Annotated in this window: 101 protein-coding genes, 1 pseudogene and 1 riboswitch (1 of these 103 running past the window's edge); of the genes and pseudogenes, 53 read left to right on the top strand and 49 right to left on the bottom strand. The window is 70.1% G+C overall.

Going from position 1 to position 113881, the window contains the following annotated elements:
* Positions 1 to 724: the 3' portion of an MFS transporter gene (locus HKD39_RS08150; protein ID WP_171199332.1), read on the top strand. Its footprint begins 704 nt before the window's first position; 724 of the gene's 1428 nt are visible here — the last part of the coding sequence; its start codon lies off the left edge, out of view; the stop codon is at positions 722 to 724.
* Here HKD39_RS08150 and HKD39_RS08145 read toward each other — a convergent pair.
* Both HKD39_RS08145 and HKD39_RS19455 read right to left on the bottom strand, forming a co-directional pair.
* On the bottom strand, positions 696 to 2366 hold the full coding sequence (locus tag HKD39_RS08145) for a thiamine pyrophosphate-binding protein (RefSeq protein WP_171199331.1): 1671 nt from the start codon (positions 2364 to 2366) through the stop codon (positions 696 to 698). The two genes, HKD39_RS08150 and HKD39_RS08145, sit on opposite strands and share 29 nt — an antisense overlap.
* Before the next feature lie 217 nt (positions 2367 to 2583).
* Positions 2584 to 4737, bottom strand: coding sequence for an FAD-dependent monooxygenase (locus tag HKD39_RS19455; protein WP_246232188.1), 2154 nt, complete (start codon positions 4735 to 4737; stop codon positions 2584 to 2586).
* A gap of 151 nt (positions 4738 to 4888) precedes the next feature.
* Between HKD39_RS19455 and HKD39_RS08130 the strand changes: the two genes are divergently transcribed.
* Entirely contained in the window at positions 4889 to 5611 is a 723-nt protein-coding gene (locus HKD39_RS08130; protein ID WP_171199330.1) for an IclR family transcriptional regulator, read from the top strand.
* Between the two features lie 109 nt (positions 5612 to 5720).
* Here HKD39_RS08130 and HKD39_RS18730 read toward each other — a convergent pair whose 3' ends face one another.
* Both HKD39_RS18730 and HKD39_RS19450 read right to left on the bottom strand, forming a co-directional pair.
* On the bottom strand, positions 5721 to 8003 hold the full coding sequence (locus tag HKD39_RS18730) for a GH25 family lysozyme (RefSeq protein ID WP_212754215.1): 2283 nt from the start codon (positions 8001 to 8003) through the stop codon (positions 5721 to 5723).
* 402 nt (positions 8004 to 8405) lie between these two features.
* Positions 8406 to 9230 (bottom strand): annotated as a pseudogene (locus tag HKD39_RS19450) (DeoR/GlpR family DNA-binding transcription regulator).
* 192 nt (positions 9231 to 9422) lie between these two features.
* Between HKD39_RS19450 and HKD39_RS08100 the strand changes: the two are divergent.
* The 3 genes from HKD39_RS08100 to HKD39_RS18725 are packed head-to-tail and all read left to right on the top strand — an operon-like array spanning position 9423 to position 11562.
* Positions 9423 to 10073, top strand: coding sequence for an MFS transporter (locus HKD39_RS08100; protein ID WP_171199328.1), 651 nt, complete (start codon positions 9423 to 9425; stop codon positions 10071 to 10073).
* 8 nt (positions 10074 to 10081) lie between these two features.
* Positions 10082 to 11407 carry a four-carbon acid sugar kinase family protein gene (locus HKD39_RS08095; RefSeq protein ID WP_212754212.1) on the top strand — a complete coding sequence of 442 codons (1326 nt, stop codon included), beginning with the start codon at positions 10082 to 10084 and terminating at the stop codon, positions 11405 to 11407.
* Positions 11323 to 11562, top strand: a complete 240-nt coding sequence (locus HKD39_RS18725; RefSeq protein WP_212754210.1) for a nucleotide-binding domain containing protein — start codon at positions 11323 to 11325, stop codon at positions 11560 to 11562. The genes HKD39_RS08095 and HKD39_RS18725 overlap by 85 nt, the downstream gene beginning before the upstream one ends.
* 28 nt (positions 11563 to 11590) lie before the next feature.
* Here the strand turns inward: HKD39_RS18725 and HKD39_RS08090 are convergent, their stop codons facing one another.
* From HKD39_RS08090 to HKD39_RS08080, 3 genes are read right to left on the bottom strand one after another with little or no spacing between them, the layout of a single operon-like run.
* Positions 11591 to 13966: a glycoside hydrolase family 65 protein gene (locus HKD39_RS08090; RefSeq protein WP_171199327.1), complete on the bottom strand. Its 2376-nt coding sequence runs from the start codon at positions 13964 to 13966 to the stop codon at positions 11591 to 11593.
* Entirely contained in the window at positions 13963 to 14829 is an 867-nt protein-coding gene (locus HKD39_RS08085; RefSeq protein ID WP_171199326.1) for a beta-phosphoglucomutase family hydrolase, read from the bottom strand. The genes HKD39_RS08090 and HKD39_RS08085 overlap by 4 nt, the downstream gene beginning before the upstream one ends.
* Positions 14830 to 14882: 53 nt before the next feature.
* The gene (locus tag HKD39_RS08080) at positions 14883 to 15296 is read right to left on the bottom strand and encodes a DoxX family protein (protein WP_171199325.1); all 414 of its coding nucleotides are present in this window, start codon (positions 15294 to 15296) and stop codon (positions 14883 to 14885) included.
* A 139-nt stretch (positions 15297 to 15435) separates the two neighbouring features.
* On the opposite strand from HKD39_RS08080, the gene mshB reads away from it, so the two are divergent.
* From mshB to HKD39_RS20005, 7 genes are all read left to right on the top strand, one after another.
* Complete coding sequence (gene mshB, locus HKD39_RS08075) at positions 15436 to 16383, top strand: N-acetyl-1-D-myo-inositol-2-amino-2-deoxy-alpha-D-glucopyranoside deacetylase (RefSeq protein WP_212754209.1); 948 nt, start codon at positions 15436 to 15438, stop codon at positions 16381 to 16383.
* Between the two features lie 345 nt (positions 16384 to 16728).
* A complete protein-coding gene (locus HKD39_RS08070) occupies positions 16729 to 20019 on the top strand; it encodes a glycosyl hydrolase family 95 catalytic domain-containing protein (RefSeq protein WP_171199324.1) in 3291 nt (1096 codons plus the stop codon).
* Positions 20020 to 20145: 126 nt separating this feature from the next.
* Positions 20146 to 20427: a hypothetical protein gene (locus HKD39_RS08065; protein ID WP_171199323.1), complete on the top strand. Its 282-nt coding sequence runs from the start codon at positions 20146 to 20148 to the stop codon at positions 20425 to 20427.
* A gap of 414 nt (positions 20428 to 20841) precedes the next feature.
* Positions 20842 to 22767: a molecular chaperone DnaK gene (gene dnaK, locus HKD39_RS08060; RefSeq protein WP_171199322.1), complete on the top strand. Its 1926-nt coding sequence runs from the start codon at positions 20842 to 20844 to the stop codon at positions 22765 to 22767.
* Entirely contained in the window at positions 22764 to 23501 is a 738-nt protein-coding gene (gene grpE / locus HKD39_RS08055; protein WP_212754207.1) for a nucleotide exchange factor GrpE, read from the top strand. Before dnaK ends, grpE begins: the two co-directional genes overlap by 4 nt.
* Before the next feature lie 27 nt (positions 23502 to 23528).
* Complete coding sequence (gene dnaJ, locus HKD39_RS08050) at positions 23529 to 24836, top strand: molecular chaperone DnaJ (RefSeq protein WP_171199321.1); 1308 nt, start codon at positions 23529 to 23531, stop codon at positions 24834 to 24836.
* Positions 24833 to 25318: a heat shock protein transcriptional repressor HspR gene (locus tag HKD39_RS20005; RefSeq protein WP_425488432.1), complete on the top strand. Its 486-nt coding sequence runs from the start codon at positions 24833 to 24835 to the stop codon at positions 25316 to 25318. The genes dnaJ and HKD39_RS20005 overlap by 4 nt, the downstream gene beginning before the upstream one ends.
* Before the next feature lie 73 nt (positions 25319 to 25391).
* Here the strand turns inward: HKD39_RS20005 and HKD39_RS08040 are convergent, their stop codons facing one another.
* Positions 25392 to 27014, bottom strand: coding sequence for a CHAD domain-containing protein (locus HKD39_RS08040; protein WP_171199320.1), 1623 nt, complete (start codon positions 27012 to 27014; stop codon positions 25392 to 25394).
* 68 nt (positions 27015 to 27082) lie between these two features.
* Here HKD39_RS08040 and HKD39_RS08035 point away from each other — a divergent pair, with 68 nt between their 5' ends.
* On the top strand, positions 27083 to 28300 hold the full coding sequence (locus HKD39_RS08035; RefSeq protein WP_171199319.1) for a glycosyltransferase: 1218 nt from the start codon (positions 27083 to 27085) through the stop codon (positions 28298 to 28300).
* Positions 28297 to 29118 (top strand): PIG-L family deacetylase, encoded by an 822-nt coding sequence (locus tag HKD39_RS08030; protein ID WP_171199318.1) that lies wholly within the window; start codon positions 28297 to 28299, stop codon positions 29116 to 29118. Before HKD39_RS08035 ends, HKD39_RS08030 begins: the two co-directional genes overlap by 4 nt.
* A 70-nt stretch (positions 29119 to 29188) precedes the next feature.
* Here HKD39_RS08030 and HKD39_RS08025 read toward each other — a convergent pair whose 3' ends face one another.
* The gene (locus tag HKD39_RS08025; RefSeq protein ID WP_171199317.1) at positions 29189 to 30376 is read right to left on the bottom strand and encodes an AI-2E family transporter; all 1188 of its coding nucleotides are present in this window, start codon (positions 30374 to 30376) and stop codon (positions 29189 to 29191) included.
* A gap of 350 nt (positions 30377 to 30726) precedes the next feature.
* On the bottom strand, positions 30727 to 31233 hold the full coding sequence (locus tag HKD39_RS08020) for a MarR family transcriptional regulator (protein WP_171199316.1): 507 nt from the start codon (positions 31231 to 31233) through the stop codon (positions 30727 to 30729).
* Positions 31234 to 31367: 134 nt separating this feature from the next.
* On the opposite strand from HKD39_RS08020, the gene HKD39_RS08015 reads away from it, so the two are divergent.
* On the top strand, positions 31368 to 31919 hold the full coding sequence (locus HKD39_RS08015; protein WP_171199315.1) for a carboxymuconolactone decarboxylase family protein: 552 nt from the start codon (positions 31368 to 31370) through the stop codon (positions 31917 to 31919).
* 119 nt (positions 31920 to 32038) lie between these two features.
* Positions 32039 to 32347 carry a hypothetical protein gene (locus HKD39_RS08010; RefSeq protein ID WP_171199314.1) on the top strand — a complete coding sequence of 103 codons (309 nt, stop codon included), beginning with the start codon at positions 32039 to 32041 and terminating at the stop codon, positions 32345 to 32347.
* Positions 32348 to 32369: 22 nt separating this feature from the next.
* Here the strand turns inward: HKD39_RS08010 and HKD39_RS08005 are convergent, their stop codons facing one another.
* The 8 genes from HKD39_RS08005 to HKD39_RS07970 form a co-directional block, all read right to left on the bottom strand.
* Positions 32370 to 33038, bottom strand: coding sequence for a VOC family protein (locus HKD39_RS08005; protein WP_171199313.1), 669 nt, complete (start codon positions 33036 to 33038; stop codon positions 32370 to 32372).
* Positions 33039 to 33085: 47 nt separating this feature from the next.
* Positions 33086 to 34345, bottom strand: a complete 1260-nt coding sequence (locus HKD39_RS08000; RefSeq protein ID WP_343074638.1) for an Nramp family divalent metal transporter — start codon at positions 34343 to 34345, stop codon at positions 33086 to 33088.
* 125 nt (positions 34346 to 34470) lie between these two features.
* Positions 34471 to 35736 (bottom strand): L-rhamnonate dehydratase, encoded by a 1266-nt coding sequence (gene rhmD / locus HKD39_RS07995; protein ID WP_425488431.1) that lies wholly within the window; start codon positions 35734 to 35736, stop codon positions 34471 to 34473.
* Positions 35730 to 36782: a zinc-dependent alcohol dehydrogenase gene (locus tag HKD39_RS07990; RefSeq protein WP_171199312.1), complete on the bottom strand. Its 1053-nt coding sequence runs from the start codon at positions 36780 to 36782 to the stop codon at positions 35730 to 35732. Before HKD39_RS07990 ends, rhmD begins: the two co-directional genes overlap by 7 nt.
* A 128-nt stretch (positions 36783 to 36910) precedes the next feature.
* The gene (locus tag HKD39_RS07985; protein ID WP_171199311.1) at positions 36911 to 37894 is read right to left on the bottom strand and encodes an amidohydrolase family protein; all 984 of its coding nucleotides are present in this window, start codon (positions 37892 to 37894) and stop codon (positions 36911 to 36913) included.
* A 151-nt stretch (positions 37895 to 38045) separates the two neighbouring features.
* A complete protein-coding gene (locus tag HKD39_RS07980; protein ID WP_171199310.1) occupies positions 38046 to 38702 on the bottom strand; it encodes a methionine ABC transporter permease in 657 nt (218 codons plus the stop codon).
* Positions 38699 to 39937: a methionine ABC transporter ATP-binding protein gene (locus tag HKD39_RS07975; RefSeq protein WP_171199309.1), complete on the bottom strand. Its 1239-nt coding sequence runs from the start codon at positions 39935 to 39937 to the stop codon at positions 38699 to 38701. Before HKD39_RS07975 ends, HKD39_RS07980 begins: the two co-directional genes overlap by 4 nt.
* The gene (locus HKD39_RS07970; RefSeq protein ID WP_171199308.1) at positions 39934 to 41010 is read right to left on the bottom strand and encodes a MetQ/NlpA family ABC transporter substrate-binding protein; all 1077 of its coding nucleotides are present in this window, start codon (positions 41008 to 41010) and stop codon (positions 39934 to 39936) included. The genes HKD39_RS07975 and HKD39_RS07970 overlap by 4 nt, the downstream gene beginning before the upstream one ends.
* A 483-nt stretch (positions 41011 to 41493) precedes the next feature.
* Positions 41494 to 41605, bottom strand: a riboswitch (SAM riboswitch).
* A 194-nt stretch (positions 41606 to 41799) separates the two neighbouring features.
* On the opposite strand from HKD39_RS07970, the gene clpB reads away from it, so the two are divergent.
* Positions 41800 to 44448: an ATP-dependent chaperone ClpB gene (gene clpB / locus HKD39_RS07965; protein WP_171199307.1), complete on the top strand. Its 2649-nt coding sequence runs from the start codon at positions 41800 to 41802 to the stop codon at positions 44446 to 44448.
* Between the two features lie 36 nt (positions 44449 to 44484).
* On the opposite strand, the gene HKD39_RS18720 is transcribed toward clpB, so the two are convergent.
* The 3 genes from HKD39_RS18720 to HKD39_RS07955 are packed head-to-tail and all read right to left on the bottom strand — an operon-like array spanning position 44485 to position 46498.
* Positions 44485 to 44922: an MFS transporter gene (locus HKD39_RS18720; RefSeq protein ID WP_212754203.1), complete on the bottom strand. Its 438-nt coding sequence runs from the start codon at positions 44920 to 44922 to the stop codon at positions 44485 to 44487.
* Positions 44844 to 45746: an MFS transporter gene (locus tag HKD39_RS07960; protein ID WP_212754201.1), complete on the bottom strand. Its 903-nt coding sequence runs from the start codon at positions 45744 to 45746 to the stop codon at positions 44844 to 44846. Before HKD39_RS07960 ends, HKD39_RS18720 begins: the two co-directional genes overlap by 79 nt.
* On the bottom strand, positions 45746 to 46498 hold the full coding sequence (locus HKD39_RS07955) for an SDR family oxidoreductase (protein ID WP_171199306.1): 753 nt from the start codon (positions 46496 to 46498) through the stop codon (positions 45746 to 45748). The genes HKD39_RS07960 and HKD39_RS07955 overlap by 1 nt, the downstream gene beginning before the upstream one ends.
* A 110-nt stretch (positions 46499 to 46608) precedes the next feature.
* Here HKD39_RS07955 and HKD39_RS07950 point away from each other — a divergent pair, with 110 nt between their 5' ends.
* On the top strand, positions 46609 to 47211 hold the full coding sequence (locus HKD39_RS07950) for a TetR/AcrR family transcriptional regulator (RefSeq protein WP_171199305.1): 603 nt from the start codon (positions 46609 to 46611) through the stop codon (positions 47209 to 47211).
* Here the strand turns inward: HKD39_RS07950 and HKD39_RS07945 are convergent.
* Entirely contained in the window at positions 47204 to 48223 is a 1020-nt protein-coding gene (locus HKD39_RS07945) for a BadF/BadG/BcrA/BcrD ATPase family protein (protein ID WP_171199304.1), read from the bottom strand. The two genes, HKD39_RS07950 and HKD39_RS07945, sit on opposite strands and share 8 nt — an antisense overlap.
* 90 nt (positions 48224 to 48313) lie before the next feature.
* On the opposite strand from HKD39_RS07945, the gene HKD39_RS07940 reads away from it, so the two are divergent.
* The 5 genes from HKD39_RS07940 to HKD39_RS07920 all read left to right on the top strand — a co-directional run bounded on the left by HKD39_RS07940 (position 48314) and on the right by HKD39_RS07920 (position 53816).
* Positions 48314 to 49717, top strand: a complete 1404-nt coding sequence (locus tag HKD39_RS07940; protein WP_171199303.1) for a class I SAM-dependent methyltransferase — start codon at positions 48314 to 48316, stop codon at positions 49715 to 49717.
* Positions 49714 to 50532 (top strand): DUF1295 domain-containing protein, encoded by an 819-nt coding sequence (locus HKD39_RS07935; RefSeq protein WP_171199302.1) that lies wholly within the window; start codon positions 49714 to 49716, stop codon positions 50530 to 50532. Before HKD39_RS07940 ends, HKD39_RS07935 begins: the two co-directional genes overlap by 4 nt.
* Positions 50529 to 51932, top strand: a complete 1404-nt coding sequence (locus HKD39_RS07930; protein ID WP_171199301.1) for an NAD(P)/FAD-dependent oxidoreductase — start codon at positions 50529 to 50531, stop codon at positions 51930 to 51932. Before HKD39_RS07935 ends, HKD39_RS07930 begins: the two co-directional genes overlap by 4 nt.
* An 80-nt stretch (positions 51933 to 52012) precedes the next feature.
* Entirely contained in the window at positions 52013 to 52852 is an 840-nt protein-coding gene (locus HKD39_RS07925) for a DUF1365 family protein (RefSeq protein ID WP_212754199.1), read from the top strand.
* Positions 52853 to 52901: 49 nt separating this feature from the next.
* The gene (locus HKD39_RS07920; protein ID WP_171199300.1) at positions 52902 to 53816 is read left to right on the top strand and encodes an NAD-dependent epimerase/dehydratase family protein; all 915 of its coding nucleotides are present in this window, start codon (positions 52902 to 52904) and stop codon (positions 53814 to 53816) included.
* A 91-nt stretch (positions 53817 to 53907) separates the two neighbouring features.
* Here the strand turns inward: HKD39_RS07920 and HKD39_RS07915 are convergent, their stop codons facing one another.
* The 3 genes from HKD39_RS07915 to HKD39_RS07905 form a co-directional block, all read right to left on the bottom strand.
* On the bottom strand, positions 53908 to 54675 hold the full coding sequence (locus HKD39_RS07915; RefSeq protein WP_171199299.1) for a CPBP family glutamic-type intramembrane protease: 768 nt from the start codon (positions 54673 to 54675) through the stop codon (positions 53908 to 53910).
* Positions 54676 to 54883: 208 nt separating this feature from the next.
* On the bottom strand, positions 54884 to 55777 hold the full coding sequence (locus HKD39_RS07910) for an alpha/beta fold hydrolase (protein ID WP_171199298.1): 894 nt from the start codon (positions 55775 to 55777) through the stop codon (positions 54884 to 54886).
* Positions 55778 to 55840: 63 nt separating this feature from the next.
* Positions 55841 to 56317, bottom strand: a complete 477-nt coding sequence (locus tag HKD39_RS07905; RefSeq protein ID WP_171199297.1) for a YbaK/EbsC family protein — start codon at positions 56315 to 56317, stop codon at positions 55841 to 55843.
* A 120-nt stretch (positions 56318 to 56437) separates the two neighbouring features.
* Between HKD39_RS07905 and HKD39_RS07900 the strand changes: the two genes are divergently transcribed.
* The 7 genes from HKD39_RS07900 to HKD39_RS07870 all read left to right on the top strand — a co-directional run bounded on the left by HKD39_RS07900 (position 56438) and on the right by HKD39_RS07870 (position 62306).
* On the top strand, positions 56438 to 57076 hold the full coding sequence (locus tag HKD39_RS07900) for a helix-turn-helix domain-containing protein (RefSeq protein WP_212754197.1): 639 nt from the start codon (positions 56438 to 56440) through the stop codon (positions 57074 to 57076).
* 101 nt (positions 57077 to 57177) lie between these two features.
* A complete protein-coding gene (locus HKD39_RS07895; protein ID WP_171199296.1) occupies positions 57178 to 58134 on the top strand; it encodes an SDR family NAD(P)-dependent oxidoreductase in 957 nt (318 codons plus the stop codon).
* Between the two features lie 85 nt (positions 58135 to 58219).
* On the top strand, positions 58220 to 58804 hold the full coding sequence (pyrE, locus tag HKD39_RS07890) for an orotate phosphoribosyltransferase (protein WP_171199449.1): 585 nt from the start codon (positions 58220 to 58222) through the stop codon (positions 58802 to 58804).
* Positions 58801 to 59562: a TrmH family RNA methyltransferase gene (locus HKD39_RS07885; RefSeq protein WP_343074637.1), complete on the top strand. Its 762-nt coding sequence runs from the start codon at positions 58801 to 58803 to the stop codon at positions 59560 to 59562. The genes pyrE and HKD39_RS07885 overlap by 4 nt, the downstream gene beginning before the upstream one ends.
* A gap of 75 nt (positions 59563 to 59637) precedes the next feature.
* The gene (locus HKD39_RS07880; RefSeq protein ID WP_171199295.1) at positions 59638 to 60423 is read left to right on the top strand and encodes a hypothetical protein; all 786 of its coding nucleotides are present in this window, start codon (positions 59638 to 59640) and stop codon (positions 60421 to 60423) included.
* Between the two features lie 135 nt (positions 60424 to 60558).
* Positions 60559 to 60837 (top strand): hypothetical protein, encoded by a 279-nt coding sequence (locus HKD39_RS07875; protein ID WP_171199294.1) that lies wholly within the window; start codon positions 60559 to 60561, stop codon positions 60835 to 60837.
* A gap of 50 nt (positions 60838 to 60887) precedes the next feature.
* Positions 60888 to 62306 (top strand): TIGR01777 family oxidoreductase, encoded by a 1419-nt coding sequence (locus HKD39_RS07870; protein WP_171199293.1) that lies wholly within the window; start codon positions 60888 to 60890, stop codon positions 62304 to 62306.
* A 76-nt stretch (positions 62307 to 62382) separates the two neighbouring features.
* On the opposite strand, the gene HKD39_RS07865 is transcribed toward HKD39_RS07870, so the two are convergent.
* From HKD39_RS07865 to HKD39_RS07855, 3 genes are all read right to left on the bottom strand, one after another.
* Positions 62383 to 63141: a DedA family protein gene (locus HKD39_RS07865; RefSeq protein WP_343074636.1), complete on the bottom strand. Its 759-nt coding sequence runs from the start codon at positions 63139 to 63141 to the stop codon at positions 62383 to 62385.
* Between the two features lie 134 nt (positions 63142 to 63275).
* Positions 63276 to 63563: a hypothetical protein gene (locus tag HKD39_RS07860; RefSeq protein ID WP_171199292.1), complete on the bottom strand. Its 288-nt coding sequence runs from the start codon at positions 63561 to 63563 to the stop codon at positions 63276 to 63278.
* Positions 63563 to 64261, bottom strand: coding sequence for a SigE family RNA polymerase sigma factor (locus tag HKD39_RS07855; RefSeq protein WP_343074635.1), 699 nt, complete (start codon positions 64259 to 64261; stop codon positions 63563 to 63565). Before HKD39_RS07855 ends, HKD39_RS07860 begins: the two co-directional genes overlap by 1 nt.
* A gap of 344 nt (positions 64262 to 64605) precedes the next feature.
* Here HKD39_RS07855 and fbaA point away from each other — a divergent pair, with 344 nt between their 5' ends.
* Complete coding sequence (fbaA, locus tag HKD39_RS07850) at positions 64606 to 65634, top strand: class II fructose-bisphosphate aldolase (protein WP_171199291.1); 1029 nt, start codon at positions 64606 to 64608, stop codon at positions 65632 to 65634.
* A 1325-nt stretch (positions 65635 to 66959) separates the two neighbouring features.
* The gene (locus HKD39_RS07845) at positions 66960 to 68522 is read left to right on the top strand and encodes a peptidoglycan-binding protein (protein ID WP_171199290.1); all 1563 of its coding nucleotides are present in this window, start codon (positions 66960 to 66962) and stop codon (positions 68520 to 68522) included.
* 131 nt (positions 68523 to 68653) lie between these two features.
* On the opposite strand, the gene HKD39_RS07840 is transcribed toward HKD39_RS07845, so the two are convergent.
* From HKD39_RS07840 to HKD39_RS07830, 3 genes are all read right to left on the bottom strand, one after another.
* The gene (locus HKD39_RS07840) at positions 68654 to 69595 is read right to left on the bottom strand and encodes a class I SAM-dependent methyltransferase (RefSeq protein ID WP_171199289.1); all 942 of its coding nucleotides are present in this window, start codon (positions 69593 to 69595) and stop codon (positions 68654 to 68656) included.
* Between the two features lie 100 nt (positions 69596 to 69695).
* Positions 69696 to 70619: a M48 family metalloprotease gene (locus HKD39_RS07835; protein WP_246232273.1), complete on the bottom strand. Its 924-nt coding sequence runs from the start codon at positions 70617 to 70619 to the stop codon at positions 69696 to 69698.
* A 5-nt stretch (positions 70620 to 70624) separates the two neighbouring features.
* Positions 70625 to 71059, bottom strand: coding sequence for a BlaI/MecI/CopY family transcriptional regulator (locus HKD39_RS07830; RefSeq protein WP_171199287.1), 435 nt, complete (start codon positions 71057 to 71059; stop codon positions 70625 to 70627).
* Between the two features lie 149 nt (positions 71060 to 71208).
* Between HKD39_RS07830 and HKD39_RS07825 the strand changes: the two genes are divergently transcribed.
* On the top strand, positions 71209 to 72192 hold the full coding sequence (locus HKD39_RS07825; RefSeq protein WP_171199286.1) for an undecaprenyl-diphosphate phosphatase: 984 nt from the start codon (positions 71209 to 71211) through the stop codon (positions 72190 to 72192).
* 61 nt (positions 72193 to 72253) lie between these two features.
* Entirely contained in the window at positions 72254 to 73639 is a 1386-nt protein-coding gene (locus tag HKD39_RS07820) for a M18 family aminopeptidase (protein ID WP_171199285.1), read from the top strand.
* Positions 73640 to 73731: 92 nt separating this feature from the next.
* On the opposite strand, the gene HKD39_RS07815 is transcribed toward HKD39_RS07820, so the two are convergent.
* Positions 73732 to 74523 carry a hypothetical protein gene (locus HKD39_RS07815; RefSeq protein WP_171199284.1) on the bottom strand — a complete coding sequence of 264 codons (792 nt, stop codon included), beginning with the start codon at positions 74521 to 74523 and terminating at the stop codon, positions 73732 to 73734.
* Positions 74523 to 75590 carry an ATP-binding cassette domain-containing protein gene (locus HKD39_RS07810; protein WP_171199283.1) on the bottom strand — a complete coding sequence of 356 codons (1068 nt, stop codon included), beginning with the start codon at positions 75588 to 75590 and terminating at the stop codon, positions 74523 to 74525. The genes HKD39_RS07815 and HKD39_RS07810 overlap by 1 nt, the downstream gene beginning before the upstream one ends.
* Positions 75591 to 75917: 327 nt before the next feature.
* Between HKD39_RS07810 and HKD39_RS07805 the strand changes: the two genes are divergently transcribed.
* Positions 75918 to 76211 carry a WXG100 family type VII secretion target gene (locus HKD39_RS07805; protein ID WP_171199282.1) on the top strand — a complete coding sequence of 98 codons (294 nt, stop codon included), beginning with the start codon at positions 75918 to 75920 and terminating at the stop codon, positions 76209 to 76211.
* The gene (locus HKD39_RS07800; protein WP_171199281.1) at positions 76208 to 76495 is read left to right on the top strand and encodes a WXG100 family type VII secretion target; all 288 of its coding nucleotides are present in this window, start codon (positions 76208 to 76210) and stop codon (positions 76493 to 76495) included. Before HKD39_RS07805 ends, HKD39_RS07800 begins: the two co-directional genes overlap by 4 nt.
* A gap of 216 nt (positions 76496 to 76711) precedes the next feature.
* Here the strand turns inward: HKD39_RS07800 and HKD39_RS07795 are convergent, their stop codons facing one another.
* On the bottom strand, positions 76712 to 78496 hold the full coding sequence (locus HKD39_RS07795; protein ID WP_212754194.1) for a calcineurin-like phosphoesterase C-terminal domain-containing protein: 1785 nt from the start codon (positions 78494 to 78496) through the stop codon (positions 76712 to 76714).
* Positions 78497 to 79159: 663 nt separating this feature from the next.
* On the opposite strand from HKD39_RS07795, the gene HKD39_RS07790 reads away from it, so the two are divergent.
* Positions 79160 to 79570 (top strand): DUF3151 domain-containing protein, encoded by a 411-nt coding sequence (locus HKD39_RS07790; protein ID WP_171199279.1) that lies wholly within the window; start codon positions 79160 to 79162, stop codon positions 79568 to 79570.
* A 41-nt stretch (positions 79571 to 79611) separates the two neighbouring features.
* On the opposite strand, the gene HKD39_RS07785 is transcribed toward HKD39_RS07790, so the two are convergent.
* Complete coding sequence (locus HKD39_RS07785) at positions 79612 to 80355, bottom strand: hypothetical protein (RefSeq protein ID WP_171199278.1); 744 nt, start codon at positions 80353 to 80355, stop codon at positions 79612 to 79614.
* Positions 80356 to 80626: 271 nt separating this feature from the next.
* On the opposite strand from HKD39_RS07785, the gene HKD39_RS07780 reads away from it, so the two are divergent.
* Both HKD39_RS07780 and HKD39_RS07775 read left to right on the top strand, forming a co-directional pair.
* The gene (locus HKD39_RS07780) at positions 80627 to 81916 is read left to right on the top strand and encodes an adenylosuccinate synthase (protein WP_171199277.1); all 1290 of its coding nucleotides are present in this window, start codon (positions 80627 to 80629) and stop codon (positions 81914 to 81916) included.
* A 77-nt stretch (positions 81917 to 81993) separates the two neighbouring features.
* On the top strand, positions 81994 to 84402 hold the full coding sequence (locus tag HKD39_RS07775) for a tetratricopeptide repeat protein (protein WP_171199276.1): 2409 nt from the start codon (positions 81994 to 81996) through the stop codon (positions 84400 to 84402).
* A 223-nt stretch (positions 84403 to 84625) separates the two neighbouring features.
* Here the strand turns inward: HKD39_RS07775 and HKD39_RS07770 are convergent, their stop codons facing one another.
* The 4 genes from HKD39_RS07770 to HKD39_RS07755 form a co-directional block, all read right to left on the bottom strand.
* Positions 84626 to 87253 carry a hypothetical protein gene (locus HKD39_RS07770; protein WP_171199275.1) on the bottom strand — a complete coding sequence of 876 codons (2628 nt, stop codon included), beginning with the start codon at positions 87251 to 87253 and terminating at the stop codon, positions 84626 to 84628.
* The gene (locus HKD39_RS07765; protein ID WP_171199274.1) at positions 87135 to 87542 is read right to left on the bottom strand and encodes a hypothetical protein; all 408 of its coding nucleotides are present in this window, start codon (positions 87540 to 87542) and stop codon (positions 87135 to 87137) included. Before HKD39_RS07765 ends, HKD39_RS07770 begins: the two co-directional genes overlap by 119 nt.
* A gap of 314 nt (positions 87543 to 87856) precedes the next feature.
* Positions 87857 to 88405 carry a PNPOx family protein gene (locus tag HKD39_RS18715; RefSeq protein WP_212754192.1) on the bottom strand — a complete coding sequence of 183 codons (549 nt, stop codon included), beginning with the start codon at positions 88403 to 88405 and terminating at the stop codon, positions 87857 to 87859.
* Between the two features lie 683 nt (positions 88406 to 89088).
* Positions 89089 to 89778 (bottom strand): YceI family protein, encoded by a 690-nt coding sequence (locus HKD39_RS07755; protein ID WP_171199273.1) that lies wholly within the window; start codon positions 89776 to 89778, stop codon positions 89089 to 89091.
* Positions 89779 to 89939: 161 nt separating this feature from the next.
* Here HKD39_RS07755 and HKD39_RS07750 point away from each other — a divergent pair, with 161 nt between their 5' ends.
* Genes HKD39_RS07750 through HKD39_RS07740 form a run of 3 tightly spaced genes read left to right on the top strand, consistent with a single transcriptional unit; the run spans position 89940 to position 92274 of the window.
* Entirely contained in the window at positions 89940 to 90236 is a 297-nt protein-coding gene (locus tag HKD39_RS07750; RefSeq protein WP_171199272.1) for a DUF2277 domain-containing protein, read from the top strand.
* A gap of 4 nt (positions 90237 to 90240) precedes the next feature.
* Positions 90241 to 91047: an NmrA family NAD(P)-binding protein gene (locus tag HKD39_RS07745; RefSeq protein WP_171199271.1), complete on the top strand. Its 807-nt coding sequence runs from the start codon at positions 90241 to 90243 to the stop codon at positions 91045 to 91047.
* Between the two features lie 18 nt (positions 91048 to 91065).
* Positions 91066 to 92274, top strand: a complete 1209-nt coding sequence (locus tag HKD39_RS07740) for a M20 metallopeptidase family protein (RefSeq protein WP_171199270.1) — start codon at positions 91066 to 91068, stop codon at positions 92272 to 92274.
* Positions 92275 to 92277: 3 nt separating this feature from the next.
* Here the strand turns inward: HKD39_RS07740 and HKD39_RS07735 are convergent, their stop codons facing one another.
* Entirely contained in the window at positions 92278 to 93027 is a 750-nt protein-coding gene (locus HKD39_RS07735) for a maleylpyruvate isomerase family mycothiol-dependent enzyme (RefSeq protein ID WP_171199269.1), read from the bottom strand.
* A gap of 171 nt (positions 93028 to 93198) precedes the next feature.
* On the opposite strand from HKD39_RS07735, the gene purD reads away from it, so the two are divergent.
* Positions 93199 to 94485 (top strand): phosphoribosylamine--glycine ligase, encoded by a 1287-nt coding sequence (purD, locus tag HKD39_RS07730; RefSeq protein WP_171199268.1) that lies wholly within the window; start codon positions 93199 to 93201, stop codon positions 94483 to 94485.
* Between the two features lie 24 nt (positions 94486 to 94509).
* Here purD and HKD39_RS07725 read toward each other — a convergent pair whose 3' ends face one another.
* A complete protein-coding gene (locus HKD39_RS07725; protein ID WP_171199267.1) occupies positions 94510 to 96408 on the bottom strand; it encodes a glycoside hydrolase family 2 protein in 1899 nt (632 codons plus the stop codon).
* 146 nt (positions 96409 to 96554) lie between these two features.
* A complete protein-coding gene (locus tag HKD39_RS07720; RefSeq protein WP_171199266.1) occupies positions 96555 to 97574 on the bottom strand; it encodes a LacI family DNA-binding transcriptional regulator in 1020 nt (339 codons plus the stop codon).
* A gap of 107 nt (positions 97575 to 97681) precedes the next feature.
* Here HKD39_RS07720 and HKD39_RS07715 point away from each other — a divergent pair, with 107 nt between their 5' ends.
* The 6 genes from HKD39_RS07715 to HKD39_RS07690 all read left to right on the top strand — a co-directional run bounded on the left by HKD39_RS07715 (position 97682) and on the right by HKD39_RS07690 (position 104639).
* Complete coding sequence (locus tag HKD39_RS07715; protein ID WP_246232269.1) at positions 97682 to 99058, top strand: extracellular solute-binding protein; 1377 nt, start codon at positions 97682 to 97684, stop codon at positions 99056 to 99058.
* 107 nt (positions 99059 to 99165) lie between these two features.
* On the top strand, positions 99166 to 100128 hold the full coding sequence (locus HKD39_RS07710) for a carbohydrate ABC transporter permease (RefSeq protein ID WP_171199264.1): 963 nt from the start codon (positions 99166 to 99168) through the stop codon (positions 100126 to 100128).
* Positions 100125 to 101072 carry a carbohydrate ABC transporter permease gene (locus HKD39_RS07705; RefSeq protein ID WP_171199263.1) on the top strand — a complete coding sequence of 316 codons (948 nt, stop codon included), beginning with the start codon at positions 100125 to 100127 and terminating at the stop codon, positions 101070 to 101072. Before HKD39_RS07710 ends, HKD39_RS07705 begins: the two co-directional genes overlap by 4 nt.
* 160 nt (positions 101073 to 101232) lie before the next feature.
* The gene (locus HKD39_RS07700; RefSeq protein ID WP_171199262.1) at positions 101233 to 102465 is read left to right on the top strand and encodes a glycosyltransferase; all 1233 of its coding nucleotides are present in this window, start codon (positions 101233 to 101235) and stop codon (positions 102463 to 102465) included.
* Positions 102466 to 102674: 209 nt separating this feature from the next.
* Positions 102675 to 102875, top strand: a complete 201-nt coding sequence (locus tag HKD39_RS07695) for a hypothetical protein (RefSeq protein ID WP_171199009.1) — start codon at positions 102675 to 102677, stop codon at positions 102873 to 102875.
* Between the two features lie 363 nt (positions 102876 to 103238).
* Positions 103239 to 104639, top strand: a complete 1401-nt coding sequence (locus HKD39_RS07690; protein ID WP_171199261.1) for an MFS transporter — start codon at positions 103239 to 103241, stop codon at positions 104637 to 104639.
* Between the two features lie 69 nt (positions 104640 to 104708).
* Here HKD39_RS07690 and HKD39_RS07685 read toward each other — a convergent pair whose 3' ends face one another.
* Entirely contained in the window at positions 104709 to 105671 is a 963-nt protein-coding gene (locus HKD39_RS07685) for an ArgP/LysG family DNA-binding transcriptional regulator (RefSeq protein WP_171199260.1), read from the bottom strand.
* A 70-nt stretch (positions 105672 to 105741) separates the two neighbouring features.
* Between HKD39_RS07685 and HKD39_RS07680 the strand changes: the two genes are divergently transcribed.
* Positions 105742 to 106344, top strand: coding sequence for a LysE family transporter (locus HKD39_RS07680; protein ID WP_171199259.1), 603 nt, complete (start codon positions 105742 to 105744; stop codon positions 106342 to 106344).
* 308 nt (positions 106345 to 106652) lie between these two features.
* Here HKD39_RS07680 and HKD39_RS07675 read toward each other — a convergent pair whose 3' ends face one another.
* The 5 genes from HKD39_RS07675 to HKD39_RS07655 form a co-directional block, all read right to left on the bottom strand.
* The gene (locus tag HKD39_RS07675) at positions 106653 to 107681 is read right to left on the bottom strand and encodes a queuosine salvage family protein (RefSeq protein WP_171199258.1); all 1029 of its coding nucleotides are present in this window, start codon (positions 107679 to 107681) and stop codon (positions 106653 to 106655) included.
* A 37-nt stretch (positions 107682 to 107718) separates the two neighbouring features.
* Positions 107719 to 108489 (bottom strand): hypothetical protein, encoded by a 771-nt coding sequence (locus tag HKD39_RS07670; RefSeq protein ID WP_171199257.1) that lies wholly within the window; start codon positions 108487 to 108489, stop codon positions 107719 to 107721.
* A gap of 109 nt (positions 108490 to 108598) precedes the next feature.
* Positions 108599 to 108775 (bottom strand): hypothetical protein, encoded by a 177-nt coding sequence (locus HKD39_RS07665; protein WP_171199256.1) that lies wholly within the window; start codon positions 108773 to 108775, stop codon positions 108599 to 108601.
* 103 nt (positions 108776 to 108878) lie between these two features.
* Positions 108879 to 109817, bottom strand: a complete 939-nt coding sequence (locus HKD39_RS07660; RefSeq protein WP_171199255.1) for a metallophosphoesterase — start codon at positions 109815 to 109817, stop codon at positions 108879 to 108881.
* Positions 109814 to 110215 (bottom strand): DUF3054 domain-containing protein, encoded by a 402-nt coding sequence (locus tag HKD39_RS07655; RefSeq protein WP_343074634.1) that lies wholly within the window; start codon positions 110213 to 110215, stop codon positions 109814 to 109816. The genes HKD39_RS07660 and HKD39_RS07655 overlap by 4 nt, the downstream gene beginning before the upstream one ends.
* A 188-nt stretch (positions 110216 to 110403) precedes the next feature.
* Between HKD39_RS07655 and HKD39_RS07650 the strand changes: the two genes are divergently transcribed.
* The 3 genes from HKD39_RS07650 to HKD39_RS07640 are packed head-to-tail and all read left to right on the top strand — an operon-like array spanning position 110404 to position 111919.
* A complete protein-coding gene (locus HKD39_RS07650; RefSeq protein ID WP_171199008.1) occupies positions 110404 to 110640 on the top strand; it encodes a hypothetical protein in 237 nt (78 codons plus the stop codon).
* A complete protein-coding gene (locus HKD39_RS07645; RefSeq protein WP_171199254.1) occupies positions 110637 to 111260 on the top strand; it encodes a PRC-barrel domain-containing protein in 624 nt (207 codons plus the stop codon). The genes HKD39_RS07650 and HKD39_RS07645 overlap by 4 nt, the downstream gene beginning before the upstream one ends.
* On the top strand, positions 111257 to 111919 hold the full coding sequence (locus HKD39_RS07640; protein ID WP_171199253.1) for a PRC-barrel domain-containing protein: 663 nt from the start codon (positions 111257 to 111259) through the stop codon (positions 111917 to 111919). Before HKD39_RS07645 ends, HKD39_RS07640 begins: the two co-directional genes overlap by 4 nt.
* 86 nt (positions 111920 to 112005) lie before the next feature.
* On the opposite strand, the gene HKD39_RS07635 is transcribed toward HKD39_RS07640, so the two are convergent.
* On the bottom strand, positions 112006 to 113703 hold the full coding sequence (locus HKD39_RS07635; RefSeq protein WP_171199252.1) for a molybdopterin-dependent oxidoreductase: 1698 nt from the start codon (positions 113701 to 113703) through the stop codon (positions 112006 to 112008).
* Positions 113704 to 113881 lie beyond the last annotated feature (178 nt).

Raw genomic sequence — 113881 nt, 5'->3', positions numbered from 1 at the left:
ACTCGCCGACAAACGCCAGCGCTCCTCGATGCCGATCGTGCAGCTGCTGAAGAACCATTGGGTGCTGGTGATTCTCGCCGCGCTCACCTTTGCCGGCAACAACGCCGCCGGGTACATGACGACGGGCGGCTACCTGCAGGGCTACGCCACCAAACCCGTCGCAGACGGCGGGCTGGTCGGCATGGAGAAGACACCGGTGCTGATCGCCGTCGCCGGCTCCGCGCTGGTGTGGTTGCTGTTCACCTGGCTCGGTGGGTCGCTCTCCGATCGCATCGGCAGGCGCAACACCTACATCATCGGCTGGGTGATCTTCCTGATCACGGTGTGGCTGCTGTTCCCGCTGGTCGATTCCGGTAATGCCTGGCTGTTCTTTCTCGGGGTGGCGCTGTTCACCATCGGCAACGGGCTCACCTACGGGCCGCAGGCCGCGTACTTCGCCGAGCTCTTCCCGGCCTCCATCAGGTATTCCGGTGTATCGATCGCCTATGCCATCGGTGCCATCCTCGGCGGGGCCTTCGCCCCGCTGATCTCCGCGAGGCTGGTCGACGTGACCGGAACGTCGTGGGCGGTGGCCTGGTACATCGCCGGCGTGATGGTGATCGCGTTCGTCGCGACGCTGATCCTCAAGGACCGCACCAACATTCCGCTCGGCGCCGATGCCGAGAAGCTGCAGGAGCAGAGCCCGATCCACGGCGTCAGGCAGGTTTCGGCCGAGCGGAGTTGACGGCGATGATCTCCTGCTGGTACGGGGCCACCACCCGCCCCGAGATGCGCAGATCGAGCAGCAGGAACGGGCGATCCGCCGGATCGGTGGCGGCCCATTCGGCCAGCCGGTCAAGGTCGGCGAGGCGGCGCACCACCACGCCCTCGGCGCCGACGGCAGCGCCAAGTGCGGCGAAGTCGACCTCGGGAATCAACATCGGTTGCTCGGCCAATCCCTTGAGCCCGTAGAGATTCACCTCGGCTCCATAGGCCGCGTCGTTCCACACAACGGCAAGCCCGCGACCGCCGGCCACCCGGACGGCGGTCTCCAGATCGGCCAACGCCATCAGGCCACCGCCGTCGCCGGTGGTGAGCACAACGGTGGCGGTGGGCCGGGCCAGGGCGGCGCCCGGCACGCTGGCGAAGCCGAGCCCGATGGACTGATATGCCGTGCCCACCATCATCATCCGGTCGGGGGTGGCCACCGGCCAGTACATGTTGGCCCAGCCGATGAAGTGTCCGCCGTCGGACACCACCACCCTGTCCTCGGGCAGCAGCTCGCCGATCCTGGCGGCCGCCGCACGCGGGTCCAGCCGGCCGTCCGGAGCCAGCTCCGCACCCGTCTGGGTGGCGCGAAGGCGTTCCGGTGAAACGGTTTCGCGCCAGCGACGGGGGTTACCGCCGCGCGCCGTGACCCGGTCGGCCAGCTCGGCCGCCGCCAGCGCGGCGTCGGCGCGGATGAACCCGCCGACCTGCGGATGCGAAGCGGACCCGGCGATATCGACCTGGACCACCGTTGTGCCGGGACCGAACAGCTCGCCGAACCGCATGGTGAACTGATTGAGCGAGGCGCCGAACACCACCACCACGTCCGCCTCGTGCACCGTCTGCATCGCGCCCGCAGCGCCGAAGCCGCCGGTGACGCCGAGGTCGTACTCAGCATCGGGGAAAACGCCGCGCCCCAGGGCGGTTCCGGCGGTGAGCGCGCCGGTGGCGGACGCCAACCGACCCAGCTCGGCTCCGGCGCCGGCCAACCACGCCCCCCGGCCGGCAAGCAGGAACGGGCGCTGTGCGCTGACCAGCCGGTCGGCCAGCGCGTCCAGCTGTGCCTGGGCGAACGCGCCGGCCGGCGGCAGCGGTGGTGGGAGCTGCAGCCCTGAGGTGGCCGGCACCTCGCCGACCTCGAGCGCGGCAACGTCGTACGGAATGGCAAGCACCGTCGGCACTCGGTAGCTGAGCGCGTGCTCCACGGCGATCACGGTGGTTTCCGCCGCGTCGCTGCGTCCAACGGTGTAGGTGCGGGCGCCCACCGCGGCGGCGAGCGCGATCTGATCCACGTCCCAGGGACGCGGCCCCGACGTGGGCTCGTCACCCACCACCAGCACCAGCGGGGTGTGCGCCTGCACCGCCTCTGCCAGTGCGGTCAGCGTGTTGGTGAAGCCGGCGCCGTAGGTGGTGGTGGCGACGGCCAGCCCGCCGCCGGCCCGGTAGTGCGCGTCCGCGGCGACGACGGCGGACGCCTCGTGTCGCACCGCGGTGTAGTTGATCGGTGTCTGCCGCTCCACTGCATCCAAAAAGTAGGCGTTGCCGTTGCCCATCACACCGAAGATCTGGTCGACATGGTCGGCCAGGGTGAGAGCGACGTGTGCGGAAACCGTTGACATGAGAAACCTTTGCGACATAGACGGGACTGTCCGTATATGTCTGGCGCTCATCCGGACGGCGGAGGCCGGCGGCGTCACGTGCCCATTTTTCGAGCACCGGCGAAGCGATCGCCTGACCGGCAAACCATACCCGCCGGCGCCGCCGATCGACAGCCCCTCGTGGGTCCGGCCGCCCCGGCTCGGGCCGGCTGCCTCCTGTCGTACCGGCCGATACCGGTCAGACCGGGCTCGGAGCTCCGGCCGCCGGGGACGCAGGTGCTGGCCGGGAATCGTTCTGCGGCAGCAGGTTCTGGTCGAAGAACTCGGTGAGTTCGGTGCGGGCCGTCAGCGGCAACACCTGGGCGACGTACTGGTCCGGCCGCACCACCACGATCGTCCCGGCCGGGTCGATACCGCGCAGCTCACGGATGTCGTGCTCGGCTGCGACGGCGTAGACCTTCTCGTAGTCGATCAGTCCGAACGGGCCGACGCGCGGCAGGAAAAGCTCTGGTACCGCAGCGATGTCCACCTCGTCGTAACCGGCCGGGTAGACCACCTTGACGTCGAAGACGGCGTCGAGGTCGGCGTCGGCAGGGGTGTGGCGGCGCACCGGGGAGGCCGGGTCGGTGGCCAGCCACTCGGCCAGCGCTGCCGCCGCTGAGTCGGCACCGGCGCCGGAGCCGGCTCCGGCACCGGCGACGCCGCCCGGTACCGCGTCGGCGAAAACGTAGATGCGCCAGCGCCCGTCGGCCCTCTGGTGGTGACCGAGCTGCACCGGATTGCCGTCGGCCACCCGCACCACCGGTGCCGAGGTGAACCGTTTGCCGACGGTGAATCCTGCCGCGAGCTGCTGGTGCTCCTTGCTGCCGGTGAGCATCGACGGTTGGTATTCGGTCATGAAGCCGAACAGGAATTCCAGCGTCTGCACGTAGAACCGGCCGAGCTCGGTGGGATCGTCGGCGTCCTCGGGATTCTTGGCCATCAGCGCCGACCACTGCTTGTCGAAATCGATGAGGTTCTGGGCGATCACCTGCCGCTCCGCCGAATAGGTGTGCAGCAGCCGCTCCGGGCTGCGCCCGGTCAACACGTACCCCAGCTTCCAGCCGAGGTTGAAGCCGTCCTGCATCGAGACGTTCATGCCCTGGCCGGCCTTGGCGCTGTGGGTGTGGCAGGCATCGCCGGCGATGAACACCCGCGGCAGTCTCGCTGGCGTTGCCGTGCCGACGCCGGCATCGGCGGCCATGCCTGCGCCGGGTTCAGCTCCGCCCGGTTCATCGCCTGTCGGCCCGACAACAGTGAGCCCGCCGGGCCCTTCGTCGGTGAGCCCGCTGGGCCCGTCGTCAGCGAGTCCATCGACACCGTCGACATCGTCGACATCGTCGAACTTGTCGGTGAGCCGGTGTCCGACCTCATACACGCTGTACCAGGCCACGTCTCGCACCTCGAGGGTGTACGGCGAGAGGATTTCGTTCGCCTTGGCGACGGCGGTTTCGACGGTGGTGGCCCGCACCTGTCCGGCGTCCTGCGCCGACACCGCGCCGAGGTCGACGTACATCCGGAACAGGTAACCGCCCTCGCGCGGGATCAGCAGGATGCTGCCGTGCCGGGACTGGATCGCGCACTTGGTGCGGATGTCGGGGAAATCGGTGACGGCCAGCGCGTCGATCACCGCCCAGGCGTGAAACGCCTGGTCTCCCTTGAGTTTCCGGCCGATCGACTCGCGGACGGCGCTGCGCGCACCGTCGCAGCCGACCACGTACCTGGCGCGGACCTGCCGGGTGCTGCCGGCGTCCGGGCCGGCGGTGCGCCGCAGGGTGACCGTCACCGGGCAGTGGTCCCGCTCGGGTACCGAATTCGTTGCCACGCTGGGGGATTCGGTGATCGAAAGCCCGACGAACTCGTAGCCGAAGTCCGGCTCGATCCGGGCCGGCCCGTTCGCCGCGTACTCGGCGAAGTAGTCGAGCACCCTTGCCTGGTTGACGATCAGGTGCGGAAACTCGCTGATACCACGGGGATCGTCCTCGGTACGTGAGGTCCGGATGATCTGCGTCGGGTCGTCCGGGTCGGGTGCCCAGAAATTGGTGTGGGTGATGCGGTAGGCCTCGGCGGTGATGCGTTCGGCGAACTCGAAGGCCTGGAAGGTTTCCACGCTGCGCGGTTGGATGCCGTCGGCCTGGCCGATCTCCAGCCGACCGGGCCGGCGCTCCACCAACCGGGTGGTGACCGAAGGGAACTGGGACAGCTGCGCGGCCAGAATCATCCCGGCCGGGCCGGCACCGACGATCAGCACGTCCACCTGCTCCGGGAGTTCCTCCGGGCGGTCGGTTCCGGTTCCAGCGGCCGGCCGGACGCGCGGATCCCGCGAAACATAGCCGTGGTGGTGAAACTGCATCTGTTTCCCTCTGTTCGACGCCGTTGTCGGTGCACTGGCCATACCGTGTGTTCTATAATCGAACGCACTGTTCTGATAACGAATGCCTCGATGGTAGGTCGCGATTCCGCACCGGACAAGGCCGGAACCGCGACGGCGGACGGAGACGCTGATGAGTAGGGACGGCGCAGCACGGACGTCGACGCCGGCGTCGCAGACCCTGAGCCGCGGTCTGACCATCCTGGAACTGCTGGCCGCGGCCGGTTCGGCGCTGGCCATCGACGATGTTGCCGCGAAGTTGGGCGTGCACCGGTCGGTGGCCTATCGACTGGTGCGAACCCTTGAGCAGCATCGGCTGGTCGACCGCGACCCGGCCGGCAGGATTCAGCTCGCCGCCGGCCTTGCCGCGCTGGGCGCGGCGGTGAACCGCGACCTGCAGGCGGTGGCTGCCGGTGCGTTGACCGGCGCCGCGAACGAGCTGGGGATGACGTGTTTTCTCGTCGTCGAAGATCGCGGCGAGTGCATCACGCTGCTGAGCGTCACCCCGGTCCGCGCCGTCGCTTCGGTGGCACAGCGGCCGGGCGCGCGGCACCCCGTCACGGTCGGAGCGCCTGGGCGCGCCATCCTCGCGATACTGCCGGAGCCGGAATGGCCGGCGGCGGTGCCGGCATCGGTACGTGACTTGGTGGACGAGGTGCGCAGCCGCGGTTACGCCACCAGCGAGGACGAGGTGCTGCGCAATGTCAGGGCTGCTGCCGTGCCCCTGCCGGTGCCCGGCCATCGGCCGATGGCGGTGGCCGCCATGCACGTCGCCGCCGGCAGCACCCTGGACGCCGAGATCGCCGCTCGACTGCAGCAAGCGGTCGGCGCCATCACCGCGCAGCTCGGCGGCTGAGTACCGCTGTACTGCGGTGACTGCGCTTGCGGCGACCGCGGAAGAAGCGATGGGCCGGCACACCCGTGGTCTGCCGGCCCATCGTTGGTCTCGCTGACTGCCGCCCGGATCAGTGGTTGATCTGGAACCAGGGCTGAGCCCAGCCGAAGTACTGCTGGCCCCAACGGTTCTCGATGTCGGCGATGGTGGTGATCGACAGCTTGCCAGGGCCGTCGATGTCGTTCGAGACGAACTTGCCGTCACCGATCGAGATCATCACGTGGCCGGCGCTGCTGGAGTTGAAGAAGGCAAGCGCGCCGACCGGCACGTCCCGGTTCCCGGGGTTCTTGTACTGCGCCGGAATGGATTTCCAGTGCGACACCGCGGTGTACGAACCACTTGCGGTGAAACCGTAGGCGCGGGCAACGATGTTGTCGCACTTGCGGTAGTACTGACCCCGGTCGACCTGACCCACCCTGGCCTTGGCCCACTCCACGGCCTCGGCACAGCTGCGCGGGTTGTTCAACCGGTCGCAACCGGCGGTTGGCGGAGCCGGGTCATCGAGCCGGATTACCCCACCGGTGAACTTCTGCTCCCAAGCATTGCCGTTGCGGTACTCGTCGCCCACCGGGTAGCCGTACTTGCCCTTCTCCCAGTCGGCGGCGGCGTAGGCCTTGAAGATCTCGCCCTGCACTTTCCAGGCGCCGGTCGGCAGTGTCCAGTAGATGTGGCCGTTCTCGAACTGGAAACGCTGGAAGCAGCCACCGTCCTTGATGCCGCAGATCTCGTCGGTGATCGGGTAACCGATCTGCGCCTTCTCCCAGCCCAGCGATGCCCACTTGTCGCGGATCACACCGCGGGTGAAGTGCGCGCCGGTGGCCGGCGACCAGTAGATGGAGCCGCGCTCGAAGTGCTGGCCGCAGCCGCCGTCCCGCAGTCCGCAGAACTCGACATCGAGCGGTGCACCCAGGAAGCCCTTGCTGCCGCCCAGCTCGTTGTATTTCTCGCCGATGGAACCCTTGACCTCCGGCATGATCTCCTTGCCGGCGGCCAGCGACTTCAGCTGCTTCTCGCTGCCGGTGAACACATCTCGGTCAAGGCCGTCCGGCTCGTTCTCGCCGAGCTTGGTCTGCAAAATGGTGGCCGGCCACTTGCCACCGGCCAGGCTGGTCCAGCTTTGGTTCTGCACCTTCACCAGCCAGAGCGGGTTGCCGGCGAAGTCAGCGGTGTCGCCGGTACAGGGCTTCCACCAGTTGACCGCGGTGTAGATCAGTGCGTCGCGCCCCGTGCGCTTCTTGTAGGTGGCAAGGAAGTCGGCGATCCAGGACCGCATCTGCTGCTGCGAAAGGCCGTAGCACTCCGGAACGCCCTTCTCGACGGGCCATTCGATGTCCAGCGCGCCCGGCAGGGTGCGGCCGTCGTCGCTCCAGCCGCCGCCGTTGTCGACGAAGTAGTTGGCCTGCGCCGCGCCGGACGCCCCGGCAGGATTGGCGAAGTGGTAAGCACCGTGAATCATTCCGGCGTCGATGGCCCGCTGGTTCTGCGCGGCAAAGGGCGGAGACTTGTACGTCGAACCCTCTGTGGCCTTGGTGATGACGAACCTGGTGCCGGCCTGGAACTCCTTCTTCAGGTCGACGTCGGCGTTGTGGCTGCTGATGTCGATGCCGGGGATGTTGGTGGCACCGCCGCCGACGGGCGGCGCCGGCGGTGCCGGTGGCGCCGGGGGAGTGCCGTTGCCGCCGCCGCAGTCCGGGACGCCGGCGGCGCGGCCGTCGCTGCCGGTCTTGACGTAGGCGTCGGTGACGAAGTAGCCGTCAGCGGTCTTGTCCCACAGCGTTGAGCCGTAGGCCTCTTCACCTTCAACCTGGCAGACAACGGGGACGTTCTGGCCGGCCTGATAGGCGTTGACCTTCAAGGTTTTTGAGCTCTTGCTCGGTCCCTCGCGGCCGTCCAGGTCGGCCTTGGCCAGGAAGCTCTTGGCGCCGGCCGCGCCGGTGGCGCCACAGTCGGGCACCCCGGCGGCGCGGCCGTCGCTGCCGGTCTTGACGTAGGCGTCGGTGACGAAGTAGCCGTCAGCGGTCTTGTCCCACAGCGTTGAGCCGTAGGCCTCTTCGCCTTCAACCTGGCAGACAACGGGAACGTTCTGGCCGGCCTGATAGGCGTTGACCTTCAAGGTCTTTGAGCTCTTGCCCGGTCCCTCGCGCCCGTCCAGGTCGGCCTTGGCCGGGAAGTCGTAGGTCTGCGCGGCGAAGTTCAGCGCTGCCGGCTGCGCGGCGCCGGCAGCTTGTACCGCCGATCCGGCGCCGATGGCCGGCGCCGGTTGCGCCGAGCCGGCACCGCTGAACACCCCACTGGCGCCGGCGACGGTGATGCCGGCTGCCAGCGCGGTGGCGAGCAGCGCGGACCCGGCCACTGCTGATTTCCTGGAGAAGGAGCGCCGGCCTCGGCGCTGCACTGCATCCTGCTGATTCATCACGATCCCCCTCGTGAGCGATGCCGGCGGCACCATGCCGGGCGGCAGTGAATGGCGCCGGATGGGTTGCTGACCGGCTGCACATCAAGCTCACATGCGCCGCAGATGCTCGCGATGGGGAGAACTCCACGGTGTGAACCACCCCGGGCTCGTTGCCGCGTGAGCTGCAGTAAATCGATTGCTCGGATGGGGAGTTGGCACCATCGCCGCGCTGCCGGCGCTGGGCGGGTCCAGCGCTGCGCAGGCTGCGGCTGGGGCACGGTTCAGGTGCGGCACGGTGCGGTTGGGGCACAGCGCGGGTGACGGTTCGGGTGGGACGGTGCGCGTCCCTGGCGGAACCGGTCAGGAGTCAGCCGCGGCGACGCCGGTGGCGATCGGCTCGGCCACGGTCAACTCGAGGCCGGCCTCGCGCACGGTGTCGAGAAACTCGGGTGGCGCGGCGCTGTCGGTGATCAGGTGGGTGAAGTCGGTCAGCGAGCCGAGGTGATAGATCGCGCCCTGACCGATCTTGCTGCTGTCCAGCAGCAGGATCCGTTGCGGCGCAGCGGCAATCATCGCGCGTTTCACCGCGACAATCTGCTGGTCCTGGTGGTAGGTCTCGCCGCCGCGCACCGCAGAGCAGGACGCGATCAACACGTCGGCGTACACCGAGGCGATGGCCTGCTCGCACAGCAGGCCGAGGTAGGCTTGGTACCTGGAGACGTAGTCGCCCCCGAGCCCGATCAGCCGGTGCTGGGTGGTGTTGGTGAGGTACTACATGGTCGGGAAGCAGTTGGTGATGACGGTCAATCCGTCACCGGACGGGAGCTGCCGCACCGCCGCCAGCGTGGTGGTCGATTCGTCACAGATCACGGCCTGGCCCGGTTCCACCAGCGCGGCCGCCGCCCGGCCGATGGCCTCCTTGGCCGGCACCGCCGCGGTCAGCCGATACGGAAAGTCGCTCTCCAACAGCGATGACCCGTGGGCGGTGGCACCGCCGCGGATCCGCCGCAGCACGCCCTCCGATGCCAGCGCGTCCAGGTCGCGGTGCACCGTCATCCGGCTGACGCCGAGCAGGCCGACGAGTTCGTCGATGGTGACGGAGCCGAAGGTGTGCACCCTGTCCCGAATCTGCTGCTGACGCTGCAGCGCCTTGGTGGCCTGACCGCCGCCCCCGACCTCGGTCACCGGCACCTCCCAGCCTGGTGTGACACCGGTCCGCCGCAGTCGGCAGCCGCAACAGTGCCGTCACTTTTGTATCACCTGGGTAGCAACCGAAGTCCCAGCTGTATCAAGAATGCTCCCGGTGCACGACCTTGCGATCGACTCTTGCGCCATTCTGATAGCTGTTGTTACGTTGACGTCGCACGGGATGGGTTAATGGCATCGCTGGGCAACTGGCGGGTCTGGTACTTCTCGTTGATCTACTTCTGCATTCAGATTGCGGTGTACGGCATGACGTTCACGCTGCCGACCCAGGTCACCAACATCACCGGCCAGAAGCTGGGTATCGCGGCCGCCCTGGTGACGGCCATCCCGTGGGTGTTCGGGTTGTTGTCGGTCTGGTACTTCCCGCGGCTGGCCGACCGCACCCGCAAGCACCGCCCGATCGGGACCGGGCTGCTGCTGGTCACCGCGATCGGTATTGCGCTGTCCGGCATCGCGGCCGGGTCACCGCCCATTGCCATCGCCGGTTTGGCGTTGGCGGCCATCGGGTTTGTCGGTATGCAGCCGATCTTCTGGGCCCTGCCCACCGAGTACATGACCGGTTACGCGGCGGCGGCCGGCATCGGCTTGATCAACTCCCTCGGCAATCTCGGCGGGTTCCTGGCGCCGAACATGAAGGACATGTTCAACCGCACGGTCGGCGGCAATGCCGGGCTGTACTCGCTGGCGGTCGCCGCGGTGATCGGCGCACTGCTGTTCGCCGCTACCCGATACTTCAAGCGGGCCAACGAGATCGAGGCGGGCGAGTTCGACACCCTCTCGGCAGATCGCGCCGTTGCGCCGGCAAGGGCCGTTGGCCGGTAACGGTGCCGGTGCAGCTGGCCGAGCTGCTGGCAGACGTCCCGGACGGTCCGCGGGTGGACGCGGCCGCGCTGCGGGCCGCCGGGGCGGACGGCGAGATCCTGGTGGTGCTCGACGACGACCCGACCGGAACCCAGTCGGTCGCCGATCTGCCGGTACTGCTGGAGTGGACGGAGCCGGATCTGCAGTGGGCGTTCGAGCAGGGCGCGCCGGCCTGCTACGTGATGACCAACAGCCGAAGTCTCGCGCCGGAGGCGGCCGCCGCGGTCAACCGTGAGGTGGCGCAGCGGGCTCTTGCCGTCGGTGCCCGCCTCGGCCTGCGCCCGCGGTTCGTCTCCCGGTCCGATTCGACGCTGCGCGGCCACTTTCCGCTGGAGACGCAGGTGCTGGCGCAGGTGGTCGGCGCCGATACTGCGCACCCGCCGGACGGGGTGCTGCTGGTGCCGGCCTTTCCCGACGCCGGGCGCATCACCGTGAGCGGGGTGCACTACGCCGGCGACCGGAGCGGCTACCTGCCGGTGGGCCAGACCGAGTACGCCGCCGACAACACCTTCGGCTACCGCTCGTCGCAGCTGCGGGAGTGGGTGCTGGAGCGGTACGCCGTCGCTGCGCCGCAGCAGGATCCGCCGGAGGTGGAGCTGCTCGACCTGCCGACGCTGCGCACCGATCCGGAGGCCACCGCGGCCGCGGTGCTGGGGCTGCGGCCCGGTCGGGTGCTGGTGGCCGACAGCGCGGACGAGAACGACCTCAGGTTGCTCGCCGCCGCGGTGCTGGCCGCGGCGGCCGCCGGGGTGCGGCCGCTGATCCGCTGCGGGCCACCGCTGCCGCGGGCGCTGATCGGGCAACCGCGCCGAGAACCGCTGTCCGGCAACGAGTTGCGCCAGCTGACGACGTCCGATTCTGGCCGTGCCGGTGGTGGGCTGATCGTGGTCGGCTCGCACGTCGGGCGCACCACCGAGCAGCTTGCGGCGCTGCTGCGCCGGCACGGTGGCCTGCCCGTCGTCGAGTTGCCGGCGACCCCGGCGAGCCGACCGAACTCTGCGCAACCAGCGAGCTCACCCGGCGCCGCGGACCGGGCCGCGCTCGACGACGGACGCTCGGTCGACGCGCTCGCGAACCAGCTGGCGGCGATTCTCACCGACTCCGACGCGGTGCTGGCCACCAGCCGCGTCGTGGTGACCGGTGACGATCCGCAACAGTCGCTTGCCATTTCCGTGAGGTGTCGCGGCGGCTGGTCGCGACCGTGCACGCCGTGCTGGAACGCATCACCCCGCGGTTCGTCGTCGCCAAGGGCGGTATCACCTCGTCCGACGTGGCGCGGCACGGCCTCGAGGTGACAAGGGCAACGGTGCGCGGCACCCTGTTGCCAGGGCTGGTCTCGTTGTGGCAACCGGAATCCGGGCCGGCCACCGGCGTGCCCTACGTGGTGTTCGCCGGGAACGTCGGCGACGTGGACGCGCTGGCCGAGGTGGTCGACCGGCTGCACGGCTGACCCTGCCGGCGCAAGCAGTGCCGGCCCGCTACTCCTCGCGGAAGGCCTCGATCGGCGGCCGGCCGGCCGGCTGTTGCGGTCGCGGCCCACGCGGCTGCACCGGGTGGATCGGCAGCGTCACCGGATCCGCGCTGGTCACGGTGAACTCCTTGTCGTAGTGCCGCAGCGTGAGCTTGGCGTCCGGGCCGTCCTCGATCCGGTAAGTGGCCTCGGAATCGGTGATCTCCGCCCGCACCTTGATGTTCTGCCAGCGAATCGCGAAGGCCAGCCGGGTGATCTCCTTCGGCAACGCGGGGGCGAACGACAGCCGGCCGCCGAAGTCCCGCATCCCGCCGAAGCCACAGACCAGCGCCAGCCAAGCGCCGGCCAGCGAGGCCACATGCACGCCGTCGCTGGTGTTGTGCGCCAGGTCGTGCAGATCGATCAGCGCGGTCTCGGTCAGGTAGTCGTGCGCCAGCTCCCGGTGCCCGACTTCCGCGGCCAGCACGGCCTGGGCGCACGCCGACAGCGACGAGTCGCGCACCGTCAGCGCCTCGTAGTAGTCGAAGGCGGCGGCCTTCTGCTCCGGGGTGAACTCGTCACCGCACCAGTGCATGGCCATCACCAGGTCGGCCTGCTTGATCACCTGTTTCCGATAGATATCGAAATAGTGGTAGTTCAACAGCAGCGGATACCGGTGGGTGGCAGCGGTTTCCTCGAAGTCCCAGCGCGGATGCTTGGTGTAACCGCGGTCCTGCTCCACCACGCCGGTGGCCGGGTCGACCGGAATCGCCATGGCGTCGTCGGCGCGGCGCCACGCGGCGATTTCACCTGGGTGCACGCCCAACTCCTTGGCCGCTTCGGGCCAGCGGTCGGCGCAGTCGGCGGCATGCCGGAGGTTCCGCGCTGCCATGGTGTTGGTGAAGGTGTTGTCGTCCACCAGTGCCGAGTACTCGTCCGGCCCGGTGACGCCGTCGATGTGGAAAAGACTGTCGTTGCCGTGATTCCCGACGCTCATCCACAACCGGGCGGTCTCCACCAACAGCGGCAACGCGATCTTCTCGTCGAACTCGGAGTCGCCGGTCCACATCACGTAACGGGTCGCGGCAACGGCGATGTCGGCGTTCACGTGCATGGCCGCCGTCCCGGCCGGCCAGTACGCCGAACACTCCTCACCGTGGATGGTCCGCCACGGGAACAGGGCACCGGCGTGGTGCAGGGTGTTGGCCCTGTCCTTGGCCATGTCGATGGTGGACTGCCGCCACGCCAGCGCACTCCTCGCGGCATTCGGCAGCGTCGCGGTGAGCACCGGCAGCACGTAGGACTCGGTGTCCCAGAAGGCATGTCCGTCGTAGCCGGGACCGGTGAGTCCCTTCGCCGGGATGGCGCGTTCCTCGGTGCGGGCGCCGGCCTGCAGCACGTGCCACAGCCCGAAGCGCACCGCCTGCTGAACAACCGGGTCGCCGTCCACCTCGACGTCGGCGCCGTCCCAGAAGTCGTCGAGGTAGGCGCGCTGCTCGTCCAGCAGGGCGTCCCAGCCGGTGTAGGTGACAGCGGCGAGAGCGCCGTCCACCTGATCGCGGACGGCTGGCAGGCTGCGCCGGGACGACCAGCCATAGGCCACAAACTTGGTGACCTTCAACGTTTCTCCCGGTTGCAGCCGGGTGCCGATGGTGGTGCGGGTCCAGTCCGGGTGACTCTCGGTGCGCACCGTCGAGTACGGGCCCTCGATGTTCAGGTCGGTGACCACCCCGACCCGCAGCCGGCTCGCCTTGGTGCGGTGCATCAGAAAGCTGCGGGTGCCGTCGTGGTTGTGCTCCTCCGGCTCCAGCGGCGACTCCAACGCGGCAGCCACCCGCGGATCGTTCGATGTCGCAGGCACGTACTCGTTGGCCACCAACTCCGACTGCAGCACGATGCGCAGCGGCGAATCGACCGGCTCCACCTCGTAGTGCACGGCCAGAATCGCCCGCTGGGTAAAGGAAACCAGCCGGGTGGAGCGCACGATCAAGTGTTTGCCCGACGGCGAGATCCACTCCACTTCACGGCGCAACACCCCGGCCCGCATGTCCAGCGTCCGCTCGTGCCGCAGGATGGTCCCGTACCGCAAGTCGAAGGCCTGGTCGTCCACCAGCAGCCGGATCAGCTTGCCGTTGGTGACGTTGACGACGGTCTGGCCTTCCTCCGGGTAGCCGTAGCCGGCCTCGGCGTACGGCAGCGGACGCTTCTCGTAGAACGAGTTCAGGTAGGTGCCGGGCAGCGCACTCGGATCGCCCTCGTCCAGGTTGCCGCGCACCCCGATGTGCCCGTTGGCCAACGCGAACACCGACTCGGACTGGCCGAGCCGGTCGAAGTCCAGGTGAGTTTCGCGCACCGTCCACGGATCGACCGCGAACTGGTTGGCCGGCAGGTCGGGCTGCCTCATCGCTGTTCCTTTCCTGGGTGGGGCTCGGTGGGCTGTGCCGCGGGCGCTCGATCGGCTTTGGGCCGTTCGGTGGGGGCCTGGCCGGTGGTTGCTTGATCGGTGGTTGGTTGGTCGGTGGTTGCTCGGTGCGGGGCCAACAGGTCGGCAAGGTCGTCCACCACCACGTCGGCACCGCCTGCTGCCAGCTGCTCCCCGTGCTCGGGCGACACCCGGTTCACCCCGACGACGTAACACCCGGCGGCCCGTCCGGCTTGCACGCCGGAGATCGCGTCCTCGAAAACGGCGCAGGCACTCGGGGGCTGGCCGGCGAGCTTGGCTCCGGCGAGAAATGAGTCCGGGGCGGGTTTTCCGGCGATGTGCTGATCGGCGAGGGTGACGCCGTCGATCCGGCCCTGAACATAGGCCGCCAATCCTGTCACCTGCAACACCCTGCCGGTGTTGGCGCTGGACGACACCACGATGCGGCCAAGCCCGGCCTGCTGAGCGGCCTCGAGATAGCGGCGGCTGCCAGGGTAGACCGTGACCCCGTCGCGGTCGATGGTGGCCACCAGCGCCTCGTTCTTGAGGTTGCCGAGCCCCCACACCGTCGGAGCGTCCGGCCGGTCGTCCGCGGTGCCGTCCGGCAGCGAGATTCCGCGCGAGGCAAGGAAATCGCGGACACCGTCCTGGCGGGGCTTGCCGTCGACGTACGCGGTGTAGTCGTCGTCGGTGAACGGGGCGAACCCGTCGCCGTCGCGCCCGCGCAGGAACTCGTCGAAGGTCTGCTTCCAGGCGGCCTTGTGCACCGAAGCGGTATCGGTGAGCACCCCGTCCAGATCGAACAAGCAGGTGGTCACCTGGTCGGGAAGTCCCAGGTGCGGCATGGCTTTTCCTCCACTCACGTTCAGGACATGGCCGCCGGCAGCGCTGGCCCGGCTCAGTCGCTCGACTTTTTCTTGCGGCCGCCGAATGCCACCAGCAGCAGGCCGCCGAGCAAGCCGGCGTTCTTGAGCAGATGGGTGCGGTGCATGGCCTTGGCCGCCGGATCGTCGTGCTCCCAGTACGGATGCCCGACAACGGTGGTGGGGATCAGGCTGGCGGCCAACACCGTTGCGGACAGCCGAGGCGCCTTGCCCAGCGCCAACGACGTCCCGGCCAGCACCTTGGCGATGCCGTCCGCCCTGATCAACGTCGGCGACGGCGGCAGCGACGACGCCTTGTCGCCGAGCCGCTGCTTGATGAACTTGTCGACCGGCGCTGCCTTGCCCTCTGGCTTGGTGGCGGCGTCGAACCCGCCGACCACAAAGATGCTCGCGATCAGCGGACGGGCCACGGCTTGAATGACGCTCATACCGCCAGTATGGCCAGGCCGGCGCACGAGTCCCGCAGGCCCGCCGCTTCGATGGTGGGGTATCTCATCCCCGCCGGCCGAGCGGTGCCGACCCGGCGCCCGGACTGGGCCGTTGCGGCCGCTGCCGTACCGTGGGCCGGTGAGTTCCGTCGACCGCAGACTGATGCTGGTGCACGCCCATCCCGACGACGAGTCGTCCGGCACCGGCGGCACCATGGCGAAGTACGCGGCCGAGGGCGCCGCCGTCACGCTGGTCACCTGCACGCTCGGCGAGATGGGTCAGGTGGTGGTTCCCGAGCTCGAGCACCTGCGCCACGACCGCGACGACGCCCTTGCGCCCGTCAGGTTGCAGGAGCTCACCGCGGCGATGGACGCGCTGGGGGTCACCGACTTCGTGCGGCTGGGCGGCGACGGCACATACGCCGACTCCGGCATGGCGACGGACGAGCGCGGCCTGGCGACGGCCAGCAATGAGTTGCGCCCCAACGCTTTCTGGTCGGCGGACCTGTTGCAGGCCGCGAACGACCTTGTTCCGCTGATCCGCGACCGCCGGCCACAGGTGCTGATCACCTACGACGAGTTCGGCCACTACGGGCATCCCGACCATGTCCAGGCGCATCGGGTGGCTACCTATGCCGCTGCGCTGGCCGCGACCGCGTCGTACCGGCGCGACCTCGGCGAGCCGTGGCAGGTCGACCGGGTGCTGTGGGTCGCCATCTCCGAGGGGCAGATGCGCGAGATGATCGCCGGCGCGCAACAGGAGTACCGCGATCGGGTCGCCGCCGCCGAGGCCGCCGGTGAGCCGGTGCCCGAGGAAAGCTTCTTCACCCGGTTCGACCTCGACTCCGGCGAGGTGCCGCCGATGAGTTGCCCCGACGCTGACATCGCCGTGCAGATCGACGGCTACCCGTACCGCAAGCAGCGGTTCGCCGCGCTGCGCGCCCACCGCACCCAGATCGCCGCCGACGAGTTCTTCTTCGCCTACGAAGATGCGCCGGCCGGCCCGATGTGGAACGAGTGCTACCGGCTGGCCGGCGGAACCCCGCTGCCGCCGGGTGCCACCGACCTGTTCGCCGGGCTGGACTGAGCCGGCCGCGGCCGAGGGGCGCACGTGTCCCAGCGGCGGCCCGGCCGGGTCAGCGACAACGACGGCGATCGCCGGCTTGCCCTAGACGTGGGATGCATGACCCGGTTTAATTGCTGCTACCGACCAGAGCTTGCTGCCAGACGCTCGCGTGTGACCCCGCTTCCTCCTCGCTGTTAGTGATCTGACCAGCAGCGATAGCGGGACACTCGAGCGGTGCGGCCCGCTACCGTCCGACTGCGCTTTTTGCCAGACCTCCGATCTATAGCGGCACCCCCGCGGTCGACTCGACCAAGAAAGCTCGATCGAGAAAGCCCGACCAAGAAGGCTTGACCAAGAAAGGCAGTCATGACCCACAACGACGTGGCCCCCTTCCGTTCCGCGTCCCATCCCGAGGCTCATGCCGATTCCCACTCCGGCCCGGCAGGCCAGGGAACGCCGGCAGCGCCAGCGGGCCGAACGCCCACCAGGCGTTCGCTGCTCAAGGCCGGCGGTTTGCTGGCGCTGGCCCCGATCGCCGCCGGGCTGGCCCGGCCCGGTGAGGCGGCCGCGTCCGTCATCAGCAGGCTGGCGGCCGCGCCGGCGTTCACCTGGCCGACGTTCGCGCCCGACGCGCTGAGCTTTGCCACGCCGGCGACCAACTGGGAATCGCAGGCGCTGCCGGTCGGCAACGGACGGCTCGGCGGCGTGCTCTTCGGGGGCACCGATGTCGACCGCATGCAGTTCAACGAGATCAGCCTGTGGGGTGGCGTCAACAATTACGACAATGCCCTCGCCGGCAAGGACGACAGCGCGTACGACACCAGCATCACCGGGTTCGGCTCGTACCTGAACTTCGGTGAGCTGCAGATCGACTTCGGTACCGGCGCCGAGCCGCAGTTGTCCGCCCCCGGCGGTCCGTACCAAACCTCGTCGTCGGAAACCGTTGCGCAATCGGCAGACGGCAAGTCGAACACCAAGTGGTGCATCGTCTCGCCACCGGCAAAGGTGCAGTGGCAGTTGCACCTTCTCACCGCGCGCACCGTCACCGGCTACACCCTCACCAGCGCCAACGACGTGCCCGACCGCGACCCTGCACAGTGGATACTCGAGGGCTCGACGGACGGCCAGAGCTGGCAGCAGATCGACCGGCAACAGCTCGCCGCCCCGTTCGAGAGTCGTCTCCAGGCAAAGCATTTCACCGTCGCCTCGCCCGGCGAGTATCGGCACTACCGCTTCACCTTCACCCCGCGTGCCGGGATCAGCCACTTCCAGGTTGCCGAGATTGCCCTTGACGGCATCTCGATGGGCGCCGCGCCGACCATCTACGTCTCGTCGCCGAGCGGTGACGGCGCCGGTATGCGGGGCCGCGCCGCCGGCATCGACAAATCCGTCGACGCCGCCGACAACACCGCATGGCGGGTGCAGGATCCGGGCCGCAACAAGCCGGACATCGTTTGGCAGGCCATCAGTTCGGCCGCCGCAACGCTGACCGGGTACCGCATCACCAGCGCCGCCGTCAACGGCCGGGTCGACCCGGCCAGCTGGACGGTGTCCGGCTCGGCCAACGGTCGGGACTGGACGGTGCTCGACCGGCGGTCGGGTGAGCGGTTCACCGCAGCGGGCCAGACCCGCGAGTTCAGCATTTCCGGCGCGGGCAGCTACCGCTACTTCCGGATCGCCTTCGCGCGCGCCACTGCGGCGGGCAAGCTGGATGTCGGCAACATCGCTTTGCTGGCAACGAATCTGACCAATGCCGCAGCCGTGGTCGACTACTCGAGATCGCTGGACATCGCGGGTGCGGTGCACGGCACCAGGTATCTCAAGGACGGCGTCAAGCACGCGCGGCAGGCCTTCGCCAGCATGACGGACGATGTGCTGGTGCTGCGGTACACCGCCGACACCGCGGCAGCCCTCTCGGCCACGGTGCGGCTGACCAGCGGCCAGCCTGGCATCACGACCGTCAGCGCCGCGGACGGGTCGCTGCGGTTCGCCGGCACCATGGCGAACGAGCTGTCGCTGGCCTGCACCGTCAAGGTGATCCCCACCGGTGGCACCCTGCAGGCCGATGGCGGCACGGTCAGCTTCGCCGGCTGCGACGCCGTCACGGTGATCCTCGACGCCCGCACCGACTACCAGCTCAGCGCAGCGGCCGGCTGGCGCGGGAAAGCCCCTGCGCCACAGGCGGATCAAGCGGTGGCGGCCGCCGCGGGCAAGTCCGTTGCCGCACTGCTGGCTGCCCATCAGGACGATTTCGCGGCCCGCACCGGACGGGTCGCGATCGACCTCGGCAGCAGCCAGGACGAGGTGCTCGCGCTGCCCACCGACCAGCGGCTGGCCCGCTACGCCGGCGGCGCGGCCGACCCGTCGTTGGAGCTGGCGGTGCTGAACTTCTCCCGCTATCTGCTGATCAGCTCGTCCCGCCCTGGGTACCTGCCGGCGAACCTGCAGGGCTTGTGGAACAACAGCAACACCCCGCCGTGGGCGTCGGATTACCACACCAACATCAACCTGCAGATGAACTATTGGGGCGCAGAGCCCACCGATCTCGGCGACGCGCACACCGCGCTGGCCACCTTCATCCGCGAGGTCGCGGTGCCCAGTCGGGTCGCCACCCGCAACGCCTTCGGCGATGTGCGCGGCTGGACGGCGCGCACCAGCCAGAGCATCTTCGGCGGCAACAGCTGGGAGTGGAACGTCGTCTCCAGCGCCTGGTACTGCCAACACCTGTGGGAGCACTACGCCTTCACCCAGGACCGCGGCTACCTGGCCGACCATGCCTACCCGCTGATCAAGGAGATCTGCGAGTTCTGGCAGGACCGGCTCAAGGAGTTGCCCGACGGCACCCTGGTGTCGCCGAACGGCTGGTCACCCGAACACGGCCCGGTCGAGGACGGCGTGATGTACGACCAGCAGATCATCTGGGACCTTTTCCAAAACTATCTCGACGCCGCCGATGTGCTCGGCGCCGATCCTGACTTCAGGGCGACCGTCGCCGACCTGCAAAAGCGGTTGGCCCCCAACAAGATCGGTCGCTGGGGTCAGCTGCAGGAGTGGCAGACCGACCGGGACGACCCGAACAATATCCATCGGCACACCTCGCACCTGTTCGCGGTGTACCCGGGACGCCAGATCACCCCGAGTACGACGCCGGAGTTCGCCGCCGCCGCCATGGTGTCGCTGAAGGCCCGCTGCGGCGAGAAGGACGGCGTGCCGTTCACCGCCGCGACGGTGTCGGGCGACAGCCGGCGCTCGTGGACCTGGCCGTGGCGGGCGGCGCTGTTCGCCCGGCTCGGCGACGGTGAGCGCGCCGGGATCATGGTGCAGGGGCTGCTGACGTTCAACATGCTGTCGAACATGTACGCCACTCACCCGCCGTTCCAGATCGACGGCAACCTCGGCATCTCCGGCGCCATCGCCGAGATGCTGCTGCAGAGCCACGACGGCGCGATCTCGCTGCTGCCGGCGCTGCCGCCGCGCTGGGCGCCGAGCGGATCGTTCCGCGGCCTGCGGGCACGCGGCGGCTACCGCGTCGATTGCCGTTGGGAGAACGGTGTCGTCACCGACTACCGCATCGTCGCCGACCGCACCGCCAGCACCGCGCCGGTCACCGTCAGGGTCAACGGCAAGACCGCCGCGGTGACCCCCACCCGCGGCTAATCCCGCCGTCTCGACCAAGGCGGGCCGTTGGGTGGTTGACAACAGCGGAATCGCGTCGCCGTCGTAGCTGACAGGTTGGTTGGCTATTCAGGTGAGCCGGGACGACAACGACATGGAGGTTCGGTGATGGCCAAGTACCGCGACACCGGCGACCCCGACGTCGCCGACTCCGATGTGACGCTCGCGGACGGGACGAATCTCGGTGACGTCCGCGAGCAACTCATCAACGAAGTCTTGACCAAGGCTGGTCGGCCCTCGTTGACAGGTCCGGGGCAGCGGTCGCCACAGGTGTCGTTCCGCCTGCCTCCCAGCCTGCGCGAGGCAGCTGAGCGTGCGGCGTCGCGCGAAGGGATCACCGTCTCCAGGCTGGCTCGGAAGGCACTGGAGGAGTACCTGGCCCGACACTGAGGCGGCGCTCGCGCGTGCTGCCTCGTCGTTGCCCCTCCGCCGTTCGATCGTCCGGAGGCCCGGCTGGTTGGCGCAGTAAAGCGGCGTTGGCGGCGCCACCGGCATGTGACCGGGCTCACTTCCGCGCCCAGGAACAATCGGTGCGGCGTTGTGGGTTGGTGGGGATAGAAGTTGAGTCGATCTTGCTCAAGAGCTGGGTCGGGGCGAGTCCATTCGGATGTCGTCGCGCGCGGCGCCTGCCGCCGCGCGGGCATCATGTTGAGCCGGGTAAGCTCAATGTTGGTCTCAGCTCGGCAGTGTTGAACACAGGCTCAACCAGCTGATCAGGGCACATACCGCGGCCGGTCCCGGCCGGGTCCGCGGGTCATCGGCTCGACCGGCAGCAGGCCGGCGAGCAGGAGGAGGAGCAACCGTATGTCTCGTGCAGTAGGAATCGACCTCGGCACCACCAACTCGGTGGTCAGCGTGCTGGAGGGCGGCGAGCCCACCGTCATCGCCAACGCCGAGGGTTCCCGCACCACCCCGTCCATCGTGGCGTTCGCCAAGAACGGTGAGGTACTGGTCGGCGAGGTGGCCAAGCGTCAGGCCGTCACCAACGTCGACCGCACCGTCCGCAGCGTCAAGCGGCACATGGGCACCAACTGGGACGTCGACATCGACGGCAAGAAGTACACCGCGCAAGAGATCAGCGCCCGCGTCCTCGGCAAGCTCAAGCGCGACGCTGAGAGCTACCTGGGTGAGCCGGTCAGCGACGCGGTGATCACGGTCCCGGCCTACTTCAACGACGGCGAACGTCAGGCCACCAAAGAAGCCGGCGAGATCGCCGGGCTGAACGTGCTGCGCATCGTCAACGAGCCCACCGCTGCGGCGCTGGCCTACGGCCTGGACAAGGGCGAGAAGGAACAGACCATTTTGGTCTTCGACCTTGGTGGCGGCACCTTCGACGTGTCGCTGCTGGAGATCGGCGACGGTGTCGTCGAGGTCCGCGCCACCGCCGGCGACAACCGGCTGGGCGGCGACGACTGGGACGAGCGCATCGTCAACTGGCTGGTCGACAAGTTCAAGGCAGCGCACGGCATCGACCTGACCAAGGACAAGATGGCCATGCAGCGCATCCGCGAGGCCGCGGAGAAGGCCAAGATCGAGCTGTCCAGCTCGCAGCAGACCTCCATCAACCTGCCGTACATCACGGTTGACGCCGAGAAGAACCCGCTGTTCTTGGACGAAACCCTTTCCCGCGCAGAGTTTTCCAAGATCACCTCCGACCTGCTGGACCGCACCCGCCAGCCGTTCCAGCAGGTGATCAAGGACGCCGGCATCAAGGTCTCCGACATCGACCAGGTGGTGCTGGTCGGCGGTTCCACCCGGATGCCCGCCGTTACCGACCTGGTCAAGGAGCTGACCGGCGGCAAGGAGCCGAACAAGGGCGTCAACCCGGACGAGGTTGTTGCCGTCGGCGCCGCGCTGCAGGCCGGTGTGCTCAAGGGTGAGGTGAAAGACGTTCTGCTGCTTGACGTCACACCGCTGAGCCTTGGCATCGAGACCAAGGGCGGCATCATGACCAAGCTGATCGAGCGGAACACCACCATCCCCACCAAGCGCTCGGAGATCTTCACCACCGCTGAGGACAACCAGCCGTCCGTGCAGATCCAGGTGTTCCAGGGCGAACGCGAGATCGCCGCGTACAACAAGAAGCTCGGCATGTTCGAGCTGACCGGCCTGCCGCCGGCCCCGCGGAACGTGCCGCAGATCGAGGTCACTTTCGACATCGACGCCAACGGCATCGTGCACGTGACGGCCACCGACAAGGGCACCGGCAAGGAGCAGTCGATGACGATCACCGGCGGCAGCGCACTGCCCAAGGACGACATCGACCGGATGATCAAGGACGCCGAGACGCACGAGGCCGAGGACAAGGCCCGCCGCGAGGAGGCCGAGGTCCGCAACTCCGCCGAGCAGCTCGTCTTCCAGACCGAGAAGTTCGTGAAGGACAACGACGAGAAGCTGCCGGACGAGCCGAAGCAGCGTGTCGGCGAGGCCATCGACGCGGTCAAGAAGGCGTTGGAGGGCACCGACATCGCGGCATTGAAGTCGGCGGTGGAGACCCTGGCGACCGAGTCGCAGCAGTTGGGTAGCGCTCTCTACGCGCAGCAACAGTCAGACGGCGCTGCTGGCGCTCCCGGCGCTGACGGCGCTGCTGGTGCAGGCAGCGCTGACGGCGCAGGCGGCACCGGCGCGTCCGGTGGTTCCGGTGATGACGACATCGTCGACGCCGAGATCGTCGACGATGCGGATGCCAAGGGCGACAACGCGAGCGAGAAGAAGGACGATTCGCAGTGAGTAATCGGAACGACTTGGGCGGCGACCCGCAGGGCGAGCAGGACAAGCCGTTCCAGTTCACCGACAAGCGGCGGATCGATCCGCAGACCGGGTCCCGGCGGCCGGACGGCAGTCCCGCCGCCGGGCCGGCCGGTGGCTCGCCGATCCCCGGTACCGGCGGCGGCAACCCCGCCGACCCGGCCCAGGCCGGGCAGCCGCTGTCGGTGAGCCCTGGTGCCACCGGCGATGTTGCTGCGCTGCAACAACAACTGGGCGAGCGGACGGCGGATCTGCAGCGGGTGACGGCGGAGTACGCCAACTACCGCAAGCGGGTCGACCGTGACCGCGAGCAGGTGGCGGTGGCGGCCAAGAGCAGCGTGCTCTCGGAACTGCTGCCGGTGCTTGACGACATCGACCGCGCCGAATCGCACGGTGATCTGACCGGGGCGTTCAAGGCGGTGGCCGACAAGCTGTCAGGGGTGCTCACCAAGCTCGAGCTGGAATCTGTTGGCGCCCAAGGTGAACCCTTCGATCCTGAGGTTCACGAGGCGGTGCAGTTCACCACCTCGCCCGAAGTCAGCGAGCCGACCGTCACCGAGGTGCTGCGGCACGGCTACCGCATCTCCGGGCGACTGGCGCGCCCTGCCGTTGTGGTGGTGACCGGGCCAGAGCACGAGGCGGCCCAGCCCGCGGGCGGCGGCGCCGATGGTGCCGCCGGCCCAGCCGGGCCGGCCTCGCCGGACCCGCAGCACTGATCATCAACCCAGCGAAGGGAGGCTGAGGTGGCAGCTCAGGACTACTACGAGAAGGACTATTACGCCGAGCTCGGGGTGCCCAAGAGTGCCACCTCAGCCGAGATCAAGAAGGCCTATCGCAAACTCGCCCGCGACCTGCACCCGGACAAGAATCCGGGCAACAAGCAGGCCGAAGACAAGTTCAAGGCCGTCTCCGAGGCCCACGACGTGCTGGCCGACCCGGCCAAGCGCAAGGAGTACGACGAAGCCCGCGACCTGATGTCGTCCGGTGCGTTCCGTGGCTTCGGCGGGCAGAACACCGGCGGTGCAGGCGGTTTCGATCTCGGCGATCTGCTCCGCAACGCCACCGGCGGCAGCGCCGGCGGCGACGGCGGCGGACTCGGCGACCTGTTCGGTGGGCTGTTCAACCGCGGCGGCGGTGGCCGGACCAGGACGAGGGCGAGGCGTGGTGCCGACCTGGAGACCGAGGTGACCATCGGCTTCGACGATGCGGTGAACGGCACCCTGGTGCCGCTGCGCATCACCGAGCGCGGCACCTGCGACACCTGCCACGGCACCGGTGCCCGGCCGGGAACCAGCCCGCGCACCTGCCCGATCTGCGAGGGCACCGGGCTGATCACCCGCAACCAGGGATCGTTCGCCTTCTCCGAGCCGTGCGGAAACTGCGGCGGCACCGGATCGGTGATCGACGACCCGTGCCCCACCTGCCACGGCGAGCGCACGGTGCTGAAGACCAGGACGCTGAAAACCCGTATCCCCGCGGGTGTTTCCGACGGTCAGCGCATCAAGCTCACCGGCAAGGGCGAGCCGGGCGTCGGCGGTGGTTCGGCCGGCGACCTTTACGTTGTGGTGCACGTGTCCGGCCATGAGCTGTTCGGCCGCTCCGGCGACAACCTCACCCTCACCGTTCCGGTCAGCTATCCGGAGCTGGTGCGCGGCACCACTGTTCGAGTACCGACGCTGACATCAGCGGTGTCGCTGCGCATCCCGGCGGGGACCGCGTCCGGCCGCAAGTTCCGGGTCAAGGGTGCGGGCGTGACCGGCAAGAACCGCACCGGCGATCTCATCGTCACGGTGGAAGTGCAGATCCCGCAGAAGATTTCGGCCGAGGCGGCGCGCGCTCTCGACGAGTTCGCCGCCGCCGTCACCGACGACCCGCGTCCGCACATCACCGCCAAGGTGGGCACTGCCGCCGGCGCCGATGCCGGAACCGACTCCGCGCAGCCCCGCGGCAGCGGCCGACCCGCCGCCGCCGGCACCGATGCCGCGCCGAACGGGTCGCCCACTGCCGGCGACGAACCGGCCGGTAGCGGCTCCGGGTGGCGGGCGCCGTGAACGGGCCGCACCCCAACCAGCGGCCGAACCGGCGCCGCTCGGCGGCCGAGCAGGCGGCCGATCACGCCGCCGCCACCTTCGTGATCTCGGTGGCCGCCGAGCTGGCCGGCATGCACGCTCAGACCCTGCGCTCCTACGACAGGGAGGGCCTGGTGTCGCCGGGGCGAACCTCCGGTGGTGGCCGGCGCTACTCGCAGCGCGACATCGAGTTGCTCCGCGAGGTGCAGCGGCTGTCGCAGATCGAGGGCGTGAACCGGGCCGGCATCCGCCGCATCATCGACCTGGAGGCAGAGGTGGATGCGTTGCGGCGGCAGCTTTCCGAGGTGAAGGCGGAGAACGCCGCGCTGCGGGACGAGGTATCCGTCCGGCGCGCCGAGGCGGCAGCGGCTGCCGAGGCGATGGCCGCCCTGCCGCCCCGCGCCGACCTGGTGCCCTACACCCCCGGCACCGCGGTGGTGCGCTGGAGTCGCCGGCCCCGGTGAGGCAAACGCTACCGCCGGCGCTCAGTCTCCGGCTCAGCCGAGCCTCCGCCACCGCCGGCGCTCTGCCTCCGGCTCAGCCGAGCTGACCGGCGAGTTCGGTGTCCTGCATGGCATCCCAGGCATCGGTGAACTCGTCCATGGCTCCGGCAGCCACCGCCTGCTCGACCGCGTGCACCCGGCCGAGGGTGAAGCCGGCCGGACCGTCCGTCATCGGGTCTGCGGCCAGTTCCACCAGCACCGCGGCGGTGACCTGAGCGTCCTGGTGCTCGCCGAGCACCTCCTGCACCTGCTCAAGACCGGCGGCGAACACCACAGCATCGTCACCCAGCACCGCGATGCTCGCCTCGGCGGCGTAGCGCAACGTCTTCGCGGTGCGGCGCACCGCGTGGGCAGCCTCGATGTTGTCCGGGTCGCTCAACGAGTCGTCGGCTCGAGACTTGAGTTCCCGCCACACCTTTGCCAGCTGCAGCGGCACCTCGGTGGCGGCGCTGCGACCGGCCCGCGCGGTCAGCTCCGGTTCGGCGATCAGCTGGTCCAGTCGCCGCAGCATGGCGAAATAGCCTGCGCTGTCCACATACTGGCGTACCGCGGCATCCGCCGTCCGCAGCCGCCGGCCCAACTCCAGCTCGATCAGCGACCTGGCTCCGCCGCTGAACTCGGCCGGTTCGTCGGCCATGGCCTGGTCCAACCGGATCCGCACAACGTGCAGATCTCTTGCCACGCCCATGGTTCTGGCGAATTCACGCAGCGACTCGCCAAGCATCTGCGTTGCGTCCCTGGCGAACAGCCCGCCGAACGTCGACAGCACCGAACGAATGCGGCGCACGGTGGCGCGCGCGGAGTACAGCGCGTCGGCGGACGGCTGGTCGTCCTCCCGGAGCAGCCGGTCGCAGGCGATCAGCCGATCGCGCAGCCTGGACAGCGCGGCCAGGACCGCGGTGCCAGCCGACTTGGATTTGCCGGGCGGGGACGGTGCCGGCGGTAACGGCAACGCGCGGGCCAGCTTCGAGGGCGCGTCGGCCGGCCGTGCTCCGCCGTCGATCAGCGCCTTGACGGTGGCGGCCAGTTGCTCCGCGGTGCCACCGAGCAACTCCACCTCCACCTCCCGCCAGCGCTGCGGGGCCGCGGCCCCGTCCGGCCGGGTCGCCGTCACGTGATCGTCGGCGATCTCCACAGCGGGGGTGCCGTCGGCATCGAGCAGCCGCACCACCCTGCGGGTGTTCTGCAGCCGGGCCACCGGACGCAGCCGGCCGTCCCGTGCGGTGCCACGAACCAACGCCGCCAGGGCCCGCGGCACCGTCACCGCGGTGGCGCCGTTCCCGGAGCCGAGCGGAAGCTGCACCTCGGTGCGGCCCTTGACCATCGGGGTCGCCGCATCGGTCGGGTCGCTCGGCAGCTTCAGGTGCCAGCCGGCGTCGTCGCCGCCGGTGCGCCGCCGCAGCGTGACCTTCGACCGCAGCAGGTCGAGCTGGTCGGTGTCGAAGTAGGTGGCGTCAAGTTCGTGCACAACCTCGGGTTCGGCGGCGGTGAGGCCGGCCTTGCGAACGGCTTTGTGCTGCAACGGATCCGGCAGCGTCGCGGCCGCATCGACGGTGAGCTTCGACTCGATCTCCACATGCTTTGCCGGGCGGGCGGCAGCTGGGCTCGGTGCGGCGACGGCCTTGGTGGCTGCGGACGGCAAGCTGGGGGAGGGCACCTTCTCTCTCTACTGCACACCCCACCGGTTATCAACCTGGGGGCGCCGGTCTCTCTAGGCTGGTCGCTATGACCGCCCCCGCCGTGGCGCTGGTGTCGATGCACACCTCGCCCGCCGACCTGCCCGGCTCCGGGGACGCCGGCGGCATGAACGTCGTCGAACTGGCCCAGGCGCAGGCGTTGGCCGCGCTGGGCCAGCCGGTCGAGCTGATCACCCGCAGGCAGGACCCGGCCGCGCCGGATGTGCTCGAGCTCGCGCCGGGGGTGCGGCTCCGGCACCTGACTGCCGGGCCGCCGCAGCCGCTGCCCAAGAGCGAGATCGACAACTACCTCGACGATTTCACCGCCGGCCTCGCCGCGCTCGACGGCTACCGGCTCTACCACTCGCACCATTGGATGTCCGGCATGGCGGCGCTGCCGGTGGCGCGGCGCCGCGGCGTGCCACATGTGCAAAGTTTCCATTCGGTGGCGGCGCCCATCGGGTCGCCGCTGGGCCGGGGCGAACCTCCCGAGTCCGAGCGCCGGATCGCCGGCGAAGCGTTGCTGGCCAAGGATTCCGACCTGGTGGTGGCGATCAGCGCGGCCGAGGCGCGCACCGTGATCGAGCGGTGCGGCGCCGACCCGGACCGCGTCAGCATCGTGCAACCGGGAGTCGATCTTGAGCTGTTCCGGCCGCGCCGGCCCGGCGAGAAGTGCTGGCCGCTGCCAGCAGGGCGGGCCGCCGGCGACGCCGGCTACCTGCTGTTCGCCGGTCGCATCCAGCCGCTCAAGGGGCCGGACCTGGCCATCGAGGCGCTGGCCGGGGTGCCGCCGGAGATCCGCCCGCTGCTGGTGATCGCCGGTGACGTCGCCGCCGATTTCGCCGGCTATGCCGAGGAACTCAGGGCGTTGGTGGATCGGCTCGGGCTGACCGACGACGTGGTCTTCGGCGGGTCGCTGTCACGCGCCGAGCTGGCCCATGCGCTGCGTTGCGCCACCATGATGCTGGTGCCGTCACATTCGGAGACCTTCGGGCTGGTCGCGCTCGAGGCGGCGGCCAGCGGGGTGCCGGTGATCGCCGCGTCGGCCGGCGGGCTGCGCGAGGCGGTGGTGCACCTGGAAACCGGTCAGCTGATCGACAGCCGCGAACCCACGGCCTGGGCGGACACCATCAGCTCGCTGCTGAGAAACCGAAAGAGGTTGGAGCGTATGGGGATTGTCGCCAGAGTGCACGCCAGGCGCTTCCGCTGGGACGAGGTCGGCGTCCGGCTGTTGAGCATCTATCGCGAGTTGGTGGAGCGGGCATGAGCGATCACGCACCGGCCCTTGAACCGAGCGGCCGCAGCCCCGAGGCGGCGACCGCGGTGCTGCTCGGCTCCGGTCCGGTGGCCTTCGTGCACGCCCATCCCGACGACGAGACGCTGGCCACCGGAGCGTTGATCAGCTACCTGACCCGCAGGCACCGTCCGGTTGCCGTGCTCACCGCCACCCGCGGCGAGGCCGGCGAGCTGGTGCCGGGAGCGCTGCCGCCGGACACCACCGCCGACCAGCTCACCGAGCACCGGGAGACCGAACTGGACGCCGCCTGCCAGGCGTTGGGGGTGCAGCGCCACGACTTTCTCGGTACCCCGCCGGCAAGGGCGGCCGCCGCGCTCGACGCCGCCGGGCCGCGCCGCTACACCGACTCCGGAATGCGGTGGGTGCGGCCAGGTTTGGCCGGCCCAGCCGCCGACGCCGGCCCGGACAGCCTGACCTCAGCCGCGGTCGACGACGCGGCCGCGGATGTCGCGGCGTGGCTGGCGGCGGTGGCTCCCGACGTGGTGCTGACCTACGACGAGCACGGCGGCTACGGACACCCGGATCACGTACGGGTCAACGAGATCACGGTGGCGGCCGCCGCCAGGGTCGGTATCCCCGTGGTGTTCGTTGTCTCGCCCGCGCTCGCCGACAACGCCGCGCTCGGCCCGATCGACTGGCTGCAGCTCGGCGACGAGTTGCCCACCGTGCAGCAGGCCCTGGCGCACCACCGCAGCCAGGTCAGCGTCGACGGCGCCGACGTCGTCCACGTCGGCGGCCAACGCGAACCCATCCTGACCAGGGTGGGACTGCGGTTGGCCGCGCCGTAACTCCTTGCGCCGGCGGCGTTCCCAGCCGGAACCCGGCAGGGGCGTCCGCGGCGCCGGCAGAGGCGTGCCGCTATCTCCGCTTCGGGTCGCGGTCAGGGTCGCCGATGCGCGGACGGTCTTCGATGCCCTCGGCCAGGGTGGGGCGACTGGGCCTACCCGCCTTGGGCAACGGCCCGTTCCCGAGTTCGGGGAACGGGTCGTAGCCGTGCAGGTACCGCACGACCGAGTTCACCATCGCCAGCACCGGAACCGCGAACAGGGCGCCGACAATGCCGTACAGCGAAGACCCCACCACCACCGCCAGCAGCACGGCAAGTGGATGCAGCGACACCGCCTTGCCCATCAGGAACGGCTGCAGCACATGGGATTCCACCTGCTGCACCAGCAGCACGACGCCCAGCATCACCAGTGCCGAGACCAGTCCGTGGGTCACCAGCGCCACCAGCACGGCGACCGCACCCGAGGCGATCGCGCCGACAATCGGGATGAACGAGGTGACGAACACCAACAGCGCGATCGCCACCCACGCCGGCAGCCGCAGGATCGCGGCGCCGAGGCCGATCCCGACCGCGTCGATGGCGGCGACGATCACCTGCACGCGGACGTACGACGAGAGGCTGACCCAAGCGCGCCGGCCGGCCTGATAGGTGGGTTGCCGTGCGGCCGGCGGCATCAGGCTGATCAGGAAGACCGCGATCCGCTCGCCCTGACTGAGGAAGAAGAAGCTCGCGAACAGGGCGATCAGAATCCCGGCGAGGAAGTGACCTGCGGTGCCGGCCCAGGCGGTGCCGCGCTGTACCCAGCTGGAGCCGCCGTCGCCCGAAAACGCTTGCTGTGCCTTGTCGATGTAGCTGTTGAGCTGCTCCTCCGACAACTTCAACGGACCGGTGTGCAGCCAGTCCACGATCTGGTCGATGCCGGCGCGCGCCTGGTTCATCATGTCGGACATGCCGGAAGCGATCTGCGCACCGGCGAAGGTGAACAGCCCCGCGACGACGGCGACAAGACCGAGCACCGTGGTGAGCGTGGCGAGCGCCCCGGGGAACTTGGCCCTGTCCCTGAGAAAGTCGTGCACCGGCTTCAACAGTGCGGTGATCAGCAGCGCCACCGCCAACGGGACAATGATCATGCTGAGGGTCTGCAGGCCGACGACGGCCAACGCTGCGACGGCCACAATCACCAGCAGTCGCCAGCCCCAGGCGGCCGCGAGGTTGATCGCCCGCGGGACGCCCGGCGGCGCTGCTTCGACCAGCACCATTTCGCCGTCGGCAGGCGGCGCACCCGCCGTTGACGCACCCGCCTGTCCGCGGGCAACGCCCGATGACGCCACAGCATCGGTATCTGAAATGCCTGGATTGTCTGTCGAACGTGCCGAAATCCCTTGCTGCACCGCATCATCCGGATGGCGGTGTTCGCCCGTCTCGGACCGCCGCGGGTGCTCCGCGCCGGATCCGTGCTGCTCGCTGGTCATTGCGCTCCCAGTGTCACTGTGATCGGTAATGCCTTGTGATCGGTACTGGCTGATCGGTACTGCGTTGCCGCAAACGTTGCCGCAAAACGCTGCTGCCGGCCCCGCCGACCTTAATGGCCGCCGCGGGTGATCGCCCACTACTGGCCGCCGAGCCAACTCGCGGAGTCGGTGCGCAGGGTGACCGGGCCGGTGAGCTCGGCGAGCGTCCGCTCAAGGGCAGCGACCGCCTGCTCCCCGACGCGGTCCGCCCACTGGGCCCCGAGGCGGTCGAAGATGGCCGCGGAGTGGGACAGCGCGGCGCGACCCCTGGCCGTCAGGGTGGCGGTGCGGCGCCGCGCATCGGACGGGTCCACCGTCAGCGATATGTAGCCGAGACCGGCGAGGGTCTCAAGGGTCTTGCCGGCCGCCTGCTTGGTCACGCCCAGCCGGGTCGCCAGATCGGCAGCGGCCAGGCCGCCGCCGGCACCCCCGATGGCCTGCAACGCGAAACCGTGTGCCGGCCGCAGGTCGGGGTGGCCGCGCGCGCCCAGCTCGAGGTGCAGTGCCTCGATGAGCTCCCGGAACCCGGCGAGCAACAGCAGCGGCAGCCGGTAGCCGGTCCCTGGCTCAGTGGTCTTGGGCTCGGTCTCGGGCTCAGTGGTCACGCGTCCTCCGGCAGGCAACTCTGGTTACTCCTCGACCATATAGACAACCAGGTTGTCTATATGGTCAACTTGATTGCCCATCTTGACCGATGCCGGCGCCCAGCGCGTACTGAACGGCAATGAAAGGCAGACCCATGACCACTCCCGTCCCCGTTACCGACCCTGTTTCCGACTCCGTTGCCGATCGCTTTGTCGATCTGGACGAGGACTCGGCGCCGTCCCAGGCGCGGGGCACCCTGAGCCGGCTGCGCAGCCAGTTCGGGGGCCGGCTGCCCAGCGTCATCGGCAGGATGGCGGCGTCGCCGACCACCCTGCGCACCTTTCTGGACGCCAGCGCCGCGTTCGAGTCCACCAGCCTTACACCCCTGCAGCGGGAGACCGTGATCATGACCGTCGCGGTGCGCAACGGCTGCGAGGTGTGCGTGCAGCTGCATTCGCGCAAACTCGTCGCCATCGGCGCCGACCGGCGGGACGTTGACGCGCTGCGCGCCCGACACGAGCTGAGTCGGCCCGATCTGCTTGCCCTGCAACGGTTCACCCATGCGGTGATGGACACTGCCGGCGCTGCCACGCCGGCGCAGCTGGCCGAGTTCAAGGCGGCGGGGTTCAGGGCGCAACAGGCGCTCGAGGTGGGCGCCTATACCCTCTCCACCTACGCCAACCGGCTCACCCGCGGAACCTTGTGACCAGCTGACGGCGGGAGCGGAACCGGCGGGGAGAGCGCGGCGTCCCAGTGCCAGTCCGGCCGTTGTCGGATGCGGACGATGGCGGTGGCAGGGGTGGCAATAGCAACAGGAGGGTGAGGATGCCGGGGAAAGTGCTGTTGCTGGTGGGCAGGCGACTCGGCCGGTTGATCGGGCTGGCTGCAGACGCCACCAGCCCGCTGAGCCTGTTGGGCTTCGTCGGCCGTGGCCAGCGCCGGAACCGCCCCAGCCTGTATCTGGAGGAACCGGCGCCGCCGCGGCCGGCCGCCGACCCGGCGGATGATGTGCCGGAACGCTTCCGATCGCGATCGGCAGGACGCGGCTCGGTGCGACCGAGCAGGACGCGGCGGCAGGGTCAGCCGGTCGGCAAGCGCCAGCGGCGTCCGGGCGATGCCAACGGCACCGGCTGACAGCAGCCGCCCGGCGCCGGGGTCAGCTGCCGTCCGGCGGGTCGTTCCAGGTGCAGACGCAGGCCTCGTTGCCGTCGGCGTCGGCCAGCACCCACCAGGACGGCGCGAACCGGTCCGTCACCAGCGTCCCGCCGGCGGCCACCGTGTCGGCCACCCGCTGCTGCGCCAGCTCCACAGGTACATAGACATCCATATGGATCCGGTTCCGGCCGGCCCGCGGTTCGCTCTGCTGGAACCAGATCGCCGGCCCGAGCCCTGACGGGTGCACCACGTCGACAGCACCGTCGCGTTGTGGCTGGTCGGCATAGCCGAGCACCGCGCGCCAGAACGGCCGGATCGCCGCGATGTCGGCGCTGTCGATGGCGATCTCCAAGCGCGCCAGGGCTTGCGGGGCCGGCCGGTGCCCGGCCGCCGCGGCCAGGTCGGACACCACGCTGGCCAGCTCGACGTCCGGCTGGGTCACGCCGTGCGCGTCGGCAGAGGTGGTGGTGACCTGCACCAGGTCCGGGGCGCGCACATCGATCTGCGGGTAGTGCCCGAGTCGGTCGGCGGCCTCGGTGATCCTGGCGGCGAACGCGCCGGCGGCGAGGTAGCTGCCGCAGTGAAAAGCGGCCTGCAGCCCGGCGATCAACCAGCGCCAGTCGGGCAGGTCGTTGTGCGAGAACTCGTTGGCACCCAGCCGCTGCGTCATCGGCTCAGCCTAGCCAGCAGTGACCGGCCGGCTCGGCGACGGACTGCTCAGCCGGCAAAGGTGATGACGAGCAGGAACATGTTGAGCCCCACCACGATTGCGGTGATCAGGCCGCCGAGCAGCTTCACCACCGGTCCGTTGACCAACTCGGCCATCACCACCCGGCGACTGGTGAAGATCAGCAGCGGGATCAACGCGAACGGCAGCCCGAAGCTCAGCACCACCTGACTCAGCACCAGCGCCTGGGTGGTGTTCGGCACCAACGCCAGCACCACAAGGGCCGGGATGGTGGAGATCAGCCGGCGGAGCCAGATGTTGCTGCGCACCCGGAGGAATCCCTGCATGATGGCCTGCCCGGCGAACACCCCGGCGCAGGCCGACGCCAACCCCGAGGCCAGCATCGCCACCGCGAAGCACACCGCGAACACCGTGCCGCGGTTGTCGGCGAAGGCGCGGTACACCGCATCCAATTCTGATGAGGTGCCGGCCGGCAGCTCGGTGGCGATCAACAACATCAGCGCGTTGACCACCCCGGCGAGGGTCATCGCCACCAGCACGTCCCGCCGCAGGTAGCGCAGCAGCACCGGCAGCGGAGTGCCGCGCCGGCGCTCGGCCGCGAACGACCCGGCCAGCGACGAGTGCAGGAACACCGCGTGCGGCATCACCGTCGCACCGATGATTCCGCAGGCCAGCAGCGCCGACGCCGAGTCGTCCAGCCGCGGTACCAGACTGGCCAGCGCAGCGCTCGGGTCGAACGGGGACCTTGCGATCAGGTAGATGAAGCACCCGGCCAGCACCACCAGCAGCGCCACCACAACGATCGGGAACAGCTCGCGGCCCTTGACGCGCATCCGCAGCACCAGCATGGACACGGCGGCGACGATGATCCCGCCGGGCAGCAGCGGGATGTCGAACAACAGCTGCAGGGCGATGGCGCCGCCGACGAACTCGGCGAGATCGGTTGAGATGACGACGATCTCGGCCACCAGCCACAGCGTGATGCGCACCGGGGTGTTGGTGCGCTCGCGGCACACCTCGGCCAGGCTCTGCCCGGTGGCCAGGCCCAGTTTGGCGGAAAGATACTGCACCACCATCGCCATCAACGCGGCCGCGACCACCGCCCACAGCAGCAGGTACTTGTAGTCGACGCCGGCGCTGATGTTGGTGGCGATGTTGCCAGGGTCGACGAAGGCGATCGCCGCGACGAATGCCGGGCCGATCAATCCGAGCAGCCGCCCGCGGGCGACGAAACCGCGCAGCGGTACCGCGTCCGTCGCCGCCGGAGCGGTGCTCGGCACCTCGCTCACCTGCCCGTCGTCCCGGCGGCAGCAGCGGACCCACTCACCGCATCAGTAGACCAGGGCACGCCAGAAGTTCGACGCAGCGGGGGCATCGGACTGGCCCACCCGCCGCACAGCTTCAGGTCTGCAGGTCAGTGCCGGTACGGCCGACGCAGCGGTACCTCGGGGTTGAGGCGAACCCCGAATCCGGGACGGTCCAGTTGGTCGATGCGGATCCGGCCATCCCGCGGCACCGGTTCGTCCAGCAACAGTGGGTCGAACATCGGCACCACCCGGTCGGCGCCAGGGGCCATCATCAGGAACTCGGCGAACGGACTGCTCCGCTGCGTCATCACATAGTGGTAGGAGTAGACGCTCGAGCCGTGCGGCACCACCAGCACCCCGGCGGCGTCGGCGTCCTTGGTGACGTGCAGCAGTTCGGTGAGGCCACCGCACCAGCCGACATCCGGTTGCAGGATGTCGGCGCAACGCTTTTCCAGCAACAGCTGGAAGCCCCACCGGGTGGCCTCGTGTTCGCCGGTGGTGATCTGCACGCTCTCCGGCGACGCCGCCCGCAGTCGCGCGTAGCCGTTGTAGTCGTCAGGGGGCAGCGCCTCCTCCAACCAGCGCAGCCCGTACCGGCTGGCGCCGTCGGCAAGGGCAAGCGCGTACGGCAGGTCCAGCGACATCCAGCAGTCCCACATCAGTGAGAAGTCCGGACCGACCCTGCCGCGCATGTCGGCCAGCGCGTCCAGGTTCTGCTGCATTCCCGCCTCACCCTCGGCCGGGCCGTGGTGCAGTGGCATCTTGCCGCCGATGAAGCCGAGCTGCTGGGCCAGGTCCGGTCGCGCACCGGTGGCGTACATCGGCTGCTCGTCGCGCACCGCGCCGCCCAGCAGGGCGTGCACCGGCTGTCGCCGCAGCTGCCCGAGCAGATCCCACAGCGCCAGATCGACGGCGGAGATGGTGTTCAGCACAACGCCTTTGCGACCGTAGAACAGGGTGGAGCGGTACATCTGGTCCCACAGCAGCGCGATGTCTTCCGGCCCGGTGAGTTCGGCGCCCTCCAAGAACCTGGCGAGGTGCCGCTCCACGATCCAGGCGCCGAGGTCGCCGCCGGTGCTGACGGCGAAACCGGTGACGCCGGAATCGGTTTCCAGCTCGACCACCAGGGTGCCGAGCACGTTCAGCCCGAACGATTGCCGGCTGGCCCGGTACTCCGGGTAGATCGACATCGGGGTGGCGATGTGATCGTCGATCCAGTGCCCGGCGGGCTGATCGTGGTAATCGGCACCCGCTGCCGGGGCCGGGCCGGCGGTGCCCGAGTCGGGGCCGGCATCGACGCCGGAACCCGCACCCCCGGCGGCGTAGGCGCGGACGCTGCGGATCCGGCCGCCGCCGCTCGCGCCGCTCACGATGACACCTCTTCGATGCGCTGCTGCCAGGGGAACACCAGGATCTTGCTGGCCGCCGAGGTGCCTTTGGCCAGCGCGGAGAACGCGGCGTCGGCCTGGTCGATACCGACGCGGCCCTCCACCAGGGTGTCCACACCGGCCGGGCGGGTGCCCACCCAGGCGGCGGTGTCGGCGAATTCCCTTGCGGTGTAACAGAAGCTGCCGATCAGCGAGCGCTGCCGAGTGGAGATCTCGAACGCCGGGATGGTCAGCTGCTGCGACCCCATGCCGACCAGGACGATCCGGGCGGACGGGTCGGTGCAGGCGAACGCGGTGGCCAGGGTGGCGTCAACGCCGACGGCATCAACCACCAGGCTGGGCGCGCCGCCCAACGCCTGACCGATGGCGGCGGTGGCGTCCTGCGCGGTCGGGTCGACGCCGATGGCGCCGAGCGCCGCGGACAGCTCGCGGCGGTGCTGGTCGGGCTCGGAAACAGCAATCGCCTTGGCGCCCAACCGCTTCGCCGCCAGCACACAAGCCTGCCCGATCGGACCGCCACCGATCACCAGCACGGTGTCGGCGTCGGTGCACTCGCCCCGGACCAGGGCGTGGTACCCGACCGCCAACGGTTCCACCAGCGCGCCGTATTCCTCCGGAGTGCCGGCGGGCAGCGGCACCACCGCACGCCGTGGCACCACCAGCTGCTGGGCGAAGGCGGACACGATGGCCGGGTCGACGCCGATGACGCGCTTGTTGGGACAGTCCGGCTCGTCGCCGGCAAGGCAGGCGGGGCAGTGCCCGCAGGCCAGGACCGGGTTCACCGTCACCAGCGTGCCGGCGGCTGGGGCATCCGCGACGGCCGGCCCGACGGCACGGACCCGCCCGACGGTTTCGTGGCCCATCACCTGGCCGGCCCGGCGCCGGCCGTTCTCTCCGGAGTAGCCGTGAAAGTCGGACCCGCAGATGCCGGTGGCGATCACGTCGATCAGCACCTCGCCCTCACCGGGCACCGGGTCAGCGAGGTCGGCGACCTGTAGCTTCCAGAAGTCTTCCAGGACAAGAGCTTTCATAGCGGCGTTCCCTGTTCACGTCGGGGTTCACAGTTGGGTTGACAGTGGGGTTGACAGCACGTGCACCGGCGGTGCACCAAGGCTAGAGCACGCCGATCAGGCGGCCGTGCGATCAGGCGGCTGTTCGATCAGGTGCGTATGCGGTAGGCAGCCGCGGCTACCCGCCCGAACATGTCGGCGCGCTCGTCCGGTGAGTGCTCGACGGTGAGAATGTCGAAGGCCTGGTACAGCTCTCGGTAGGTGGAATAGAGCGAATCGACCGGGAAGTTGCTGCCGAACATGCAGCGGGCGGGGGTGAAGGCGTCGATGCAGGCCTGCACCACCGGCGCTAGTGCGCCGGGGCCGGCCTGCGCCCACAGGTGGTCGGTCATGCCGATGCCGGAGATCTTCATCAACACGTTGTCCTGTGCCGCCAGCGCCGCCAGGCCCGCGAGGTACTGATCGACCGCCGGTTCGCTGCGGTCCACCGGCATGCCGGCGTGGTTCACGATGATCGCCGTGGACGGGTGGTCGGCCGCGAGCCGCGCCGCCGCCGGCAGCTGCTCGGGGTAGGCCTGCAGATCGAACGACAATCCGCGCGGTTCCAGCAGGGCAAAGCCGGCCAGCCACTGCGGATCGGTGATCAGATCGCTGCGGTCGATGTAGCTGAGCGCCGGATCCGGGTGCCAGTTCAAGATGTCGCGGATGCCGCGCACGTTGGGCAGTGTGACGAGCTCGTCGAGGGTGCCGGACACGTCGGGGTCCGCCAGCTTGGCACCAGCGACGATGGCTTGCGGCAAGCCCTGCGCCGGGTGCCCCGATGCTGATGCTGCCGCAGTGTCGGCCAACTGTTGCAGCCACCGGGCCTCGACGATCGGATCCGCGGCACCGGCGTCGACGTGGACCGAGGCCAGCAGCGGCAGATCACCGACGTCCGCGAGATAGTCGGCGACAAGGTAGTCGCGGCGAATCGCGGCGTCGTCCCCGTGCACCGCAAGCTTTCCCGCGTTCTCCTGCAGCCACGGGTAGTGCTGCTGCAGGTCCCACAGGTGGTGGTGGGAGTCCACCAGCGGCGGTAGCTCGGCGGCCTCCCGGCTCGGCCCCGCGCCCGCGGCTGACGGCTGTGCGGCCATCTCGGCTCCTTCGCTACGACCGGCACTTGCTACGCACCGGCGCCGACCACAAAATGAGGTTTCAGTTCTGGCCGGTACTGCCAAGCATAGCGATGGTGGTTGCCTCGGCAGCGGTCGCCGAGCGTGCCGGTCGATCCCGCGGAGCCGTTGCTCACCGGCGCAGCGCCGTCCTGGCCAGCCGGTTGCCGGCGAACTGCGCGATCTGCACCAGCACGATGATCGCGGCCACCGCCACCCAGGTCACCTGCCAGTTGAACCGCTGGTAGCCGTAACTGATCGCGAACTGGCCGATGCCACCGACGCCGACCGCGCCGGCCACCGCCGTCATGTCGACCACCGCGACGAACACAAAGGTGTAGCCAAGGATCAACGGTCCCAGCGCTTCCGGCAGCAGCACGGTCGCGATGATGCGCGTCGGTGAGGCGCCCATCGATCGCGCCGCTTCGATGACGCCGGGCTCCACCGTCACCAGGTTCTGCTCGACGATCCGGGAGATCCCGAACGTCGCCGCCAGCACCAGCGGCACGATCGCCGCAACGGTGCCGATGGTGGTCCCGGTCAGGCCGAGGGTGAGCGGTCCGACCGCGGTGATCAGGATGATGAACGGGATCGGCCGGACGATGTTCACCGCGACGTTCAGCACGGTGTGCACCGCGCGGCTTGCCAGCAGCCCGCCCGGCCGGGTCACGGTCAACGCCACCCCGAGCAGCAGCCCGAGCACGCCACCGGCCAGCAGCGTTGCCGCCACCATCAGCAGGGTCTGCACCACCGAGGTGCCGAACACCGGCCACAACTCGTCCCAACTCATCGGCGCTCCTCGGCCTTGCCGTCGGTGTGGTCGGTGCTGCCGGTCCCGGTGTTGTCGGTGCGGGTGTTGTCGGTGCCGGTGCTTGCACCGGCGGTGGCATCGCCGCCGCTGGCGGGACCGGAAACGCGAGTGAGCATGCCGTCCGCCTGTGCCGCGAGCTCGTGCGCCCGGGAGAACCACTGCGCGACAGCGGGTTCCGGTCCTTCGATGCCGAGAGTGAACGAGCTGAAGTCGCCGTCCTTGAAGGTGCTGACCCCGCCGTGCACCACCTCGACAGGCACCCCGAGCTCGGCTCCGGCCACCAGCACCCGCGACAGCAGCCCCGCGTCCGGGCTCACCAGTTGCCCGAACTGCTTGGCCGGATGCTGTCGGCGCAGCTGCCCCCATCGGTCGGCGTCGGGCTGCTGGCGCACGTCGGCCTGCACGAAGCGCCTGCTGGTGTGATGCGTCGGCCGGGCGAAGACCTGTTGTACCTGGCCGACTTCGGCCACCCGACCCGCCTCGAGCACCGCGACTCGGTCAGCGGTGCTGCGCACCACGTCCATCTCGTGGGTGATCACCACAATGGTGATGCCGAGTTCGCGATTGACCCGCCGCAACAGTGCCAATACCTCTGACGTGGTCTCCGGATCGAGCGCGCTGGTGCTCTCGTCGGCCAGCAGCAGGGTCGGCTCGGTGGCCAGTGCCCTGGCGATCCCGATGCGCTGCTTCTGCCCGCCGGACAGCTGATCCGGGTATTGCCACGCCTTTTCGCGTAGGCCGACAAAGTCCAACAGCTCGGCCACCCGGCGTTCGCGAGCGGCCTTGTCCACGCCGGCGACCCGCAGCGGGAAGGCGATGTTGCCGACCACGGTGCGCGAGCGCATCAGGTTGAACTGCTGGAACACCATGCCGATCCGGCGGCGGATCGGCCGCAGCTGACGCTCGGTCAACGTGCTGATGTCGGTGCCGGCCACGGATACCCGCCCCGATGTCGGCCGTTCCAGTCCGTTGATCAACCGCACCAGGGTGCTCTTGCCGGCGCCCGACCGCCCGACCACTGCGAAGATCTCGCCGCGCCGCACCTGCAGGTCGACGTCCTGCAATGCGGTGACACCCGGCCCGGACCGCGCGGGAAACACCTTGCTGACAGCCGAGAAACTGACTGCGGGCGAAGCAGAATCGCCCGGCCGCCCGGCGGCGGCTGCCGGCTGGCTGGGAGTGGTCGGGTTGGTCAAGGTGGTGGAGCCGGTCATGCGGACTGAACCTGCTTCTCCAGGTCGGCTTCGATCTTCTGCAGGTCGGCGGCGGGGCGCTTCACCAGGACGGCCGTGCCCTTGGACTCCGTTGTCACCGCCTGCTGCACCTCTGGGCTGTAGTACAGCTCGGCGACGGTGCGGTAGGTGGGGTTGTCCTTGTCGGCCGCCCTGGCCACGAACGCATTGATGTAGGGCTCCGCCGCGGGCTTGGCCGGGTCGTCGGAGAACAGCGCGGACTTCGGGTCCAGCTTCGCCACCGACGCAAAGTTGTTGTTCACGATCGCGCCGTCCACCCCCGGCAGCGCGGCGACGGTCTGCGCCGCGTCCACCGGCGTCACCGTCACCTTCGACGCCGCGGTGTCGATGTCGGCCGGGGTGGACAGCACAGACCCGCCGCCCTTCAGCTTGAGCAGGCCGGCCTGCTGCAGCACCAGCAGAGCGCGCGCCTGGTTGGTGGCGTCCTGCGGGATGGCGATGGTTCCTCCGGCCGGAATCTGTTGCAGCGCGGTGTGTTTACGCGAGTAGAGGCTCAGCGGCACCACCAGGGTGGACCCGATGGGCGTCAACGTGTCGTTGTTCTCGACGTTGTAGTTGGCCAGGTACAGCAGGTGCTGGAAGAGGTTGAGATCGATCTGCCCCTGGCGCAGCGCCGGGTTGGCCTGGGTGTAGTCGGAGAAGTTGACCAACTCGATGTCGATCCCCTTGTCGGCGGCCAACTTCTGCAGCACCGGCCAGTACGGCGAGGAGGCCTCGGTGGTGCCGATCTTGACGGTGCTGCGACCCGCAGCGCTGCTGTCGCCTCTGCCGAGAGTGAGCGCGAGCGTGGTGACAACACCGGCCACCACCAGTACCGCAACGGTGGCCAGCGCGATCAGCCGGTTCCGGCTCGGTTTCGGCTTGGGCGGCAAAGCCGTTGCGGTGGTGGAACTATTCGCTGACGCCCGACCTGTGCTGGCTGCGGGATCCGGCGCCGTGGGGTCGCCGGGACGGCCGGCCTCGTGCTTGTCTGGGTTGTTCTGATCGCGGTCGTTCTGGTCGGGGGTGTTCTGGTCGGGGTTGTTGACGGGCATGTCGGGTCCTTTCCGGACGGGAGGCATAAGGAATGCACAGGCGGTACCGAGTCGTCGGCCTCGCTCGTCGGCAATGACGAAAAGGCCTGGGCTGGTAGAGATCCCGGCGTTCGATGCGGTCGCGGGCAAGCGGTGAGCGGCCGGTGCTGAGCGGCCGGTGTCGAGTGGTCAGCCGCGCGCACCAGCGGAGACCACAGCTGCGAAGACTGCGGCTGTGAAGACTGGGGCTGTGAAGACTGCGGCTGCGGCGACTGCGACCGCGGAGACTGGGCTGCGGAGACCGCGGCTGCGGTGACTACGGCTGCGGGCAGGCGCGACATCGACGCGCAGCGGCGGCCGGCTTGTCCGGCGCCAGATGCGGGTCGGTGAACGGTCCGGCCGCGACGTTCTGCGAGGTTGCTCGGTGCGAGCCCGGCAGAGTTGATCGGCGAGACAGGGACAGCATGGCGAATCCTCGAACCATCGGGCGTTGCGTGGCAACGCGGAGCGTGCTTACGAGATGAGCCACCTCGTCGGGTCGTCACCTGGAGCACCCCGCCACGTTCGTGAGGGTTGCCGCCCAGCAAGCCAGGGCTTGTCGCTGGGTCTCATGACCACCACCGAAGGTAGGAGCGGCCGCGCGGCGCTGTCAAACGGCGGTGCCGCGATGCAAGAAAGCTCACAGGCGCCGATGCCCGGTCCGAGCCGGCCACCGGCGGCACCGCTGGTGGCGTCGAATGGAACACCCGCAACCAGTTCGGCGTTGCAACCGGCAGACAGGCCGGCTCCACAGGAGAAGACTGCACATCCATGAACACCGAGCGACTGACCACTCGCAGCCGGGAAACCCTGGCGGCGGCCATTGCCGCGGCCACCAGCAGGGGCAACGCCACCGTCGAGCCGGCGCACCTGTTGCTGGCACTGCTCGGCACCGACGGGTCGACCGCCCCCGGCCTGCTGCGCGCCGTCGGCGCCGATCCGGTGGTGGTCTCGAACCAGCTCAAGACGCTGCTCGATCGGTTGCCCAGCGTCAGCGGCAGCACCGTTGCGCAGCCGCAGATCTCCCGCGAGCTGGCCAACGTGCTGACCGACGCCGAGCAGTTGATGTCGTCGCAGGGCGACGAATACGTCTCCACCGAGCACCTGCTGGCCGCGCTGGCGCGCAAGGGCAGCGAGGTGGGCGACCTGCTGATCGGCAACGGGGCGACCAAAGACGCGCTGGTGGCGGCCTTTCCGGCGGTGCGCGGCGGCGACCGCAAGGTGACCAGCCCCGACCCGGAGGGCACCTACCAGGCGCTGGAGAAGTACGCGGTCGACCTCACCGCCCGCGCCAAGGAGGGTAAGATCGACCCGGTGATCGGGCGCGACTCGGAGATCCGCCGGGTGGTGCAGGTGCTCTCCCGTCGTACCAAGAACAACCCGGTGCTGATCGGTGAGCCAGGTGTCGGCAAGACCGCGGTGGTGGAGGGACTCGCGCAGCGGATCATCGCCGGTGACGTGCCGGAATCGTTGCGCGGCAAGCGGTTGATGGCACTCGACCTCGGGGCGATGATCGCCGGAGCCAAGTACCGCGGCGAGTTCGAGGAACGGCTGAAGGCGGTGCTCGAGGAGATCACCGGCTCCAACGGCCAGATCATCACCTTTATCGACGAGCTGCACACCGTGGTGGGCGCCGGCGCCACTGGCGAGGGTGCGATGGACGCCGGCAACATGCTCAAACCCATGCTGGCCCGCGGCGAGCTGCGCATGGTCGGCGCCACCACGCTGGACGAGTACCGCGAGCACATCGAGAAGGACGCGGCGCTGGAGCGGCGGTTCCAACAGGTGCTGGTCGGCGAGCCCAGCGTCGCCGACACCATCGGCATTCTGCGCGGGGTGAAGGAACGCTACGAGGCGCACCACGGCATCCGGATCGCCGACAGTGCGCTGGTCGCTGCCGCCACCCTGTCCGATCGTTACATCACCAACCGGTTCCTGCCGGACAAGGCCATCGACCTGATCGACGAGGCGTCGTCGCGGCTGCGGATGGAGATCGACTCCCGCCCCGTCGAGATCGACCAGCTCAGCCGCGAGGTCGACCGACTGAAGATGGAAGAACTTGCGCTGCAACGGGAGTCGGACGCCGCCAGCCAGGAGCGACTGAAGCGGTTGAAGGCCGAGCTGGCCGACAAGGGCGAGCAGCTGGCCGCGATGACGGCGCGCTGGGAGCAGGAGAAATCCGGACTCAACCGGGTCGGCGAGCTGAAGAAACAGATCGACGAGCTGAAGGGCCAGGCCGAGCGGGCGCAGCGCGACGGCGACCTTGGCAGGGCCTCGGAGCTGCTGTACGGCGAGATCCCTGCGCTGGAACGGGAGTTGGCGCAGGCCAACTCCGAGGTCGGCGGCCAGGTCGGCGCCGAGGCCGCCGCACCGCCGATGGTGAGTGAAGAGGTGACGGCGGACGACATCGCCACGGTGATCTCCTCGTGGACCGGCATCCCCGCCGGCCGCATGCTGGAAGGTGAGACAAGCAAACTGCTGCGGATGGAGATCGAGCTCGGCAAGAACGTTGTCGGGCAGGGCGAGGCCGTGCGGTCGGTGGCCGACGCGGTGCGCCGGTCACGTGCCGGGGTCGCCGACCCCGACCGGCCGATCGGCAGCTTCCTGTTTCTCGGTCCCACCGGCGTCGGCAAGACCGAGTTGGCGAAGTCGTTGGCGGAGTTCCTGTTCGACGACCCGCGGGCGATGGTTCGCATCGACATGAGCGAGTACTCCGAGAAGCACTCGGTCGCCAGGCTGGTCGGTGCGCCGCCCGGCTACGTCGGTCACGACGAGGGTGGGCAGCTCACCGAGGCCGTGCGGCGCCGGCCGTACAGCGTGATCCTGCTGGACGAGGTGGAGAAGGCGCATCCCGACGTGTTCGACATCCTGCTGCAGGTGCTCGACGACGGCCGCCTCACCGACGGCCAGGGCCGAACCGTCGACTTCCGCAACGCCATCCTGATCCTCACCTCGAACCTCGGATCGGCGGCGCTGACCGATCCGACCCTCGACGAGCGGCAGCGCCAGGACAGCGTGATGGCGGTGGTGCGCAGCGCCTTCAAGCCCGAGTTCGTGAACCGGCTGGACGACATCGTGTTCTTCCACAGCCTCGGCCCGGAAGAACTCGGCGCCATTGTCGACATCCAGGTGCAGCACCTTGGCCGCAGGCTGGCTGCCCGGCGGCTCGCCCTTGACGTTTCGGACGAGGCGCGAGAGTGGCTGTCGCTGAAGGGTTTCGATCCGCTCTACGGTGCCAGGCCGCTGCGCCGACTGGTGCAGACCGCGATCGGCGACCAGCTCGCCAAGGCGTTGCTGGGCGGCGAGATCGTCGACGGCGACACGGTAGTGGTGCGCCGCAGCGAGCCGGACGCCGCCGACCCTGAGGCGGGCACGCTGCTGGTCTCGGCCGGCCGTGCGGCTGGGCCGGCCGGGGGCTGATCCGGCAGCCGCGCCGTCCGACCCCGCTACCGCGGGCTACCGGCCCGGCTGCGGGCATGAGGTGCCGCTCCGGCCGGCCGATCGATCGGCCGGGGCGGTGGTCCCGGCTCGCCCTGCCGGGTCCGCACGCCGGGCCAGAACCAGGTCGCCCCGCAGGATCAGCAGTGCCAGCACCGCGAGCGCTGCCCCTATCACCGGCAGTGTCCGGTATCCGGCACCGGCGCCGAGCGCAAGGCCGCCCAGCCATGGCCCGAGGCTGATGCCGGCATTGAAGGCCGCGACGTTCCCGGCTGCGGCGAGGGTGCGGGCGTTGGGTGCGAAGGCGAACACCCGTGAGTTCAGCACCGGGTTGCCGGCGAAACCGACAAGGCCGAGCAGCGCGGTCAGCACGGCCGTCAGCGACGCACTGCCCAGCAGCGCGGCCAGGCCCAGCGACACCACGACGGTGCCACCGAGGGCCAGCACCAACACCATGGTCGGGCGCTGGTCGGCACTGCGGCCCCCGAGCCACATGCCGAGCACCGCACCGATGCCGTACCCCAGCAACACCAACGGCACCAACGACTCTCGCACTGCAGGCCGGCCAACAGGAACACCGCCACCACGCCGGTGCCGTAGATCAGCATCGCCCCGAGGTAGCTGAACGACACCAGCAGGGCCGCGATCGACACCGCAGTCAGCGCATAGGAGCGCCACAGCCGCGGCGCTCGCAGCTCCCGCAGCTGCGCGCGCACCAGTGGGGCAGGCCCGGAGCGCCCGGCCGGTACCAGGATCGCGACCCCGACCAGCGCGATCGTCGACAATGCTGCCACCGCCCAGAACGCCGCCCGCCAGCCCAGATGTGTTCCCAGGTAGGTACCGGCCGGCAGCCCGACGACGGTCGCGACGGTGAGTCCGCCGGCTATCACCGCCATCGCTTTGCCGTACTGGTTCTTGCCGACGGCCGCGGTGCCGACGGCCGCGGCAACGGCCCAGAACCCGGCGTACACGAACGCGCCGACGAACCGGCTCGCCAGCACCACCGCGAAGCTCGAGGTGACGGCGGCCGCCACCTGCGCCACGATGAACACCGCAAGAAAGGCCAGCAGCGTGCTGCGTCTTGGCCACCGCAGGGTGGCGGCGACCAGCACCGGAGCCCCGATCAGCATGCCAAGCGCGAACACCGAAACCAGTTGTCCACCAGTGGCAATGGATACCCCGAGCTGGGCCGCCAACTCCGGCAGCAACCCGGCGATCATCAGCTCCGACGTGCCCTGGGCGAAGATGGCGAACCCGAGCAACCACACGACGGCCGGCATCAGAGCATCGACCCGCCGCTGGCGTCGATCCACTGCCCGGTGATCCAACGGGCGTCGTCGGAGGCGAGAAACCCGACGATGTCGGCGATATCGGCCGGATGGGCGACCCGGTTCAGTGGGGACAGCGCCGCGATCTGCTGCCGCACCGCGGGATCGGCAAATCGCGCGGCATTCATGTCGGTGTCGGTGGCGCCGGGACCAACGGCGTTCACCGTGATGCCGCGCGGACCGAGTTCGATGGCCGCGGCGCCGGTCAGCGCGTCCAACGCCGCCTTCGACATGGCGTAGGCCGCGAGCTCGGGAGTTCTTGCGCCGTGGGTGAATCGGGTGGAGATGTTGATGATCCGGCCACCGTCGCGCAGCCGCGGCAATGCACTCTGGATCAGGAAGAACGGCGTCTTGGTGTTGACCGCGAACACCTCGTCGTATTGCTGCTGGGTGACCTCGGCGAACGGTCGCCGTCCACCCAGCACGCCGGCGTTGTTCACCAGCACATCCAACCGGTCAGCGGCGGCGTCGAAGCCCTGCCACAGTCGGTCGATTCCCTCCGGCTCGCCCAGCTGCGCACCGATCGCGAAGGCGGTGCCGCCGCCCGCCGCGATCTGCCGCACCAACTGATCGGCCGCCGCCGCGCTCGATCCGTAGTGCACGGCGACGCCGGCGCCGGCGGCAGCCAGGCGCAGTGCGATGGCCCTGCCGATGCCGCGTCCGGCGCCGGTGACGAGCGCGGTCCTGCCTTGCAGTGCTGTCATCGGTGCTGCCCTCCGAGTGTTCCGGCGATGTGCTTCCCGCGATTTGCTAACGATCGATATAAAAAGGGGACGCTAGCAGATTGCGTAACAGTCGATATAGAATGTGAGTCATGCCTCGTACCGCCGGACGTCCGCGGTCCTTCGACCGGGACAGCGCACTGGACAAGGCAATCCTGGTGTTCTGGCGGCACGGGTACGAGGCCACCTCGATCCGTGATCTGACCGCTGAGCTCGGTGTTTCGGCTCCCAGCCTGTATCTGGCGTTCGGCGACAAGCAGCAGCTGTTCGACGAGGCGATCCGCACCTACGACGTGCGGTACGGCGGCTTCATCGAGCGGGCCATCGAACAGGAACCGACCGGCAGGGCGGCGGCCCTGCGGATGCTCCGCGAAGCCCCCGACCGCTACACCAGGTCGGGGTTGCCGGCCGGTTGTCTGATCGCCACCGGCGACAGTGCGATCGGTGACGGCATCGCCGGTGCGAGCCTGGTCAGCATCCGCCGCGCCAAACAGCGGGCGCTGGCCGGCAAGCTGCGTGCGGACTCGGCGACGGAGCGTCGCAGCGGCGCGGCGAGCCCTGAGACGTTGGCCCAGTTCACCTTCGGGGTGATGGCCGGGATGGCGCAGTCGGCGAAGGACGGCGCCAGCCGTGCGGCACTGCGCCGGGTGGCCGCCGTCGCCGCCCGCGCCTTCGACGCGGCCGCTGTCAGCTGACGCCGGCGCGGTGCACGTGCGGCTCGTGCGGCAGCGCCGGGCCGCGGGCCATCAGCAGGGCAGCGCCGTCCAGCGCCGAACCCGCCGACGCCACCTGGCGCAGGGCCGACCCTTCGGCCGCCAGCCGCCGGCGCAGCCCCGCGGCCAGCGTCGGCAGCCCCACCAACCCGCCGACAACGCTGACGTCGAGCGGATGATCGGCGTCGGCGCCGACCCGTTCGGCGGCCGCCGCGGCCGCGGCGGCGAGCTCGCCGGCGGCGTGGTCGATGATGTCGGCCGCGACCCGATCGCCCTGTGCCGCAGCGTCATCCACCGTGCCGGCGAACCGGGCGGTCGCCCGGGCCGGCGCGCCGTCGTCCGACACCGCCCGCGGAAGCTGTTGCAGCGCACCGAACATGGCCTCCGCCGCCGCGCGCAACCCGGTCCGGGGGCCGCGCCCGTCGAGATCGCGCAGCGCCGCCCGCAGACCGGCCGCGCCGATCCAGCCGCCGCTGCCCTCGTCCCCGAGTACCGGCCCCCACCCGCCGCTGACGGCCACCGACCCGGCTGTGCCGACTCCGACCGCGGTGGCACCGGTGCCGGCCACCAGCACCACCCCGGCGGCGCCGGCGAGCGCGCCGAGATGAGCGGTGAGGGCGTCGCTGGTGACGGCTGCGGAGCGCACCGCCAGCTCGGGCCATGCGCCCAGTAGCCCGGCGGCCAGCTCGGCCGCCGCCGTTGGGGCGGCAAGCGCCCCGGCAGCGCCGACCGCCAGCAGCGTCGTGGCGTCGGCAGCAACCCGGTCGTCCAGACCCGGCGGGGGCGCCCCGCCGGACCACAACCGACGCACCGGCGCATCGATGGCGGCAACGGCGGCGGCTGCGCCGTCCGGCTCCGCCAGCCCGGGAGTTCCCGGCCCGGTTTCGACCCGCGGCTCCGATTCGCCGGTGGGCACTCCGGACACCCGATACGAAACCCGGCAGCTGGTCTTGCCGAGGTCGACCACCAGCACCACGGTTGGCGACTCGCTCATCCGCCCGTCACCTCACCATCACCCGAACACGCCGGTGGCGCACACCACGCTTCGCAGAGCGAGCCGCGCGCCGGTCGACTACAAATACCTATGGTGAGCACTCTGGCAGACAACCTGCACCACGCCGCCTCCGGCCTGCTGCGCCGACCCTTCCCGCTCCCGATCCGAGCCTGGGACGGATCCAGCACCGAAGCTGCGGCCGCCGGCCCCGACGCCGGCACGGTGCCGACGCTGGTCCTGCGCAGTCCGTTGGCCGTGCGGCGGTTGCTGTACGCACCGGGCGAGCTGGGTCTGGCCGAGGCCTACCTGGCCGGTGATCTTGACGTCGACGGCGACCTGCGGCGCGCCCTGGAACTGGTGTGGTCCCCTGGCGCCGGTTCGGTACGGCCGCCGCTGCGCGAGCTTCCGAGCCTGCTCGCGCTCGCCCGGCGGCACCGGATCCTCGGGCCGAGACCACAGCGCCCCGGCGAGCACGCGCATCTCAGGGGCCGGCTGCACACGCGCAGCCGGGACCGGGCCGCCATCGCCCACCACTACGACGCCGGTAACGACTTCTACCAGCTGCTGCTCGACCCGACCATGGCGTACTCGTGCGGCTACTACGCCGACGGGCCGCAGACCCCGCTGGCCGAGGCGCAGCTGGCCAAGCTCGACCTGATCTGCCGCAAGCTGGACCTGACCGCCGGCCGCACCCTGCTGGACGTCGGCTGCGGCTGGGGTGCGCTGCTGCTGCACGCCGCCGAGCATCACGGGGCACACGTCACCGGCGTCACGCTGTCCCGGCAGCAGTTCGACTTCGTCAGCAAGCGCATCGCCGATGCCGGGCTGGCCGACCGCGCCAGGGTGATCCAGGCCGACTACCGCCAGATTCCCGACCTGCTGGCCGGTGCGGCCGGGCAACCGATCGGTCACGGCAGGTACGGCGAGTTCGATGCGGTCAGCAGCATCGAGATGGGCGAGCACGTCGGCGGTGGCAACTACCCGACCTTCGCCCGGCTGTTGTACAGCGCGGTGCGTCCCGGCGGACGCCTGCTGCTGCAACAGATGTCGCGGGGCGAGAATGCACCGGACGGCGGTGCCTTCATCGCCACCTACATCGCGCCGGACATGACAATGCAGCCGCTGGGCGCCACCGTCGGCGAGCTGGCCAGGGCCGGCTGGGAGATCCGTGACGTGCAGGCGCTGCGCGAGCACTACGACTGGACGGTGCGGGCGTGGGCGAAGCGGTTGGCGGACAACTGGTCCGCCGCCGAGAGGTTGCTCGGCCCGGTCGGCGCCAGAGTCTGGCGGCTGTACCTGGCCGGTGGGGGACTGGCGTTCGCGTCCGGCCGGATGGGTGTGGACCAGGTGCTCGCCGTCCGGCCGTTGCCGGGCGGTGCGCCCGGACTCCCGCCGCGGCGCGTCGCCGACGACGCCGCCAGCCCGGCCGGCCCTGACAGCACGGGCAGCACCGACAGCACCGACAGCACCGACAAGGGTTGGGGTGGACCATGATCGGCGCCTTCGCCCTCAGCGCCGGGGTGACCGCTGCCGCGGTGATCGCGGTGATGGCGGTGGCCTTCCTGATCGGCATCCGCACCGGCAAGTTCTCGGTGATCGATGTGATCTGGGGCCCCGGCTTCGTGGTGGTCGCCTGGGTGAGCCTGCTCGTCACCAGCGGCCACGGAAGCCAGCTGCAGCGCTGGCTGCTGGTCGCGATGGTCACCGTGTGGGGGCTGCGTCTGGGCGGATACCTGTTGCGCCGCAACCACGGTCTGCCGGAGGACCCGCGCTACGTCGAGTTGCTGGCGGACGCTGGGCCGGCGGCGATCGTGAGGAAGGTGCAGCTGCCGCAGGGCCTGGTGATGTGGTGGGTGTCGCTTCCGGTTCAGGTCGGCATGGTGATCGGGCAGCCGCTCTGGCCGCTGTTGATCGCCGGGGTACTGCTCTGGATGGTCGGGCTGGGCTTCGAATCCATCGGTGACGCTCAGCTCGCCGGGTTCAAGTCCGATCCGGCCAACAACGGCCGCGTGATGGACCGGGGTCTGTGGCGATACACCAGGCACCCCAACTACTTCGGTGATGCCTGCGTCTGGTGGGGCATCTGGCTCACCACCGCGGGACACTGGCTCGGCTGGGCCAGCATCACCAGCCCGCTGGTGATGACCTACCTGCTGGTGGCCAAGACCGGCAAGGCGCTCACCGAACGCCGGCTGCAGTCCAGCAAACCCGGATATGCCGACTACGTGCGGCGCACCTCCGGGTTCTTTCCGTTGCCACCGCGGGTGAGCGCACCCAGCCCAACCCGTGCCGAGGAAGGCCGTCGATGACACCACCGCACCAACAGGCAGCAGCCAGCGGGCCGGCGGCCGGCACCCTGGTCCGGCCCCGCCCTGCCGATCCGAGCCGGCGCCGGATCGCCGTGGTCGGCGCAGGAGTCTCCGGGCTCACCGCCGCCTACGTGCTGCGACGGCAGGCCAGGGTGACGCTGTACGAGGCGGCCCATCGCCTCGGTGGACACGCGCACACCCACCAGCTGAGCGAGGCCGACGGGGTTCCGTTCGGCGTCGACTCCGGCTTCATCGTGCACAACGACCGCACCTACCCGTTGCTGCGCAAGCTGTTCGACGAGCTGGGCGTGCCCACCCAACCGACCGAGATGAGCATGAGCATCTGGCACCAGCGCACCGGGCTGCAGTACGCCGGTGGCAAGGGCTTCGGTGGCATCCTTGCGCAGCCCGGACGGCTGGTGTCGCCGCCGTTCTTGCGGATGCTCGGGCATGTGGTGCGGTTCCACCGGCTGGCCGCCAGACACCTGGCAGCGGTCGATCCGATGAGCAGTGACCTCAGCTATGCGGATTTCCTTGCACTGCACCGCTTTCCGCGGTCGTTCGTGGAGCTGTACGCGGTGCCGGTGGTGTCCTGCGTCTGGTCGTGCGCCGCCGAGGCCGCGCTGGAGTACCCCGCCGCCTTCCTGTTCCGCTTTCTCGACCACCACGGCATGCTCAGCATCGGCGACTCGCCGCGGTGGCGCACCATCCCCGGCGGATCGGCCAGCTACGTGCAGCGCCTGGCCGCCCGACTCGACGATGTGCGCTCCGGCAGCAAGGTGACCCAGATCCGTCGGATGCCGTCCGGCTCCGGTGCGGGCCCCGGCGACGCAGGCACCGGCGCCGGGGGCGGCGGTGCTGGGGGCGGTGTCGAGATCACCGACGGCAACGGGCAACTGGAGCGATTCGACGCGGTGGTGATCGCCACCCACGCCGACGAGGCGATCTCGCTGCTGGCCGATCCGACCCCGCTGGAACAGCGCGTGCTCGGGGCGTTCAGCTACTCCACCAACCACACCGTGCTGCACACCGACGCCAGCCTGCTGCCCGGTGCGCGTCGCGCCAAGGCGTCATGGAACTTCTTGATCCCGCGGGATGCCGCGCCGGGTGCCGCGCCGGTGGTCACCTACTGGATGAACAAACTGCAGCGGCTGCAGGCCTCGCGGCAATACCTTGTCACCCTCAACGGGCGCGAGCGGGTCAGGGACAGCAGCGTTCTTGCCGAGATGGAGTACCGACATCCGCTGTACGACAACGCCTCTCACCAGGCTCGTCGGCGGCTGCCTGAGCTGGCCAGCGAGCGCACGGTGTTCGCCGGCGCGTACCACGGCTGGGGGTTCCACGAGGACGGCTGCCGGTCGGGTGTGCAGGCCGCCGAGCGCCTCGGGGTGCCGTGGTGACCCTGCTCTCGCGCCGGAGCTCGCAGCACCGGGGTTCGCCGCACAGGGCGTCGAGCGCACCGAGACGGCCGGCAGTGCCGGTGTCACCGTTCCATCCCGCCACCCCGGCGACCACGGTGCCGGTACCGGCGCTGGTGACAGCAGCGGTGACCCATCGCAGGGTGGCCGGGGTCGACGACCGGCACACCTTCAAGCTCAGCCAGCTGCTGCTGGACGCCGACGACACCGCTGGGATGGACGTGTCGTCACGGGATCACCTGTACGGCAACGGATTCCGGGCCGACATTGCCGTGCTGCTGGCCGCCGCCGGGCGGCCACTGCTGGCCGCCGACCGGATTGTGATGCTGGCCCAGCCGCGCCGGCTCGGCCGGGTGTTCGACCCGCTGACGGTGTGGTGGGTGTTGGACGGAGCCACCGCTGCGCCCGGCGGGACCGGCGGCCGCGGCGCGGACGCCGGCGGTGCCGTCAGGGAGGTGATCCTCGAGGTGCACAACACCTACGGCGAGCGGCATGCCTACCTGCTCGACCCGGACGGTATTACCGCTACGTCGACCGGATGGCACGGAAAACACTTGGTGCGCAAAGGCTTCTACGTGTCGCCGTTCAACCCGCCAAGCGGCAACTACCGGGTGCACTGGCGACTGCGACCCGATCAGGTTTCGGTGTCGATAGCGCTGTCGGACGACGACGGCGCGGCGACGCTCACCGCCACACTGATCGGCGCGCTGCAACCGTTGCGGACCGGGTGGCGTCGGCGCGCCCGCCGGCACGCGGCCGGTGCCCCGGTGCGCGTTCCGGCGCTGATCAGGGCCCGTGGCATCTGGCTGTGGGCACGCCGACTGCCCATCCAGCGCCGCCCCACCGATGGCGGTAATCTCCGGCCACCGGGCCAGCGGCAGGACGTGCCGGCCGACGCTTAGCCGGCGCCGACGCCGTGCTGTCGCCCGCCCGGGAGAGGCGGGAGGAAAGATGACCGCACGCACGCGCAGCGGTTCGGCGCCGCTGTCCATCGCGGTGGCCGGCGGCACCGGCATGATCGGCCGCCGCCTGGTCGCGGCGCTGACCGAGCGCGGACACCGGGCGCGCGTGCTCAGCCGACGCCACCAACCCGCCTTCGACCTGGACGCCGACGGTGCCGCGGCAGACGCCGATCGCTCTGCGGCACTGTCCGGAACCGAGGTCGCGTACTACCTGGTGCACGGCCTTGAGCGACCGGATTTCGCGGTGCGGGACTCGTTGCACGCCAGGCGATTTGGCAGTGCGGCCGCGACGGCGCGGGTAGGCAGAATCGTGTACCTCGGCGGCCTCGGCACCCCGCCACTGTCGGATCACCTCGCGTCGCGCCGGGCGGTCGAGTCCGATCTGGCCGCCGGTGGGGTTCAGGTGGTCGCGCTGCGGGCCGGCATGGTGATCGGCGCCGGCGGCGCGTCATGGGAGCTGGCGCGGCAGTTGGCCACCAGGGCGCAGCTGCTTGCGGTTCCGCTGGCCGCGGCCCAACGCACCCAGCCGATCGGGTTGGACGACGTTTGCGGGTACCTGGCCGATGCGGCCGAGCTCACCGACCCGGCGAGCGTGTACGAGGTCGGCGGAGCCGACGTGCTGACCTTTGCCGAGCTGTTGATGCTGATCGGACGGCTGGCCGGGGGACGACCGCCGGTGCTGCTGCCGGTGCCGGTGCGGGCGGCCCCGCAGAGTTGGATGGGCCGGTTGGTGGCCTCCGTGACGGAGGTCGACCCCGAGGTCGCGGTGAACCTGCTGAAGTCGATGACAACACCGACGGTGGTCACCGACCAAGCCGCACGACGCGACATGCCGCGGGAGCCGATGGACTTCCGGACGGCGGCGCGGCGGGCGCTCGCCGAGGCCGGGAACGGACTCGGCTGACCGTCCGCTGTCGCCGGCGGCCTGCTAACCGGCGCTCAGCGGGCAGCGCCCGGTGACCGGCTCGTCGGCCGGCATCCGGTGACCGCGCCGGTCAGGAGCCGAGGATCGGCGGCAGCGCCAGCAGCATCGCCAGTGACCAGATCAGGTGGGTGATGATCGGTGCCGCCAAGGCGCCGGTGACCTGCCGCTGCCAGCCGACCACCAGCCCGAGCAGTACCGCGGCGAACACCAGCAGCGGTGCGCCCGTCGCGGCCGTCACCAACCCGTAGATCAGTGCCCCGACCACGATGGGCACCGCGCGAGCCGCCGGGCGCGCCTGGCGCCGGTGCTGCCGGCTGCCGCCCAGCCGGCTGCGCTGCAGCGCCGGCTGCAGCGCACCGCGGAAGAACACTTCCTCGGCCGCTCCGGTCAGCGCGGTCGTCACCAGCAGCAGGGCAACCGGGGCGGAGCCCTGCTGTGCCAACACTTTTGCCGCAGATGCCTGCAACGTCGGGAACAGCGCGAGGCCGAGGCCGCCGAGCACGAACACCGAGGCCAGCACCAGCCCGGCGAACACCGCAACCGACAGGTCCTTGCCCACTGGCCGCCCGCGGTCGATCAGTCGCAGCGGTACCGGCAGCATCGCGGCGGCCTCCCGGCCGCCGACCAGCCAGATCGCCAGCAGCACCGCGGTGGCGAGGAAGAACCAACCGGAGCCGGCGGGTGCGGCGAACGTCCAGAACAACGCCGCCGCGCCGGCGAGCGCGGCGCCCGCCAGCAGCCACCACACCCGCGCCGCCACCGGCGCCTCATTCGGCACCTCCGGCGGCGCCGGGGCGGGCGCGGCCGCGGCCGGGTCGGGCTCGTTGCTGTGCTGCACGCTGGCCGCTCCCTCCTTCGCCCGCGCCGGCCATCGCGGCCGGTGCTGCCCCGCCATCGACGGTGGCACGACGATGTGCGGGATTTTCGCAGATCGCCGCCGCTCCGTGCGGCCGGCCGCCCGGCTGAGCCGGCCAACGCCTCGCCCGGCGATCCGGCTCAGCCGGCCGGCACCTCGCCCGACTCAGCCGGGCGGCACCTCGCGCGGCTCAGCCGGCCAGCACCTCGCGCAGCCGAACGGCGAATGCCTCCGGCTGGCCCGGGTAGCCGAATTCGCCGCCCATGAAGCCGCCGTGGTGGCTCGGGAACACCGCGACCTGCTGGCCCAGCGCCCGCGCGATCGCCCGCGAGGTCCGATCGGTGAACATGTCAGCCGATTCCTCGCCCACAGCGATCACCACCCTGGTGGGAGCGGCCGTCAACGCGGCAATGTCCGGGCTGTAGGCGCTGATCGGCGCCGAGCGATCCGACAGCAGCGGGTCATCGCGAGTGTCGGAGCCTGCCGGCTCGTCCTGCGGCATCCCGAACGCCGCCGGATCTGCGGGTGGCTGCGCGAAGTACTCGTCGGTGAACTCGCCCCGCCAGCCGGTCAGTGCCATGAAAGCGGCCATGCCGTGGTTGAAACCCTTGTCCAGGTAGGCATTCCGCACCGCGTCCCAGGCTCGGCGGGCGGCCGCGGCGTCCGGCAGCATCGGGATGGACGGCGGCTCGTGCGCCACCAGCGTGCCGACGTCGCCAGGGTGCCGCGCCACCAGGGCCAACCCGGTGACGGCGCCACCGCTGGAGGCGAAGACGTCGACCGGCCCGGCGCCGAGCTCGGCGATCAGCGCATGGAGATCATCGGCCTGCACCTCGGGGTCCTGCTCGGTGCCGGCGTCGCTGCGCTCACTTCGGCCGAGCCCGCGCGGGTCGTAGGTGACGACGGTGCGGTCGGCCATCAGACCGGCGAGCGTGGTGAATCCGGTGGCGTCCATCGGCGAGCCGATCAGCAGCAGCGGCGGCCGGCCGTCCTCGGTGGGGAGCGGGCCGCGGACGTCGTAGACCAGTTCGACGCCGGGCAGCGAGAGGGTGTGCGAGCTGGGGGTTTTCGGAGGGGTTGTCATGCGGTTCAGACTGCGCCGGTGGGTAAAACTCATCGCCAGGAACGCAGCAAGAGGCCGACCCGTTCAGACCAGGTTGACCACGGTGCCGTCGGTGGCAGCGACCAGTTGCTTCGGATCGGCGGGAAACACCGCGTGCGGGGTGCCGGCCGCGGCCCACACCGTGTTGTGCCGCAACAGGTTCGCGTCGACAAACGGGCTGAGCGGTTCGGTGTGTGCCAGCGGTGGAACGCCACCGACCGCAAAGCCGGTGCGCTGCTTGACCCAGGTGGCCTTGGCCTGCTCGATCGGACCGCCGACCAACTCGGCCAGCTTGCCCTCGTCCACCCGGTCCGGTCCGGCGGCCAGCACCAGCACCGGCCGGTCGTTGTCGATGTCCCTGAACACCAACGACTTGACGATTTGGCTCACCTCGCAGCCGAGGGCGGCGGCCGCGTCGCGGGCGGTGCGTGCGCTGTCCGGCAGCACCCGCACCTCGGCGTCGATGCCCTTGCCGGCCAACGCATCGGCAACGCGCTGGGCGCTGCGGCTGAGTTCGGACATGGCTGCTCCTTCGTGCTTCACCGTTGGACCTTCACCGTGGGACTTTGACCGCTCGTTCGGGATCTGGGTGGTAAGGCGCTGCGCCGTCGCAGCCACCGGATGCCCACTATAGTAGGCATCATGACGGATTCGACGGTCAGGGGTGCTCGGCAGCGTCCGGCGGCGGCAGGGTCGATGGTGTCGACCGGGCCGCTGGCGGCGAACCTGCGCCGGCTGCGGCAGCGGGCCGGGCTGAGCGTGGTGGAGCTGTCCCGGCGCGCCGACATCGGCCGCGCAACGCTGACTCAGTTGGAGGCGGGCAGCGGCAATCCCACGCTGGAGACGCTGTACGCCCTCGCCGGGCAACTCGGGGTGCCGCTGGCCGACCTGATCGCCGAGGCCGAGCCGACCGCCGCGCCGGTGCTGCACCGCTTCGCCGACGGCGCGGCGACCCGCGGCCAGGTGGTGCAGGCCTGGTTGCTGCACCGCCGCCGGTTGACGGCCGACACCATCGAGATCTATTCGATCGTGATGCATCCCGGCCCGGTGCAGCGCTCCGCTGGGCACGTCGTCGGCACCAGAGAGCACCTGCAACTGCACGCCGGCGCCGAATCGGACGTCAGGGTCGGTCCGGCTGACCAGCCGATCACCTTGCGCCCCGGCGACTATGCGGACTATCCGGCCGACGTCCCGCACGTCTATCAGGTGGACGGCCAAGCCGCCGGTCGCGGCGCACCACCCGTCACCGCGAGCCTGACGATCATCACCCCGGCCGGCTGAGTGCGGTTGCCGATTGGGTCCGCCGCGACCGCTCCGGGCGCGTACCCGGGGGCGGGCCGGGCTGGGCCGGCTGGGCCGGCTCGGCTGGATACGGTGGACCCATGACGACCCCCACCGACCCCCGCGGCACCGGATCCACCAGTGCCGGCTCCACCGGAACCACGGGAAACCGGCCCGTCGCACTGATCACCGGAGCCACCTCAGGCATCGGTGACGCCTTCGCCCGCAACCTCGCCGGACAGGGCTTCCGGCTGATCCTGGTGGCCAGGGACGCGGCCCGGCTGGCCGGGCGGCGCAGCGTGCTGCTGGCCCTCGGGGCGCCCGAGGTGGACACCGTCGCGGCCGACCTGAGCACCGACGCCGGCATCGACACGGTGGCCGAGCTGCTGGCCGGTAGCAGGGTCGACGTGCTGGTCAACAACGCCGGAAAGGGCTTGGCCAAAGACTTTCTCGATTCCTCCGACGCCGAGCTGATGGAGCTGCTCGACCTGAATGTCACCGCCGTGCTGCGGCTGACCAGGGCCGCGTTGCCCGGCATGGTCAAGCGCGGTTTCGGCGGCATCATCAACGTGGCGTCGATCGCCGGTGTGGTGCCCGGCCGCGGCGGCACCTACGGCGCCTCCAAAGCCTGGGTGATCGCGTTCAGCGAGGCCATGCACATGGAGTACGCCCCGGCGGGGGTGCGGGTGCAGGCGCTCTGCCCCGGCTTTGTCCGCACGGAGTTCCACCAGCGCGCCGGCATCGACATGGAGGGCACCCCCGGCTGGATGTACGTCGACGCCGACAAACTCGTCGTCACGTCGCTGGCCGATCTGCGGCTCGGCCGCCCGGTCTCCATTCCCGGTGCGCTGTACCGGACGGTGGCCGCCGGGGCGAAAGTGTTGCCCCGCTCGCTGATCCGGTCGCTGGCCATGCGCGTCGGCTGGAAGCCGGCGACGCCGGACGGGCCGACTGGCACCGGGCCGGACGACACCGGCGTTGCTGACACCGGGTTTGCTGGCACCGGCGTTGCTGACACCCAGCCTGCTGCCGGGGTGCGGCGCCGACCGGCCGATTAGGCTTCCCGGTGTGACCTCAGCACCTCAGCAGCCCAGCTCAGCGGGAACCACCGAGCCTGCAGCGGCCGGCACCGCCATCAGCGGTGTGCCGACCCCGTCAACGCCAGGTCAGCCGCCGGCGCCGGATGCCGCGGCGAAGAGCAGGCTGGCGGCGCTGGTGGCCGATCTCGCCGTGAAACGCGGCAACTTCACGCTGGCGTCCGGACGCCAGGCCGACTACTACATCGATGCCAGGCTGCCCACCCTGCACCACGAGGCGGCGCCGTTGATCGGCCGGCTGATGCGTCAGCTCACCGCCGACTGGGACTACGCCGCCGCCGGCGGGCTCACCCTCGGCGCCGACCCGGTGGCGCTGGCGATCATGCACGCCCCCGGCCGCCCGATCGACGCTTTCGTGGTGCGGAAAGAAACCAAGCAGTACGGCATGGGCAAGCGCATCGAGGGGCCGGACCTGGCCGGCCGCAAGGTACTTGCGGTGGAAGACACCTCCACCACCGGCGGCTCCGTGCTGCAGGCGGTCGAGGCGATCCGGGAGGCCGGCGGCGAGGTGGTCGGTGTCGCCACCGTCATCGACCGCAACACCGGGGCAGCCGAAGCCGTTGCCGCCCAGGGCCTTGGCTACCGATACCTGCTCGGGCTGGACGACCTCGGGCTGACCGACCGGGCGTGAGCCCCCCGATCGGCGGGCCCGGCCACCAGCCCGACGGCGGCGCCGGTGGTGAGCAGCCGCCCGCCGTCGCCGACCGTGTCACCGCCGCCGGGGTCACCGCCGAGACCGAGGCCGGGCCGACCGAATGGCAGGTCGGCACCGAGGTCGGGGTCGGGCCGTGGCCGGGTGGGCCAAGCGCCTGGCCGGACGATGCGCAGTACGACAGGCAGTTGCTGGCGGACGGCGACCGCCGCAATGTGGTTGACAGGTACCGGTATTGGCGCCGGGAAGCGATCGTCGCCGATCTGGACACCCGCCGGCATCCGTTCCACGTGGCGATCGAGAACCTCGGTTACGACTACAACATCGGCACCATCGTGCGCACCGCCAACGCCTTTGCGGCCGCGGCCGTGCACATCGTCGGCCGGCGCCGCTGGAATCGGCGGGGCGCCATGGTGACCGACCGGTACCAGCATCTGCACCACCACGACGCCGTCGCCGGGCTCGTCGACTTCGCCGCCGGCGCCGGGCTGAGCATCATCGGCGTCGACAACCTTCCCGGCTCGGTCCCGTTGGAGACCGCGCGGCTACCGGCAAAGGCGTTGCTGCTCTTCGGGTCCGAGTCGGAGGGGTTGTCCGCCCCGGCGGTGGCCGGCTGCGCGCAGCTGGTGCACATCAGCCAGTACGGGTCAACCAGATCCATCAACGCCGGGGTGGCCGCCGGCATCGCCATGCACGCCTGGATCCGCCAGCACGCCGAGCCGGCCGACGGGCGGTAGCGCTGCCACCGCCGGCGACAGCGCCGCGCCGCAACCGGTTGGCCGGCGGCGACGAATCGTGTTGGAATCGCCGTCATGCGAAAGCTCAGCTACCCCCGGCGGGCCCTGACGGCCGCCGCCGCGACCATCACCCTGCTGACCGGCGCGGCCGTCGTCCCGGCCGCGGCCGCCCCGACAGCGTCGGCCCGGGCGTCAGGGGCCGCTGTGCTCCCGGCGCCGGCGACCGGAGCGGCCCCGGCAGCGACCCGACCGGCAGCGGTGGACGCGCAGGCTCCGGCCCGGCGGCCGGTGACGGTGGCCGGTGCCAGACGGCTGCCGCTGGGCACGACGGTGACCGTGATGGCGACGGTGTCCACTCCGCCCGGCGCCTTCGAATCGTCGTTCTACGACAAGGGTTTCGGCCTGTTGGATTCCGCGGCGGGCATCTACGTCAGCACCAGCTTCGCCGCCGACGTGCGGGTGGGCCAGCGGGTGCGGGTGACCGGGGTACTGGCCGACCAGGCCGGGTTGCGGGTGATCCGGCAGGCCGACGCTGCCGCGGTGCGGGTGCTCGGCGGTCCCGGGGTGTTGCGGGTGTGGCCGGTGCCCACCGGCGCTGTCTCCGAGGCCACCGAGGGGCTGCTGGTGAAGGTCTCCGGCACCGTCGTCGGCGATCCGGTCGACGACCTGCCGTACGGATACAAGGTGACGGTCGACGACGGGTCCGGTCCGGTGCTGGTGTTCGTCAACACCCAGACCGGTATCGACGTCGGCGCCCTGCACGCCGGCGACCGGGTCGCGGTGACCGGCTTCTCCAGCCAGTACGACACCCACTACGAGGTCGATCCGCGCAGTCCGGCCGACATCGTTCTGCTGAACTGAGCGTCCAGCTGAGCTGAGCGTCCACCTGAGCTGAGCCGAGCTGGACGGGCCGACCGGAAGGCGGGAATGGCGGGAACGGCGGATGTCAGCCGAAAGTCGGATGGCGGTGGCGGCGCCCGCTTGTAGCGTGGCCGGGTGGATCTGAACACCGTCAAGAATGTCGGCGTCGGGGCGATCATCGTGCTGGCGGTGATCGGGGTGCTGGCCGCGATCATCATCCGCAAGATCGTCGGCAAGGTGCTTTCGCTGCTGATCGCCGCGGCCCTGGTGTTCTTCGCCTGGCAGCAGCGCGACCACGTGATCAACTACGCCGACGAGATGCGCGGCCAGGCCTGCCAGTCGCCGCCGCGGTTCTTCGGCATTCAGGTGAATCTTCCCGACGATTGGTGCACCACCGCCAGTAGCGGGCGATAACGGCCGGCTGCCGTCCAGCGCCGCCGCCGGCAACGGCCCACACTGCAGTGATGTCGCCGAGTCCGGAAGTCCCCGCCAGCACCGAGCACACCGCAACGTTCAGCGCCGAGATCCCCGAGTCGAGGGACCGGCTGTGGACCTGGCTGGGCCGGCCCGGCGCTGCCGTCCGGCTGACCCCGCCGTGGCAGCCGATCTCCGTCCGGCACGAGGCCGCCGACCTGCGGGACGGCGTGGCCCGGCTGCGCGTCGGTGGCCTGCCGTGGACGGCGACGCACCAACCGGACGGCTACGTCGAGGGCAGCCGGTTCACCGACGAGCTCACCACGCAGCCGCTGGACCGGGTGCTGCAGTGGCGGCACCAGCACGAACTCGCCGACGGCCCGACGGGCAGCGTCACGATGATCGACCGGCTCAGCACCAGGGTCCCAAAGGCCATGCTGCGCAGCGTCTTCGACTTCAGGGCCAGGCAACTGACCGGTGACCTGGCCGCCCACCGGCGCTGGTCGCAGCGGCCGCTGACGATTGCCGTCACCGGTGCGTCCGGGCTGATCGGCACCGCGCTCAGCGCCCTGCTCGGCGGCGGCGGGCACCGGGTGATCCGGCTGGCCCGACCCGGGCAGCGACCGGCCGAGCCGCCGCCGGGCGCGCTGCGTCATGAGTTCAGGGACTGGCAGCCGGACCGACCAGACCCTGCCGTCCTTTCCGGGGTGGACGCGGTGGTGCACCTGGCCGGAGCCGGCATCCTCGGCAGGTTCACCCCGGCGCACCGGCAGGCGCTGCGCGCGTCAAGGATCGGCCCGACCGGGGCGCTGGCCCGCGCCGCCAACGATGCAGGGGTGACGACCTTTGTGCAGGCCAGCGCCATCGGCTACTACGGCGCCGACGCCAGCCCGGCCGGCGCGGCGGCGACCGAGTTGACGGAGACCGCCCCGGCCGGCGACGACTTTCTGGCGCGGCTGGTGCGGGACTGGGAGGCCGACGGTGCGCAGGCGCTGGCCGGCACCGACACCAGGCACGTTGCGGTGCGGACCGGACTGGTGCTGACCCCGGCCGGCGGGTTGCTGCGGCCGCTGCGCCCGCTGTTCACGGCCGGTCTTGGCGGCCGCATCGGCGACGGCGGTCAGTGGATGAGCTGGATCGGCATCGACGATCTGGTCGACGTCTACCTGCGGGCGGTGACCGACACCTCGTTGTCCGGTCCGCTGAACGCGGTCGCGCCGAACCCGGTGACCAACAAGGCTTTCACCGAGATCTTCGGTCGCGTTCTGCACCGGCCGACGCTGCTGCCGGTGCCGGCGCTCGGCCCGCGACTGCTGCTGGGGCAGCAGGCCACCGAAGAGTTCGTGCTGGCGTCACAGCGGGTCGCACCCGCGGCGTTGACCGCGGCCAACCATCCGTGGCGGCATCCCGAGCTGACGGCGGCGCTGGCGCACCTGCTGGGCAAGACCGATACCGGCGACCCGAGCTGAGACCGGGTCAGCGATCGGCGCGGGTCAGCGATCGGCTTGGGTCAGCGATCGGTGCGGCTCAGCGATAAGCGCGCGGTCAGCGATCGGAGCGCGGGTCGGAGACCGGGCGGGCCGGCGGCAGGTTCGGATCGGCGGTGGCCGGCGGCACCGAGTTGCTCGGATCTACCGGCGCGGCCGGAGCCTGCGGGCTGCCGCCGCGGTTCTTGCGCCGCTGCAGCCAGTGGTAGATGGCCGGGCCGGCGCTGGCCAGCACAACGGCGAGCACCGCGAGCACGATCAGCAGATCGACGTTGTTGGCGATGAAGGGGATGCCGCCCAACAGGTATCCGCCCAGGGTGACCAGCGCGCACCACAGCACCCCGCCGATGAACGAGTAAAGGGTGTAGATCTTCGCGTCCATTCGCGACGCGCCCGCCATCACCGTGACGACGGTGCGCACCACCGGCACGAACCTGGCCAGCACGATGGTGATCTTGCCGTGCCGGTCGAAGAACTCCCGCGACCGTTCGATGTGTTCGGGCTTGAGGAACTTGGCGTCCGGGCGTCTGAAGACCGCGGGCCCCACCTTGTAACCGATGCCGTAGCCCACCATGTTGCCGACGAACGCCGCGACGATCTCCAGCACGATCAGCAGCCAGATGTTGATGTCGAGCACGTTGGTCTTGACCAACAGCCCGGCCATGAACAGTAAAGTGTCGCCCGGCAGGAAGAAGCCGATCAGCAGGCCGCACTCGGCGAACAAGATCAGCATGATCCCGACGACGGCCCACGAGCCGAGACCGGTGATGATGTTCTGCGGGTCGAGCCACCCGGGGAGCAAGGCGAGTTGGGTCACGCCTGGTAGCGTACCGGGCCGCGCGGCGATCTACTGCCGATCGAGTAGTAGTTTGTGCTGGGCGCGCCGGCGTTGTCGGCGCAGATCACAGCGACTGTCTGCGGTTGCCGTTCACAGCAGACTGCGCCTGCTGTTCACAAGAGCAGGGTGAGGATGGCGGCGCCGCCGCCGAGCGCCACCCCGGCGATCGCCGCGAGCAGCAACAGGTGCGTGGTGCTCAGCCAGCGCGGGCGCGAGCGGCGGCCGCCGTTGCCGTCGTCGCCGGACGCTGTGGTGTCGCCGCTCGTTCCGCCGGACCCGGCGGATCCGCCTGGGCTGGTGCCGGACGCACCCCCGGACGCGCCTGCCGGGCCGCCGGCCATGGCGCGCAGGGCCTGGGCCAGCACCTGCTCCTGCTGGCTGTCGGTGGACGAACCCGACATCAGCTCAGCGATTGCTTCATGATGTCGCCGAGCTTGGCCACCGCCCGCGAGGCGGTCGACTTGACGGTGCCCTTGGACAGGCCCGTCGCCTCGGCGATCTCGGACTCGCTCAGGCCGCCGTAATAGCGCAGTACCAACACCTCTCGTTGACGCGGCGCCAGTTCGCCCATCGCCTCGACGACGGCGCGGTGCTCGGCCGACATGATCGCCAGCGACTCGGCGGAGCGGGCCGTCCCCGGGTCCGGCGGGGTGTAGGCGCGTGCGGTGCGGCGGCGCCGCAGCATGGACCGGGAACCGTTCACCACTGCGGTGCGCAGATAGCCGATGGCGGCGGCGGTGTCGCGCAGCGAACCCCATTGCTTGTAGAGCCCGGCGAAGGCCTCCTGCACCACGTCCTCGGCCGAGGCGATGTCGTCGACCAACAGAATGGCCAGCCGCACCATGCCCATGCGGTGCGAGCGGTACAGATCGTCAATGGTGAGCGACTGCGGTTCCGCCGGTGCCGGCAGCGCCGCCGGGTCGATCGGGTTGAGCGAACGCAGCGAGCCGAGGGTGCGTTCGACCGCCGATTCGCCGCCGGGGCCATGACCGCCGCTATGGCTGGCGCCGATACCGCCGCCGTTGTTGGCGTAACCGCCGGCGTGCGGTTGCGCGGCGGGGAAGCCGGCCTGCTGCGGCCCGTTCATTGCCTGGTTCACTCCCGACTGGTTGACCACGGCCCGATCCTGCCAGCCGGAGGGCGGACGGGCTAGCAGAATGCCGCAACCGTGCCGCACCTCTGGTCGAGGGCGGACCCTGCTTTGTCCCCAGCCGCTGGCCGGTGCGAAGAGGGCCTGCGCGGGCCGCCCCGTCCGCACGAGGTGATCGCTGTCGCCCGCGCTGCAGGACGCCGCCAACAAGGGCCGCCCCCGTCCGCACGAGGCGATCGGCTGCTGGCGGCAATGACAGGTGAGGCGGTGGCGGCCGCCCCCGTCCGCACGAGGCGATCGGGCGGTGGAGGATACTGGCTGGTGACCGCTTCTTGATCGTGAAAGGACAGCACATGCCGATCGCCACTCCCGAGACCTACGCCGCCATGCTCGCCAAGGCCCGGGACGGCGGGTTCGCCTACCCTGCCATCAACATCACGTCGTCGGAGACCATCAACGGCGCGATCAAGGGCTTCGCCGATGCCGGCAGCGACGGCATTCTGCAGGTGTCGACCGGTGGCGCCGAGTTCGCGTCCGGCACCGCCGTGAAAGACATGGTGACCGGCGCGGTTGCGCTCAGCGAGTTCGCCAGGGTGGTGGCCGAGAAGTACGACGTCACCATCGCGCTGCACACCGACCACTGCCCCAAGGACAAGCTCGACGGGTTCGTCCGGCCGCTGCTGGCGCTGTCCACCGAGCGGGTCAAGGCCGGCGGGCAGCCGCTGTTCCAGTCGCACATGTGGGACGGCTCGGCGATCGACCTCGACGAGAACCTCGACATCGCCAAGGAGCTGCTGCCGCTGTGCCAGGCGGCCAACGTGATCCTCGAGATCGAGATCGGCGTCGTCGGCGGCGAGGAGGACGGCGTCGTCGGCGAGACCAGCGAGAAGATGTACACCGCACCGGCCGACTTCGTCTCAACGGTCGACACCCTCGGTAAGCCTGAGGGCAACTACATCGTCGCCGCCACCTTCGGCAACGTGCACGGGGTGTACAAGCCCGGCAACGTGAAGCTGCGCCCCGAGGTGCTGAAGGCCGGCCAGCAGGCGGTGGCCGAAAAGCTCGGCCTGCCAGCGGGTTCCAAGCCGTTCGAGCTGGTCTTCCACGGCGGTTCAGGCTCCACCGCCGAAGAGATCGCCGAGGCCGTCTCGTACGGCGTTGTGAAGATGAACATCGACACCGACACCCAGTACGCCTTCACCCGGCCGATCGCCGGGCACATGTTCACCCAGTACGACGGGGTGCTGAAGGTCGACGGCGAGGTCGGCAACAAGAAGGCCTACGACCCGCGCTCGTACCTCAAGCTCGGTGAGCAGGGCATGGCCGACCGGGTCGTCGAGGCCTGCCAGCAGCTGGGCTCCGCGGGAACCGCAGGGAAGTAAGCCCTCCGGCGTCGCCAGGTGCGCCCGCCTGACCGGGCGGGCCACCGTTCGCCGGTCGCTACTGACGTGTGGGAGCGCTCGATGGCCGTTACGGCGGCAGCTGCCGCCGTCACGGCCATCGGAGTTTCCCAACGCGGGCAGCGGCCGGCGATTCGCCTTTCCGGGTTCGTTAACGCAGCTGGGTGGCACTGTCGGCACGCGGTGGTTGACGCCGACGGCGCCGTCGGCGACGACGGCGCTGTCGGCAAGCGGCGCCCCCAAGCCCCGCTCGACAAATCGGCGGCTCGATGCCCTTTTGCGGAAGCTGACCTGCGGAAACGCGATTCGAGACACCGATTTTTCCGCTGAACTCGGTGGACTCGGCGGGGGATCCGGGATTTCGGCGGGGGCTGGACTCAGACCGGCGCCGCCGGGCTGGCCGCCCCCAGGCCGGCGGCGCCGGGCGGCTCGCCCTCCGGTTGGCGCCAACGGGCCGCTCGCCCTCAGCCCGGCCGGCCTTGGCCTGGCTGGCTGCCGTGCGAGCGGGCGCTGGGGGTGCAGCACGTCAGCGGTGAAAAATGTGTCGCTCGAACTGCATCGTCGCAGGTCAGTTTCTGCAAGTCGGCGTCGAGGCGCCGATTTTTCCGCTGCGGCGCCTGGCCGGCCACCGATCCACCGGATTCGTGCCCGCCTGGTGGTACTCACGTTTGAGCGCGCTGGATGGCCGTTTAGCCGCCGTGCGCTGTGCCGATGAGCGTCCGGCGCTCCGAAAAGCGAGTACTGCTGCGCAGCACTTCCCAGCGTCCCCGCACTCCCAGCGACCCCGCCCGGTCGGAACGTCCGCCGCGCCGGGTCGGACGCCGCGGCGCAGGCGCCCCGGCGCTCTGCACGCAACGGCTGCGCACCGTGAACTGCCGCGATCAAGCGAACCCGGCGCTCCGCACGCAACGGCCGCGCACCGTGAGTCGGCGACGGCGCCGGGTAACCCAGCCGGGGGAATCACACCTGTGTCATTTATTTCTGATGCGACACGGCGTGTCGTCTGGCCATTACCGGGACTGTCGGGTTAGCTGAGTTTGCTGGGACACTTGTGACTTCTGTGAAAGTTGTTCTACAGTTTGGCGGGTTTCCGGAGATCCGGGAACCCGCCGTCGGTCGTGGCACCCCCACTTCTCGGCCGCCGGCCACACCAGAACCCACGGCCGACGCCGTGGACCCCGGCATGGTGAAGAGGTCGAGTGGGGGCACGGTGGTGGCGCGTCAAGCAAGGGGAAGAGGCGCGGCGCGATCGTCCGGCAGCGGTGCGGCCTGCGAGAGGACCAGCCGTGCGTCGTGCAACGACCCTGATGACAGCCGTGGCGCTGACGGCCGGCACCGCCGTCATCGGCGCGGGCACCGCCAATGCCGACCCGTCCAGCAACGACTGGAAGCAGCTGCGGCTGTGCGAGTCGGGCGACAACTACACCACCAACACCGGTAACAACTACTACGGCGCGTACCAGTTCGACCTGAGCACCTGGAAGTCGGTGGGCGGCAGCGGCCGTCCCGACCAGGCCAGCAAGGCCGAACAGGACTACCGCGCGCTGTACCTGTACCGGATGCGTGGCTGGGCGCCGTGGATCTGCGCCGATCTCGTTGGGCTGCAGAACGATTCGGACGCCGGCAGCGGACGCAAGCCGTCGTCAGGGGAGTTCGGCAACGGTGGTGGCACCCCGGCGCCGCCCAGCACTCCGGCACCGCCGAGCAACCCGGCACCGCCAAGCAACCCTGCGCCCAAACCGCCGGCCAACGGACAGCCGGCTTACCCGGGGGCGCTGAAGTACGGCGATTACGCCGACGGGCTGAAGGCCTGGCAGAAGCAGGTGCAGGCCATGGGTTACGGCACCTTCGACGGCACCGGTTGGTACGGCGCAAAGACCAAGCTGGCCCTGAACGCGCTGCAGAAGAAGGCCGGGCTGCCGGTCTCCGACACGTTCACCCAGGCTGCCTGGGCGGCGGCCTGGGATTCGGCGAACAGCATGAAACCCAGTGCGCCCAAGCCGAAGCCACCGAGCACCCCGGCCCCCAAGCCGCCGTCCAGTTCTGCGCCGGCCCACCCCGGCGCCATCGCCTGGGGCGACTACTCCGAGCCGCTCAAGAAGTGGCAGCAGCAGATGACCGCGCTGGGCTACGGCGACTTCGACGGCACCGGCTGGTACGGCGACAAGACCAGGGCCGGCGTCTCCGCGCTGCAGGCAAGGGCCGGCCTTCCGGTCACCGGCAAACTCGACGCCAAGTCCTGGGCCGCGGCATGGAACTCGGCCAACGCCAACGTCGATGCCAAGGTGCCGTCGTTCCCTGGTGCGCTCAAGTGGGGCGAATACTCGGCGACCCTGAAGCAGTGGCAGTGGCAGATGACGCTGATGGGTTACGGCAGCTTCGACGGCACCGGCTGGTACGGCGACAAGACCGAGACGGCGCTGAAGGCCCTGCAGACCAAGGCCGGCCTGCCGGTCCGTAACGCCTTCGACGCCAAGAGTTGGGCGGCTGCCTGGGATGTGAAGAACGCCAAGGCGGACATCACCACTCCGACGGCGCAGCCGAAGCCGGCACCGGCCCAGCCGCCGAAGGCGCAGCCGCCCGCTGCCAAGCCGCCGGCCAAGTACGTCCCGGCGACCGACGCTTCGTGCAAGGTCAACTCCAGCAGCGCGCTGGCCTGGGGTGGCACGGACATGGTGCAGGGCAAGACATATCGCGACCTGCAGTGCTTCCAGCGGGTGCTCGGCAAGCGGGGCTACGGCCTCAGCGGCACCGGCTACTTCGGCAGCGCCACCAAGGCCGCTGTCGATCGTTTCCAGGCCGACCGCGGGCTGCAGCGCACCGGCAAGGTTGACCGCGCCACCTGGGTGGCCGCCTGGGAATCTCGCTGAACCCGATGACGGCGCTGATTGCGCCGAACGACTGACCTGCCAGGGGGTCGTGACGCCCGGCCCGGCGGCTGTCCTCGACACAGTCGCCGGGCCGCGGCTTGTCTGCATTCCTGATGCCGGGCCGGCAGGAGTCAGCCGGACTTCTTCCAGCGCAGAAACTTTGCCGACGGTTGCCCCTGGTAGGCGGCGTTCACCGCCGCCGGGTACCAGGTGTGCAGCAACCACCGGTTGGGTACCGCGCCGGGCGGTGTCGGTATCGGTTCCAGGTTCGGATCGGTGCGGGGGCCGCTCCGCGGCTCGTGCACTGCGGTCAGCTCAAGCCCGGCGGCCAGCGCGGGTTGCAGGTAGGCGCTGAGCGAATGATTCCATCCGGGAAGGTAGCGAGCCGATCCGTCGTCGGCGTCGCGCACCAGGGGATACCGGGTGGAACCGGTGTATTCGCTGTAGGTGTCGGACACGACAAGGGCGCCACCCGGTGCCAGCACCCTGGCGAATTCGGTGATGGCCGGTGCTGGGTCCGGCCGATGGGTGAGCGCCAGCGCACAGACCACCAGATCGAAGGAATCGTCGGCAGCCTCGAGCTGTTCGAAGTCTCCGATGAGCCATTGTTGCTGCGGCAGCTTCTGTCGGGCCAGCGCCAGCATCTTCGGCGAGGTGTCAACGCCGGTGACGGAGAACCCTTGCTGGGCAAGCCATTGCGCATGCCGTCCGGAGCCGCAGCCGGCGTCGAGTGCGCGTCCCGGCGGCAGGTCGGAGACCAGATCTTTGACGTAGCCGATCTCCCAGTCCAGCAAGGCGTTGCCGGGGCCGTCGTAGCTGCTCGACCATTCGTCGTAACCATCGACAACGGAAAGTGGCTGCGCCGGAAGGGCTTCGCCAAGAGCGGCGGGACGGCGCAACAGCTCGGCGATCTCCACCAGCCGTTGCGCCATGAACTCAGGCCCGTGCTCCCCGGCGCAGGCCCGTAGCAGCGCGACGCCCTGCAGTCCCACCAGGTAGGCCACCGGGTCCTGCAGCAGGTCGGGCGCAGCCGGATCGGTTTCGCCGGACGGTCGTTGCCGCGGAGTCGTCATGCCGGGATGATCGCCGGATCAGCGGCGGCGGTGCAATCCGATTTCGGCGCGCCGCCGCGGGCCGGCCAGCGCCCAGCGGTCAGTCAGTGCCCAGCGGCGGTCAGTGGGCCGCCGGTTGCGCCGCCTCGACGGCGTGATGCAGGTCGAGCGCACCGGTGGCGGTGAGCAGCAGCACCAGCGCCAGGGCCAGCGCCGCGGCCACCGGGCCGAGCGGCCGGCTGGGTGTCGGGTCGGCCAACAGCACCTGCACCCGGCCGACGGTGTGGGACCGCGCCGCGGCCAGCGCTGCGCCGGCAGCGCCCGCCGGGGCCGGTCGGGCCGCTCGCACCGCGGCGGTAGCGATGGCCATCGCGACTTCGGTGCGGTCGCCGATGCGCTGGACGGCGTCCTCGTCGGCCCAGCGTTCCACGGCGAAGCGGACCGCGGCGCCGACCGGGGTGAGCAACGGATTCAGTGCGATGGCCAGCTCCGTCGCCTGCAGGTAGGCATGGTGCCGCCGGACCAGATGACTCCGCTCGTGGGCGATCAGGGCGCGGCGCTGCACCGGGTCGAGTCGCCGGTACAACCCGCGGCCCACCATCACCCGCCCCGGCCGGCCGGACACCGCGACGGCATCGTCACCGGGGACGAACACCAGCCGGGCCCGCCCTGGCAACCGTCGGCAGTACCGCGCCGAACGAACCGCGGCGACCGTCAGGTGGACGGCGCGAAACCCCAGCCGCAGCAACAACAACACCGCGGCCGCGCCGGCAGCGGCGGCGAGCGCACCGGGGATCGGCAGCCGGGCATGCAGCTGGTCCGGTCGAATCCCGCCGAAGGCCGCGATCGGGCCCCAGCCCAGCGCGTAACCGGCGGCGACCAGCAACAGGGTGCCGACCGTGCAAGCGGCAAGCAGCACAGCGGCCAGCGTCATGGCCGGAACAGCCAGGCGCGGCGGCAACGCCCGCACCAACCGCGTCGAACCGCGACCGAGCAACACCGACCCGAGGGCCGCCGCCAGCGCTGCCACCAGCATCAGATCCATCGTGCTCACCGTCGCCTGCTGGTGCGGCCGGCCGCCGGTCGCAGCGCTTCGGGATCGGCGGCCGGCCCGTCGGGGTGACGCCGATCGGCCAGCAACTGCTGCAGCAGCCGCTCCTCCTGCGGATCCAACTCGTCGACGAAACGCGCCAGCACCCCGGCGCGGTCGGCACCGAGGCCGAGCAGCTTGCCCATCCGCCTTGCGGTGACGGCGGAATCGACCGCGTCGGCCGGTGCCGCCAGCTGATAGCGATACGCCCTGCCGTCGCGAATCCGTTGCAGGGCGCCCTTGTCGGCGAGCCGGGCCAGCGTCGTCATCACGGTGGTGTAGGCGGGCGCCCCGTCGAGCATCGGCAGCACCTCGCTCACCGACAGCGGGGCCGATGCGCTCGACACCGCGGCGAGCACGGCACGTTCCAGCTCGCCGGCCTCGCGTCGCTTCATCGGTGCCTCCCTCGCCTTTGCGCGGTGTGCCGGGCCGTCCGGACTGCTGGTCATTGTTCCATCGACCAGGCGCTACTATCGCAATAGTAGTAGTTAGTGCGGCTGTTCAGTGTCGACGCCCGCGCGGTGGATGTCCGAGAGGAAGACCGATGTCGTTGTCGTATCTGGAAGCCGTTGTGGTGGGCGCCGTGCAGGGGGTCACGGAGCTGTTCCCGGTGTCGAGCCTTGGCCACGCGGTGGTGTTGCCCGCGCTGATCGGCGGGCAGTGGGAGAGAGATCTGAACGTCGCGGCGCCGGAATCGCCGTACCTGGCCTTCATCGTCGGCCTGCACGTGGCCACCGCGCTGGCACTACTGGTGTTCTTCTGGCGGGATTGGCTGCGGATCATCGGAGGCTTCGTGACATCGCTGCGGTACCGCCGCATCCAGACGTCGGGGGAACGGTTGGCCTGGCTGATCATCCTGGCGACCATCCCGGTCGGTATTGCCGGGCTGCTGCTTGAGCACCTGTTCCGCACCGTGCTGGGTAAGCCGATCCCCGCCGCCGCGTTCCTGATCGCCAACGGCCTGGTGATGGGACTGGGAGAATGGTTGCGGCGCAGGGCCTCCGCCCGCGCAGTCGCACCTGCTCGCGACGAGCTTGCGGTAGCCGCCACCCCACCGGGCTCCGGTGCGAAGGGCACCGCGGCCAGCAGCTCACGGTCGGCACCTGGCACCGAGGCGCAGGCGGACGCCGATTCCGACGCCAGGCTGGCAACCATGCGCCTTGGCACCGGCGTCGGTATCGGGGCCGCGCAGACTCTGGCGCTGCTGCCGGGCATTTCGCGGTCGGGCGTCACCATGGTCGCCGGATTGCTGGCCGGGCTCTCGCACCGCGACGCCGCCCGGTTCGCCTTCCTGCTCGCCACCCCGGTGATCCTGGCCGCCGGCGCGCTGAAATTGCCCGACCTTTTCGGGCCGCTGGGCGCCGGCATCCATGGCCAGATCCTGGCCGGCAGCATCGCCGCGTTCGTCGGTGCGTTGCTGTCGGTGCGGTTCCTCGAGCGCTATTTCCGGGTCAGGACGCTGACGCCGTTCGCGGTGTACTGCACGCTGTTCGGCGCCGTCGCCCTCGTGGTGCTGTCGGTCCGCTGACCGGTGTCGGAGCGCCCGGTGGCGGCGCCCCTGCGGGTGCGGGTGTGACAGGGTGAATGCCATGACTGTCGCCGCCCCAGCCGACTCGCCGGCCACCACCGAGTACCTGGCCGCGATGGCCGGCTACCTGGACGCGTCGCCCACGCCGTTCCACGCCGTGGCCGAGGCGGCCGCGCTGCTCACTGCCGCCGGCTACACCGAACTGTTCGAGACCGACGAGTGGCCGACCCGGCCCGGCCGGTATCTGGTGCGGCGGAGCGGCTCGCTGGTGGCCTGGGACAGTGGCGCCGGCAGTGACTGCGGCGACGGCGGCGACAATGCCCCGGCGGCAACGGGTTTCCGGATCGTCGGTGCCCACACCGATTCGCCCAACCTGCGGATCAAGCCGCGTCCTGACTATGCAAGGGCCGGCTGGCAGATGCTGGGCGTCGAGCCGTACGGCGGCCCGTTGCTGAACTCGTGGCTGGACCGGGATCTCGGCCTGGCCGGCCAGGTGACGGTCAGGGACCCTGAGCTGCCCGGCGGTTGGCGCACGGAGTTGGTGTTGGCGTCCGAGCCGCTGCTGCGGGTGTCGCAACTGGCGGTGCACCTGCATCGTGAGGTGAACGACGAAGGGCTGCGGCTGAACCCGCAGCTGCACCTGGCCCCGCACTGGGGCGTCGGCGACACTCCGGCCGACTTCCGCGGCTGGCTGGCCGAGCAGGTGGATATCGCGCCGGACGACATTCTCGGCTGGGACATGATGACCTTCGATCTGACGCCGGCCCGGCGGCTGGGTCGGGAGCGTGAGCTGCTCGCGTCCGGTCGTCTTGACAACCTCGCCACCTGTTTCGCGGCGGTCAGCGCTCTGCTCGGCGTTGCCGGTCCCGACGGGGAGTCCGTTGCGCCGCAAGCCGATCGAGGGGACTTCGCCAGCACGCCGGTGATCGTGTTGTTCGACCACGAGGAGGTCGGTTCCACCTCCGAGCGCGGCGCCCAGTCGACACTGCTGCCGGCGGTGCTGGAGCGCATCGTTGCCGGCCGCGGCGGGGACCGGCAGGACTTTCTCAGGGCGATGTCCGGCACGGTGATCGCCTCGGGAGACATGGCACACGCCATCCACCCGAACTACCCGGAACGGCATGAGCCGCAACATCCGATCGCCGTCAACGGCGGCCCGGTGCTCAAGATCAACAACAAGGGCCGCTACGCCACCGACGCCGCCGGTGCCGCGGCGTTCGCGCTTGCCTGCGAGACGGCCGGGGTGCCGATGCAGCAGTTCGTCGTCCGCTCGGATCTGCCGTCCGGTTCGACGGTCGGCCCCATGACGGCAGCGCTGACCGGCGCCACCACAGTGGATTTCGGCGCCCCGATGCTGTCCATGCATTCGGCGCGGGAGGTGTGCGGCGCCTTCGATCAACCCGGCTATGCCGCCGCCCTCGCCGCCTTTCTGGCGCCACGCGACTGAGCCGTCGGTCCGGCGGGCGCTCGGCGATGCCTACCGCGGCGGCGACCTGACCCAGACCTTCGCGAGGTCGGGCGGGCCAGGTGCCGCGTCGGTCAGGTCCAGCGCCGGCGCCGACCGATCGCGGCGATGGCCGCAACCGTCACCGCCAGCAGAGCCAGCCCGGCCAACGTCGAGAGTGTTGCCGGCCCCAGCTGCGCGGTGTCACGCAGCCCGACGGCCTCGGACAGGGTGCGCAGCAACGGATTCAACACGCCCGTCCACGGCAGGGCGAGAACCGCGGCGAGCAGCAGCACCGACATGGTCAACGTGGTGGTGAGCCGTTCCCACAACAGCGCGCTGCACCACAACCCGACCGCGATCCCGATCAACGCAGCTGCCAGTTGCGCCAACGCGCCGGTCCCCAGCTCGGCCAGCGGATCGTGCTGACCGCACCACGACCGGGTGTACGGATCGGCGATCGGCGGCGGTGCTGCCGGGCGCGGCGCTGGACCGGACCGCACGGTGATCACCACGGTGCAGCCGCCGGGGAATCGATGAGCCACACCGGCCCAGATCGTCGACACCGCAACGGCAATCGCGGCCGGAACGGCCGCGGCGAGTGCATACCCGGCGACGTGTCGTGCCGGTGCCTGCATCCTGGCGGCGACCACGGCACGCCGGGTCGGCGGATCGGAGGAGACGGCGACAACGGCGAGCCAACATCCGACGGCGCACATCGCCCCGGCGGTCAGCGCGAACTGCGGGCCGAGCGGGGCCGACGGGTCGGAGTAGCTGATCGCGCACACCGCGATGAACAGCACCAGCGGCGGCACCGCGCGGTAACCCATTCCCAGGGTGGCCAGCTGGTACCGAACCAGGCCGAGCAACGAACGGGTGCCGCGCATCAGGCGTGCTCCCGTCCTGGCGGGTCTGCGTCGCCGCCGTTGTCGGTGTCGTTGCTGGCTCTGTTGCGGTGGTCGCTGGCGCTGGCGCTGGCGCTGTCGCGGTGGTCGCTGGCGCCGTCGCGGTGGTCACTGGTGCCGTCGCTGCGGTCGGTTGTACCGGTACCGCCGTGCTGGTGGGTTCCGTGGTGCTGGTGGGATCCGTCGTGCCGGTGGGGCCCTTCGGTGCCGGTGATCGCGGGGTCGCCGCTGGTCGCGTTGTGCGGCTCGGCATCCGCGGGATCTTCCGGCCGGACGTCGACGCTCAGCCGGAGCCGACGGGCCAGCCGCGAGACCCGCCCGACGTCACGCTCGGAAGCGTTGCCGGACAAGGTGATCCGTACCTGGCGGGGTAGGTCCTGCGCCGGATCACGCCGGCCGGTGGATTCCAGCTCCGGCGCGTCGGCACGGTCAACACCGGCGGTCACCAGCGCGCAGTCCCGCAGCTCGGTGACGGTGGTGCACACCGGCGCCAGCTGCTCCCTGGTGTGTCCGGTGACGACGACGGCGGTGCTGTCCGGTGCGGTGTCGATGGCCCGCCGGATCAGCGCCGCGGGCAGGTCGGTGTGCGACTCGTCGAGCCCGGTCCACGGCTCGTCCAGCAGCACCAGCGGCGGATCCCCGATGGCGGCAGCAAGCAGCGCGACCTGCTGGGCATTGCCGTGCGACAGCGACCCCAACGGCTGCCGCAGATCGACCGCGACCCCGAGCTCGTCGGCCAGCTGCTGAGCAGCGGCGGCCCGGCCACCGCTGATCCGGCTCAGGTGCTGCAGCAGTGCCCGCCCCGTCACCCGGGAGCGCGCCGGGAACGACTCGGGCAGCAGTCCGACACCACCCCGCGGCCGCTGCACCACTCCGTGATCGGGCCGGCTGACTCCGGCCAGCACCCGCAGCAGCGTCGACTTTCCCGACCCGTTCTCGCCGTAGATGCCCAGCACCGAGCCGGCGGTGATCGACAGGTCGACACCCGACAGCACCGGGCCATCGGCCCCCATCACGCGCACCCCGACGGCCCGCACGAGCTCTGGCACGACAGTGACGGTAGCAGTGCGGGGTCAGATGCATCGCCAACCGATGAATGTGCGGCCGGACTCTGGTGTCCCGGTACGCCGGGCCGGCCTTGCCGACCGGGCTTGCCGGCAGGGCTGGCCGGCAGGGCTGGCCGATCGGGCTTGCCGGCAGGGCTCTGCCACGTGCTCGGACGCTGCTGTTGACAACTCATCCACACCCCGAAAATCCATCCACAATCAGGATGTGCCCCTTGGTGTTGTCGCCGACAGCGGTGAGAGTCGACGGTGTCGGCAGCGCGCCGGCGCTACCCGGGCGGCAACGGGTGGCAGCACAGAACGGGGCAGCAGATGCAGGGATTCAATGTCAGCACCGAGAAGGTGGGCAGTACCGGCGTCGGGGTCGGAGAGGTGGGCGCGAAACTGGGCGCCGAGATCGCCGCCATGCACGCCATGTTGGCGTCGCTACAGGCCGGCTGGCGCTCGTCGTTGGCGGCGCCGCGGTTCGCCGCGGTGATGGAGGGGCACCTGGCCGACGCGACGCAGTTGAAGAACGCCCTCGTCAGCCACGGCAGCACCCTGTCCAGTTCGGCTCAGGCGATGGACAGGGCAGAGGCCGGCAACGTGATCGGGAGCGCGACATGAGCGAGATCTTTGTCGACTACGCGGCAATGTCCACCGGGCACGACGGGCTGGTCGCCACCTGGAACCGGATCGAAGGCCACCTGAGCGAGCTGAACGCGCTGGCGGCGGCCACCGGGTCGATGCAGGCGGAGACGCTGACGGCCTACCTTGCGCTGAAGACGCAGTGGGACGCGGCCGCCGGTGAGCGGCAGCTGGCGCTGAAACAGCTGGCGGCGTCGCTGGCCCAGATCTCCGCCAACTATCAGCAGACCGACCGCACGCTGGCGGCACAGTTCGCGATGTGACGAGGGCCGCCTGCGTTGGCAGCGGCCGGAAAGGTGGGAATCGGCCTGCGGAGCGAGGGCTGAGAAACGGGCTGAGAGCCGGCCCCATACTCGGCCCCAGAGCCGGCCCAAGAGACGCCCAAGGGACGGCCTGGCAAAAGCGCCGGGCCCGCCCGTCCGTCGCACCGGACGGTCGGGCGGGCCCGCAACTCCCATGAGGTAGCTGGGTGTGCCGGATCAGCTGTCGGCCACCACGGTGAAGCGCAGCGTCTGGGTGAACCGGCGCCCGGCGTCGTCGGTGGCGGTGACCCTGGCCTGGTGCGTGCCGGCGGACAATCCGGCCGGCAGTGGCAGCCGCCACAGGTGCGGGCTGGCCTGGGTGACGCCGCCGCTGCTCTGCAGGTTGCGGGTCGCCGCAAACGGATCCGAGTACTCCCAACCGGAGCGCAGCGACTCACCGGTCGCCGGCTGGGTGTGCTCGGCCACCGTGCTCGGGGCGTTGTCGATCGAGACCTCGACCACCGACGCGGTCGAGCCGGGGTAGAAATCGGCGGTCAGCCAGGTCTTGCCGGTCGCCAACTCGGCCGGGGTCACCGTGTTCGGATCGCCGAGCTCTGGCATTGGACCCTGCTTCTTGTTGTCCTGCCAGGCTTTTGCCTGCGCTGCCCAGTCGCGCCAACGCGGCGAGTTGATGCCGAGGGCCAGCTGCAGGTCGTCCGACTCGCCGCGCACCGTGTACCGCGAGGTCACCTCTGAGCCCTGCAGGTCGAGCGTCATGACGCCGGGCCGGGCACCGTCCGTCATGAAGGCGTACGGAAGGCCCTGCTCGTCAAGGGCGCCCGAGTACCAGTTGCCGGACACCGCGCCGGCGATCAGCTGGGTGAACGGCAACTCGCTGATGCCCTTGTCCGCCCACTCGGCGCGCTTGTCGCCGGGCCTGAGGTTCTCCAGGGTGTGGGTGTGGCCACCGACGGTGATCACCTTGCGGCCCTTGAGGGTGTCGTACAGCTGAGATGCGTTGTCCACCACGACGTTGCGGTGGTCGACGATGGGTGCGTGGGTGGCAAGCACGATCTGCTTGTCGGCCGGCACCATCCGCAGGTCGTTCTTCAACCAGATCAGCTGGTCGTTGGTGATCTTCTCGTTGTAGCTCTTCGACCCTGGCTTGAGCGGGAACTCGATGCTGTCGAGCACAACGAAGTGCACCTCGCCCACGTCGTACGAGAAGTAGCCGGGGCCGATCTGCTGACGGAAGGTGTCGAGGCTGTGGCTGGCGTCGGGGGCGTCGTAGTCCATGTCGTGGTTGCCCATCGCGGCCCGGATCGGACCGTTCGAATACCGATAGATGTCTTTCAGAGCCGGGTACAGGCTGAGGTCGTCGCCGACGTTGTCGCCCAGCAGCAGAATGCCGCAGCCGGCGTAGTCGTCGCGCTCGGCAAGGTCGGCGACGGCGCCGTCACGGGCATATCCCATCTGCAGCATGTTGTAGATCTGGGTGTCAGAGGCGATCGGGCAGCTCTGCTGCTTCTTGGCGGTGGCCTGGGTCTTCACCATGGGGAAGTTGACCGCCTTGGGCAGCGGACCGGTCGGCTTCAGACCGCCGTACTTGAGCTTGGGTGAGCCTTCCGGCAGGTGGTTGTAGCTGAACTGGGCGAACTGGAACTCGTCGACCGGCACCTGCCATCCGGCCGGCTGAGTGACGAACGCCGTCATGTTGTCCAGCACCGGCAGCACGTACCGGCCGGCCTTGTCGGTTTTGACGACGGTGCGGCCGTTGGACACCGCCACACCGGCAACCCCCGGCTCGTTCCGGTCTTGCCTGGAGTTGCGGTTCTTGTCGTTGAACACGGTCCCGGTGAGCTGCCTCGGGTTCGCCGCGGTACCGCGGATCACCTCGACGTGACCCTGGTAGCTGGTGTACGCGGCCTGGGGTGAGACCGCGGCAGGGCCGGCCTGCGCAGCCGTGCCGGTGGCCGGGTTGGCACCCGCGGTGGCGCCACCGAACAAGGCGATGGCGGGCACAGTGATTACGGCCGCGGCGAGTGCACGGCGGGACGGAAGGGATGTGCTGGGTGACATGTCTCTCCTGAGTTGTCGGGTAGCGGACTGAACAGCGGACCCGGCCGAGCCGGCCGCGGGCGGCGGGCGGCACCGGCCGATACAGCTCTGGAACAACCGCGGGAACGACCCACGGGAACAACGGGGCAACTACCACAACATCCGAAGTAATCGGACAAACGCGCGAAACCGCCGGTCGTCGTCGGGCCCGGACGACGAGGCCGAAACCCCTGATGCGGTAACGGGTTTCGTTCTCGCGACGTCCGAAGAACATTAAGGAGCCAAGTTGGAATGCACGTGACTTGCATGTAACGAGGCGGCAAAGCTCGGGTGGCGGGAAACAACCCGCCCCGGTCCGGCCCGCCCGGCCGCAGCGCCCGGGTCAGCGGTTGCTGCGTCCGGCGTGACTGGTTGCTGGGCCCGCGTCACCGGTTGCTGCGTCCGGCGTGACTGGTTGCTGGGCCCGCGTCATCGGGCGTCACCGGTCGCTGCGCTCGCACGGCGCTGCGACGGCGCACCCCGGCGGCTGGGGTGGGGCACCCGGCGGCTGCGGTACTGAGGGGTGTCGTTGGCGGTGTCGTGGACTGCACTGTCGCTGCGCCAGGGTGACCGGGCAGGATGGAACTCATGCAAACGCAACGCAACTTGTTGGGGCCGGAGCCGGTGCGGCTGCCCGTCGACCCGGTGGAGGCCGAGCTGGCTGCCGGCGCGGACCCGCGGGACCTGGCGCGCCGGAATCCGTCGTCCTTGCTGGCCTGGGCGGTGCTGGCCGAGCAGGCGCTGGACGCCGGTGACGATGTTTCCGGCTATGCGTTCGCCCGCACCGGTTACCACCGCGGCCTCGACCTGTTGCGGCGCAACGGGTGGAAGGGCGCTGGCGCGATCCCGTGGTCGCACCAGCCGAATCGCGGGTTCCTGCGCGCGCTGTCGGCGCTCGGCCAGGCGGCTGCGCAGTTCGACGAGGCTGACGAGGTGCAGCGGGTGCGGGCGTTCCTGCTGGACGCCGACCCGGACCTGCCCTCCGAGCTGCTGCCCTGAGCGAGTGACATCGCTGCCAGGGCAACGGCTTTCGTACGCTGCTAGTCGACCACTCCGCGCACCAGCCGCAGCGGCGCTGTGTGTTTGTAGTAGGTCCAGCGCTCGACGTCCTTGTCCCTGCGGACCCCGTCGGCCACCACCCCAGCCGGGTTCCCCGGTAGTGTGCTGACCTCGACCGCGCGCCCCGAGTACGTCTGCGCCCTGCGGCCGAAGCCCAGCATGCGCTTCGGAATCACCGTGACCTGCAGCCCCCGCTCGACGGACGGCTGCACGATCAGGCCACGCGCCGAACTGCTCACCACCCTGTTCTCGTCGACGTAGACGGTGCCGGCCACCGGCCCGATGGTGGCCTCGCCGACCAGCACCCCGCCGTTGTCGTCCCGCAGGATCGGTACAACGTCGACCTCGCCGAGCCGGGCCAACCGCACCTGCGACTCCGGATCACGCGGCAGCGACCACACCCTGGCGACCTGGCTGTCGCCGATGGCCGCGACACTGACCTGCACCTGGCCGAGCAGCTCGCGACGCTGCAGCCGCTTGACCACCGCGGCCAGCGCGGCGTCGGTGCCGATCACCAGCAGTCGCCCGGTCAGCAGCGGGTCGATCTCCTTACCGGGACGCGACCCGACGCGGTGCACCTGGTCGCCCGGCGTGCCGGTCTGCCGTACCTGCTCAAGGATCTGCTCGACCGCAGCGGGCGTACCGGCCGCCGGGGTGGGGTCCGGCGCGGTGCCGTCCGGCGCGGGGCCGTCGGCCACCAGCACCTGCAATGGTTCGGAATCCATGGGTTTCGCCCTTCGTCAGCGCTGGCCGGCAGCATGCGGCGCACCCAGCCGGTGCCCGCCGGCAGCTCCACCGAACGCCAGGGACGGCGCACCGCAAGCTCGACCGAACGTCCGGCCGGTGCCCGCGGCTTGCCCACCGCAGGGCTCCCGCGAGCCCCACCGGAGTGTTCACCGACAGCACGACCGGCCGGAGCATGCCGCCGACACCGCTAGTCTTTCCTGCGGTAACGCGCTTGCAGCCCGCGTGCGCCGCCAGGAAGGAAAGTCTGCCATGACGGTGATGGTGCTCATCGGTGCCCAGTGGGGCGACGAGGGCAAGGGCAAGGCCACCGATCTGTACGGCGAACGCGTGCAATGGGTGGTGCGGTACCAGGGCGGCAACAACGCCGGGCACACGGTGGTGCTGCCGGACGGCCAGAAGTTCGCGATCCGGTTGATTCCTTCAGGGATTCTCACCCCGGGCGTCACCAACGTGATCGGCAACGGCGTCGTGGTGAATCCCGGTGCGCTGCTGGACGAGCTCGGCGAGCTGGAGAAGCGGGACGTGGACACCAGCAGGCTGGTGATCAGCGCCGACGCCCACCTGGTGATGCCGTACCACGTCGCCATCGACAAGGTGTCAGAGCGCTACCTCGGCAAGGCCAAGATCGGTACAACCGGCCGCGGGATCGGCCCTGCCTACCAGGACAAGGTCGCGCGGATCGGCGTCCGGGTGCAGGACCTGCTCGACCCGTCGATCCTGCGGCAGAAGGTGGAGGCGGCGCTGGATCTGAAGAACCAGATCCTGGTGAAGATCTACAACCGCAAGGCGCTTGACCCTGCCAAGATCGTCGACGAGGTGCTGGAGCAGGGCGAGGCGTTCAAGCACCGCATCGCCGACACCAGGCTGCTGCTCGATCAGGCCATCAGCCGCGGCGAGCACGTGCTGATGGAAGGCAGCCAGGGCACCTTGCTGGACGTCGATCACGGCACCTACCCGTTCGTCACCTCGTCCAACCCGACCTCTGGCGGGGCGGCCGTCGGCGCCGGTATCGGTGCCCCGCGGATCACCACGGTGATGGGCATCCTGAAGGCGTACACCACCAGGGTCGGCTCCGGCCCGTTCCCGACCGAGCTGTTCGACGAGAACGGTGAGTACCTGCGCAAGCAGGGCGGCGAGGTCGGGGTGAACACCGGGCGGGACCGGCGCTGCGGCTGGTTCGACGCGGTGATCGGCCGGTACGCGGCCAGGGTCAACGGCATCACCGACTACTTCCTGACCAAGCTGGACGTGCTGTCGTCGCTGGAGCGGGTGCCGATCTGCGTTGCCTACGACGTGGACGGCACCAGGGTCGACGAGATGCCGCTCACCCAGACCGGTTTCCACCACGCCAAGCCGATCTACGAGGAGCTTCCCGGCTGGTTCGAGGACATCTCGCACTGCCGCAGCTTCGACGAGTTGCCGGCCAACGCACAGGCCTACGTGCGCAGGGTGGAGGAGTTGTCCGGCTCGCGGGTCTCCGCCATCGGCGTCGGGCCGGGGCGCGACCAGACCATCGTGATCAACGATCTGTTGAGCTGACCTGCCGGCAGCGACGACTGGCGCGACAGCCCCGCAGCCCGCCGGTTACTCTCAGTGAATGAGTGAAGTCGGGCGCTATGGCGGATGAGGGTGCAGCGGTGGCGCACGGGGCCATCGCGCCGTCTACCGCGGAGTTCGCGGGCATCCTGAAGAAGGCGCTCACAGCGTCCAACGGTAAGCCGCTCGCCGCAGCGGCGCTGGCCCGCAGAACGGGTCTGTCCCGTAGCACCATGTACGCCTATCTGGCCGGCAGCAGTCTGCCGTCGCCGAAGAGTCTTGATCTGCTGTTGACCGCGGTGGGTGTGCCCGCCGGGCAGCAGCGGCGGCTGTCCACCTTGCGGGACGCGGCCGCGGACGCCCGCCTCGCCGGCCCTGGCCCGGCGGCTCCGCTCGCTGCGGCTGTGGCGCATACGCTGCCGGCCGACCCCGGTGAGCTGGTGGGGCGGGCTGAGCAGTTGGCGGAGCTGACCGGGCGCGCTCGCGACGTCCCGTCCGGGCGTGGCGGTGCGGTGGCGTTGACCGGGCCGGCCGGCGTCGGCAAGACCGGTCTGGCGCTGCGGTGGGCACATCAGCACATTGCCGAGTTCGCCGATGGGGCGGTGTACCTCGATCTCGGCGGGTATGCGGCTGGACCCCCGCGGGAACCGGGCGCTGCGCTGGCCGAGCTGCTGCGCGCGTTCGGCGCGGACGACACCGCACCCACGGACCGCACGGGTGAACGCCTCGCGCAGCTCCGGACGGCGGTGGGTGGCCGAAAACCCTTGGTCATTCTGGACAATGCGCTCGACGACGAGCAGCTGCGCGTGCTGCTCGCCGGCTTGTCGACCGCGTTCGTGCTGATCACCAGCAGAGATCTGCTTCCCGGCCTGTCGGTGGCCGGTGAGGTGGCGCGCATTCCGGTCCGACCGTTGGACGAGGCCGCCGCGCTCGACCTGGTGCAGCGGTACGTCCCGTCACCGCTGCGTCAACCGGCTGCAGTGACCAGGGCCGTGGTGGCGCGCTGCGTCGGACTCCCGCTCGCCCTGCGCATCGTCGCCGGCCAACTCGGCCGCGGCTGGCCGACGGGCGGGACGCTCGCCGTCGACCGGCTGTTGGGGCTGCCCGCGGTCGCCCAGCGAGGCCGGCAGCAGCTGTCGCTCCGCGAGGTGCTGGGCTGGTCCGAGCGCCGGCTCCCCGAGTCGACCGCGCGCGCCCTGCGCCTGCTTGCCGTTGTTCCGGTGGCCCGGCTGAGTACCGAAACGGCCGCGGCGGCCTTGGGCCAGTCGCTGTCGCAGACCAGCAGGCAGCTGCGCCGACTGTTGCGGGCGCATCTGCTGGAACCGTTGGGGCACAACCAGTTCCGGCTGCACGATCTGATCCGTGGCTACGCGCGCGAGCGCGCGCTGGCGGTGGACGACGAGGCCGCCCGAACAGCCGCGGAGGATCGATTGATCGAGCACTTCGTCGACGCCGGGCAGTGGGCCTCGCAAACCCTGTTCCCGGCGACAGCGCCCACCGAAGGCGTCAAGGTGCACGAACGTCGGCGCGCACAGGGCTGGTTCGACCAGCAGTGGCCGCAACTGGTCGACCTGATCGCCAGCACCGTCCGGCGCGACGCGCCGGCGGCGACGGTTCGGCTGGTTCAGGTGATCAGAAAACCGGTGCTGGAGGGCCGCATCCGGGTGCGGGAGAGCGTTGAGCTGTTCCTTGCCGGTCTGGCCGCAGCCCGCAGCGTCGGCGACCACGCCGCCGAGGCCGTGCTGCTGCGGAACGTCGGCTCGACCCTGCGCATCCTGGGCAACGACGCCGACGCGATCGGCTACTTCGAGGAGGCGGCGGAGGCGAGCCGCAAGCTGGGGGACGACGAGGCCCTCGCCGGTACCGTCAGCGAGCTGGGCAACGTGCACCTCTGGGCTGGTCGGCTGACCGATGCCATCGATCACTACCAGCAGGCGCTGCAATTCGCCGACCGTGGCGGCAGTGTGCTGGCCGCCGCCATCGCGCACAACAATCTATCGATCTGCTATCGAAAGCGGAACGATCACCGCGCCGCCATGGACCATGCCAATGCGGCATTGGCGCACTACCAACAGCTGGGCGCCGAGTCCGGCATCGCACGGACTCGCTGTCAGCTGTGCGAGATTGCCACCGACATGGGCGATTTCGATACCGCGGCCGCCGAGGCCGGGGCGGCGCTCACCTGGGCCCGCACGGTCGGATCGCGGCAGGTGGAGGCCGAGGTGCTGAACGTTCTCGGCGAGATGCACCGCGCCAACGCGCAACACGCACTCTCCAGGGCGCACCACGTTGCGGCCCTGGCGGGTGCACAGAGTGTTGACGACGACTACGAGCAGGCCAGGGTCCACGAAGGGATTGGCTGGAGCCACCAGGCGTCGGCGGAAGTCGCGCTGGCCCAGCAGGCCTGGCGGCAGTCGTTCGCCATGTACCGGGCCATGGGTGCCGACGACGCCGCCAGGGTCGAGGTGCTGCTCACCGCGGATGCGTAGCGGCGGGCGGCGTTGTGCCGTGGGTGGAGCTGTGCCGCGGGCAGCGTGTTGCTGCGGGCAGAGTTGCGCGGCGGGCGGTGTGGTGTTGCGGGCAGCATTGTGCGGTTCGGGATGCCGAGGCCGGCCAGGAAAACCCTTGGCCGGCCTCGGTCTTCAGCCCCGAGGGTTGTTCGTCATGTTCCGAGCCTGCGGCGGGCGTGGCTGCTGCGCGGACCGGTTCGCCTCAGCCGCCCCAGTCCGACAGCAGCTCCTTCAGCTTCCGGTCGGCCTCGGCCGTCGTGGCCTTCGACTGCTTCGCTGCGTCCCGGATGAGTCGCTCCAGAGAAGCGCGCTGCTGCGCCGCCAGTTGCCGGGTCGCCGCGTCGAACTGCGTCCCACAGCGGGAGAGGGTGGCAAGCACGTGCTCTGGCTTCGTCGCTGCCGACTGTAGATCGGACGTCACCGCGTCGAGGCAGTCGGAGGCCGCCGTGTCAAGCCGCTTGGACGCCCGAGAATCCTTTGCCTGCAACTCGTTCGGCCGCTGTGGCGGTGCGACGACACGATTGCCGGGCTGCTGCGGCGACGGCTTCACTGTCGGTGTCTGCCGGGCCGACGAGGCCTTCGGCGGGGCCGAGTGTTTCGGCATGCTGACCCTGTCGGGTTTGCCGACGGCCGCCCGCGGTGGCACCGGAGTTCTTGTGGGGCTTGCCTTCTCGCGCTTGCCGCCAGGAACGCCCGGACCCGCGGTGCCGCTTTGGCCGCGCTTGTCGTCCGGAACGCCCGGACCCGCGGTGTCGCTCCGGCCGCGCTTGTCGTCCGGAACGGCTGGGCCCGCCGTGCCGGCGGTGCTGCTCCGGCCGCGCTTGTCGTCCGGAACGCCCGGGCCGCGGTCCCGCGGGTCGCCGATGGTGGTGGCCGCCGACAGCGGCGGGCGCCACTGACCAGAGCGCCCGCTGGCCGGCTTGGGCGCGGCTGCCGATGCTCCGGAAGCTGTGGACTGCTTCTTCAGAGCTTTGGCATGCCGGCGAGCCGCCTTGGCCAGGTCGGAGTTTGCGGTGCTGTCGATCTTTCCGATGGAGTGCTTCGGTTCCCAGCCGGGAGCACCCTTGGGTAGCTGGACCGAGCTGTCGACGTCGTCTGCTGCGCCGGCGACCCGGTTGACGGCCTTGGTCAGGGGATCGACGGCCTGCTTGGCCTTGTGCTTGCGCACGTCGTTCTTGGTGACCGCGCGGTGTTTGCCGCCGGTGGGAGTGCCGCCGCGGATCTTCCCGTTGACCAACTCGCCGCCCTTGATTCGCGGCGGTTTGAGTGCGCCCACCTTGGGCGGAGCTACATAGTCACCCGGACGCCCGACCGGGTACGGGCCCTCCGAGGCGCGCTTCACGGTGCCTGTTCGCTGCTGTTCGCGCGGAACAGTGCCCGGCATCGTCACCTTTTTGGTCTTCGGGTCGTACAGCACCGGTCCCTTGGCCGGCGTGTTGGGCTTGCCGACGCCAGGAGCAGCGGGGCGACCGGTGCCGGGACGGGCAGCTGCGTCGGGTCGAGTTACTGCGGCGCCGGGGCGAGCGGGTGTTGCGGGACGAGCGGCGGTGGCGTCGGGCCGGGCTGCGGCCGTGCCGGGACGAGCGGCCGGCGCGGGAACGCCGATGACCGTTGACGGTTCGTCGCCGCGAACTCTGGGCGCCGCACCGGGAATGCCGGTGGCGGAGGTGTTCGGGCTGATGGGTGTGACGTCGTCGGAGGGTCGCGAGGATCCGTTCTGGCCGGATGCGGGGCGAGCTCCCGGCCCACCGGTTTCGGGTCGGGCGGCAGCCGCAGGTGGCGGCGCAACCTGGGCGGGTGGCTTCGCGGCGCCGCCGGCGGGTGCCCCGGGCGCGGCCGGCGGAGCCGGTTTTGCAGCCGGCGGAGCCGGTTTCGCGACGGGCGGCGGGGCCGGCGCAGGTGCCGGCTTGGCGGGCGCCGGTCCCGGTTGTGCTGCGGGCGGCGCGGGAGTGGCCTGGGGTGATGGTTTGGCCGCTGGCGGGTTGCGCCGCGCGGTGCTCGGCGGACGGGTGTGTCGCGGCCGCACCGGTACCGCGTTGGGACGCGCACCGTACGCGCGGTCAAGCGCCGATTGCAGCCGCCACTCGAGGTGGGCCTGATTCCAGCCTCGGACGTAGTCGGGGTCTTCTGACTTGGCGCGCGTGTACGGCTCGAACTCCGCCCGCCCCAGCGAAGCCTGGTACGCCTTGTTGTACTCAGGATCGTCGGACTGCGGTGGCTTGCCGTCGCGGACGTCCCTCGATGCCTTCTCGGAGGTGGTCAGCGTGTCGTACGCCGGTTCGGTCCACAGGTAGCTGAAGACGTCGCGGATCTTGCTCCACCACGAGGCTTCGGCGAGCATTCGCTGCCGGTCAACGCAGCGGTCGGACGACTGGCACTGCAGTTCCATGGTGCGTAGCTGCGGATCGCCGGGTGCTGTCGTGGGCTCCTCGAGACTCGGTAGCGAGCCGCCGGCGGCTCCGCCGGTGGACGGGCCGGTTGGCTGGCCCGATCCCGGCTCGGGCCTGGGCCCGGATCCGTCGTCGATGGGGGCGCCGCCGAAACCGTTACCGCCGGAGCCGGTATCGCCGGGAGCGTTGCCGGTGCCGGTGCCGGTGCCGGCATCGCCGGCGCCCGGGTCGGGCCGTGGACCGCTGCCGTCGTCGATCGGCGCCCCGCCGGTGGGCGGATCGCCGGCGGTATCCCGCTCGATGTCAGGGATTCCGTCTTCTTCAGGGAGGCGGCGGCGCCGGCTCGGCGGGAGCGGGCGGTGGTGGCGGGGCGACTTGGCCGCCGCCCCCGCCAGGGCTTGCGCCGCCGGAAGCACCGCCGTCGGCAGCACCGCCGCCACCGGCGGGAGCACCGCTGCCGGAGCCCGATCCGGAATCGCCGGAGTAGCCGGCACCACCGCCCGACCCGCCTCCCTGATCGTTGCGGGGCGCCTCGATCGGTGCTGGGGCAGGTTCGGCGGCGGGCTGCTTGGGGTCGGCGTCCGGGCTGGTGCCGGTGCCAATGCTTTGACCTTGGAGGTAGCTGTCGGCCTCGGCGCCCTGCGCCTGTGGTGCCACGACGGTGAGAATCAGCGCGGTGGCGGCGGCGAGCTCGGCAATCTTGCGTTGGTGGCCTGCGTTTTTGATCATGGTCCGCTGGTGTCTCCTCGAGCCGTAGAGGACGGTTCCGTGGCGCGGAGGCTGCCGGTCGAGTGACACGCGCCGGAGTCCGACCGTCTCGTTGGTGGTTGCGCATCGATTCGAGCAACGGCGCGGCTGGAAACAAGGACAGTTCGGATCAGTCGGACGACCGGTCAGACAGCGCGACATCCCGTGATTTCAGCGGACCTCGGTGACCCTTCGGGCGAGCCAATGGGTGAACCCCGCGCACGTCCGGCAGTCGCGAGCGGGTGTACGGGCGCTGTCACCGGCGCCGCTGTCGGGTGCACCCGCCGTGCGCCGCGTCAGCCGGTGAGGGTGATCCGGATGGCTGCCCGGGGTTTGCCCGGCCGGACCCTGGCGAGCAAACCCTGGACAACCGCGCCGACCCTGGCCAACAGGTACTTGCGCGACATCGCTCGGCGTGCGGCGGCAACGTCGTCGTCGGAGCGCTGCACCACTGCGGTGCCGGCGAACACCGGGGAGTGCGGGCGCACCCGGCCGCGCAAGTCGCACTCCTGCAGCTGGACGCGCGGGTCACGGGCCAGCCGCTTTACCTTGCCGGCGTCGGCCATGCTGATCGTCACCAGCGTCGGACGCCGGTCGGGGTCGGGAGCGCTGCCGGTGCTGCTGGTGCGGTCGGCGGAGTCGGCGCGGTCGGCGGGGTCGGTGCGGTCAGCGTTGGCGGCGGCGCGCGCGTCGTCGCGAGCGATCCAGACTGGCGTGGCCACCGGCTCACCGGTGCGCCGGAACGTGGTCAGGCTGACGTAGCGCGCCTTGGCGAGCACCGCAGCCGCGTCCGGCGCGCTCGGCTCAGACGGGGAATCGGCCGGGTTCGCGGGGTCAGTCGCCATGCCCCAGCCTGGCACGCCGATTCCGCCGTGCCCAACCCGCCGTGCCCGGCCGCGCTTCCGCGGAAGCACGGCCCGGCGAAAATCCGGGGTGATGCGGCCCAGACTCAGGCATTGCTCCGCGAGACGGAGCAGCGGCAAAGGCGCTTCCGCGGAAGCGCTCGAGCGCGCTCCGGGGCTCTGCCGGCCCGGCGGAGTTTCGGGGGTGGCGCGAATGGTTCAGGCATTGCTCCGCGAGGCGGAGCACCGGCAGAGGCGCTTCCGCGGAAGCGCGGCCCGGCGGATGTTCGGGGGTGTGGCGCGACTGGCTCAGGCGTTGCCGCGAGGCGGAGCAGCGTCAGAGGTGCTTCCGCGGAAGCGCGGCCCGGCGGAAGACTCGGCAACTGCTGGCGGTGGCTCAGGCGTTGCTCCGCGAGACGGAGCAGCGGCAAAGGCGCTTCCGCGGAGGCGCGGCCCGGCGAAAATTGGGGCAATTGCCGGCGGTGGCTCTGGCGTTGTTCCGCAAGGCGGAGCATGGTCAAAAGGCGCTTCCGTGGAAGCGCTGGAGCGCGATCCGGGCGCTGCCGGCCCGGCGGAGTTTCGGTGTGGCGCGACTGGCTCAGGCATTGCTCCGCGAGACGGAGCATGGTCAAAGGCGCGCAGAACTCACCCCGACGCCACACCGCTTGACCTGGGAAAAACGGCTGCTAGGCCGCTGCCATGGCGAGCGCCGGGCCGGCGGCCTCAGGTTTGGCCGCCGTAGCAGCTTCGACCGCCGCAGCAGCTTCGACCGCCGCAGCGGCGCCGCCCGGCGCGCCCACGGGTTGTGCGGACAACGTCAGGCGCAGCTGCATGTTCCGGCCCAGCACTCGCTCCACCCCCGGAACCGACAGCAGGCCGACAGCATCGGCGGTCGGCAGCGACCCGGCGGCCGTCACCCGCAGGGTGCCGTCGTCGGCCAGCTCCCCGGCCGCGACCTGCAGCGTCAACGGCAGCGACCCGGTGGCGGTGCGCAGCGTGCCGGTCACCGCGCTGCCCACCGCCGGGTCGGCAGCGCCGAGCAGAGCGGGGCAGGACAGCGCGTCGGCGGTGAACTCAAGTTCGGGGTTACGGCCCGGGTCGATCAGCCTGGCGCCGTGCAGCAGTCCGTCCATGGTGGAGCTGCCGCTGGTCAGCGAGGCGGTGACCACGCTGACCGAAACCCGGCTGGCACCCGGCTGCTCGGCCACGTCCAGCGTTCCGGCGGCGTCGGTGAACCGCCCGCGGACGGTGACCAGGCCGAATCGCACCGACACCTCGAGATCACAGCCGGCGGGATCGAGTCGGTACACGCCGGCGGCAGCGGCGGCCTGGTCTGACGCCTGGTCGGCGGGGCGCTCGGCACAGCAGGTGGACACGGGAACCTCCGGGTGTCTCGGACGGTGACTCGGGGTGGTGGACTTTCGCACTGGTTCATTGGACGGCATCGCAGCCGTTCCGTTCCATCGGTAATTCCACCCAACTCACCCCGGTATCCGACCCCTGCCCAGCGCCGCCGCGATGGGGCATGCTGAGGAGCATGTGTCGAAACATCCGTCCCCTGCACAACTTCGAACCACACGCCACCAGCGACGAGGTGCACGCCGCGGCACTGCAGTACGTCCGCAAGGTGGCCGGCATGAACAAGCCGTCGGCCGCCAACACCGAGGTGTTCGAGCGGGCTGTTGCCGACATCGCGCACGCCACCGAGCATCTGCTCGCCGATCTGGTCACCACCGCCTCCCCCAAGAACCGCGAGGAGGAGGCCGCCAAGGCCAAGGCCCGCTCCGCCAAGCGCTTCGGCACACCCGCAGCTGCCGGCGCGCAGGCCGGCTGAGCAGGTGCGCATCGTCGTCGTCGGCGGCACCGGGGTGCTCGGCCGGCGGGTGATGGCGGCTGCCGAACGCGCCGGACACCGCACCGTCGCGATCAGCCGGGCCACCGGATTCGACCTGCTGGCGCCCGATTCCCCGGCCGGCGCGGAAGCCCTGACCGCCGAGCTGGCGGGCGCTGATGCCGTCATCGACGCGGTCAACCAAGTCACCCAGCGCCGCCGCCAAGCCGTCGAGCGGTTCACCGCCATCGCCCGCCGGGTGGTGGCCGCCGCCGCGTCAGCCGGGGTGCCGCGATACGTCCAGACCTCGATTGTCGGCGTCGATCGACCAGGCCTGGCGCGGATGGGCTACTACCAGGGCAAGCTCGCCGCCGAACGGGCCGCGGTACAGACCGCGCGACTGACCGGCTCCGACCTGCAGGTGCAGATCGTCCGCAGCACCCAGTGGTACGAGTTCGCCGAGCTGATGCTCGACCGGCTGGGCATCGGGCCGGTGCGATTCGCGCCGCGGATGCTGGTGCAGCCGGTCGCGGCGGCGTCGGTCGCCGAGCTGTTGCTGGCCGTCGCGGACGGTCGCGTCAGCGGGCCGGCCGAACCGCCCGACGGCGCGTCGGTGCTGGAGATCGGCGGACCCGACCAGTACCCGCTCGGCGAGCTGATGCGCCGGGTGTCGCAGGCCGACGGCCGGCGCCCGCTGTTGATCCCAGCCCCGGTGCCCGGCGCGGCCGCCGCTGGGGCGGGCGCGCTGCTGCCGGGGCCGGACGCGATCATTGACGACATCAGGTTGGACGACTGGCTGGCCACTCGGCCCTGAACATAGGACGACTATCCGATGACGAATGCTGTTCCCGATCTGGTCGGCGAAGCCGCGGCGCTGTTGCCGGACCTGGTGGCGCTGCGCCGCGACCTGCACGCCAACCCGGAGATCGCCCTGCAGCTGCCACGCACCCAGGCGGCCGTGCTGAAGGCCCTCGAGGGACTGGATCTGGAGCTGACCACCGGCACCGCGTGCACCTCGGTGATCGGCGTGCTGCGCGGCCGCAAGGACGGCAGGACCTGGGACGACACGGTGCTGCTGCGCGGCGACATGGACGCCCTGCCGGTGCGCGAGGACACCGACCTGCCCTACGCCGCCGACAACGGCAACATGCATGCCTGCGGCCACGACCTGCACACCGCCGGACTGGTCGGAGCCGCCCGGTTGTTGGCCGCGCACGGGGACGAGCTGCCCGGCAACGTGCTGTTCATGTTCCAGCCCGGCGAGGAAGGCCACGACGGCGCCGAGACCATGCTGGGTGAAGGGCTTCTCGACGTGGCCGGCGCGAAACCCGTTGCCAGCTATGCCATTCACGTCGGCACCAGCGAACGCGGCAACTTCACGTTGAAGCCAGGGCCGACCGGCGCCGGCTCGAACGAGCTGCGCATCGTGGTGCACGGCAAGGGCGGCCACGGCTCACGCCCGGTGGACGCCATCGATCCGGTACCGGCGCTGGTCGAGATCGCCGGAGCGCTGCAGACCATGACCACCCGCAGGTTCGGGGTGTTCGACCCGATCGTCGTCACGGTCACCCAACTGCAGGCGGGCGAGGCCATCAACGTGATCCCGGACTCGGCCCGGCTGGGCGCCACCGTGCGCACGCTGTCGCCGGAATCCATCGAAACATTGAAGATCGAGACCAAGCGGCTTGCCGACGGCATCGCGTCGGCGCACGGCTGCACCGCCGAGGTCGACTTCAAGGTCGGCTATCCGGTGACCGTCAACGACGATGCCGAGACCGCGCGCACCAGGCAGGTGCTGATCGACACCTTCGGCGCCGACCGGGTCATCGACAAACCGTTCCCCACCATGGGTTCCGAGGATTTCTCGCTGGTGCTGAACGAGGTGCCCGGCACCTTCGTGCATCTGGGCGCCTGCCCGCCGGACATCGACCCGGCGGACTCGCCGAGCAACCACTCGGCCAGGGTCAGGTTCGACGACGCGGTGCTCGGCGATCAGGCCGCCGCGTTGGCGACGCTGGCGTTCACCCGACTCGCCGGCTGAACCTCAGTTCCAGCTGACCCGCACCTTCTCGCGCCACTCGCCGAGCAGCTCGGGGACGCCGGTGACGGAGATTTCGTCGCCGCGGTTCCGCAGTCCCAGGTACAGCGCCGCCGCGGTGCCCGCCAGCACTCCGTCGGTGTTGCCGTCGGTGCCGGCGCTCACCTGCGGCGGATCGGTCGACACCCGCACCGTCCAGGCCGCATCGATATCGGTGGGCGCTACCAGAAAGCTGACAGGGTCGTCCGAGCGCAGCTGCGACGAGCGGCGCGGCAGAAAGCCGGTGAGCAACTCGGTGAGTCCGTCGACGGCAAGTTCGGGGTCGATGCCGGTCTGCTTGGCTGTCGGCATCTTGCCCAGCCGGCCGGCGAGCGCATCGACCGCGTGGATGGTGGTTTCGTGCAGCTGCCGGCGCGCCCAGAACTCCCGAGGTGGCGGCGCGTTCTTGACGAACACCGCCGCCTGCAGGTCTTCCGGGGCCGCGGCCAGGGTTTGCACCAATGTGTCGGCACCGGATCGCAGCCAGGCCCCGACGTTGTCGGTGGGCACCGGCGCGGGCTCGACGTCGAAATCGGTACGCGCGTGTTGCACCATGGCCGTAGCCCAGCGATGCACCTGACCCTGATGCCCGGCCAGGTCGGCCAGCGTCCAGCCGGGACAGGTGGGTACCGACGCCGACGGACCCACCTCGTCGACAGTGGCAGCCAACTCCGCTGTGGCGGCCTGGATTCCGGTGAGGCGACGCGCGAAGTCCATGACCCCAGTATTGCCGGTGCCACCGACGATCCCGCCAGCCCGGGCTCGCAGCCCGGGTCCGCGGGTTCGCGACCAGGGTCACCGCCCGGGTTCGGCAACCCGGGTTCGCGACCCGGGTTACCGCCCGGGTTCGCCGCACCGGCGCCGACCGCCGGCCGCTAGCCTTGCTGGGTGCGCATCTTGGTGATCGGCTCAGGTGGCCGCGAACACGCCATCGTGCGGGCGCTGGCCCGCGACCCGCAGGTGGACGCGATCTTCGCCGCGCCGGGCAACCCCGGTATCGGCGAGCTCGCAGAACTGCACGACGTGCAGCAGGCCGATCCCGCTGCCGTCACCGAGCTGGCCGGCCGGTTGGCCGTCGATCTTGTGGTCATCGGCCCGGAGGCGCCGCTGGTGGCCGGAGTGGCGGACGTCCTGCGCGACAACGGGTTCGCTGTCTTCGGTCCCAGCGCGGCCGCGGCCCGCATCGAGGGATCGAAGGCATTCGCGAAAGCGGTGATGGCCGCGTCCGGCGTGCCAACCGGCCGTGCCGTCTCGGTGCAGCCGGGCCAGTACGCCGGCGACCAGCTGGACCTGGCGCTGGCCGAACTCGGTGCACCGTACGTGGTGAAGGACGACGGCCTCGCGGCCGGTAAGGGCGTGGTGGTGACCGGCGACCGGGCACTGGCCGCCGCTCACGGATCCGCGGTGCTGGCCGCCGGGCATCCGGTGCTGGTGGAAGAATACCTGGCAGGGCCGGAGGTTTCGCTGTTCGTAGTGTGTGACGGTCGCACCGGCGTGCCGCTGCTGCCGGCGCAGGACTTCAAACGCGCCGGCGATGCGGACACCGGCCCGAACACCGGCGGCATGGGTGCCTACGCGCCGCTGCCGTGGGCGCCGGCCGACCTGGTGCCGACCGTGATGACCACGATCGTGCAGCCGGTGCTGGACGAGCTGATCCGCCTCGGCAGCCCGTTCGTCGGGCTGTTGTACGCCGGGCTGGTGCTCACCGACAGCGGGCCCAAGGTGATCGAGTTCAACTGCCGCTTCGGCGACCCGGAAACCCAGGCGGTGTTGGAGCTGCTGGCCTCGCCACTGGGTGAGCTGCTCGGCAGGGCGGCAGGCGTCGCTGGCCATGGCGGCCGTGGCGATCTGGAAACCGCTGCACTGCAATGGAAACCAGGCGCGGCGGTCACCGTTGTGCTGGCCGCCGAGAACTACCCGGGTACCCCGGTGACCGGCGACGAGATCACCGGCATCCCGGCGTCCGGCAACCAGCTCGACGGTGATGCCGCCGTGCTGCAGGCCGGGACCAGCACCGACGGCGACGGCCGGTTGCGCAGCAGCGGCGGTCGGGTGCTGGCCGCAGTGGGTACCGGCGCCGACGTTGCCGCCGCCAGGAACCGGGCCTACCGGCTCATCGATGCCATCCACCTGCGCGGCGCACACCACCGAACCGACATCGCCGCAGGCATCTGACCGGGCGCCGGGCCGCCGGGACGCTCAGCCGTTGCGCCGCTTCTCGATGGCGGCGGCGCGCTGCTGGATCTGCTTGATCCGCGCCACATCGAGCTTGCCGCCGCGGTCGAAGCGGTAGATGCCGTTCTGCTCCTGGAACACGTCGGTGAGCTGGGTGTAGCAGTAGCCGAACATGTTTTCGTCGTCCAGCAACGCGTCGACCAGACCGGCGAACCGGGTGTACAGCTCCTCCTCCGACCGGACGGCCTGGCCGTAGCCCCAGGAATCGGCGCCGGGCTCGGCGTCGGGATTCCACCAGATGCCGCCGAACTCACTGCAGAAGTAGGGCTGCCCGGCGTAGCGGACGGACCAGTCGGCGCTGTCCGCGTCGTCGTTGCCGTTGGTGTACGGCCGGCCGTCGGCCAGTGGCGCCATCCTGGCGGCGAACGCGGCGGGATCCTGCTCGTACAGATGCGAGTCGTAGATGTCGACGTCGGGGATCCGGTGCGCATAACCGGACGCGTCGATCACCGGGCGGGTGAGGTCGAAAGCCTTGGTGGCCAAATACATTCCGCGGGTGACGTCGTCCAGCTCGGTAACCCGGTCCTGCATGTTCTGGAAGGTCTCGTTCAGCGGACACCAGCCGACGATCGCCGGGTGGCTGTAGTCACGTTCCAGCGCCTCGAGCCACTCGGTGATGTACGACGCCGTCGGGTGCTGGATGTCGTCACCCGGCCCACCACCGGCCCGGCAGCCCCAGTCGCCGAACTCGCCCCACACCAGGTAGCCCATGCGGTCGCAGTGATAAAGGAACCGCTCCTCGAACACCTTCTGGTGCAGCCGCGCCCCGTTGAACCCGGCGGCCATGGACAGCTCGATGTCGTCGATCAGCGCCTGGTCGCTCGGCGCCGTCATCAACCCGTCCGGGTAGTAGCCCTGGTCCAGCACCAGCCGCTGGAACACCGCGGAACCGTTGAGCAGCACGGCTTTTCCGTCGATCGTGACGCCGCGCAGGCCGGCGTAGCTGCGCACCTCGTCGACCTGCGCGCCGGTGCTGTCCAGCAGTCGCAGGGTCAGCCCGTACAGAAACGGGTCGGACGGTTGCCACAGCCGTACCCGGTCGGTGGGCAGCACCAGCGTCAGCGCCGGCTGAAAGTCGGAGTCGGCGGCCACCTCCCGGCTGACCACCACCCCGGCGTCGTCGGTCAACTCCGCGACCAGGCGCAGCCCGGCCCGCGGTCCGCTGAGCGGTGCAGCGACCTCGAACTGACCGCTGCCGACGTTGGGCGTCACCCGCGGCCGCAGCAGGTAGGTGTCCGGCACCGGCTCCAGCCAGACGCTCTGCCAGATGCCGGTGGTGCGGCCGTAGACCGCTCCGAAACCGGCGAAGGTGCGGGTCTGTTTCCCCCTCGGTTGATACCCGCGGTGGGTGTCGCGACAGCGGATCACCAGCACCGCATCCGGCCCGAGCGCGTCGGCCGGACCGAGATCGACGGTGAACGAGGTGAACCCGCCGCGGTGCCGGCCGACCTCGACGCCGTTGCACCAGACGGTGGTGTCGTAGTCGGCAGCGCCGATGTGCAGCAACACCTTTCGCCCGGCCCAGTCCGCCGGGATGCTCACCGTGCGGCGGTACCACACCGCTTCGAGGAAATCGGTGTTGCCGATCCCGCTGAGCTGCGCCTCCGGCGCGAACGGCACCGTGATGGTCTGCTCCAGCTCCCGTTCGAGCAGCCCGCGCTGCAGACCGCTGTCGCCCTGGTCGAACTCGAACTGCCAGGTTCCGTTGAGGCACAACCAGTCGGGGCGTTGCAGTGACGGCCGCGGGTATTCCGGCCGCGGCAGCGCCGGGTCGGTGGGTGCCGGTTCGGCCGGCAGCGCGGCGGCGGCCGCTGGTGCGCTTGTGGTGGGTGAGTCAGCTGCGGGTGCAGGTGCCGACGTCATCAAAGCTCCTTGGTTGTCGCGTTCCGGTTGTCGCGGTTTGGTTGTCGGATGTCGGGCGCTGGTTGTCGGGTGTGGGGTACTGAGCTGGAGGATGGCAGGTGCAGGGGGCAGTCGGTACCGGGCCTAACCCGTTGCGGCACGGCGCGTCACGCGGCCGGCCCGGTACTGGCGCGCTCGGTGATGTGGTGGTCGATCACGATGCGGACCGGTGCGGGCTCGGTGCCGCTGGGTTGGCCGAGCAGGCTCAGCAGCAACCGCACCGCCTCGCGGGCGACCACCGCCTTGGGTACCCGCACCGAGGTCAATGCCGGCACGGTGAACTCGTTGCCGCGCAGATCGTCCCAACCGATCACCGAGACCTCGTCCGGCACCGATATGTGGGCCTGCGCCAGTGCGGCGAGCGCCCCGTAGGCCAGCTCGTCGTTGAAGCACATCAGCGCGGTCGGCGGTCGGCGCGACGCGAGCAGGGTGCGCACCGCGGCGGCGCCGCCGGCGGCATCGAAACTGACCGGTTCGACGACTCGGCCCTTGCGCACCGGAAGACCGGCGTCGGACATGGCCAGCCGGAACCCCTTGGTGCGCTCTCGTCCGGTCTCGCCGCCGGCCCCGCGTTGAGCGCCGATGGCGGCGATCTCGCTGTGTCCCAACGCGATCAGGTGCTCCACCGCCGCGACCGCCGCGGCCACGTTGTCCCCGCCCACCCACGGTGCGCGCAGGTCGGCGGCGTGTTCGCCGAGCAGCACGACAGGGCAACCCAGCCGTTCGGCGAGGTCGCTGCCGGTGATGCCGAGCGGGCTGACGATCGCCCCGTCCCACATCCTGGCCATGCCGCCGGGCCGCAGCCACGAGCGTTCCGCCTCCCTGCGCCCCTCGGTCTGCTCCACCATCAGCGCCAGGCCGGCGTCGGCGGCGGCCTGCACGGTCTCGTCGGCCAACTCGGCGAAGTACGGCTGCGAGAGCTTGGGAACCATCAACCCGAGCACGCCGGTGCGTCCGGTGCGCAGGCCGCGCGCGGCCGGGTTGATGCGGTAGCCGAGTTGATCGATGGACCGCTGCACCCGCGCCCTGGTACCGGGCGCCACGTGCGGAAAGTCGTTGGCGACATTGGAGACCGTTCGCACCGATACTCCGGCGTGGCGCGCGACGTCGCGCAGGGTCACCGGCATGCGTCGTAACTTAGCAGCCCTTGCATCGTTGCATGCAACGATGCAAACTCGGCGGGAACAGAAGGTCTTCGGCACGACGAAGTGCGCCAGAAGGAGAACCGGTGGCGATGCAGACGACGGCCAATGCCGCACCGACCAGATCCGGTCAGCGTCCGTTGACCCGCAGGGCCTTGCTGACAGCCGGCGCCGCCGGCTTGGCGGGGCTGGCGGCGGGTGCGGCCGGGTGCGGCAGCCCGGTGGAGCGTGGCCTGCTCGGCACCGGATCCCAGCCCAACAGCCTGGTGTACTGGAACCTGTTCTCCGGCGGCGACGGCGAGAACATGACCAAGATGGTCAACAACTACTCAGCCGCGCACCCCGATGTCTCGGTGCAGGCGACGGTGCTCAGCTGGGGAACGCCGTACTACACCAAGCTGGCGCTGGCCACCGCCGGGTCGAGCCCGCCCGACGTCGCCGTCACCCACCTTTCCCGGCTGTCGACGCTGGCCGGAAATGATCTGCTGCAAGGCTTCTCGGCCGATCAGCTGGCCAAGGCCGGCATGCCGGCCGGCAACTTCACCCCGGCGGCGATGCAGAAGTCGACGGTGGACGGCACCATCTACGCGATCCCGCTCGACACCCATCCATTCGTGATGTTCTACAACGTGGACGTGTGCCGGGAGGCCGGTCTGCTCGGTGCCGACGGGAAGCTGAAACCGATCAAGGGGCCGGAGCAGCTGCAGGCGGCGTTCGCCGCGGCCAAGAAGGTGACAGGGCAGTACGGCGCCGTGGTGGCGGTGACCAACGACCCGTCCACCAACTGGCGCTGGTTCGCCACCCTCTACTACCAACTCGGCGGCCAGGTGATGAGCGCCGACGGCCCAGACGTGAAGCTCACCCTCGACAACGCCAAGGCCGAGCAGGCGCTCGGGTTCATGCGGCAGCTGACCGCGTCCGGGCTGATGCCCGGGACCGTCGACGGGGCCGGGGTCACCAGTCTGTTCTCCACCGGCAAGGCCGGTTTCCTGTTGGACGGCGAGTGGCAGATCCCCACCTACGCCAACACCGATCTGAAGTTCGACGTGGTGCCGGTACCGCACGTGTTCGGGCCGAAACCGGTGGCCTTCGCCGACAGCCACGCCCTTGTGCTGCCCCGCAACTCGGCGATGGACGACGCAAAACGCGCGCTAGCACTGGGTTTCGTGAAGTTTCTGTTGGAGGACAGCCTGGTCTGGGCCGCCGGCGGGCACATCCCGGCCTGGCTCCCCGTGCAGCGCAGCAAGGCATTCACCTCGCTCACCCCGCAGTCCAACTACGTGCAGGCTGCGCTGACGGCCGAGTATGACCCGCCCGGCTGGTTCTCCGGGGCGGGCAGCCAGTTCGAGAACGTCGTCGGCGCGGCGGTGGCGTCCTGCCAGAACGGGAGTGCCAGCCCGGCCCAGGCGGTGCAGGCCATCCGCAGCGGTCTGCAGCCCTATCTTGACGCGCCCGCACCGGGCACCTGACGGGCGTCCCGCCGGTGCCGCGGCGCGGGCACGGCTTCCGCGGCACCACCAGCGCTCCAGCACGTTGCACCCCTCGATCCGGGTCTGGAAGAAAGGTCCGCTCTGCGATGGCAACAGCAACCATCATCGACGACGGGTCGGCTTCGGGTTCTCCCCGCAGTGCGACCATCGGCGAGACCAGTACCAAGTCGGGCGCCGACGAGCGCCGCGCCGGCTGGTGGTTCAGCGCCCCGTTCCTGGTGCTGTACCTGGCTTTTCTGGTAGGGCCGGCGATCTACGGCGTGGTGATGAGCTTCTCCAACGCCACCACTCTGCGGCCAGGTCTCGGCTCGGCGGCCGGCTGGGCGAACTACCGAGAAGTGTTTGCCAGCAGCGAGTTCTGGAACTCGATGGGGCACACCCTGTGGTTCACCGTGCTGACCACGCCGCCGCTGGTGATCCTGGCGTTCGTCTTCGCCATCCTCGCCGACCGGCTGCGGCACGGCCGCGGGCTCGCCAGGTTCATCTTCTTCGCGCCCTACGTGCTGCCGGTGACGTCGGTGACGCTGATCTTCACCTTCCTGTACGCCGGCGAGATCGGTTTGATACCAACGATTTTCACGGTCCTCGGACTGGAGCCGCCGAACCTGCTCGGCGAGACCAGCTGGGCGTTCATCTCGGTGGCGGTGCTCACCGTCTGGTGGACCATCGGATTCAACTTCGTGGTGTTCCTCGCCGGTTTGCAAGAGGTACCGCGGGATGTCTACGAGGCCGCCGCCGTTGACGGAGCCAAGCCGGGCCGGACGCTGTGGTCGGTGGTGCTGCCGCTGCTGCGGCCGACCATCGTGCTGGTGGTGATGCTGCAGATCCTGGCCAGCCTGCAGGTGTTCAACCAGATGTACCTGATGACGGGCGGCGGCCCCGGCACCTCCACCCGGCCGGTGATGGAGTTCATCTACGACAGCGGATTCTCCGACGCCAGGGCCGGATTCGCCGCCGCCGCCACCATGGTCTATTTCTTCGCGGTGCTGGTGATCTCGGTGATCTGGTACCTGTTGCGCCGCCCGGCCAGGAAGGGAGCAGGCGGATGAGCGCCGCACTGTCCACCAGCCCCGTCGTCGGCGCCGACGACCAACTCGCTGCCGGCCCGGAAGCGCCGGCTCGCACCCCACGTCGACTCCGCCGGGAATCCGGGATGAACCCGATCGACTACAACGCCAGGTCGAAAGCGTTCCGGGTGCTGGCCACCGTCGTGCTGCTGTTGTTCGCGTTGATCTGGCTGGTGCCACTGGTGTTCGCGGTGATCACCTCGCTCAAGCCAGAGGGTGAGATCGCGTCGAACCCCACCAGCTGGTGGAGCAACCACTTCAACTTCGACGCCTATGCCAAGGTGGTGCAGAACACCCCGATCCTCACCTGGTACCTGAACAGCTTCATCATCGCCGCGCTGACCGTGGTGCTCACCCTGCTGGTGTGCTCGATGATCGGGTTCGCGCTGGCGCAGACCAGGTTCAGGGGCAGGGGAGCGGTGTTCGGGCTGATCCTGGCCGGGCTGCTGATCCCCGGGCAGATTCTGGTGCTGCCGCTGTACCAGGAGATCCAGGCCATGGGCCTGCTCAACACGTACTGGGCGATGGTGCTACCAGCGGTGGCCGCGCCGGTCGCGGTGTTCATCTTCGAGGCCTTCTTCGCCGGCCTGCCAAGGGCGCTGGTGGAGGCGGCGAGGATCGACGGTGCCTCCTGGTTCGCGGTGTACTGGCGGATCTGCCTGCCGCTGTGCCGCCCGGCCGTTTCGGCCGTCGCCATCTTCACCTTCGTCACCAGCTGGAACAACTTCCTGTGGCCGCTGCTGGTGCTGTCCGACGTGAATCAGATGACGATCCCGGTCGGCATGGCGACGGTGGTCGGCGGGTACGGCATCCAGTATGCGCAGGTGATGGCCACCGCTGTGCTCGGTGCGCTGCCGCTGTTCGTGGTGTTCGTGCTGTTCCAACGACGCATCGTCGAGGGCGTGGCCAGTACCGGCATCAAGTGAGCCGCCCGGCGGGCCCGCGCCGCGACCGCCCGCTCGTCAGCTACCAGGGGCCGCGCCGAACTGGGCGTATTCTGGTTGCTGGCCGCCCGCTCCCTGGGCAGCGCCCTGCCGAGCGAGTTGCCGCGGCAGCAGTTCGTGCCCCCAACGAGAGGTCCCGTCCGTGCGCCTGGTCGTGCAGATTCCCTGCCTGAACGAGGAAGAAACGCTTCCGATGGTGCTGAGCACCATTCCGAAGCAGATCGACGGCATCGACGAGATCATCGTCCTGGTGATCGACGACGGTTCCACCGACCGCACCGTCGAGGTGGCGCGCGAATACGGCGTCACCCACTTCGTCCGGCACGCCCGCAACCGCGGCCTCGGCCGCAGCTTCCACGACGGCGTGCAGAAGGCACTGGAGCTGGGCGCCGACATTGTGGTCAACACCGACGGCGACAACCAATACCCGCAAGAGATGATCGGCGAGCTGGTCCGGCCAATTCTCGAGGGCCGCGCCGAAATCACCATCGGCGACCGGCAGACCGCCGAGATCGAGCACTTCTCCGGCTTCAAGAAGCGGATGCAGGCCTTCGGCAGCTGGGTGGTCAACAAGGCCGCCGGTACCACCCTGCCGGACGCTGCGTCCGGGTTCCGCGCCTATTCCCGCGACTCGCTGATGCTGCTGAACACCATCACCCGATTCAGCTACTGCATGGAAACGATCATCCAGGCCGGCAACAAGAAGCTGAAGATCGCGTCCATCCCGATTCGCACCAACCCGAAGACCCGCGAATCCCGGCTGTTCAAGTCGATGCGCGAACACATGATGAAGTCGGCGGGTGCCATCATCCGCTCGTACATCATGTACAAGCCGTACGCGATCTTCTCGGTGTTCGGCGGGCTCTTCGCGCTGATCGGCGCCATTCTGTTCATCCGTTTCGGCATCTACCGGATCATCGGCGACGACCGGCCGCTGGTGCAGTCGATCACCGTTGGTTCGGTGTTCTTCGTTCTCGCCTTCCTGATGTTGGTGCTGGGGATCACCGCCGACCTGATCCGCACCAACCGGATGCTCATCGAGGACACCCTGGAACACACCAAGAAGATGCGCTTCGGCCGTGATGAGTATGTGCCGTTGAACGAGGAGCAGGCGCTGGCCGCTCAGCTTCCGATCGGCACCCTGCACCGCAGGCCGATGGCCGTTCCCGTGCAGCGCGCCGGCGCGGCCGGGTCCACCGTCAACGGGCATGCGTCCGGCCGGGTCGGCGGAGTTGCCGGCGGTGCGGCAGTCGACGGCGGTGCGGCAGTCGACGGTGAAGCGGCGGCCAGGGCCGGAGTCGAACCGCTGGCCGGCGAGCATCCGGTTGCCGGACGAGTCTCCGATCCGGTCGAGTCCGCCCGCTCCGGACGCTGACGCCTTCGCCACCGCTCCGGTTCGCTACCGCTCCGGTTTCACCACCGCATCTGCCCAACGCGCCGCTTCGTCCGCGAGCGGGTTCGGGGCAACCCTGAGTCCGCAAGATCAGGGGAGTACCGGATACCGCGAGCCGGTCGGGGTTGGCATCGTGGTGAGTACCGGCGGATCGAGCAGACGGCCCGCCCGAACCGGATCGGACGACGACGATGGACAAGTTCCTCAAGATCGCGGGCATCATCCTGGTGGCCTGGGTGGCCCTTGGCCTGTTCGTCTGGGTGTTCAAGTTCTTGGCGAGCGCGGTGTTCTGGGTGGCGCTGGTGGCCGGCGGTATCTGGCTGGTCTCTTCGGTGCTCGGCAAGAACAAGCGCCCGGTGGACTCCGGCGCCGACTACAGCAAGATCCGCTGACCGTGCATCGCGGCAGCTGCCGCTTGGCCACCTGCCGCCGGGCCACCCTGCTGATGCGGCAGCTGCCTGCCAACGTGGGCCGGTAGGCGCCGACGCGAGGCGTACCGAGCGCCGACGCCGGGCGCACCGAGTGCCGGCACTCAGTGCCGGCGCGGGGCGGTACTGAGCGCCGGCCGAGCGCAACTCGCCGAAAGTTTTTTGCCGGCGTGACGCAACGTCGCGCCCCCCGTTCGCGTCTGTACAGGTGAAGGCCCCGGAGATCGCCTCTGTCGGGGGAGGCGATTCCGGGGCTCTTTGCTGCCCGGCCGGATTGAGTTGAAGCCGGCTTGAGCTGAAGTCTGCTTGAGCTCTTACGGTGCATCCATGACGGCCACCCCAGTCCCTGCAGCGGCCAAGACCGCGCCGCCGCGGTTGACTCCAGGCCAGCGCCGCACCGTCGCAGGGTTGCTGCTCATGGTGACGGTGTCGGCGTTCGAGGCCATCGGGGTCACCACCGCGATGCCGACGGTGGCGAGGGAACTCGGCAACCTGTCGCTGTACCCGGTGGCGTTCGCCATCCCGTTGGCCACCTCGGTGATCGGCATGGTGCTCGCGGGTTTCTGGGCAGATCGGCGTGGCCCGCGGCCGGTGCTGGTGGCCGGCGTTGCGCTGTTCGTCGCCGGGCTGCTGGTGGCGATGCTGGCGCCGACCATGCCGGTGGTGATCGCCGGACGCACCGTGATGAGCCTCGGCGCCGGCCTGAACGTTGTGGTGCTGTACGTCATCATTTCGCTGGCATTTCCGGAGCAGTTGCGGCCCAAGGTTTTTGCCTGGGACTCGATGGCGTGGGTGGCCCCCGCCCTGTTCGGCCCGCCGCTCGCCGGCTTCGCGGTGACGCACCTGAGCTGGCGCTGGGTGTTCGGCGCCGGCGCTGTGCTCGCGGTGCCGGCACTGCTACTGATGCTGCCGGCGGTGCGCGGGCTCGCGGCGGGCGGTGACCAGGAGGTGACGTCCGGAAAACGAGAACCGGCCGCGGACGCCGGCGCGGCCCGCGCGGTGCTGGCCGCCGTCGGGGCCGCGGCCGGAGCCGCCATGCTGTCGCTGGCGGCGCACAGCCCAGGACCAGCCGCGGCGCTGCTGGTGCTGGCGGCCGTTGGATTGCTGATGGTGACCGCACCGCGGCTGGTGCCGGCCGGGACCTACCGGCTGCGGCCGGGCCCGGGCGCGGTGATTCTGACCAGAGGACTGCTGGCGGCGGCCTTCATGGGCACCGACGTCTTTCTCCCGTTGCTGTTGACGCAGCAGCACGGCTGGTCGCCGACCGCAGCCGGGTTGACGCTGACCGCTGGTGCGTTGTCGTGGTCGGCTGCCGCGTGGCTGGGCGCGAAGGCCACCGACGACGACACCAGAAGGCGGCTGATCCGGCTCGGCCTGCTGATGATCACCGTCGGCATCGTGGTGTGTGTGCTGTCGATCCCGCAGGGCATGCCGCCGTGGTTGGTGTTCATCGGCTGGGTGCTCGGTGGTGGTGGCATCGGTCTGGGCTATTCGCAGCTGACGGTGTTGCTGCTGGGAATGACGCCCACCGCACAGCACGGCCGGATTTCGTCGGCGCTGCAGACCAACGAGCAACTGTCGATCGCGGTGGTACTGGCCGTCGGCGCTGCGGTGTTCGGCGCGCTGAGTACGGCCAACAGTGGGCTGGCATTCGCGTTGTCACTGGCGGTGTCGGCGTTGTGCGGGCTCGCCGGCCTACTGGTCACCGCGCGGCGGCTGGCGTCCTGACCGGCGACCGGCGCGACCGTTGACCTGCGCCTTGACCGCCGGCCGGCGTGCTGACCGTCGTTGGACGATTCAGCCGGACCGCAGCGCGCTGCCGGCCAACGCTGTGATGGTGCGCGAGAGACGTTGCAGCGCAGGCGATGCCAACCGCCAACGCTGCCAGTACAGCGGCACATCGAGATGGCCGCGGCCGAGCGGCACCAGTTCGGGCGCGAGCGCCGACTGCAGCTGCGGGATCATTCCCCATCCGAGCCCGGCGCGGACCGCCGCCAGAAACGCCTGGGACGACGGAACCTGGTGCACCACAGCGGGTCTTGGCGGTTCTGGTGTTGGTCGTTCTGGTGTTTGTGGTTTTGACCTGGGTGATTCGGGTCTGGATGGTTCTGGTCCGGGTGGATCCGTCCTGGAGGGATGGCCGCGGTGCTGCCGATCCAGCAACCGATGCTGAAGTTCGTCCTTGTCGTTGAACCGCACCATCGGCATGGTGACCCAATTCAGGCCGCTGCGGGGGCCGCGGTGGGCATCGCGCAGCTCGGCGGTCGCCATCGGCCGGTATCGCATCACGCCGAGCGGCTCGATCGAACAGCCTTGCACCGCAACCGGATCGGCGGTGACGGCGCCGAGCACGGTGCCCCGCCGCAGCAGCTCGCTGGAGTGACCTTCGTCCTCGAGGTGCAGTTGCAGCACGGTGCCCGGCCACTCGGCGGCCGCGGCGAAGACAGCGGGGAACCAGGTGGCGAGGGAGTCGGCGTTGAGGGCGACGTCCAGCCGGGTGAGCTGCCCGTCGAGCCGCAATTCGGCGGCGGCGTCGGCGGTGAGCAGTTGCTGTTGCCTGGCCAACCGCACCAGCACCTCGCCGTCCGGCGTCGCCGTTGCCGGGTTGCTGCGGCGCACCACGATCCGGCCCAATCCGGATTCCAGTGCCTTGATGCGTTGGCTGATCGCTGACGGGGTGAGCTGCAGGGCCGCGGCGGCACGGTCGAAACTGCCGTTGTCGACGACGGCGAGGAGCGCGGCCAGCTGCTCGGGGGACATGAAGCAATGCTAATGGTCAGTGAAAAACATTCGCTGTACTGATGGAGCCGCCGGTCGTAGCGTCGGCAGCGTGACGAGTGCGGTGGCCGGCCTGCTGACCGGGCTGTCGTTGATCGTGGCGATCGGCGCCCAGAACGCGTACGTGCTGCGGCAGGGGCTGCTGCGCCAGCACGTCGGGGTGGTGGTGCTGGTCTGCGCGCTGGCGGACGTGCTGTTGATCGCCGCTGGGGTCGCTGGCGTCGGGGCCGTGGTGGCGGCGCACCCGCAACTGCTGAACGTGCTGCGCTGGGCCGGCGCCGGTTACCTGGTGTGGTTCGGGGTGAGATCGCTGCGATCGGCGCTGCGGCCGGGGTCGCAGGCGTTGCAGGCCGATGTTGCCGGCGGGCGCGGCCCGGTGCTCGCCACCGCGTTGGCGCTGACCTTCCTGAACCCGCACGTCTACCTGGACACGGTGGTGTTTCTCGGCAGCATCTCGAACCAGTACGGCGGCGCGGGACGCTGGTGGTTCGGGCTCGGCGCCGCCGCGGCGAGCATCGGCTGGTTCACCGGGCTGGGTTTCGGTGCCAGGTCGATGTCTGGGCTGCTGAAGCGCCCGGCCACCTGGCGAGTGGTCGACGTGCTGGTCGCGCTCACCATGTTCGCCGTGGCTGCCATGTTGCTGCTCCGCCGGTGACGAGCACCCGGCCGCTCGGGTGAACTCGTCTCGCCTGGGCCGAACCCGCTTCGCCATCACAACCCATTTCGCACGTCACAACCGTTCCAGCAGGCTGAACCGGTTGTGATGTACCGAAACCTTTGTGATCGAGGATGACGGCGCTGGTGCCGGCGCGGCTGGTGCCGGCGGCGCCGGTGACGTCGGCGCGGTGGCGCGGCGCGGTGACGGTGGCGCTGTGATGCGTGGCCGACAGCCTTCGTGCTCAGATCTCGCGCCGGAATCTCGCGCCAGAATGTCGCGCCGGAATCTCGCGCAGAGAAGGAGCTTCAGTAGTTGGTGGTGCGGGTGCGATGCCGGGGCAGCGCTCGATAGCGGGGTTGCTGGCCGCGGTTCCACAGCAGGTAGTCCAGATCCGCGGCGCTGACCGGCCGTTGCTCGTCGGCTGCGCTATCGGAAGCTGGGTCGTCGGAAGCTGGGTCGTCGGAAGAGCGCCAGCCGGCGGCGAGCAACTCGACCGCGTGCACCGCCACCGCGCGGATCTCCACCTCGGCGGCCGATCCCGCGGGTATCGGGCGGCCGGCGTTGATCTGCTCGGCCAGCTCGGGGTGGTAGCGCAGCAGACCGTCGGTGCGCAGCACGTGCGGCACCAGATTGTCGGCGAACATGGTGAGCCGGTGCAGGTCGTAGAACGAACCCGGCCCGGCGCCGTCGAAGGCCAACGCCAGGTCGACAGCCGTCAGTTGCGCGCGCTTGGCCAGGTGCACCTGGCGGCCGCGGTATTCACTGACGTCGGCCCACGTCGGAAGCTGGAACAGCTGCTGCGCCAGCGTTTCTGCGCTGCCGCCGGCCGCGTCGACGGCCCGCAGCGCACTGCCGTCGTGCTCGCGTAGCAGCCAGTCGCCCAGCTCATTCAGCGCCGCGGTGAACAGCTCCATCAGCTCGGAGGCTTCCGGATTGTCGCGTTGACCGAAGGTGTTGGTGACCTGAACGACGGTCAGTCCGGCGAGATCTGCTGCCCGCCAAGGACTCTCATCGAACTGCTGGGTGAGCAGGGCGGCCACCGTGTGGTATCCGCTGGCGCCGGGGAGTTTGTGCAGCGAGGGGAAATAGCCTGACCCGAAGTTGATCGCATCCAGCGCCAATACGTACCCGGCGGTGTGCTCAGCACCGTCGGGCGCTGCGGCAGCGGCGCGATAGTGATGAGCCGCGTCGTACTGCGGATCCGGTGGGGTGCGGCGAAGTTCGGCGAGATATGCCGGTAGACGTTCGCCGTCAATGGTGACCAGCTCGGACTGCGCCGCGACGGCGGCGCAGTCCGAGCGGACCCGATCGGTGAGTGAGGTCGGCAGCTGCATCCGTCCTCCGTTCCGATCTCAGTGTCGTCGAGAAAGGTCAGCTGGTGCCGAGCTGCTGGGTGAGCTCGTTGGCAAACTCGACCATGCCAGGAACGGTGGTGCCGTCGCTACCGCCGCGGGTGCCGGACAGGCTCAGCACGCCGTCCTCGGCCTTGAGGTAGCACACCAGATTGTCTTCGGAGTTGGTGGTGCCGCAGACTCCGGTACCGGCCGGGGTCTGCTCCTTGGTGACATTGCTTGCCATGCCGTCGTAATCGGATCCGGACAGGAACCCGACGGTCACGTAGCTGCTGCCGGAAAGGTAGGTGACGCCGGTACCGCTTCCGGAGCCCTTGCGCCACTCGCCGACGGTGTCCGGGTAGTTCTTGGTGGCGCCGGCCTTGATGACGGCGCCGCTGGGAGCAGCACCAGCAGCACCGGCCGCCGCCCCGGCGGATCCCTCGGCAGCCGATGAGCCGGCCGAACTCCCCGCCGCACTGCCGGCCGCACCTGCGGCGCTGCTGGCCGCCGACTCCGGCGCGGACGATGCCCCGGCCGCTCCGGACGATGCCCCGGCCGCTCCGGATGATGCCGCTCCGGACTCTGCGGCATCGGAGGAGCCCACCGGCGCGCTCGACTCCGCTGCCGAACTCGACGGCGAGACCGGCGGCGTGTCAACGCTCTTGCCCGGTTGGCTCTCCAGCGTCGGCGCTCCGGTACTGGTGGACGAACTGCTCTGGCTCTCACCCGAGCCCGAGTCGTTACCGCAACCGGCCAGCAGCAGCACGGCGGCAGGCAGAGCAAGGGCGGACAGCAGTCGGCGACGCATGAAACCTCCGGGGAATCAACTGACGTGACGACAAGCGCTGAGTGCGTTGTCGGTGGCATCCCGCGGGTGAGACACCGCGCCGCCCAAGAAGCCGCTCGAGAACGAGCACTCAAGAACGCTTGAGGATGCAGCGGCATCGGCGCCGCCTACCGCCACCGTAACGGCTCACCGCCACCACAGGTTCCCGTCCCTGGGCAACACCCGCCGTTCGCTGCTGGAACAGCGCCGTCGATGCGATGCTCATCACCATGAACATCACAATCCGATCAACCACCAGCATCGCCATCCGATGCACCCGGGTCGCGCCCGGTCACCGTGCGAGCGGCCATCGGGTCGCCATCCGTTACCACTGATCCGATCAGAATCCGATCAAGTTCTCTGGCGCCGGGTCACTGCGAGGGCCCGGCCGCCGGCCCGGCCTGCGCACCAAGCTCGGCCTGCGCACCGGGCCCGGCCTGCGCACCAAGCGCGGCCTGAGCACCAAGCAGGCCGTACTCGTCGGCCAAGCGGGCCACCTCGGCGGGGGAGAGATCGAACAGCTCGACACCGTCGTCCGGAGCGGGGACCCGCACCGGGAGCACCGTGGCGATGCCGTTCGCCGCAATGTCGATCACCGCGTAGCCGCTGCCGCGCACGGCGCGTTCCCGGTCACTCGGTGCGGTGACGTCGGTGCTGTTGGCGACGGCGGGCGCCACCGCCACCGTGACCTGACCCACCGTCGTCACCAGGGCGTGGTGAAAGTGCCCGGCCACGACGGTGTGCAGGTCGGTCCCGGTGACCCGGTCCCAGAGTGACTGTGGCTCAAGGAGTTCCAGCGCCGCCAGCAGCGCGGTGCGCGCCGGCACCGGCGGGTGGTGCAACGCCAGCATCGACCCGCGTCGGCTCGGCTCACGCAGTTGCTCCGCGAGAGAGTCCAGCTGTGCGCCGCTCAGCGCCCCGTAGCCACGTCCAGCCACCGTGGTGCTGAGCCGGACGATGCGCAGTCCGCGAATGTCGGTCACCCCGTCGGCCGGGCCGAACACGGTCTCGAAGACCGGGCGGTCGTCATGATTGCCGGTGGTCGCAAGTACCGGGCAGTCCCATTGCGCAGCAACGGCTTCCAGCATCCGACGCAGCGTTCGGTACGACTCGACGGAGCCGTCGTCGGACAGATCGCCGGTAGCGACAATGGCGTCAACGTGGGCCAGTGACGCGGCGTGCGACAGCACCCGTTCCAGGGCGGCGGTGGTGTCGACCTGGTCGCGATGCCAGCGGCCGCCGCCCAGCAGGTGAGTGTCGGACAGCTGCAGGATCCGGACCGGTCGCTGCTCGGCCGGCGGGGTGCTCATCGCCGCAGCGTAGCCAGCCAACCGGCCAGCAGCCGCCAACCCAGCAGGAACAGCGCAAGCACCACCGTCGCCACGATCACGAACGACACCGCCACCCCACGCCCGGTGGCGGCCCGCAGCACCATTCCGACAGCGACCGTCAGCAGCCAGACCGGCCAGCCGGTCGCGACCGACAGTGGCGCGACCCGGCGCAGCAGCAACACCAGTACCCAACCGGCGGCCGCGCCGGTCAAGAACGGCCATGCGGTGCCCAACGCGTCCAGCACCGGATTGCTCTCGCCGTGCGAGGCCCGACCCACCGCGGCGAAGACGACGATCAACACTGCGTCAAGCACGGCGGCGCCCGCCACCGGGATCCGGGCCGGACTGCGCCACCATGACGAGCGAGAGTCGGTCACCGCTTCATTGTGCCGTCGGCACAGCAAACCTCATTGTGCCGTCGGCACAGCAAACGTTGTTCCGCGGCGCAGACAGCTCATTGAGCCGGGACCGTACCGCAGCGGAAATGCCGGGAACGGTCCCGGAACCGTCCCGGAACTGACCCGAAACTGTCCCGGAACTGCCCGAGAACGGTGCGTATCGGACGGTGCCTGGCCGCCGCCGCGGGCGCCGGGTGATCGTCGTCCGGCTCGACAGGCTGACCTGCGCCGGGCTGTCCTATCCTGAATCCATGGAATGGTGGGTATGGGTGATCATCGTGGTGGTTGTGCTGTTGATCATCGCGGGCGTTGTCGGCTACATCCAGGCTCAGCGCCGCCGCGGCGGCGCACTGGTGGTGCAGCCCAAGCGTTCGGGTGGTCGAGGTCAGGGTGATCCGCGATGAGTCAGTTGATGCGGACATCCAGCATGGCCGGGTTGCCGGTGGTCACTTTCGCCGGTGACGCCGTCGCCCAGCTGCGTGACCTGATCTTCTCCGACGGTGGCGGTGAGATCGCCGGCTTCACCTTGGCCGGACGCGGCTTCTTCTCCGGTCCCAAACACACGGTGCTGCCGTGGCGGCAGGTGGTCGGCATCGGCCCCGACGCCGCGGTGATTCGCGCCGAGGACGACCTGGTCGACCGCAAGGTGTACCTGGCCGAGCTGGAGAACAGCGCCGCCGAGCGCGCCGCCCAGCAGACCGCCGGGACGTCGGCGGACGCCCCGGCGACGGTGAGCGGCAACGTGATCGGCTCCACCGTGATGACCGACGCCGGCACCGCGCTTGGCAAGGTGAGCGACGTCGTCGTCGAGATCGGCGCCTTCGGCAGCGGCCAGGCTGACGTGATCGGCTACGAGGTGGAGCAGCCGGGCACCTCCGGCAAGGTGCTGATCCCGTTGCCGGACACCCTTTCCGCCTCCGGCGAGCATGTGATGGTGCCGGCCGCCGTCACCAACTTCCAATCCGACAACCTCGAATCGCTGCAGCGCGCGGTGATCGAGCTGCGTAAGGGGAGCTCTTCGTGAGTGAAGCGATCGGACCTGCCGGCAGCGGCAGCGGCGAACTGAACCAGCCCGCGCCGGGCGTCCGGGTCTCGGACGCGGTGGGCCGCAACGTCGTCAGCACCCAAACCGCCGAAACCCTGGGCCGGGTCAAGCATGTGGTGATCGATCCGGTGGGGCAGCGGGTGGTCGCGCTCGAGCTCGACAAGACCCGCCACTCGGGGCACTTCGTGCACTGGAACGACATCACCGGGTTCGGCGAGGACGCCGTCACCGTTCCCGGCATCGGGCAGATCGTCGAGCCCGACCCGGCTTTGAAGGAGCTCGCCGAGAAGAAGCGGGCGCTGCTGGGCAAGCGGGTGCTCGCCACCGACGGCACCCAGCAGGGCACCTGCAAAGACCTCGAGTTCGACACCGGTTCCGGCGTTGTGCTGTGGCTGCTGCTGGACGACGGTCAGCGCATCCCCGGTGACGCGTTGCTGGGTTCCGGCGACTACGCGGTGATGGTGCGCTCCCCGCAGCACGCCGAGACCGTTGGCGCTGCCGGCTCACCTGGGCGGGAGTCGCAGCAGGACCCGGCCGGCGGTGCATCGGTTGCGCCGCAACAGGTTCAGCAGTCGGGCCAGGATCCGAAGGCCGAATCAACGGTGATGCCGCGGCCCGCCGACCCGCAGCAGCCGTAGCCGGCCGGCAGCAGCCGTAGTCGGCCGGCAGCCAGTACCGGCTGGTCGCCGGGTGACTGCCCGTCGCGGTCACCCGCCGCGCGGCGTCAGGCGGTGACGGTGATGCCGAGCTGGTGATAGCCGGTGGCACCGTCGGGGACGGTGCTGGAGTCCTCGCCGATCTGCGCGGCGCCCTTGCGGTCGATGGCCCGGCACCGCAGCGTGTAGTGGCCGGGTGCGGCGTCCCAGTTGTATACCCACTGCACCCAGGTGTCGACGGACACCGGGCGGGACACCTCGGCGTCCCGCCACGGCCCGTCGTCGATCTGTACCTGCACCCTGGCGATGCCGGTGTGCTGCGCCCAGGCAACTCCGCCCACCCTGACCTGCCCGGCCGACACCGGCTGGTCGCCGGTGGGAATGTCCATCCGGGACGAGAGTTTGATGGGCCCGCGCGCCGACCAGCCGTTGCGCGTCCAGTAGGCCTCGACCTTGTCGAACCGGGTCACCTCCCAGTCGACGACCCACTTGGTAGCCGAGACGAAGCCGTACAGCCCCGGCACCACCATCCGCACCGGGAAGCCGTGCTCCACCGGCAGTGGGGCGCCGTTCATGCCGACCGCAAGCAGTGCGTCCCGGCCGTCGGTCAGCGCCTCCAACGGGGTGGAGCAGGTGAAACCGGTGGCGTCGGCGGACAGCACACAATCGGCCCCCTGCAACGGTTTTGCTTGCCCCAGCAGCTCGTCGATCCTGGCGCCCTGCCACCTGGCGTTGCCGATCAGGTCACCGCCGCGCGGGTTCGACACGCAGGTCAGCGTCACCATCCGCTCCTGCTGCGGACGCGCCAGCAGCGCCGGATAGTCGATGACGATCTCGTTCTCCACCATGCCGTGAATACGCAGCTTCCAGTCGGCGGTGGTCAGCTGCGGCAGGGTGAAGGCGGTGTCGATGCGATAGAAATCCGCGTTCGGGGTGACGTACGAGCTGATTCCGGGAATGTCGTCGAAAGTCCTGACGGCACTTTCGTTCTGCGTCTGCACCTTCGCCGGCAACTGGACAGCCGCTCGCGACTGTTTGGCCGCGGCCGTCGAGGGGATCAGTCGGGAAAGGCCGCCCGCCGCCGCGCCGGCCACGGTGCCGACGCCGGCGGCCCGCAGCGCCTCCCTGCGGGTAGGCAGACCGACATCCGCGACAGCGCCGACGGAGGTGTCAGCGCCGACGGGGGCACCGGCGCCGCCAGGTTCGCCAGCGCCGTCGGGGGTGCCGACGGCAACAGGATCAGGGGCACGCTCGTCCAACGGAGCTGCGGGCGCATCGGCCGAGCGGGGCGGCACGAACCGCAGCAGCCACGCGCCGGCCAGCACCCCGAGGACGAGCGGAAGCAGCTCGCCGGCGCCGATCCCCGGCCTTGACAGGATCGCCCAACCGGCAACCACGGCCAGCACCAGCACCGCGGCGAGGCCCGCCAACCGGTGCACCCTGGTCAGCACCCCCACCAGCGCACCGGCCAGCACCAGGGTGAGGGCCATGCCGGCGCCGAGCGCCAGCTTGTCGGCGGTGCCGAGGGTTTCCTTGGCCCAGTTCGCCAGCCAGCCCGGCGTGACGTCGATGAACGCCTGCCCGAGCGAGCGCAGCGGCGACGCCTCCGGCTCGAACCAGCCGAACCAGTTGCCCAGCGCTGCGATCAACTCAGCGATGCCGATGGCGAGTACAACGGCGGCGACGCCGACAGCGGCCGCGGTCAGCCGGCGCCGCGCGGGTGGCGCGGCGGGCGGACCCTGCCGGTCCGCAGTCACAGTGGCCATACCCCATTGTGAGCGCTGGGATGTCAGCGCGCGCTCGTGATTCCGGGTGGGTTGCGGGTCGGTCATGTCGTCAATCCGGGTCCAGTCGCGGTTTCGGGCCGCTTTTGCGGGGTGAAACCCCTACGCGACCCGGATTGACGACATCGGCCGGCGGAGACCGGAGTTTTCGCGGGCATCT

Source organism: Nakamurella aerolata (assembly GCF_013002705.1).
GTDB lineage: Bacteria > Actinomycetota > Actinomycetes > Mycobacteriales > Nakamurellaceae > Nakamurella > Nakamurella aerolata.
Note: the sequence above shows the minus strand (reverse complement) of the source record. Positions and strands in the feature narration are given on the sequence as shown.

What these genes read in the sequence shown, in the direction of transcription:
- HKD39_RS08145 (WP_171199331.1), bottom strand. Translation starts at nt 2,366, where the DNA reads ATGTCAACGGTTTCCGCACACGTCGCTCTCACCCTGGCCGACCATGTC.
- HKD39_RS19455 (WP_246232188.1), bottom strand. Translation starts at nt 4,737, where the DNA reads ATGCAGTTTCACCACCACGGCTATGTTTCGCGGGATCCGCGCGTCCGG.
- HKD39_RS08130 (WP_171199330.1), top strand. Translation starts at nt 4,889, where the DNA reads ATGAGTAGGGACGGCGCAGCACGGACGTCGACGCCGGCGTCGCAGACC.
- HKD39_RS08100 (WP_171199328.1), top strand. Translation starts at nt 9,423, where the DNA reads ATGGCATCGCTGGGCAACTGGCGGGTCTGGTACTTCTCGTTGATCTAC.
- HKD39_RS08090 (WP_171199327.1), bottom strand. Translation starts at nt 13,966, where the DNA reads ATGAGGCAGCCCGACCTGCCGGCCAACCAGTTCGCGGTCGATCCGTGG.
- HKD39_RS08085 (WP_171199326.1), bottom strand. Translation starts at nt 14,829, where the DNA reads ATGCCGCACCTGGGACTTCCCGACCAGGTGACCACCTGCTTGTTCGAT.
- HKD39_RS08080 (WP_171199325.1), bottom strand. Translation starts at nt 15,296, where the DNA reads ATGAGCGTCATTCAAGCCGTGGCCCGTCCGCTGATCGCGAGCATCTTT.
- HKD39_RS08070 (WP_171199324.1), top strand. Translation starts at nt 16,729, where the DNA reads ATGACCCACAACGACGTGGCCCCCTTCCGTTCCGCGTCCCATCCCGAG.
- HKD39_RS08065 (WP_171199323.1), top strand. Translation starts at nt 20,146, where the DNA reads ATGGCCAAGTACCGCGACACCGGCGACCCCGACGTCGCCGACTCCGAT.
- dnaK (WP_171199322.1), top strand. Translation starts at nt 20,842, where the DNA reads ATGTCTCGTGCAGTAGGAATCGACCTCGGCACCACCAACTCGGTGGTC.
- HKD39_RS08035 (WP_171199319.1), top strand. Translation starts at nt 27,083, where the DNA reads ATGACCGCCCCCGCCGTGGCGCTGGTGTCGATGCACACCTCGCCCGCC.
- HKD39_RS08030 (WP_171199318.1), top strand. Translation starts at nt 28,297, where the DNA reads ATGAGCGATCACGCACCGGCCCTTGAACCGAGCGGCCGCAGCCCCGAG.
- HKD39_RS08025 (WP_171199317.1), bottom strand. Translation starts at nt 30,376, where the DNA reads ATGGTGCTGGTCGAAGCAGCGCCGCCGGGCGTCCCGCGGGCGATCAAC.
- HKD39_RS08015 (WP_171199315.1), top strand. Translation starts at nt 31,368, where the DNA reads ATGACCACTCCCGTCCCCGTTACCGACCCTGTTTCCGACTCCGTTGCC.
- HKD39_RS08010 (WP_171199314.1), top strand. Translation starts at nt 32,039, where the DNA reads ATGCCGGGGAAAGTGCTGTTGCTGGTGGGCAGGCGACTCGGCCGGTTG.
- HKD39_RS08005 (WP_171199313.1), bottom strand. Translation starts at nt 33,038, where the DNA reads ATGACGCAGCGGCTGGGTGCCAACGAGTTCTCGCACAACGACCTGCCC.
- HKD39_RS07990 (WP_171199312.1), bottom strand. Translation starts at nt 36,782, where the DNA reads ATGAAAGCTCTTGTCCTGGAAGACTTCTGGAAGCTACAGGTCGCCGAC.
- HKD39_RS07985 (WP_171199311.1), bottom strand. Translation starts at nt 37,894, where the DNA reads ATGGCCGCACAGCCGTCAGCCGCGGGCGCGGGGCCGAGCCGGGAGGCC.
- HKD39_RS07980 (WP_171199310.1), bottom strand. Translation starts at nt 38,702, where the DNA reads ATGAGTTGGGACGAGTTGTGGCCGGTGTTCGGCACCTCGGTGGTGCAG.
- HKD39_RS07975 (WP_171199309.1), bottom strand. Translation starts at nt 39,937, where the DNA reads ATGACCGGCTCCACCACCTTGACCAACCCGACCACTCCCAGCCAGCCG.
- HKD39_RS07970 (WP_171199308.1), bottom strand. Translation starts at nt 41,010, where the DNA reads ATGCCCGTCAACAACCCCGACCAGAACACCCCCGACCAGAACGACCGC.
- clpB (WP_171199307.1), top strand. Translation starts at nt 41,800, where the DNA reads ATGAACACCGAGCGACTGACCACTCGCAGCCGGGAAACCCTGGCGGCG.
- HKD39_RS18720 (WP_212754203.1), bottom strand. Translation starts at nt 44,922, where the DNA reads ATGGTGTTGGTGCTGGCCCTCGGTGGCACCGTCGTGGTGTCGCTGGGC.
- HKD39_RS07960 (WP_212754201.1), bottom strand. Translation starts at nt 45,746, where the DNA reads ATGCCGGCCGTCGTGTGGTTGCTCGGGTTCGCCATCTTCGCCCAGGGC.
- HKD39_RS07955 (WP_171199306.1), bottom strand. Translation starts at nt 46,498, where the DNA reads ATGACAGCACTGCAAGGCAGGACCGCGCTCGTCACCGGCGCCGGACGC.
- HKD39_RS07950 (WP_171199305.1), top strand. Translation starts at nt 46,609, where the DNA reads ATGCCTCGTACCGCCGGACGTCCGCGGTCCTTCGACCGGGACAGCGCA.
- HKD39_RS07945 (WP_171199304.1), bottom strand. Translation starts at nt 48,223, where the DNA reads ATGAGCGAGTCGCCAACCGTGGTGCTGGTGGTCGACCTCGGCAAGACC.
- HKD39_RS07940 (WP_171199303.1), top strand. Translation starts at nt 48,314, where the DNA reads ATGGTGAGCACTCTGGCAGACAACCTGCACCACGCCGCCTCCGGCCTG.
- HKD39_RS07935 (WP_171199302.1), top strand. Translation starts at nt 49,714, where the DNA reads ATGATCGGCGCCTTCGCCCTCAGCGCCGGGGTGACCGCTGCCGCGGTG.
- HKD39_RS07930 (WP_171199301.1), top strand. Translation starts at nt 50,529, where the DNA reads ATGACACCACCGCACCAACAGGCAGCAGCCAGCGGGCCGGCGGCCGGC.
- HKD39_RS07920 (WP_171199300.1), top strand. Translation starts at nt 52,902, where the DNA reads ATGACCGCACGCACGCGCAGCGGTTCGGCGCCGCTGTCCATCGCGGTG.
- HKD39_RS07910 (WP_171199298.1), bottom strand. Translation starts at nt 55,777, where the DNA reads ATGACAACCCCTCCGAAAACCCCCAGCTCGCACACCCTCTCGCTGCCC.
- HKD39_RS07905 (WP_171199297.1), bottom strand. Translation starts at nt 56,317, where the DNA reads ATGTCCGAACTCAGCCGCAGCGCCCAGCGCGTTGCCGATGCGTTGGCC.
- HKD39_RS07900 (WP_212754197.1), top strand. Translation starts at nt 56,438, where the DNA reads ATGACGGATTCGACGGTCAGGGGTGCTCGGCAGCGTCCGGCGGCGGCA.
- HKD39_RS07895 (WP_171199296.1), top strand. Translation starts at nt 57,178, where the DNA reads ATGACGACCCCCACCGACCCCCGCGGCACCGGATCCACCAGTGCCGGC.
- HKD39_RS07880 (WP_171199295.1), top strand. Translation starts at nt 59,638, where the DNA reads ATGCGAAAGCTCAGCTACCCCCGGCGGGCCCTGACGGCCGCCGCCGCG.
- HKD39_RS07870 (WP_171199293.1), top strand. Translation starts at nt 60,888, where the DNA reads ATGTCGCCGAGTCCGGAAGTCCCCGCCAGCACCGAGCACACCGCAACG.
- HKD39_RS07860 (WP_171199292.1), bottom strand. Translation starts at nt 63,563, where the DNA reads ATGTCGGGTTCGTCCACCGACAGCCAGCAGGAGCAGGTGCTGGCCCAG.
- fbaA (WP_171199291.1), top strand. Translation starts at nt 64,606, where the DNA reads ATGCCGATCGCCACTCCCGAGACCTACGCCGCCATGCTCGCCAAGGCC.
- HKD39_RS07845 (WP_171199290.1), top strand. Translation starts at nt 66,960, where the DNA reads ATGACAGCCGTGGCGCTGACGGCCGGCACCGCCGTCATCGGCGCGGGC.
- HKD39_RS07840 (WP_171199289.1), bottom strand. Translation starts at nt 69,595, where the DNA reads ATGACGACTCCGCGGCAACGACCGTCCGGCGAAACCGATCCGGCTGCG.
- HKD39_RS07835 (WP_246232273.1), bottom strand. Translation starts at nt 70,619, where the DNA reads ATGGATCTGATGCTGGTGGCAGCGCTGGCGGCGGCCCTCGGGTCGGTG.
- HKD39_RS07830 (WP_171199287.1), bottom strand. Translation starts at nt 71,059, where the DNA reads ATGAAGCGACGCGAGGCCGGCGAGCTGGAACGTGCCGTGCTCGCCGCG.
- HKD39_RS07825 (WP_171199286.1), top strand. Translation starts at nt 71,209, where the DNA reads ATGTCGTTGTCGTATCTGGAAGCCGTTGTGGTGGGCGCCGTGCAGGGG.
- HKD39_RS07820 (WP_171199285.1), top strand. Translation starts at nt 72,254, where the DNA reads ATGACTGTCGCCGCCCCAGCCGACTCGCCGGCCACCACCGAGTACCTG.
- HKD39_RS07815 (WP_171199284.1), bottom strand. Translation starts at nt 74,523, where the DNA reads ATGCGCGGCACCCGTTCGTTGCTCGGCCTGGTTCGGTACCAGCTGGCC.
- HKD39_RS07805 (WP_171199282.1), top strand. Translation starts at nt 75,918, where the DNA reads ATGCAGGGATTCAATGTCAGCACCGAGAAGGTGGGCAGTACCGGCGTC.
- HKD39_RS07800 (WP_171199281.1), top strand. Translation starts at nt 76,208, where the DNA reads ATGAGCGAGATCTTTGTCGACTACGCGGCAATGTCCACCGGGCACGAC.
- HKD39_RS07790 (WP_171199279.1), top strand. Translation starts at nt 79,160, where the DNA reads ATGCAAACGCAACGCAACTTGTTGGGGCCGGAGCCGGTGCGGCTGCCC.
- HKD39_RS07785 (WP_171199278.1), bottom strand. Translation starts at nt 80,355, where the DNA reads ATGGATTCCGAACCATTGCAGGTGCTGGTGGCCGACGGCCCCGCGCCG.
- HKD39_RS07780 (WP_171199277.1), top strand. Translation starts at nt 80,627, where the DNA reads ATGACGGTGATGGTGCTCATCGGTGCCCAGTGGGGCGACGAGGGCAAG.
- HKD39_RS07775 (WP_171199276.1), top strand. Translation starts at nt 81,994, where the DNA reads ATGGCGGATGAGGGTGCAGCGGTGGCGCACGGGGCCATCGCGCCGTCT.
- HKD39_RS07765 (WP_171199274.1), bottom strand. Translation starts at nt 87,542, where the DNA reads ATGATCAAAAACGCAGGCCACCAACGCAAGATTGCCGAGCTCGCCGCC.
- HKD39_RS18715 (WP_212754192.1), bottom strand. Translation starts at nt 88,405, where the DNA reads ATGGCGACTGACCCCGCGAACCCGGCCGATTCCCCGTCTGAGCCGAGC.
- HKD39_RS07750 (WP_171199272.1), top strand. Translation starts at nt 89,940, where the DNA reads ATGTGTCGAAACATCCGTCCCCTGCACAACTTCGAACCACACGCCACC.
- HKD39_RS07740 (WP_171199270.1), top strand. Translation starts at nt 91,066, where the DNA reads ATGACGAATGCTGTTCCCGATCTGGTCGGCGAAGCCGCGGCGCTGTTG.
- HKD39_RS07735 (WP_171199269.1), bottom strand. Translation starts at nt 93,027, where the DNA reads ATGGACTTCGCGCGTCGCCTCACCGGAATCCAGGCCGCCACAGCGGAG.
- HKD39_RS07725 (WP_171199267.1), bottom strand. Translation starts at nt 96,408, where the DNA reads ATGACGTCGGCACCTGCACCCGCAGCTGACTCACCCACCACAAGCGCA.
- HKD39_RS07720 (WP_171199266.1), bottom strand. Translation starts at nt 97,574, where the DNA reads ATGCCGGTGACCCTGCGCGACGTCGCGCGCCACGCCGGAGTATCGGTG.
- HKD39_RS07715 (WP_246232269.1), top strand. Translation starts at nt 97,682, where the DNA reads ATGCAGACGACGGCCAATGCCGCACCGACCAGATCCGGTCAGCGTCCG.
- HKD39_RS07710 (WP_171199264.1), top strand. Translation starts at nt 99,166, where the DNA reads ATGGCAACAGCAACCATCATCGACGACGGGTCGGCTTCGGGTTCTCCC.
- HKD39_RS07705 (WP_171199263.1), top strand. Translation starts at nt 100,125, where the DNA reads ATGAGCGCCGCACTGTCCACCAGCCCCGTCGTCGGCGCCGACGACCAA.
- HKD39_RS07695 (WP_171199009.1), top strand. Translation starts at nt 102,675, where the DNA reads ATGGACAAGTTCCTCAAGATCGCGGGCATCATCCTGGTGGCCTGGGTG.
- HKD39_RS07690 (WP_171199261.1), top strand. Translation starts at nt 103,239, where the DNA reads ATGACGGCCACCCCAGTCCCTGCAGCGGCCAAGACCGCGCCGCCGCGG.
- HKD39_RS07685 (WP_171199260.1), bottom strand. Translation starts at nt 105,671, where the DNA reads ATGTCCCCCGAGCAGCTGGCCGCGCTCCTCGCCGTCGTCGACAACGGC.
- HKD39_RS07675 (WP_171199258.1), bottom strand. Translation starts at nt 107,681, where the DNA reads ATGCAGCTGCCGACCTCACTCACCGATCGGGTCCGCTCGGACTGCGCC.
- HKD39_RS07670 (WP_171199257.1), bottom strand. Translation starts at nt 108,489, where the DNA reads ATGCGTCGCCGACTGCTGTCCGCCCTTGCTCTGCCTGCCGCCGTGCTG.
- HKD39_RS07665 (WP_171199256.1), bottom strand. Translation starts at nt 108,775, where the DNA reads ATGGCGATGCTGGTGGTTGATCGGATTGTGATGTTCATGGTGATGAGC.
- HKD39_RS07660 (WP_171199255.1), bottom strand. Translation starts at nt 109,817, where the DNA reads ATGAGCACCCCGCCGGCCGAGCAGCGACCGGTCCGGATCCTGCAGCTG.
- HKD39_RS07645 (WP_171199254.1), top strand. Translation starts at nt 110,637, where the DNA reads ATGAGTCAGTTGATGCGGACATCCAGCATGGCCGGGTTGCCGGTGGTC.
- HKD39_RS07635 (WP_171199252.1), bottom strand. Translation starts at nt 113,703, where the DNA reads ATGGCCACTGTGACTGCGGACCGGCAGGGTCCGCCCGCCGCGCCACCC.